General features: G+C 74.9%; 90 protein-coding genes (2 of these 90 running past the window's edge). 37 read left to right on the top strand and 53 right to left on the bottom strand.

What is annotated here, in order from left to right; translation table 11 throughout:
• Positions 1–744, bottom strand: partial view of an amino acid adenylation domain-containing protein gene (locus ACFY2K_RS07620; RefSeq protein ID WP_387710148.1) — the 5' end (the start) only. Its footprint begins 2,370 nt before the window's first position; the window shows 744 of its 3,114 coding nt (coding positions 1–744); its start codon is at positions 742–744; its stop codon lies beyond the left edge, outside the window.
• Between the two features lie 64 nt (positions 745–808).
• Positions 809–1,318 (bottom strand): pyridoxamine 5'-phosphate oxidase family protein, encoded by a 510-nt coding sequence (locus ACFY2K_RS07615; protein ID WP_380592832.1) that lies wholly within the window; start codon positions 1,316–1,318, stop codon positions 809–811.
• Between the two features lie 360 nt (positions 1,319–1,678).
• Here ACFY2K_RS07615 and ACFY2K_RS07610 point away from each other — a divergent pair, with 360 nt between their 5' ends.
• Positions 1,679–2,056: a nuclear transport factor 2 family protein gene (locus ACFY2K_RS07610; protein WP_380408990.1), complete on the top strand. Its 378-nt coding sequence runs from the start codon at positions 1,679–1,681 to the stop codon at positions 2,054–2,056.
• 146 nt (positions 2,057–2,202) lie between these two features.
• On the opposite strand, the gene ACFY2K_RS07605 is transcribed toward ACFY2K_RS07610, so the two are convergent.
• Complete coding sequence (locus ACFY2K_RS07605; protein ID WP_380528613.1) at positions 2,203–2,706, bottom strand: MarR family winged helix-turn-helix transcriptional regulator; 504 nt, start codon at positions 2,704–2,706, stop codon at positions 2,203–2,205.
• Positions 2,707–2,792: 86 nt separating this feature from the next.
• On the opposite strand from ACFY2K_RS07605, the gene ACFY2K_RS07600 reads away from it, so the two are divergent.
• Together ACFY2K_RS07600 and ACFY2K_RS07595 are read left to right on the top strand one after the other, a co-directional pair.
• Positions 2,793–3,299: a cupin domain-containing protein gene (locus tag ACFY2K_RS07600; RefSeq protein WP_063352400.1), complete on the top strand. Its 507-nt coding sequence runs from the start codon at positions 2,793–2,795 to the stop codon at positions 3,297–3,299.
• Positions 3,300–3,344: 45 nt separating this feature from the next.
• Positions 3,345–3,764 (top strand): RidA family protein, encoded by a 420-nt coding sequence (locus tag ACFY2K_RS07595; RefSeq protein WP_380644649.1) that lies wholly within the window; start codon positions 3,345–3,347, stop codon positions 3,762–3,764.
• A gap of 137 nt (positions 3,765–3,901) precedes the next feature.
• Here the strand turns inward: ACFY2K_RS07595 and ACFY2K_RS07590 are convergent, their stop codons facing one another.
• From ACFY2K_RS07590 to ACFY2K_RS07575, 4 genes are all read right to left on the bottom strand, one after another.
• Positions 3,902–4,111, bottom strand: a complete 210-nt coding sequence (locus ACFY2K_RS07590; protein WP_380528610.1) for a DUF6243 family protein — start codon at positions 4,109–4,111, stop codon at positions 3,902–3,904.
• A gap of 267 nt (positions 4,112–4,378) precedes the next feature.
• Complete coding sequence (locus ACFY2K_RS07585) at positions 4,379–6,223, bottom strand: glycoside hydrolase family 15 protein (protein ID WP_387710145.1); 1,845 nt, start codon at positions 6,221–6,223, stop codon at positions 4,379–4,381.
• 131 nt (positions 6,224–6,354) lie between these two features.
• Positions 6,355–6,567: a hypothetical protein gene (locus ACFY2K_RS07580; RefSeq protein WP_380528606.1), complete on the bottom strand. Its 213-nt coding sequence runs from the start codon at positions 6,565–6,567 to the stop codon at positions 6,355–6,357.
• A 183-nt stretch (positions 6,568–6,750) separates the two neighbouring features.
• Positions 6,751–7,140, bottom strand: a complete 390-nt coding sequence (locus ACFY2K_RS07575; protein ID WP_380644647.1) for a DUF5958 family protein — start codon at positions 7,138–7,140, stop codon at positions 6,751–6,753.
• Positions 7,141–7,338: 198 nt separating this feature from the next.
• On the opposite strand from ACFY2K_RS07575, the gene ACFY2K_RS07570 reads away from it, so the two are divergent.
• Both ACFY2K_RS07570 and ACFY2K_RS07565 read left to right on the top strand, forming a co-directional pair.
• Positions 7,339–7,776, top strand: coding sequence for a PPOX class F420-dependent oxidoreductase (locus ACFY2K_RS07570; RefSeq protein WP_387710142.1), 438 nt, complete (start codon positions 7,339–7,341; stop codon positions 7,774–7,776).
• 214 nt (positions 7,777–7,990) lie between these two features.
• Positions 7,991–8,536: a hypothetical protein gene (locus tag ACFY2K_RS07565; protein WP_387710140.1), complete on the top strand. Its 546-nt coding sequence runs from the start codon at positions 7,991–7,993 to the stop codon at positions 8,534–8,536.
• A 52-nt stretch (positions 8,537–8,588) separates the two neighbouring features.
• Here ACFY2K_RS07565 and ACFY2K_RS07560 read toward each other — a convergent pair whose 3' ends face one another.
• Complete coding sequence (locus ACFY2K_RS07560) at positions 8,589–8,954, bottom strand: hypothetical protein (RefSeq protein WP_380528599.1); 366 nt, start codon at positions 8,952–8,954, stop codon at positions 8,589–8,591.
• Positions 8,955–9,013: 59 nt separating this feature from the next.
• A complete protein-coding gene (locus ACFY2K_RS07555; RefSeq protein WP_387710138.1) occupies positions 9,014–9,508 on the bottom strand; it encodes a ricin-type beta-trefoil lectin domain protein in 495 nt (164 codons plus the stop codon).
• Between the two features lie 434 nt (positions 9,509–9,942).
• Here ACFY2K_RS07555 and ACFY2K_RS07550 point away from each other — a divergent pair, with 434 nt between their 5' ends.
• The 3 genes from ACFY2K_RS07550 to ACFY2K_RS07540 all read left to right on the top strand — a co-directional run bounded on the left by ACFY2K_RS07550 (position 9,943) and on the right by ACFY2K_RS07540 (position 12,654).
• The gene (locus ACFY2K_RS07550; protein WP_380528591.1) at positions 9,943–10,347 is read left to right on the top strand and encodes a hypothetical protein; all 405 of its coding nucleotides are present in this window, start codon (positions 9,943–9,945) and stop codon (positions 10,345–10,347) included.
• A gap of 103 nt (positions 10,348–10,450) precedes the next feature.
• Entirely contained in the window at positions 10,451–11,350 is a 900-nt protein-coding gene (locus ACFY2K_RS07545) for a hypothetical protein (protein ID WP_387710136.1), read from the top strand.
• Between the two features lie 131 nt (positions 11,351–11,481).
• Positions 11,482–12,654 (top strand): alpha/beta hydrolase family protein, encoded by a 1,173-nt coding sequence (locus ACFY2K_RS07540; protein ID WP_387710134.1) that lies wholly within the window; start codon positions 11,482–11,484, stop codon positions 12,652–12,654.
• A gap of 67 nt (positions 12,655–12,721) precedes the next feature.
• On the opposite strand, the gene ACFY2K_RS07535 is transcribed toward ACFY2K_RS07540, so the two are convergent.
• Complete coding sequence (locus ACFY2K_RS07535; protein WP_387710132.1) at positions 12,722–13,492, bottom strand: phytanoyl-CoA dioxygenase family protein; 771 nt, start codon at positions 13,490–13,492, stop codon at positions 12,722–12,724.
• Between the two features lie 141 nt (positions 13,493–13,633).
• Between ACFY2K_RS07535 and ACFY2K_RS07530 the strand changes: the two genes are divergently transcribed.
• Positions 13,634–14,224 carry a TetR/AcrR family transcriptional regulator gene (locus ACFY2K_RS07530; protein WP_380532839.1) on the top strand — a complete coding sequence of 197 codons (591 nt, stop codon included), beginning with the start codon at positions 13,634–13,636 and terminating at the stop codon, positions 14,222–14,224.
• On the opposite strand, the gene ACFY2K_RS07525 is transcribed toward ACFY2K_RS07530, so the two are convergent.
• The 18 genes from ACFY2K_RS07525 to ACFY2K_RS07440 all read right to left on the bottom strand — a co-directional run bounded on the left by ACFY2K_RS07525 (position 14,190) and on the right by ACFY2K_RS07440 (position 57,586).
• Complete coding sequence (locus ACFY2K_RS07525) at positions 14,190–14,822, bottom strand: hypothetical protein (protein ID WP_380532837.1); 633 nt, start codon at positions 14,820–14,822, stop codon at positions 14,190–14,192. The genes ACFY2K_RS07530 and ACFY2K_RS07525 overlap by 35 nt on opposite strands.
• Positions 14,783–15,157, bottom strand: a complete 375-nt coding sequence (locus ACFY2K_RS07520) for a VOC family protein (protein ID WP_387710130.1) — start codon at positions 15,155–15,157, stop codon at positions 14,783–14,785. Before ACFY2K_RS07520 ends, ACFY2K_RS07525 begins: the two co-directional genes overlap by 40 nt.
• A gap of 172 nt (positions 15,158–15,329) precedes the next feature.
• Complete coding sequence (locus ACFY2K_RS07515) at positions 15,330–16,838, bottom strand: MFS transporter (protein ID WP_387710200.1); 1,509 nt, start codon at positions 16,836–16,838, stop codon at positions 15,330–15,332.
• A complete protein-coding gene (locus ACFY2K_RS07510) occupies positions 16,753–17,721 on the bottom strand; it encodes a thioesterase II family protein (protein WP_387710128.1) in 969 nt (322 codons plus the stop codon). The genes ACFY2K_RS07515 and ACFY2K_RS07510 overlap by 86 nt, the downstream gene beginning before the upstream one ends.
• Positions 17,714–18,865: a class II histone deacetylase gene (locus ACFY2K_RS07505; RefSeq protein WP_387710126.1), complete on the bottom strand. Its 1,152-nt coding sequence runs from the start codon at positions 18,863–18,865 to the stop codon at positions 17,714–17,716. Before ACFY2K_RS07505 ends, ACFY2K_RS07510 begins: the two co-directional genes overlap by 8 nt.
• Positions 18,862–19,173, bottom strand: a complete 312-nt coding sequence (locus tag ACFY2K_RS07500) for a hypothetical protein (protein WP_380405595.1) — start codon at positions 19,171–19,173, stop codon at positions 18,862–18,864. Before ACFY2K_RS07500 ends, ACFY2K_RS07505 begins: the two co-directional genes overlap by 4 nt.
• A gap of 66 nt (positions 19,174–19,239) precedes the next feature.
• Positions 19,240–23,070, bottom strand: coding sequence for a bifunctional SDR family oxidoreductase/pyridoxal phosphate-dependent aminotransferase family protein (locus ACFY2K_RS07495; protein ID WP_387710124.1), 3,831 nt, complete (start codon positions 23,068–23,070; stop codon positions 19,240–19,242).
• Entirely contained in the window at positions 23,067–24,188 is a 1,122-nt protein-coding gene (locus tag ACFY2K_RS07490) for a DNA alkylation repair protein (RefSeq protein ID WP_380593544.1), read from the bottom strand. Before ACFY2K_RS07490 ends, ACFY2K_RS07495 begins: the two co-directional genes overlap by 4 nt.
• Positions 24,181–30,354, bottom strand: coding sequence for a beta-ketoacyl synthase N-terminal-like domain-containing protein (locus ACFY2K_RS07485; protein WP_387710121.1), 6,174 nt, complete (start codon positions 30,352–30,354; stop codon positions 24,181–24,183). The genes ACFY2K_RS07490 and ACFY2K_RS07485 overlap by 8 nt, the downstream gene beginning before the upstream one ends.
• Positions 30,351–39,416, bottom strand: coding sequence for an SDR family NAD(P)-dependent oxidoreductase (locus ACFY2K_RS07480; protein ID WP_387710119.1), 9,066 nt, complete (start codon positions 39,414–39,416; stop codon positions 30,351–30,353). Before ACFY2K_RS07480 ends, ACFY2K_RS07485 begins: the two co-directional genes overlap by 4 nt.
• Positions 39,413–48,697 carry an amino acid adenylation domain-containing protein gene (locus tag ACFY2K_RS07475; RefSeq protein ID WP_387710117.1) on the bottom strand — a complete coding sequence of 3,095 codons (9,285 nt, stop codon included), beginning with the start codon at positions 48,695–48,697 and terminating at the stop codon, positions 39,413–39,415. The genes ACFY2K_RS07480 and ACFY2K_RS07475 overlap by 4 nt, the downstream gene beginning before the upstream one ends.
• Positions 48,694–49,896, bottom strand: coding sequence for an SRPBCC family protein (locus ACFY2K_RS07470; RefSeq protein ID WP_380593548.1), 1,203 nt, complete (start codon positions 49,894–49,896; stop codon positions 48,694–48,696). The genes ACFY2K_RS07475 and ACFY2K_RS07470 overlap by 4 nt, the downstream gene beginning before the upstream one ends.
• 74 nt (positions 49,897–49,970) lie before the next feature.
• A complete protein-coding gene (locus ACFY2K_RS07465; protein WP_380531934.1) occupies positions 49,971–51,227 on the bottom strand; it encodes an NAD(P)/FAD-dependent oxidoreductase in 1,257 nt (418 codons plus the stop codon).
• Between the two features lie 356 nt (positions 51,228–51,583).
• Positions 51,584–54,433, bottom strand: a complete 2,850-nt coding sequence (locus ACFY2K_RS07460) for a hypothetical protein (RefSeq protein ID WP_387710115.1) — start codon at positions 54,431–54,433, stop codon at positions 51,584–51,586.
• Between the two features lie 9 nt (positions 54,434–54,442).
• Positions 54,443–54,664: a hypothetical protein gene (locus ACFY2K_RS07455; RefSeq protein ID WP_380533068.1), complete on the bottom strand. Its 222-nt coding sequence runs from the start codon at positions 54,662–54,664 to the stop codon at positions 54,443–54,445.
• 648 nt (positions 54,665–55,312) lie between these two features.
• Positions 55,313–56,179, bottom strand: coding sequence for a DUF4184 family protein (locus ACFY2K_RS07450; protein ID WP_387710113.1), 867 nt, complete (start codon positions 56,177–56,179; stop codon positions 55,313–55,315).
• A gap of 145 nt (positions 56,180–56,324) precedes the next feature.
• Positions 56,325–57,248 (bottom strand): hypothetical protein, encoded by a 924-nt coding sequence (locus ACFY2K_RS07445; protein WP_387710111.1) that lies wholly within the window; start codon positions 57,246–57,248, stop codon positions 56,325–56,327.
• A complete protein-coding gene (locus ACFY2K_RS07440; protein ID WP_380532762.1) occupies positions 57,245–57,586 on the bottom strand; it encodes a PadR family transcriptional regulator in 342 nt (113 codons plus the stop codon). The genes ACFY2K_RS07445 and ACFY2K_RS07440 overlap by 4 nt, the downstream gene beginning before the upstream one ends.
• A 263-nt stretch (positions 57,587–57,849) precedes the next feature.
• Between ACFY2K_RS07440 and ACFY2K_RS07435 the strand changes: the two genes are divergently transcribed.
• The 5 genes from ACFY2K_RS07435 to ACFY2K_RS07415 all read left to right on the top strand — a co-directional run bounded on the left by ACFY2K_RS07435 (position 57,850) and on the right by ACFY2K_RS07415 (position 64,171).
• Positions 57,850–59,049, top strand: coding sequence for a M20 family metallopeptidase (locus ACFY2K_RS07435; RefSeq protein ID WP_387710198.1), 1,200 nt, complete (start codon positions 57,850–57,852; stop codon positions 59,047–59,049).
• Between the two features lie 296 nt (positions 59,050–59,345).
• A complete protein-coding gene (locus tag ACFY2K_RS07430) occupies positions 59,346–61,091 on the top strand; it encodes a putative Ig domain-containing protein (RefSeq protein ID WP_387710108.1) in 1,746 nt (581 codons plus the stop codon).
• A gap of 234 nt (positions 61,092–61,325) precedes the next feature.
• The gene (locus ACFY2K_RS07425; RefSeq protein ID WP_387710106.1) at positions 61,326–62,060 is read left to right on the top strand and encodes a 2OG-Fe(II) oxygenase; all 735 of its coding nucleotides are present in this window, start codon (positions 61,326–61,328) and stop codon (positions 62,058–62,060) included.
• A gap of 12 nt (positions 62,061–62,072) precedes the next feature.
• Positions 62,073–62,615: a hypothetical protein gene (locus tag ACFY2K_RS07420; protein ID WP_380532753.1), complete on the top strand. Its 543-nt coding sequence runs from the start codon at positions 62,073–62,075 to the stop codon at positions 62,613–62,615.
• A 119-nt stretch (positions 62,616–62,734) separates the two neighbouring features.
• Positions 62,735–64,171, top strand: coding sequence for an alpha/beta hydrolase (locus ACFY2K_RS07415; protein WP_387710105.1), 1,437 nt, complete (start codon positions 62,735–62,737; stop codon positions 64,169–64,171).
• Here the strand turns inward: ACFY2K_RS07415 and ACFY2K_RS07410 are convergent.
• From ACFY2K_RS07410 to ACFY2K_RS07400, 3 genes are all read right to left on the bottom strand, one after another.
• Entirely contained in the window at positions 64,164–64,820 is a 657-nt protein-coding gene (locus ACFY2K_RS07410) for a hypothetical protein (protein WP_387710103.1), read from the bottom strand. The genes ACFY2K_RS07415 and ACFY2K_RS07410 overlap by 8 nt on opposite strands.
• Before the next feature lie 31 nt (positions 64,821–64,851).
• On the bottom strand, positions 64,852–65,652 hold the full coding sequence (locus tag ACFY2K_RS07405) for an NAD-dependent epimerase/dehydratase family protein (protein WP_380533080.1): 801 nt from the start codon (positions 65,650–65,652) through the stop codon (positions 64,852–64,854).
• 139 nt (positions 65,653–65,791) lie between these two features.
• Entirely contained in the window at positions 65,792–67,432 is a 1,641-nt protein-coding gene (locus tag ACFY2K_RS07400) for an alkaline phosphatase family protein (RefSeq protein ID WP_387710101.1), read from the bottom strand.
• 365 nt (positions 67,433–67,797) lie between these two features.
• Here ACFY2K_RS07400 and gndA point away from each other — a divergent pair, with 365 nt between their 5' ends.
• Positions 67,798–69,261: an NADP-dependent phosphogluconate dehydrogenase gene (gene gndA / locus ACFY2K_RS07395; protein WP_387710099.1), complete on the top strand. Its 1,464-nt coding sequence runs from the start codon at positions 67,798–67,800 to the stop codon at positions 69,259–69,261.
• 34 nt (positions 69,262–69,295) lie between these two features.
• Here the strand turns inward: gndA and ACFY2K_RS07390 are convergent, their stop codons facing one another.
• Together ACFY2K_RS07390 and ACFY2K_RS07385 are read right to left on the bottom strand one after the other, a co-directional pair.
• On the bottom strand, positions 69,296–69,847 hold the full coding sequence (locus tag ACFY2K_RS07390; protein WP_380532308.1) for a YciI family protein: 552 nt from the start codon (positions 69,845–69,847) through the stop codon (positions 69,296–69,298).
• Between the two features lie 79 nt (positions 69,848–69,926).
• Positions 69,927–70,892 carry an alpha/beta hydrolase gene (locus ACFY2K_RS07385; RefSeq protein ID WP_387710097.1) on the bottom strand — a complete coding sequence of 322 codons (966 nt, stop codon included), beginning with the start codon at positions 70,890–70,892 and terminating at the stop codon, positions 69,927–69,929.
• Between the two features lie 220 nt (positions 70,893–71,112).
• Between ACFY2K_RS07385 and ACFY2K_RS07380 the strand changes: the two genes are divergently transcribed.
• Positions 71,113–71,496, top strand: a complete 384-nt coding sequence (locus ACFY2K_RS07380; RefSeq protein ID WP_380532313.1) for a hypothetical protein — start codon at positions 71,113–71,115, stop codon at positions 71,494–71,496.
• A gap of 66 nt (positions 71,497–71,562) precedes the next feature.
• On the opposite strand, the gene cynS is transcribed toward ACFY2K_RS07380, so the two are convergent.
• Positions 71,563–72,033: a cyanase gene (cynS, locus tag ACFY2K_RS07375; RefSeq protein ID WP_387710095.1), complete on the bottom strand. Its 471-nt coding sequence runs from the start codon at positions 72,031–72,033 to the stop codon at positions 71,563–71,565.
• A gap of 71 nt (positions 72,034–72,104) precedes the next feature.
• A complete protein-coding gene (locus ACFY2K_RS07370) occupies positions 72,105–72,701 on the bottom strand; it encodes a carbonic anhydrase (protein ID WP_380532319.1) in 597 nt (198 codons plus the stop codon).
• A 126-nt stretch (positions 72,702–72,827) separates the two neighbouring features.
• Between ACFY2K_RS07370 and cynR the strand changes: the two genes are divergently transcribed.
• Positions 72,828–73,736 carry a transcriptional regulator CynR gene (gene cynR / locus ACFY2K_RS07365; protein ID WP_380644617.1) on the top strand — a complete coding sequence of 303 codons (909 nt, stop codon included), beginning with the start codon at positions 72,828–72,830 and terminating at the stop codon, positions 73,734–73,736.
• 59 nt (positions 73,737–73,795) lie between these two features.
• On the opposite strand, the gene ACFY2K_RS07360 is transcribed toward cynR, so the two are convergent.
• The gene (locus ACFY2K_RS07360; RefSeq protein WP_380532325.1) at positions 73,796–75,277 is read right to left on the bottom strand and encodes an FAD-dependent monooxygenase; all 1,482 of its coding nucleotides are present in this window, start codon (positions 75,275–75,277) and stop codon (positions 73,796–73,798) included.
• A gap of 158 nt (positions 75,278–75,435) precedes the next feature.
• Between ACFY2K_RS07360 and ACFY2K_RS07355 the strand changes: the two genes are divergently transcribed.
• Entirely contained in the window at positions 75,436–76,428 is a 993-nt protein-coding gene (locus tag ACFY2K_RS07355) for an Lrp/AsnC family transcriptional regulator (protein ID WP_387710092.1), read from the top strand.
• On the opposite strand, the gene ACFY2K_RS07350 is transcribed toward ACFY2K_RS07355, so the two are convergent.
• On the bottom strand, positions 76,403–76,633 hold the full coding sequence (locus tag ACFY2K_RS07350; RefSeq protein WP_380644615.1) for a hypothetical protein: 231 nt from the start codon (positions 76,631–76,633) through the stop codon (positions 76,403–76,405). The two genes, ACFY2K_RS07355 and ACFY2K_RS07350, sit on opposite strands and share 26 nt — an antisense overlap.
• Before the next feature lie 310 nt (positions 76,634–76,943).
• Between ACFY2K_RS07350 and sigK the strand changes: the two genes are divergently transcribed.
• The 3 genes from sigK (at position 76,944) to ACFY2K_RS07335 (ending at position 78,828) form a co-directional block, all read left to right on the top strand.
• The gene (gene sigK, locus ACFY2K_RS07345) at positions 76,944–77,528 is read left to right on the top strand and encodes an ECF RNA polymerase sigma factor SigK (protein ID WP_380594286.1); all 585 of its coding nucleotides are present in this window, start codon (positions 76,944–76,946) and stop codon (positions 77,526–77,528) included.
• Positions 77,525–78,274 carry an anti-sigma factor domain-containing protein gene (locus tag ACFY2K_RS07340; protein ID WP_387710089.1) on the top strand — a complete coding sequence of 250 codons (750 nt, stop codon included), beginning with the start codon at positions 77,525–77,527 and terminating at the stop codon, positions 78,272–78,274. Before sigK ends, ACFY2K_RS07340 begins: the two co-directional genes overlap by 4 nt.
• 191 nt (positions 78,275–78,465) lie before the next feature.
• Entirely contained in the window at positions 78,466–78,828 is a 363-nt protein-coding gene (locus ACFY2K_RS07335) for a hypothetical protein (RefSeq protein ID WP_380644578.1), read from the top strand.
• Positions 78,829–78,914: 86 nt separating this feature from the next.
• Here the strand turns inward: ACFY2K_RS07335 and ACFY2K_RS07330 are convergent, their stop codons facing one another.
• The 7 genes from ACFY2K_RS07330 to ACFY2K_RS07300 form a co-directional block, all read right to left on the bottom strand.
• Positions 78,915–79,697, bottom strand: coding sequence for a DUF1963 domain-containing protein (locus tag ACFY2K_RS07330; protein ID WP_387710087.1), 783 nt, complete (start codon positions 79,695–79,697; stop codon positions 78,915–78,917).
• A gap of 91 nt (positions 79,698–79,788) precedes the next feature.
• Complete coding sequence (locus ACFY2K_RS07325; protein ID WP_387710196.1) at positions 79,789–80,532, bottom strand: DUF1295 domain-containing protein; 744 nt, start codon at positions 80,530–80,532, stop codon at positions 79,789–79,791.
• A 56-nt stretch (positions 80,533–80,588) separates the two neighbouring features.
• Positions 80,589–81,932 carry a class I SAM-dependent methyltransferase gene (locus ACFY2K_RS07320; protein ID WP_380591931.1) on the bottom strand — a complete coding sequence of 448 codons (1,344 nt, stop codon included), beginning with the start codon at positions 81,930–81,932 and terminating at the stop codon, positions 80,589–80,591.
• A complete protein-coding gene (locus ACFY2K_RS07315) occupies positions 81,929–82,678 on the bottom strand; it encodes a DUF1365 domain-containing protein (RefSeq protein ID WP_380530252.1) in 750 nt (249 codons plus the stop codon). Before ACFY2K_RS07315 ends, ACFY2K_RS07320 begins: the two co-directional genes overlap by 4 nt.
• Positions 82,675–84,003, bottom strand: a complete 1,329-nt coding sequence (locus ACFY2K_RS07310; protein ID WP_380591929.1) for an NAD(P)/FAD-dependent oxidoreductase — start codon at positions 84,001–84,003, stop codon at positions 82,675–82,677. Before ACFY2K_RS07310 ends, ACFY2K_RS07315 begins: the two co-directional genes overlap by 4 nt.
• A 219-nt stretch (positions 84,004–84,222) precedes the next feature.
• Positions 84,223–85,053 carry an alpha/beta fold hydrolase gene (locus tag ACFY2K_RS07305; RefSeq protein WP_387710084.1) on the bottom strand — a complete coding sequence of 277 codons (831 nt, stop codon included), beginning with the start codon at positions 85,051–85,053 and terminating at the stop codon, positions 84,223–84,225.
• A gap of 74 nt (positions 85,054–85,127) precedes the next feature.
• Positions 85,128–85,937: a YhjD/YihY/BrkB family envelope integrity protein gene (locus tag ACFY2K_RS07300; protein WP_380530261.1), complete on the bottom strand. Its 810-nt coding sequence runs from the start codon at positions 85,935–85,937 to the stop codon at positions 85,128–85,130.
• A 211-nt stretch (positions 85,938–86,148) separates the two neighbouring features.
• Between ACFY2K_RS07300 and ACFY2K_RS07295 the strand changes: the two genes are divergently transcribed.
• A complete protein-coding gene (locus ACFY2K_RS07295) occupies positions 86,149–86,712 on the top strand; it encodes a YbaK/EbsC family protein (RefSeq protein ID WP_380644572.1) in 564 nt (187 codons plus the stop codon).
• 48 nt (positions 86,713–86,760) lie between these two features.
• Here ACFY2K_RS07295 and ACFY2K_RS07290 read toward each other — a convergent pair whose 3' ends face one another.
• Together ACFY2K_RS07290 and ACFY2K_RS07285 are read right to left on the bottom strand one after the other, a co-directional pair.
• A complete protein-coding gene (locus ACFY2K_RS07290) occupies positions 86,761–87,483 on the bottom strand; it encodes a UBP-type zinc finger domain-containing protein (protein ID WP_387710082.1) in 723 nt (240 codons plus the stop codon).
• A complete protein-coding gene (locus ACFY2K_RS07285) occupies positions 87,480–88,730 on the bottom strand; it encodes an NAD(P)/FAD-dependent oxidoreductase (protein ID WP_387710080.1) in 1,251 nt (416 codons plus the stop codon). The genes ACFY2K_RS07290 and ACFY2K_RS07285 overlap by 4 nt, the downstream gene beginning before the upstream one ends.
• 253 nt (positions 88,731–88,983) lie before the next feature.
• Here ACFY2K_RS07285 and ACFY2K_RS07280 point away from each other — a divergent pair, with 253 nt between their 5' ends.
• The 6 genes from ACFY2K_RS07280 to ACFY2K_RS07255 all read left to right on the top strand — a co-directional run bounded on the left by ACFY2K_RS07280 (position 88,984) and on the right by ACFY2K_RS07255 (position 95,677).
• On the top strand, positions 88,984–89,616 hold the full coding sequence (locus ACFY2K_RS07280) for an alpha/beta hydrolase (protein ID WP_387710078.1): 633 nt from the start codon (positions 88,984–88,986) through the stop codon (positions 89,614–89,616).
• A gap of 222 nt (positions 89,617–89,838) precedes the next feature.
• On the top strand, positions 89,839–91,383 hold the full coding sequence (locus ACFY2K_RS07275) for an MFS transporter (protein ID WP_387710076.1): 1,545 nt from the start codon (positions 89,839–89,841) through the stop codon (positions 91,381–91,383).
• 106 nt (positions 91,384–91,489) lie between these two features.
• The gene (locus ACFY2K_RS07270) at positions 91,490–91,879 is read left to right on the top strand and encodes an SCO5389 family protein (RefSeq protein ID WP_387710074.1); all 390 of its coding nucleotides are present in this window, start codon (positions 91,490–91,492) and stop codon (positions 91,877–91,879) included.
• Positions 91,880–92,100: 221 nt separating this feature from the next.
• Positions 92,101–93,135: an LLM class flavin-dependent oxidoreductase gene (locus tag ACFY2K_RS07265; RefSeq protein ID WP_380530278.1), complete on the top strand. Its 1,035-nt coding sequence runs from the start codon at positions 92,101–92,103 to the stop codon at positions 93,133–93,135.
• 156 nt (positions 93,136–93,291) lie between these two features.
• Positions 93,292–93,939 carry a hypothetical protein gene (locus ACFY2K_RS07260; protein WP_387710072.1) on the top strand — a complete coding sequence of 216 codons (648 nt, stop codon included), beginning with the start codon at positions 93,292–93,294 and terminating at the stop codon, positions 93,937–93,939.
• Positions 93,940–94,180: 241 nt separating this feature from the next.
• The gene (locus ACFY2K_RS07255) at positions 94,181–95,677 is read left to right on the top strand and encodes a DUF2079 domain-containing protein (protein ID WP_387710070.1); all 1,497 of its coding nucleotides are present in this window, start codon (positions 94,181–94,183) and stop codon (positions 95,675–95,677) included.
• Here ACFY2K_RS07255 and ACFY2K_RS07250 read toward each other — a convergent pair.
• Positions 95,661–96,746: a glycosyltransferase gene (locus ACFY2K_RS07250; RefSeq protein ID WP_380591915.1), complete on the bottom strand. Its 1,086-nt coding sequence runs from the start codon at positions 96,744–96,746 to the stop codon at positions 95,661–95,663. The genes ACFY2K_RS07255 and ACFY2K_RS07250 overlap by 17 nt on opposite strands.
• 444 nt (positions 96,747–97,190) lie before the next feature.
• On the opposite strand from ACFY2K_RS07250, the gene ACFY2K_RS07245 reads away from it, so the two are divergent.
• On the top strand, positions 97,191–98,471 hold the full coding sequence (locus ACFY2K_RS07245; protein WP_387710068.1) for a hypothetical protein: 1,281 nt from the start codon (positions 97,191–97,193) through the stop codon (positions 98,469–98,471).
• 197 nt (positions 98,472–98,668) lie between these two features.
• On the top strand, positions 98,669–99,310 hold the full coding sequence (locus tag ACFY2K_RS07240) for a hypothetical protein (RefSeq protein WP_387710066.1): 642 nt from the start codon (positions 98,669–98,671) through the stop codon (positions 99,308–99,310).
• 49 nt (positions 99,311–99,359) lie between these two features.
• Here ACFY2K_RS07240 and ACFY2K_RS07235 read toward each other — a convergent pair whose 3' ends face one another.
• A complete protein-coding gene (locus ACFY2K_RS07235) occupies positions 99,360–101,894 on the bottom strand; it encodes a collagenase (protein ID WP_387710064.1) in 2,535 nt (844 codons plus the stop codon).
• A gap of 330 nt (positions 101,895–102,224) precedes the next feature.
• Between ACFY2K_RS07235 and ACFY2K_RS07230 the strand changes: the two genes are divergently transcribed.
• Positions 102,225–104,795 carry a collagenase gene (locus ACFY2K_RS07230; RefSeq protein ID WP_387710062.1) on the top strand — a complete coding sequence of 857 codons (2,571 nt, stop codon included), beginning with the start codon at positions 102,225–102,227 and terminating at the stop codon, positions 104,793–104,795.
• Between the two features lie 76 nt (positions 104,796–104,871).
• Here the strand turns inward: ACFY2K_RS07230 and ACFY2K_RS07225 are convergent, their stop codons facing one another.
• Entirely contained in the window at positions 104,872–105,915 is a 1,044-nt protein-coding gene (locus ACFY2K_RS07225; protein WP_380530506.1) for a GDP-mannose 4,6-dehydratase, read from the bottom strand.
• Positions 105,912–107,120 (bottom strand): undecaprenyldiphospho-muramoylpentapeptide beta-N-acetylglucosaminyltransferase, encoded by a 1,209-nt coding sequence (gene murG / locus ACFY2K_RS07220; RefSeq protein ID WP_387710060.1) that lies wholly within the window; start codon positions 107,118–107,120, stop codon positions 105,912–105,914. Before murG ends, ACFY2K_RS07225 begins: the two co-directional genes overlap by 4 nt.
• A 72-nt stretch (positions 107,121–107,192) precedes the next feature.
• Here murG and ACFY2K_RS07215 point away from each other — a divergent pair, with 72 nt between their 5' ends.
• Both ACFY2K_RS07215 and ACFY2K_RS07210 read left to right on the top strand, forming a co-directional pair.
• Positions 107,193–107,927 carry a response regulator transcription factor gene (locus ACFY2K_RS07215; RefSeq protein ID WP_380530500.1) on the top strand — a complete coding sequence of 245 codons (735 nt, stop codon included), beginning with the start codon at positions 107,193–107,195 and terminating at the stop codon, positions 107,925–107,927.
• Positions 107,924–109,312 carry a sensor histidine kinase gene (locus ACFY2K_RS07210; protein WP_380591905.1) on the top strand — a complete coding sequence of 463 codons (1,389 nt, stop codon included), beginning with the start codon at positions 107,924–107,926 and terminating at the stop codon, positions 109,310–109,312. Before ACFY2K_RS07215 ends, ACFY2K_RS07210 begins: the two co-directional genes overlap by 4 nt.
• A 15-nt stretch (positions 109,313–109,327) precedes the next feature.
• On the opposite strand, the gene ACFY2K_RS07205 is transcribed toward ACFY2K_RS07210, so the two are convergent.
• Complete coding sequence (locus ACFY2K_RS07205; RefSeq protein WP_380530494.1) at positions 109,328–109,894, bottom strand: Uma2 family endonuclease; 567 nt, start codon at positions 109,892–109,894, stop codon at positions 109,328–109,330.
• 201 nt (positions 109,895–110,095) lie between these two features.
• On the opposite strand from ACFY2K_RS07205, the gene ACFY2K_RS07200 reads away from it, so the two are divergent.
• The gene (locus ACFY2K_RS07200; protein ID WP_380591903.1) at positions 110,096–111,103 is read left to right on the top strand and encodes an NADP-dependent oxidoreductase; all 1,008 of its coding nucleotides are present in this window, start codon (positions 110,096–110,098) and stop codon (positions 111,101–111,103) included.
• A gap of 30 nt (positions 111,104–111,133) precedes the next feature.
• Here the strand turns inward: ACFY2K_RS07200 and ACFY2K_RS07195 are convergent, their stop codons facing one another.
• Positions 111,134–111,904: a phosphotransferase gene (locus ACFY2K_RS07195; RefSeq protein WP_387710057.1), complete on the bottom strand. Its 771-nt coding sequence runs from the start codon at positions 111,902–111,904 to the stop codon at positions 111,134–111,136.
• A 76-nt stretch (positions 111,905–111,980) separates the two neighbouring features.
• The gene (locus ACFY2K_RS07190; RefSeq protein WP_380530485.1) at positions 111,981–112,799 is read right to left on the bottom strand and encodes a LysR family transcriptional regulator; all 819 of its coding nucleotides are present in this window, start codon (positions 112,797–112,799) and stop codon (positions 111,981–111,983) included.
• 68 nt (positions 112,800–112,867) lie between these two features.
• On the opposite strand from ACFY2K_RS07190, the gene ACFY2K_RS07185 reads away from it, so the two are divergent.
• The 3 genes from ACFY2K_RS07185 to ACFY2K_RS07175 form a co-directional block, all read left to right on the top strand.
• Complete coding sequence (locus ACFY2K_RS07185) at positions 112,868–113,764, top strand: NAD(P)H-binding protein (protein WP_380643860.1); 897 nt, start codon at positions 112,868–112,870, stop codon at positions 113,762–113,764.
• Between the two features lie 183 nt (positions 113,765–113,947).
• Positions 113,948–114,280, top strand: a complete 333-nt coding sequence (locus tag ACFY2K_RS07180) for a putative quinol monooxygenase (protein ID WP_380530509.1) — start codon at positions 113,948–113,950, stop codon at positions 114,278–114,280.
• 121 nt (positions 114,281–114,401) lie between these two features.
• A protein-coding gene (locus ACFY2K_RS07175; protein WP_380530482.1) for an IclR family transcriptional regulator crosses the window boundary here: on the top strand, positions 114,402–114,560 show its start. The gene runs 600 nt beyond the window's last position; the window shows 159 of its 759 coding nt (coding positions 1–159); the start codon lies at positions 114,402–114,404; its stop codon lies off the right edge, out of view.

The following is a 114,560-nucleotide window of genomic DNA, read 5'->3' as shown; positions in this document are numbered from 1 at the left end:
TTCCTCGCGGTTGGCGATCACCAGGCAGGCGCCGGTCAGCAGGGCGCCCCAGATCTCGATGGTCGAGGCGTCCGAGGAGAGGCCGTAGCCGTGCAGGATCCGGTCGCCCGGCCCGGGCGGGGGCAGTTCGCGGTCGGCCAGGACGAGGCGGGCGACTCCCCGGTGCGGGATCGCCACCGGCTTGGGGCGGCCGGTCGTGCCGGAGGTGAAGGCGACGTAGGCGCAGTCTCCGGGGGTGGACGGGACGCCCGTGGTCCGGTCGGGTGCCGGTGCGCGGTCCCCGTCCTCGACGACCGGGATGCTCACCCGTAGGCCGCGGACCGGACGTTCGGCGCCGGGCAGAGTGACGGCGGCGCGCAGTCCGGCGTCCTCGGCCATGGCGCGCAGACGGGCCGGGGGCAGGTCGTCGTCCAGCGGGACGTAGGCGCAGCCGGCCTTGAGGATGCCCAGCAGGGCGATCAGCGCTTCCGGGGAGCGGCCGCCGCACACGCCGACGGGTTCGCCGGGGGTGATGCCCGCGGCCAGGAGGCGGGCGGCCAGGGCGGTCGATCCGGCGTCCACCTGGCCGTAGTCGAGGGTGCGGTCGCGGTGGCGGACGGCCGGTGCGCCCGGGCGGGCGGCCGCCTGCCGGGCGAAGAGCTCCGGCAGGGTGAGGTCCTGCGGCCGGTCGGCGCGGGAGGCGCGGGCCGCGGGGCGGGGGGCAGGGAGGTGGGGCGGGCGTGACGAAACGTCGATGTCGGTCATGGATCCTTCTCAGGAGGTGGCTCCGTCGGCCGCGGCTGCGGGCCGGTGCCGACGGCACGCCAGGTCAGTCCGCGCTGTCGGCGGCGGGGGCGGCGGGGGCGGCCGCCGGTTCGGCGGGCTCGGTGAAGTCGGCGGCGAAGGCCGAGAAGTCGGCGGTCCGCCAGCGCTGCGGGCGAAGCCGGAACAGGATGTCGTCCTTGAGCTGGTCGGCGGTGGCGGCGAGGTAGCCGCGGGCCTCGTCCGGGTCCAGGTAGCGGTGCGCCAGGGCGTCCCGGACGGCCGGCGGCACCGGGTCCTCGACGGCGACGACCGGCCCTTCGACGCTCACGTACCGGTAGGGCCGCCGCTCGTCCTGCACGCAGAGGCTGAACCGGCCGGCGGCGCGCAGGAGTCGGCCCTTGACCGTCTCGCGCCCCGTCTGGACGAGGACCTCGCCCCCGGGCTCGTAGCCGTACCAGACCGGCACGCACAGGGGCGCCCGGTCGCCTTCTCTGGGGTCCGCGACGCTCAGCACCCCGACCCGGCGGTCGGCGAGGAAGGTCTCCCGGGCGTCCTGCGACATGGTGGGCAGCATGAGTCGATCCCCTTTACGAATAAGGACGTTGAGACCCGCAGCGGCTACTCGTCAGCCGTGGCCGCGACGGACGGCACAGCACTCGCCGGCGGGATGGGAGGGCAGCCACTCGATCGCGCGGCCGCGCCACCGGAGACGACGGCGGGCCGTTCGTCTCCGTAGGAACAGCATGACGGTACTGGCACGTACAGTGACGGAGAGATCACGCTACTGTCGTGAACATGTCACTCACTGGCCTGAACTGACCTGAACCGCACCACCACCCCCTCCCGCACCCTCCGTCTCGTGCGGGACGCCCAACCGTGATCGGAAAGCGGCTCGCGGGACGAACGCCCGGGCAACAGCTGGTATGACTGGGGGATGCAGGAAGAGACGGCACGCTCCGCGATCGACACCTTCATCTCCGCGTTCAACGCCTCGGACGACAGCTATGTCACCGCCCTCCTCTCCCAGGCGCTGACCTCGGACGTGGTCTTCTGGGGGCCACTGGGTCGCAGCGAGGGAATCGCGGCGGTCGAGCGGTTCGTACTGGACCTCCGGCGCCACCCGGCGGGGACCGGCACGATGGCGCGCTGCTCGGAGGTGGACATGCCGGACGAGTGGGCCCGGTACCGGTGGGTCTTCACCACCCCGGACGGCGGCCCCCGCCTGGCGGGGACGGACGTCGTCCATCTGCGACGGAGCCTCATCGACCAGGTCATCGTCTTCGCGGGGGAGTTGGAGCCGTCCCCCTCCTGACGCGCTGGTGATGCGCGGCGCGAGGGTCCCGGACGGGGGGCGCCGGCCGGGCAGGCCGATCGCCGCCCGGCCGACGGCCGTGGCCACCGCCGCGACGGAAGCGGAGTACGTCGAGGCGCGGTAGTCGTCACGGACGGCACGGGCCGTCAGGGCGCCGGACTCTCCGCGCCCTCGACGTCGGCGAGCAGCTTGCGCAGGATCATGTCCAGGGCGGCCCGCTCCTCGCCCGAGAGGGCGGAGAGCAGCGTGGTCTCGTTGGCCGCGTGGTCGGTGAAGGCGGCGTCCACGAGGGCGCGTCCGGCCGCCGTGAGGGCGATGCGGACGCTGCGCCGGTCCGCCGGGTCGGTGCGGCGTTCCACCAGGCCCGCCGATTCCAGCCGGTCGATCCGGCTGGTCATGCCGGCCCGTGACATCAGCAGCAGCGCGGCGAGTTCGGAAGGCATCAGTTCGTACGGCGCGCCGGAGCGGCGCAGGGTGGCGAGAACGTCGAACTCGCCGCGCTGGAGGCCGTGGTGCTTGAACACCTCTTCGACGACCCGGCCCGCGAGCAGCGCGAAGCGGCCGAGGCGGCCGACGATGCCGACCGCCGCCAGGTCGAGGTCCGGGCGCTCCCGGCCCCACTGGTCGAGCATGACGTCCACGTGATCCATGGGGGCATATTACTTCGGTGCGAGATAGTTAGACGTAGTACTATCAGCCAGAGAACTATCTGAGCACGCACTGTGGGGAGAGGCCAATGACGTTGATCGGACCGGAAGCCGTGGTGGTGCGGGGCGACGAAGCCGAGACCGTCGGAATGCTCGGCGGCAAGGGGCGGCTGCTGGCGGACTCCAGCGCCACCGGCGGCGCCCTGAGCACCCTGCGCGTCACACTGGGGCGCGGCAAGGACGGCGCCACTCCGCACTACCACGGGGGCTCCTCGGAGCTGTTCTTCGTCGTCGACGGCTCGGCCCAGGTGCTGGTCGGGAACGAGGTGGTCACCGCCCGCAGCGGCGACCTCGTGGTGGTGCCGCCCCATCTGCCGCACGCCTTCGCGGCGGCTCCGGACTCCGGGGCGGACCTGCTGATCGTGATCACCCCCGGGGTGGAGCGCTTCGACTACTTCCGCCTGCTGGAGCGGATCCGCGCGGGCGAGGCGACGGTCGAGGAACTCCTCGCCAAGCAGGACCTCTTCGACAACCACTTCCTGGAGTCGCCGAGTTGGCGCGACGCCCGGGAGGAAGCCGCCCGGTCCGAGCCGTAGACCGCCCCGGCACCCAGCTCGGCCCGACACCAGGGAAGGAACCCCGTGACCGACACCCGCACCATCACCAACCCGCCCGGCCTGCACGACCCGACGCCGTTCGGCTACAGCCACGCCGCCTCCGCGCCCGGCGAACCGGTGTTCATCGGCGGCCAGTACGCCTCCGACGCCGGCGGCCAGGTCGTGCCCGGCGACTTCGCCGCCCAGGTGGAGCTCGCCCTCGCCAACCTGCGCACCGCGCTCGCCGGGGTCGGCCTCGGCTTCGAGCACGTGGTCCGGCTCGGCTCGTACGTCGTCGACCACGACCTGGAGAAGCTGGCCGTCCTCGGCAGCGCCCTGGCCGGGGCCTGGGGCGACCGGCTGCCCGCGCAGACGCTCAGCGGGGTCGCCTCGCTCGCCCTGCCGGGGATGCTCTTCGAGATCGACGCGGTCGCCGTCCGGCCGGCGGCGGGGGCAGCGGGCTGACCCGCCTACGCGAAGGGGTCCCACCGGTCGGTGGGACCCCTTCGCCGTACCGGAGCCCTGCCCCGTGCGGTGCCGCGCTGCGGCGGTGCGTCAGCCCTGTGCGGTGCCGCGCTGCAGCGGCGCGCTGCGGTGGTGCGTCAGCCCTGTGCGGTGTCGCCGTCCGCCCGCTCGGCGCCCTCGGCCGTTCCTGCCTTCTCGCGCATCTTGCGCACCAGCTCGGCCTTCTGGTCGGCTGCACCCTGGCGGTCGAGGTTGCGGTGCGGGCCGTTGTTCTGCCGTTCGGCGCGGGACAGCCTCTTGCGCTGGCCGCCGCCCATGCCCACGGGATTGTTGATGTTCTTGCTCACGGTCTTGGGTTCTCCCGGTGGTGAAGTGAAGTGAAGCGGTCTACGGATTCATCGGTGGGGGACGGGCGGCGACGTCGAAGGACGTCAGCAGGGGCCCATCACGCGCTCACTCGTAGATCGGCGTCTGGAAGCACACGAGGAAGACGTTACCTGGTTCCGTCGGCCCCGCACACCAACCAGCCGGCCGGCCCTCCTCCGCCCCGACGATCAGGAGGCCGAGGTCACCCGGGGACACGGAATCCGGGATCCCACGCTCCGTCGCCCGGCTCAGCCGAGGGCGCGGTCGAGGTTGAAGGCCGCGCTGATCAGTGACAGGTGGGTGAACGCCTGGGGGAAGTTGCCGAGTTGCTCGCCGGTGCGGCCGATCTCCTCGGCGTAGAGGCCGAGGTGGTTGCCGTAGGTGAGCATCTTCTCGAAGGCCAGCCGGGCCTCCTCCAGGCGGCCGGCCCGGGTGAGTGCCTCGACGTACCAGAAGGAGCAGATCGAGAAGGTGCCCTCGGTGCCGTGCAGGCCGTCCGGGCTGGCCGCCGGGTCGTAGCGGTAGACCAGGGAGTCGGAGACCAGGTCCCGGGTGAGCGCGTCCAGGGTCGCCAGCCACTTGGGGTCGGTGGGCGAGACGAACTTGGCCATCGGCATCATCAGCACCGAGGCGTCCAGGACGTCGGCGCCCAGGGACTGGACGAACGCGCCGCGTTCGGCGGACCAGCCCTCCCGCATGATCTGCCGGTAGATCGCGTCCCGGTTCCGCAGCCAGCGGCCGAGGTCCGCGGGCAGGCCCCGCCGGTTGGCCATCCGGATCGCCCGCTCGATCGCGACCCAGCACATCAGCCGCGAGTAGACGAAGTCCCGCCGGCCGCCCCTGGTCTCCCAGATGCCCTCGTCGGGCTGGTCCCAGTGGTCGCAGAGCCAGTCCACGACGGCGCCGACCTCGTCCCAGTGGTCGCTGCTGATCGGCTGCCCCCACTTGTCGTACAGGTAGACGGAGTCGATCAGCGCCCCGTAGATGTCCAGTTGGAGCTGGTGGGTGGCGCCGTTCCCGACCCGTACCGGCGCCGAGCCCAGGTGCCCTTCGAGGTGGTCCAGTTCGGACTCGGGAAGGTCCTTGCGCCCGTCGATGCCGTACATGATCTGCAGCGGGCCGGACGGGCCGGCGCCCCGCATGATGCCGCGCTCGGACAGGAAGGCCATGAACGCCTCGGCCTCCGAGGTGAAGCCCAGGCGGAGCATGGCGTAGACGCAGAAGGCCGCGTCGCGCACCCACACGTACCGGTAGTCCCAGTTGCGTTCGCCGCCGATCCGCTCGGGCAGGCTGGTCGTCGGCGCGGCCACGATCGCGCCGGTCGGCGCGTAGGTGAGCAGCTTCAACAGCAGCGCGGAGCGGAGCACCATCTCCCGCCAGCGGCCGCGGTAGCGCGAGTGGCTCAGCCAGTCGCACCAGAACCGGACGGTCGCCTCGAACTGCGCCTCGGCCTCGGCGTGCGGACACGCCCGCGGGCGGACGTCCTCACCGATCCGGTCCAGCGCGAACACCACGGACTCGCCCTCCAGGAGCTTGAAGTGCGAGCGGACGTCCCGGCCGTCGCCCTCCAGCGGCACGGTCGACGTCAGCGCCAGGGCCATCGACGGGGCCTCGAAGACGGCCTCGCCCGCCCGCACCCGCACCGTGTGCGGCTCCGCTCCGTAACCGAAGCGGGGCGCGATCCGGGCCGCGAACGGCAGCGTCCCGCGTACGCACACCACCCGCCGGATCAGCCGGTGCCGGGAGGCCTCGCGGGACTCGTCGACGACCGGCATGAAGTCCTGGATCTCCGCCACGCCGTCGGCCGCGTAGAACCGCGTGATCAGCACATTGGTGTCGGGGAAGTAGAACTGCCGGGTCCGGGCCGGCACGTCGGCGGCCAGCTCGAAGGAGCCGCCCCGCTCGGCGTCCAGGATGGACCCGAACACGCTGGGCGCGTCGAACCGCGGGCAGCAGTACCAGTCGATGGTGCCGTCCGTCCCCACCAGCGCGGCCGTACGGAGGTCACCGATCAACCCGTGCTCGGCGATCGGCAGATAGCGCGCTCCGCCCCCGCCCCCGCCCCCACCTCTGGATCCGGCCTCGAACTCCATGCCGGCCTCCCTACCGTTTCAGCGAGGGAAGGTACGGGCCGCAGCGGACCTCGCCTCTCATGGTAGATCGCCCCCGGCGTTCGGCACGGCGGGCCGGGCAGCGGCCGCTCCCCCGGCACGGCCACCGCCCGTCACGCGGTGGTGTGCCAGGACCGGCAGGCGGGCTCGTGCCAGGTGGTGCGGACGGCCCGGCCGCTCCGGGTGAGGTGTTCGCTGGACCACGTGCGGCAGCACCGGCCGACCGGCGGAGCCGGGACCGGCTGCCGCACGGGCCGGGCCTGGGCGGCGGACGCGGGCGCGGTGGAACGGCGGCGGTGGCGGCGGGTGATCCCGGGTGTCGTCATGTCGCAGGCTCTGCCCACCGGGCCGCCCCGCCGAACCCCGCGCTCACCCGAACGGCGCAATCCGTGCGCTCTCGGCGAAGTGGCCACCCCGCCATCGTCCCGAAACCGCCGGGCTCCTCGCGGCCGGGGTCGGAGTCGGGGTCGGGGTCGGGGTCGCGGCCGGAGTCGGGGTCGCGGCCGGAGTCAGGTTCCCACGTGGTGCCAGGCGTGCCCACACCCGCCCGCGCAGAAGACGGCCCGCCGACGCTCGTCGGCGACACCGAGGAGCGCCACCAGCAGCCGGAACGCCTTGGCCCGTTCGTCCTGCGGAAGGTCGGCGATCTTCACCAGCTGCTCGCCGATGCGCCCGCGCACGAGCAGGACGGCCGGGGTGTGGGTGGGCCTGATCCCGGCCCGGCGGATGCTCTCCGGGCCGTCCTCGCCGGTGGCCCGGGCCTGGAGGCAGAACTCCGCCAGCATGCGCAGGACTTCGCACTGCTCGGCGTCGGCCAGGCCCTCGAACCAGCTCAGGCCCTCACCGAGCGGCCGGACGCCCTGCGCCAACTCGTTGAGGACGACCGTGCGTCCGTCCATCCCGTCCCTCCCCCGATCCACCTGGTGGCCGACCGCGCGGGGCCGTCGCACCGAATCGCACTGTACCGCCCGGTACTGGAACGGGAAGTCGGCCCGGTCGACTTCCCGTTCCAGCGCGAGAGGCTCGCTACGCTGAGGCGGCATCAGACGGGCGGCACCCGTCAGGGGCCGCCGCGGAACGACGAGAGAGGACGGCCGGTGGACATCTGGACGGAGGACCTCCGGGCGCGGCTGGCGCAGCCGTGGATCTGGTTCGTGGCGACGACCGGGGTGGACGGTGCTCCGCACGTCACGCCGATGTGGGTCGGTCTGGAGGGCGAGCGGGTGTACTTCAACACCTCCGTCGGCCGGATCAAGGAGCGCAACCTGCGCCACGACCCCCGGGTCTGCCTCTCCTCCTCCGACCCGGCCGATCCGTACGACCGGGTCCAGATCCACGGCCGGGCCGTCGAGTTCGTGACCGGCGAGCAGGCCGACCGGCAGATGGACCGTCTCGCCCGCAAGTACCTCGGCGTCGAGGAGTACGGCTGGCGCATCCCCGGCGAGCGGCGGGTCACCGTGTTCGTCGAGCCCACCCGGATCCGCCGGGTCGTCGGGGTCGAACCACTGCCGGCCGCCGCCCGGGCCACCGACTGACCGTGCCCTCCTCGGCGTCAGCGGCCGCACTGGCGCCGGAACGGGCGGTGGCAGCGGGGTCGGTGGTGGTTCACGACGGTGGGCGCCGCCGGGGGCATCGAGTTGACGGGATCGTTCGTCCTCGGAAGCATGTGTGGCCGCGTGCCTGCGCGGCTGGGCGCAGGCCGGTTCTCCGGGATGTGGGGTCATGGTGTTGGTGAGGTCCGGGCGGGGCGTGGCAAGGGCGGGGCTGGCCGTCGGAGCGGCGATGGTGCTGGCGGTCTGCACGGCCGGCGGGGCCGACGCCGCGCAGGCCGGTGCGCCGTCGCCCGGGCAACCCGCGGCGTCCGCCGCCGCGACCTCCGCGACCTCCGTCCGGATCACGGAGGGCGAGGTCGGCGAGGTGGGTCCGCGGGGGACGATCACCTACCCGTCGGTGACCAGCTGCCTGGTCGTCACCGTCCTGCTGCGGGACGGCGGCAAGGTCGGTGGCCATGCGAGCCTGTTCCAGGTCCCGGGGAAGTACAGCTCGGACGAGATCCTCCCCGTCATCAGGCGGGCCGTCGGCCACCGGCCGGTGCAGTCCGTCGACGTCAGCGGGGCCGTCGGGGCCTGGAACCCGTCGTACTTCCGGAAGGCCGTCGAGCGCTACACCGACACGGCCCCGCCCGGGCCGACCGGCGACGCGCAGGGGATCGGCGACGCGGTGGCCCGCCTGCTGGGCCAGCCGCGCGGGAAGGTCACCGTCCAGGACCTGCCGGACGGCGACATCACGAGGTGAGACGCGGCCGACCGCCCGGCCCCGCGGGCCGGGCGGTCGGAAACGGCACCGGTCAGTACGAGGCGCTGGTGGCACATCGGCCGGTGTCGCCGTTGCACACCACGACGTGCGAGGTGATCCCGGCGTCCAGCAGGGTGTCGGTCCAGGCCGTGTCGTGAGGGATGTTGGTCCAGTTGCTGGAGCTCCCGCCGTTGGACTGCGAGAGCACCACGCTGCACGCGTTGCCCCCGGTGGAGATCGCGTAGCCCTGTACGTGGTCGTGCCCGCTGTAGAACGAGACCACCATGCCCCCGGCACAACCGGGGACGTTGGCCGGGTAGGTGGTGTCGGCCGACGCGATCCCGGTGCTGAGGCCCAAGCCGACCGCGGCGACGGTGGCGACGGCGCCGAGGCGGACGGCGGTGCGCTTCGTGATCATCGGTGTCTCCTGGTGTTGTCGGTGGTTGCTCTGGTTGCTTTCCGGTTCCGGCCCGCGCGCTACCGCGTCAGGTACCAGCTCTGGTACGGGTTGTTGCTGTTGCAGCCCTCCTCGTGGAAGAGGTAGGGGCTGTTGTTGCCGTTGTCCAGGCAGGAACGCACGGCGAAGTTGAAGAACTGGGTGCCGTACGCGCCGTTGGTCATCGCCCAGATCTGGTAGGAGTCCTTGTCGTCGCAGGACTTCATCTGGACCGTGCCGGAGCTCATCGCCCGCATGCAGCGCCCGCTGCTGTCGTTGCGGAGCTGGACGTTCGGGTAACCCGTGTCGGGCGCGGCGGACGCGACCTTCCAGCGGAGGTTGGCCGCGCCGGTGCTGTAGGTGGTCGAGCTCAGCTCGTAGCTGCCGTACACGCTCCCGAGGTGGTGATCGATGAACTTGACGCTGCCGATGACCAGGTTGTCCTGGTTGTAGTAGGCGTTCGCCGTTCCCGACGCGCCGATCACCGTGACGAGTGCGGCCGCCACACCGAGCACGGCCGTGTACCGGTACCTCATTCGTTGCCCCCCAGTCGGTAGGAATCGCCGTCGCCGGCGCGGGGTCCATCCTCACCGCGGCCCGTACGGACCGGCCACGACGTTCACCCGACGTTGACCGGACACTTCCGCCGGGAGGCCGTCAGCGCGGTCCGTGCGGCGGCCAGGGGCCGGCCAGCAGCCGTTCGGCCTCCGCCACGATCGCGGCGCCGAGCTCGCCGAACGTGCGGATCCGCTCGCCCGCCGGGCCGTCGCACCCGGTGTCCAGGGTCGCGAGCGTGGCGGGCTGAATACACTTCCGAAACTATTTCAATACGATCACAAGATGAGGCAAAGACGCCGTAAAGCAGATGATCGTGCAGGTCCGGGTGATTTCCCGGGATAACCTTGCGGCGCTTTGGGCGGCCCCTGCCGGGATTTCCGCCGCCCGTGTCGTTCCCCTGGGGAGTCATTTCATGAAGAAGTTCCTTGCCGCCCTCGCCGTGGCCGGCACCGCCGCCACCTCGGTGGTCGTGCTGGCGCCCGCCGCCTCGGCCGCCGGCTGCGTGCCCAACAGCATCACCAGCCAGGGCACCACGTTGAACAACGTCACGGTCCTCACCAAGTCCAACTCCCCGTGCCACGACGTCAACGTCTCCTGGTCGAACAACCCGTGGGGCAAGTACTCCGGCTACGCCGGCTACTACCGGAAGTCCTCCGGCAGTGGCTGGATCGGCGCCTCGCGCGGCTACGTCCAGTTGGACAACGGGACCCACGACATCAACGACCCCGCCAACACCCTGATCACCGACCTGAGCCCCGGCACCCAGTTCACCGTGATCAGCCGCAACCCGGGTGACCAGCTCGTCGTCGTGCACTGACGCCCCCCCGTGGCCCCCGCCCGGAAAGCGGGCGGGGGCCACGGTGCTTTCGCGCCCATCACCGGTCCCGTCCTCCCCCCTGCCCCGCCGGAGTCCTCCGCCCATGCCCCGCGTCCACCGGCGTCCGCGCCGCACCACCGCCCCGCACCCGGCGGCCGGACTGCTCTGCGCCGCCCTGGCCCTGACGACCGGATGCTCGGCCGCCGGCCCGGGAGCCACGGCCGCCATCGCGCCGCCCTCCGCCGAACGGGCCGCCGTGGACTACCGGTTGCCGACGGACCTCACCCCGATGCTGCTGCCGGCCACCGGCGTGGACACCCGGCTCACCCAGGGGCTCGACGGCTTCACCGCCCTGGTCCGGGACCGGGCGATGCGCGACTGCCTGGCAACCGCCCGCGTCCAGGTGCCCGACGCCCCGCCCCCGATGTTCATCCGTCAGTTCGAGATCCCCGACCTGGCCCACATCGCCCGCCACGGGTTCAGCCCGAGCACCGTCCCGACCGCCCCGGCACCGATGTCCGGGACGTCCTCGGCGTCCGCCGACCCGGCCGCCCAGCAGCGCTGCGACCGGGAGGGCGCGACCGCCTCCGACCACCTGCGCTCCGGCTACGGGCCCTTGCAGTCCGCCTGGCTCACCGGCCTCGCCGTCCTGGAACGGGACGAAGCGGTGCTCGCCGCCCGACGGGAGCTGCCGGACTGCCTGTCCGGGCAGGGCGTCCGGGCCGACGGCGAGCAGCACTTCTTCGACCAGGTGGACCGCGCCCTCCAGAGCGCCCCGACCGAGGAGGCCGCCCGCGCCGAGGACCGCCGCCTCGGCGCGGCCTACGCCCGCTGCATGCGGCCGGTCGAGGCGGCCCGCGAGCCGCTGCGCGCCGCACTGCGGGACACCTTCGTCCGGGAGCACGGGGCCGAGCTGGCCCGGGTGCGCGACGCGCTGCCCGGGCGGGTCGCCGAGCTGGAGCAGCGCTACTCGATCCGGTTCGGGGTGCCCGTCGAGGCGTGACCGGCCGGGGGACCGGGCGACCGTAGTACTGGCGTATGAATCCGGTACCCCACGGGGGCTACGAGCGACAACAGGACGGTTGCCTCTGCGGGTTGATCCGATCCGGAGCCGCGGGACCTAGCGTCCCTCCCATGAAACGCAATCACCGAACGGGCGCTGTCGCGGCGTTGGCGCTCGCCGCCCTCGTCACCGGAACCGGCGCCGGGTTCGCCGCCACGACGGCGCCGTCGACCACGCCGTCGGCCACACCGGCGACCACGCGGACCTTCCAAGGCGCACTCCCCGCCCCGACCGGCCCCTACGCCGCCGGCGAGGACGTCATCCACCTCACCGACGAGAACCGTCCCGACCCGTGGGTGCCGTCGTCCGGCCCCCGCCAACTGGCCGTCACGATGGTCTACCCGGCCGTCCCCGGGACCGGCACTCCGGCCCCTTACACGACCCTCGCCGAGGCAGCCGGGATCCTCCAGCGCCGGAACGTGCCGGCGAGCTCCGGCGTCACCCCGCAGACCCTTTCCAGCGTCACCACCCACGCCTTCGACGGCGCGCGGCCGCAGCGCGGCAAGCATCCGCTGGTGGTCCTCTCCCCCGCGTTCGAGAACCCGCGCATGACGCTCACCTCGCTCGCGACCGAGCTGGCCAGCCACGGTTACGTCGTCGCGCTCGTCGGCGACACCAACGGGGACAGCGGTGAGACGCTGGCGAACGGCCGGACACCGCCGTGCGCGATCTGCGGTGACCCGACGAAGGTCGACGCCGTCCCCGCCAACCGTGCGCTGGACGCGTCCTTCGTGATCGACCGGTTGACGCACGGCAACACCGCGTGGCCCCTGGCGCACCTCATCGACAAGCACCAGATCGGCATGGCCGGACACTCCATCGGTGGAGCGGCGGCCGCCGACACGATGGTCGCCGACCCGCGCATACGGGCCGGGGTGAACCTGGACGGCGCCTTCAAACCGGCCCCGGCGCCCGGCCGGATCGACCGGCCGTTCCTCATGCTGGGCATCACCGACAGCCACTCGCCCAGCGGCACCGACACCACGTGGGGGGAGGCCTGGGCGGCCCTCGGCGGCTACAAGAAGTGGCTGACGGTCGCCGGCGCCGACCACTTCAGCTTCTCCGACCTGGACCTGATCCAGGAGCAGGCCGGGTTCCCGACGCCGCCCCTCTCCCCGGAGCGCGGGGTGGCGATCACCCGCGCGTACGTGACGGCGTTCTTCGACCGGACGCTGGAGGGGATCCCCAGCCCGCTGCTGGACGGCCCCTCGGCGGACAATCCGGAAGTGGTCTTCCAGGACTAGTTCAGCGCCCGTGCGCCCACCCCCGCGTCCTGAACCGGGTGGCCCGCCAGGGTGTGTCAGACACACCCTAGGACAGCCCCAGGCCCCGGCGGATCGCGAGCTCCACCGGCGAGTAGGCGCCGTCGGCCCGCTCCAGCTCGTACGGTGCGGCCGGCATCAGCGGCGGCTGAGCCATGAAGCGCGGCCGCAGCCCGTGGTGCGGCTGCGCCGCGTGCACCAGGAACGGGTGGCACAGGTAGACGTCGCCCGGGGAGCCGGTGGCGAAGGCGAGCGGCCGGTGGTCGGAGGCGGCCACCAGGGCGGGGGCGAGCGCCAACCCGCTCGCGCCGTCCTCCCCGTACTCCGCCAGCACCTTCGGCGCGTCGAGGTGCGAGCCGACCCTGATCCGGGTCGGGGCGTCCTCCTCGCCGACCTCGCTGAACAGGAACAGCATCAGCAGCGCCCGGTCCCGGGAGCGCAGGTTCGTGAAGTACCAGGTCTCGCCGGCCGGCAGGTAGCTCCCCTCGATGTGCCAGCCCGCGTCGTCCGGCTCCTCCGGGTGCGGGAAGCGCAGCGGGAAGGTGCCGAGCGAGTAGCGCGGCTCCCAGCGCCCGGCACCGACCAGCAGGTCGTACGCGTGGTGCAGCGCCGGGGAGTTGGGGGCGGCGGCGAACGGGCCCTGGGCCAGGCCGCCCACCCGGCGGACGGGCTGGGTCCAGGTCGCCGGGTCGTCCGGGTCGCAGCCCGTCTCGCGCCACAGCAGCCGCTCGCAGTCGGCGGCCACCCGGGGCGCGACGGCGCCCTCCAGCTTCACGAAGCCGTCGCGGAGGAAGCGGGAGGTCAAGGTCGTGTCGTCCATGCCCCCATCCTGCGGCGCCACCGGCCCCGGTGACCCGACAGAAGCGGTGCGGGGGATGTCGGGTGACCGGGGCCGGTGGGAGGGGTGTCGGGCCGGTACCTTGTTGGCATACCTTCAGTACGTCAAGGACAGGGGGCCACGATGGCGCAGGGAGTGCGGGCCCGGCAGCGGGAGCAGACCCGGCAGTCGCTGCTGCGCGAGAGCAGGCGGCTGTTCTCGACGGAGGGGTACGGCGCCGTGGGGCTGGCGGAGATCGTGGCGGCGGCCGGGGTGACCAAGGGCGCGCTGTACCACCACTTCGACAGCAAGACCGCGTTGTTCCGCACCGTGCTGGAGCAGGTGCAGCAGGAGGTGGCCGAGCGGATCGCGGTGACCGCGGACGCCCGGGAGGAGCCGTGGGAGCAGCTGGTCGCCGGGTGCGAGGCCTTCCTCAGCACCTCCACCGACCCGTCGGTCCAGCGCATCCTGCTGGTCGACGGGCCTGCCGTGCTGGGCTGGAGCGAGTGGCGGGCCATGAACGAGGCCACCTCCGGCCGGCACCTGGCCGATGTGCTCGCCGTGCTGATCGCCGAGGGGACGATCCCCGCCCAGCCGGCCGCGCCGCTCACCCACCTGCTGTCGGGTGCGATGAACGAGGCGGCCCTGTGGCTGGCGGCCTCGGGCGGCCCCGACGACCTGGCGGACACCGTCCGGGCGCTCACCCGACTGCTTGAGGCGCTGCGCGCGCGGTGAGCCGGGACGGCTGCCGGTGGCGGTGCGCGCAGGGGTAGCAACCGCCTTGGCCGCGGCGGATGTTGTTGAGCATCGGGGTGCCGATGTGGCCGCACCGGGTGCAGCGGCAGCGCCACTGGTCGCGCACCCGGCCGGGGAAGGGCTCCAGCGGCTCCATGCCGACCGCGCGCATCTCGGCCACCGCGGCGGCCGGGTCCACCGGGGCGCGGCCCGCGCAGGTGAGGCAACCCCCGCCGCCCGCACGGATCTTGAACAGCCGGGGGTGGACGGTCCGGCCGCAGGGCAGGTGGCGGCAGCGCCAGCGCACCCGGGCGCCCGGGTAGGGGTCGAGCGGCTCGTAGCCGGCCGCCCGCATGTCCGCCTCCGCACGCTCCTGTCCGGCCGCGCGGCGCCGGCGGCCGGCGGCGGTGCGCCCGCACTCGCGGCAGCCGGCGCTCCGGCCGGTGCGCACCAGGGTGAAGGTGGGCGCGACGCGGTGGGCGCCGGCGGTGCAGCGGCAGTTCCAGGCCACGTTGGCGCCCGGGTAGGGCTCCAACGGCTCCAGGCCCGCCGCGCGCATCACCGCGGCCGCCGTGTCGGGATCGATTCTTCCTGCCATGGCACCTCTCCCCTTGGGTCCCTCGCAGTTGTCGGTACGACGTCGACGCGGACGCCGTTGGGGTCCACGACCGTTCGCCCGCCCCCGGTGTCCGCCTCCAGGACGATCCGCACCGCGCGCACCGGCCGCTTCCACTCCTCGGGCGCCTCCGGGTGGGACGGGTCCACGAGGGTGAGTTCGACGGGCCGGGGGGCGGGGCGGCCGAGGACGAGACACCAGGGCGCCTCGCGCACCGTCTCGAAGCCGAAGCGCCCGGCGTAGAACGCGCGGGTCTCGTCGAGGCGGGACGTACAGATCACCGGACGGAAGCTGGCCAGCATGGACGGCATCCCCATTCACGTACCAACGGTATGTCAACTGAACCTATTTGCGTACCGTCGGTATGTCAACACGGTCGGTGGCGGCCCTCGCCGGACACGGCACGGCGGACGGCGTCCGGACATGCGCCGACGGCCGGTCCCGTCCCGGACCGGCCGTCGGGCGCTGCGGCTGCGCCGCCGACCGGCGCTACTCCACCGCGGCCACCACCGGCTCCGCGCCGGCCTCCTCCTCCGCCCCGGCCCCCGCCGGCGGGGCCTTGATCACCAGGACCACCAGCACCGCGCTGGCGATTGCCAGCACGGCCCCGATCCCGCCGATGACGTTCATGCCGTCGGTGAACGCGGCCCGGGCGGAGTCCAGGAACGCGCCCGCCGCATCGGCGGGCAGGCCCTTGGCCGCCTCCACCGCCCCGGCGAGCGTGCCGGCCGCGTCGTCGGACACCCCGCCGGGCACCTCCACCCCGGCCCGGTAGACGGCCGCACCGAGGCTGCCGAGCAGCGCCACGCCGAGCGCCATGCCCAGCTCGGTGCTGGTCTCCGAGAGGGCCGAGGCCGCACCGGCCTGCTCCGGCGGGGCCGAGCCGACCACGATGTCCGTGCCGAGGGCCACCAGCGGGCCGCCGCCCGCGTAGACGAAGGCGAAGCCGGTGACCACCTGGGCGATGCCGGAGGTGCTGTCGGCCGTCGCCAGCATGACGTGGCCCAGCGCCGACACCGCCAGACCGGCCGCGACGACGTACGCGGGCCGCACCTTGGCCGCGGCGATCGGGGAGACCACCGAGGTGACGATCAGCGCGAAGGCCGCCGGCAGCAGGTAGAGGCCCGCCGTCATGGGCGACAGGTCGCCGACGAGCTGGAGGTACTGGGTGACGAACAGGTAGGTGCCGCCCGCCACCAGCATGCTGACCAGCAGGGTGGCCAGCGCGGTGCGGAAGGTGGGGCCGGCGAACAGCCGGAAGTCCAGCAGCGGGCTGGCCAGCGTGCGCTGGCGCCGGACGAAGGCGCCCGCCACGGCCAGGCCGACCACCAGGGCCAGCACCGGCAGCACGCCCGCCCCGCCCTTGGCGATCTCCTTGAGCCCGTAGATCACCGGCAGGATCGCGCCGAGCGACAGCAGCACGCTGGCCAGGTCGAGACGGCCGGCGTTCTCGTCGCGGTACTCCGGCAGCAGCACCGGGCCGGCGATCAGCAGCAGCGCCATGATCGGGATGGCCAGCAGGAAGACCGAGCCCCACCAGAAGTACTCCAGCATGGCGCCGCCGACCACCGGGCCGAGCGCGATGCCGACCGAGAACATCGTCACCCACACCGCGATGGCCATCCCGCGCTGGCGGGGGTCGGGGAACATCGTGGTGATCAGCGCCAGCGTGGAGGGCATCAGCGTCGCGCCGGCCACCCCGAGCGCCGCCCGGGCCGCGATCAGCGCGGCCGGGTCGCTGGTCCAGGCGGCGACCACCGAGGCCACCCCGAAGGCGGCCGCGCCGATCAGCAGCAGTCGGCGCCGGCCGATGCGGTCGCCGAGGGTGCCCATGGTGACCAGGAAGCCGGCGATCAGGAAGCCGTAGATGTCGATGATCCACAGCATCTGGGAGGCCGAGGGGGCCAGGGCCTCACTGATGTGCGGTACGGCCAGGTGCAGCACGCTCACGTCGATGGAGAGCAGGAGGGTGGGCAGCGCCAGTACGGCCAGCCCCAGCCACTGGCGTGGACCGGCCTGCTGGGGGGAGTCGGCGGTGGTGCTCAACGGGGTTCCTTTCCGGAAGTCCGGGGGTGTACGGGGGTTCCGCCCCGTGGGGCGGTCGGTGGAGCGGTCGTGCGGGGCCCGGCGGGGTCGGAGCGACCAGGTGCCGGGCGACGGCCAGCGCGTTGGCGTGGTCGTACAGGTAGAAGTGGCCGCCGGTGAACATCAGTCGGCGGAAGCCCGCGGTGGTCTCCAGCGACCACAGGTGCAGGCGCTCCGCGAGGACGACCGGGTCGTCCGTCGCGCCGAGGGCGAGGATCGGCACGGCCGTGCCGGTCAGCGGCCGCTCATGGGCCTCCATCGCCTCCAGGTCGGCCCGGATGGCGCGCAGAGCGGGCCCGAGGAGGTCGGCGCGGGCCAGCAGCCCCGGGGCGATGCCGCCGATCTCCTGGAGGTGGGCGAGGAGTTGGGCGTCGGTGCGGTCGCGGGCGGACGGCGGCCCGCCGCCGAAGCACGGCGGCTGGCGGGCCGAGACGGCGAGCAGTTCGGGCGGCAGGCCCTTGTGCTCCATCGCCCGGGTGAGCTCGTACCCGAGGATGCTGCCGAAGCTGTGCCCGACCACCGTGTACGGCAGCGGATCCGCCCCGGTGAGGTCGGCCAGCTCCCGGACCAGCGGCTCGACCAGCGGCTCGACCCTGGTCGGTGGTGCCTCGCCGAGCCGCACGCCGCGGCCCGGCAGCTGGGCCACCAGGAGTTCGACGTCCGCGGGCAGCACCTCCCGCCAGCCGCGGAAGGCGGACGGCCAGCCGCCGGCGTGCGGCAGCGCCACCACCCGTCGGCGCGGGCGCGGCCCGGCGCCCTTGGCCGGCGCTCCCAGGCGCGTCCACCAGTCACCCATCGCCGGCCTCCCCCGCCCGCGGGCCGGCCGGGCCCGAGCGGCCCGCGAACAGCGGGTGGTGGGCGCGCAGGTGGTCGACCACCCGCCGCTGGTGGGGTTGCAGGCGCTGGCCGGGCAGGTGTTCCAGGGAGTGCAGGAACGGGTCGTCGGGGGCCGGCAGCCCGGCGACCGCGCAGGCCGTCGCCAGCACCAGCGTCGGCTGGTACCACGCCGAGTAGCCGCCCTCGTGGGCCAGGACGATCCGCCCGTCCGCCAGTTCGTCGGCCAGTTCGCACAGGGCCGCGGTCATGGCGTGGAAGGTGCGGCTGGTGCACAGCATCCGGCCCATCGGGTCGTGCCCGCCCGCGTCGACCCCGGCCGCGACCAGGATCAGGTCGGGGCGGAAGGACCGGGCGGCGGGCGCCACCAGCTGCTCCACCACGGCGAGGTAGGCCTCGTGCCCGGAGCCCGCGGGCAGCGGCACGTTGAGCGTGGTGCCGGCGCCCGCGCCCGCGCCGGTCTCCAGGACCAGGCCGGACGCCGCCGGGAACAGCCCGTCCTGGTGGACCGAGACGTACAGCACGTCCGGGTCCTCGTAGAAGACCCGTTGCAGGCCGTTGCCGTGGTGGACGTCCCAGTCCAGGACCAGCACCCGGCGCGCGCCGTGCCGCCGCGCGGTGCGGGCCGCGACCGCCAGGTTGTTGTAGAGGCACAGCGCCATAGCCCGGTCCGGTTCCGCGTGGTGGCCGGGCGGGCGCACCAGGCAGTAGGCCCGGCGGAACCGGCCGTCCAGGACGGCCGTGACGGCCTGGGCGCAGGCCCCGGCGGCGAGCCGGGCGGCCCGCGCGCTGTGGTAGTTGACGGGTGCGTACACCCCGGCGTCGCCCGCGCCGGCCGCCGAGGCGGCCTCGACGCGTTCGAGGTGCTCCGGGGTGTGCACCAGCAGCAGGTCCTCGTCGGTGGCGGGCGTCGGGGTCACGGCGGTGAACCGCTCCAGGACGCCGGCCGCCCGCACCAGGCCCTCCGCCCGGCGCAGGTCCGGGTCGACGGCGAACTGTCGCAGCGGCTCGATCCCGGGCCCCACCGGCAGGTAGCCGGCGCCGGGCCCGGGGTCGTGCCAGAAGCACAGCTCGTGGCTGTACCAGGCGAGTTCGGGAACGCTCACGCGGCGGACGCACCCAGCGGGGCCCGGCGCACGCCGGAGACCCTCTCGATGTACGCCAGGTAGTGCTCGCGCTCCTCGTCGGGGGTGCGCTTGGTGCGGAAGGTGGTCTCCAGCAGGTCCAGCACCTCGCCGGCCTCGGCGGGGCTGATCGGGCCGGCGCCGATCCGCTCCTCGGCGGCACGGATGCGAGCGGCCGGCTCGACCACGCCCCGGGTGTGCTCCTGCGGGTCGGTGGCGTGGTTGCGGGTGACGGCGATGGCCTTCAGGACGGCCGAGAAGAACGCCTCGGTGTCGGGTGCGGCGGTCATGCGGTGCTCCCCTCCGGGATGCGGTGCGCGGATGTGCGGACGGGTGGGTCAGGGGATCCGGGTCGGTCAGGGGATGAGGCCGCAGGCCCGGCCGGCGCGCGCCAGCACGGCCAGCGCCTCGTCCAGGTCGGCCTCGGAGTGGGCGAGGTTGACGATCGTGCGCAGCCGGGGCAGCGTCCGCGGCACCGCCGGGTAGACGATCGGCTGCACGAACAGCCCGTCGCGCTGGCACAACCGGGCCATCGCGCCCGCCTGTTCGGCGCTGCGGCAGATCACCGGCACCACCGGGGTCTCGCTGTGCAGGGTGTCGAAGCCGAGGGCGCGCAGCTGCTCGCGGTAGCGGGTGGTGCGGGCGCGCAGGTCGCGGGTGAGTTCGGGGGCCGCGGCCATCACCTCGAGCGCGGCCTTGGCGGCGGCGACCTGGGCCGGGGTCGCGGCGGCGGAGAACATCCAGCCGCGGGCGTTGTTCTTGAGCGCGAAGACCAGGTCGCGCGAGCCGGCGACGTAACCGCCCGCACTGGGCACGGTCTTGGACAAGGTGCCCATCTTGACGTCGATCCGGGCCGGGTCGAGGCCGAAGTGCTCGGTGATGCCGCGTCCGGTGTCGCCGAGGACGCCGAGGCTGTGCGCCTCGTCGACCATCAGCGGGGCGTCGTAGCGCTCGCACAGCTCGACGATGCCGGGCAGGTCGGCGATGTCGCCGTCCATGCTGAACACGGCGTCGGTGACCACCAGGCGGCCCCGGTCGCCCGCCTTCCGCAGGGCGCGTTCCAGGTCGGCCAGGTCGTTGTGGGCGTAGGTGATCACCTCGGCGCCGGAGAGCCGGTAGCCGTCGAGGATGCTGGCGTGGTTGTAGACGTCGCCGATGACCACGTCGCCCGCGCCGACCAGGGCGCCCACGGTGGCGACGTTGGCCATGTACCCGCTGGAGAACACCACGGCGTCCTCGGCGCCGAGGAAGTCGGCGATCGCCAGCTCCAGTTCACGGTGCAGCTGGAGGGTGCCGGCCAGCAGCCGCACACCGTGGGCGCCGGTGCCGTGGCGCTCCACCGCGTCCAGGACCTGCTGGTCGATGTAGTCGTGGCCGATCAGCCCGAGGTAGCTGTAGGAGGCGAAGTTGAGGAACCAGCGGCCGTCGAACCTGATCCGGGCGCCCTCGGCGCGTTCGATCACCGGCTCGTAGAAGTACTCGTCCCTGGCGACGATCTGACGGTCCTCGGTGGAGAGCGCGTCGATCCGGCGCTCCAGGAAGCTGCCGCCGGGTGCGCCGGACAGCCGGCCGGGCAGGGTGCGCCGGGGCGTCCGGGTGCGCGGCGCCGGGACGGGTTCGGTACGGACGGCGGGTTCCGCACGGGCGGCGGGGGCGGCGGGCGCGGGGCGCGGCTCGGGCTTCCGTACGGGTGCGGGCCCGGCGTGCGGTGCCGGGTCCCGGTAGCGGTCCCACTCGGGGACGAAGACGTCGGCGCCCGCCCGGACGGGAGCGGGCGCGGGGACGGGAGCCGCGACGACTGCCGGTTCGGGCACGGGCGCGGGGGCAGGCGCGGGAGCGGGCGAGGGCGCCGGCCGGTCGGCGGCCGCCGCCGTGCGCGGCAGCGACTCCAGGTGGCCCAGCAGGGCGCCGACGCCGCTGTGCTCGAAGAAGACCATCGGGTCGACGTCGAGCCCGGTGCCGGCCAGCGCCGCGGCCAGCTCGACCGCCATCATCGAGTCGAGTCCCAGCTCCAGCAGGTCGTCCTCACGGGCGACGTCGTCGACGAGCAGGATCTTCCGGACGGCGGCGGTGAGCGGCGGCCACAGCTCGCTCGTGGGTGTCAGGGTGGTGGTCATGGGTGCCCCCTTCGCTCGGGCGGTGGCGGTCAGGACGTAGTGCGCGGGTGGACGGCGGAGGGCCGCGCGCAGCAGCGCGACGCCGTCGTCCGGGGTGAGGGCGGGGACGCCGTGGGCGGCGGCCCTGGCGGCGATGTGCTCGCCCATGCCGACGTTCCACAGGCCCCAGCCGAGGCTGTACCAGGGCTCGCCCGCGGCGCGTCGGCGGGCCGCGTAGCCGTCCAGGTAGCCGTTGGCGGCGGCGTAGGCGCTCTGGCCTAGGTTGGCGCGCACGGCGGCGACGGAGGAGAACAGCGCGACGAACCCGGGCGGGTCGTGCCGGGCCGCCAGCTCGGCGAGGGCGTGCACCCCGCCGAGCTTGGGGTCGAACACCTCCCCGATCTGCACCGGGGTCAGGCCGCGGGCCAGGCCGTCGCGCAGCACTCCGGCGGCGTGCAGGATGCCGTCGTAGCGCGCGGCGCCGGCCAGCCGTTCGGGCAGGTCGCGGACGTCGGCGGCCACCGTCTCCAGGTCGCACCGGGCGGCCAGCCGGTCGAGGCGCTGCCGGACCTCCCCGGCCGCCGGGGCGGTGCGGCCGACCAGGGTGAGGTGGGCGCAGCCCTCCTCGGCCAGGAACTCGGCGACCCGCAGGCCGATGCCGCCCAGGCCGCCGGTGACCAGGAAGCGTCCGCCGCGCAGGCGCGGGGGCCGGGCCGCGGCGGACCGGTCGGGTTCGATCACCGGGGCGTACCAGGTGCCGGAGCGCCGGGCCAGGTCCGGCTCGGTGTACCGGGGCGGCGGCGCGGCCTCGCCCGGTGCCAGGTCGACCAGCCGCACGGTGGTGCGCGGGTGCTCCGCGCGCAGGGTGCGGGCCAGCGCCCACAGCGCGGTCGCGAAGGGGTCGACGGGCTCGCCCCCGGTGAGGTCGTGGGCCGCGGTGGTGACGATCAGCAGGTCGGGCATCGGGGGCCGGGCGGCGAGGCGGCGCACCAGGGTGAAGACGCCCTGGAGGGCCTGGGCCGCGCCGTCCGCGCCCGCCGTCCCCCGGGGTGCCACGTAGACCACCTCGTGCACGGGGTGCTCGGCGAGGACGGCGTCGATCCGTTCCTGTGTCAGTTCCCCGGGCGTCAGGCGGGCGACGGGTGGGAGGCCGGGCGGCGGGGTGTCCGGCGGGGCGATCAGCAGTACGGTCCGGTCGGCGGCCCGGGGCGCGGGGGCCGGGTCGGTCCGCCGCCACCCGGGGGCCTCGATCAGTCCGACGGCGGGCCCGGCAGGCTCCACGGGCTCGACGGCCCCGGCCGGCCCCGCAGGCGCGGGGCGCCCGGCGGTGGCGGCCTTGAGGGTGATCCGGTCCAGCTCCAGCAGCACCTCGCCCTGCTGGTTGCAGACGGTGGCCCGCCCGCGCACCGCGCCGCCCGGGCCGCCCGGTGCGGGCGGGTCGAGCTCGACCAGGGCCAGCACCGTCCCGGTGATCCGGCGGCGGGCGGCGATCCGGCCGACGTACCAGGGCAGGCACGCCCCGGCCGCTCCCCCGTCGAGCAGCCCGAGCAGCTGGAACACGCCGTCGAGCAGCGGCGGCGGCACGAAGGCCGCCGCGCGCGGGTCGTCCTCGGCCGTGCGCAGCACCGCCGCGATCCGGCCGGGCCCCCGCTGCGCGGAGCGGACCACCCGGTAGGCGGGCCCGTAGGCGATGCCGCTGGCGCGCCGCCAGGCGTCCAGCTCGGCGAGCGGGACGGCGTCCGGGCAGCCGGCCCGCAGGGCGGCGGTGTCGAGGTGGCGCGGCGGGGGCAGCGGGACGCCGTGGGCGCGGGCGGTGCTGTACGCGACCGGCCCGTCGGGCCCGTCGGTGCGTACGGCGCACTGCCCGTCCTCGCCGGTCACCACCGCCAGTTCGACGCGCGGGCCGTCCACCCGCAGCGGCGCGCGGAAGGCGACCTGCTCCAGCGTCCAGGACCGGCCCGGGCTCCGGGTGTCCAGGGCGCGGAGCAGCGCGTCCGCCTGGACGGCGGCGGCGAGGACGGGGTGCTCGCCGATCCGGTGGTCGGCGACCACCGGATCGGCCGCGTCGAGGACGAGCGCCGGCGCGCTCATGTGCGCAGCCCGAAGTGCTCGGTGGCCTTCACCAGACCGTTGACCTGGATGTCGACCCGGTGCTCGCCCGGGTAGTAGCTGCGGGTCTGCACCTCCTTGACCGGGTGGGTCTTGCGCAGGCGGCGCCGTTCGCCGGCGGCGAGTTCCAGGGTGGTCAGCTTGAAGACCTTGGGGATGCTGCGCCCGTTCCTGCGGACGTGGTGGACGACGTAGTCGACGGTCACGCTGTGGGCGCGGGTGTCGGTGTTCTCGACGTCCAGCTCGATCACGACGGTGTCCCCGACGGTCACCTCGCGCGGGGTGACGCTCAGCCGGGGCACCGCCACGTGCTCGCCGCCGGTGGCGCCGAGCACCGCCAGGGCCTGCTGGTCGCCGTTCTTCACCAGGGTCCGCAGGCCGTGCTTGACGATCCAGGCGGTCTCGGGGGTGCGGCTCTGCTCCAGCCAGCGCAGGGCGGTGTCGAGGGCCTGCTGCGGGTTGTCCTTGGAGATGTCGTTGAGGTTGTTCGCGACGGACTTGCGGACGTACTCGGAGGGGTCGCTGCGCAGCGGTTCGAGGATCTCCAGGACGGGTCGCGGGTCCTTGACGAAGACGCCCAGGGTGCGGGCCCAGGGCAGCCGCGGGCGCACGCCCTCGCTGGCCAGCCGCCGCACGTTGTGGCTGGGGCTGGCCGCCCACTCGGCGACCCGTTCCATCGTCAGTGCGTGGTGCTGTTCCAGGTAGGGCCGGATCGCGTACTCGCCGGTGTGCCGCCGGGTGATCTCCTCGATGGCGTCGAGGGAGGCCTCGGGGTGGTCGAGACCGTACTCCTCGACGAACCTGGCCACCGGCATCAGGTACCAGCTGGCGTTGAACATCCCCTCCCCCTCGGCGAGTTCGTCGCCGAGGGTGGTCAGCAGCAGGGGCAGGGCGGCGGGGTAGCCGTCGGGCAGCCGGGTGCGCAGGCCCTCGGCCAGCACCAGCACGCGGTCCTTCAACTCCTTGCCCGGCACGCGCCGTTCGACCTCGGCGGCGTAGCCCTCGACGTCGAAGCCGGGGTGGGCGGCGCGGATCCTGCCTCCGATCAGGCGGGCCGCCTCGCCGTTGAAGTGTCGCTTGAGTCCGTACTCGCTAGCCATGGTGCTCGGCCCTCTTCGTGTGCTCGGTGTGCTCGTCGGGGTTCGGTGCGGCCGCGGTGATCCAGTACCGCTGCCGGTGGAAGGGGTAGGTCGGGAGGGTGGTGATCCGCTGGCCCTTGCCCTCGTGCAGGGCGCTCCAGCGCGGTTCGGCGCCGGTGCGGTCGTGCTGGGCCGCCAGGGCGGCGTGCAGCTGGGCCTGGTCGCCGCGGCCGCGCCGGAGGGTGGCGATCCACTCGGGGTGGTCGCCGGTGTGCGCGGCCCTGGCCAGCGGGAGCAGGTGCGGCTGGGGGCCGATCTCCCACACCGTGTCCGGGGACTCCTGGCCCAGGGTGGCCGCCGCCTCGGCGAAGCGGACCGGGCGGCGGATGGCCCGGGCCCAGTACTGCGGGTCGGTCGCCGTCCCGGCGGTGTGCCAGGTGCCGGTGAGGGTCGAGACGAACGGCAGGACCGGCGGCGCGAGTTGGACGCCGGCCACCGCCTCGGCGAACGGGGCCACCGCGCCGTCCATCAGCGCGCTGTGGAAGGCGTGGCTGACCGTCAGCGGCTGCACGCGCTCGGTGCTCTCGGCCCGGAGCCGCTCGACGGCCCCGGCCGGGCCGCTGACGGTGTGCTGGCGCGGCGCGTTGTGGGCGGCGAGCTCCAGGCCCGGGTAGCGGGCGAGCAGGCCGCTGAGGGTGTCCGCGTCGGTGTGCACGACCGCCATCGCCCCGCCCCGGGGCTGGTCCTGCATCAGCCGGCCGCGCAGCGCGGTCAGCCGCAGCAGGTCGGGCAGGGTGAGCACGCCCGCCGCCCACGCCGCGGTCAGCTCGCCCAGGCTGTGCCCGGCGACCGCGTCGGGCCGTACGCCCGCCGCCGCCAGCCAGCGCACCAGGGCGACCTGCACGCTCACGATGCCGATCTGGGCGTAGCGGGTCTCGTCCAGCAGGTGCCGGGCGTCGCCGTGGAGCAGGTCGAGCAGCGGGACGTCGGTGTGCGGGGCGAGGAGTGCGGCGCACTCGTCCAGCGCCGCGCGGAACCCCGGCTCGGTGGCGTACAGGCCCTCGCCCATGCCGGGGTACTGCGAGCCCTGACCGGTGAACAGGAACGCGGTGCGGGCCGGGCCGCCGCTGTGCCGGGCCGCCGGGGCGCCGCCCTCCGCGACGGCGGCGAGCCGGGCGGCCAGCTCCGCGGGGGTGCCGCCGTGCACGAGGGCGCGGTGGCGGTGCGCGGCCCGCGCGGTGTTCGCGGTGCGGGCGAAGTCGCCCAGGCCGGTGGCCGGGAGGGCGGCCACCTGCCCGGCGTAGGCGGCGGCCAGGGCGCGCAGCGCCGGTTCGCTCGCCGCGCCGAGGCGCACCAGGTGGCTGTCCTGGGCGAGCGGAGCGGGGGCGGCGGCGGCCGGCGCCTCCTCGACGATCACATGGGCGTTCACCCCGCCCATGCCGAAGGCGCTGACGGCGGCCCGGCGCGGGCGCTCGCCGCGCGGCCAGGGGCGGGCGCGGTCGACCAGGTGGAACGGGGTGGACTCGAAGCGGATGTGGTCGTTGGGCCGGGTGACGTGCAGGGTCGGCCACAGCTGCTCGTGCTCCAGGCCCAGCAGGACCTTGACCAGCCCGGTCAGGCCGGCGGCCGGCTCCAGGTGGCCGACGTTGGACTTCACCGAGCCGAGCGCGCAGAACTGCGCGCGGTCGGTGTGCTCGCGCCAGGCCCGGGTCAGCCCGTCCACCTCGATCGGGTCGCCCAGCCGGGTGCCGGTGCCGTGCGCCTCGACCAGGTCGATGGTCTCCGGGGAGACCTCGGCGTCCCGCAGGGCCGCGGAGACGACGTCGCGCTGGGCGGCCGGGCTGGGCGCGGAGTAGCGGGTGGTGCGGCCGCCGTGGTTGACCGCCGTGCCCCGGACCAGGCCGCGCACCCGGTCGCCGTCCCGCTCGGCGTCGGCGTGCCGGCGCAGCACCACGGCGACGGCGCCCTCGCCGGGCACGAAGCCGTCGGCGCCGTCGTCGAAGGAGCGGCAGCGGTGCCGGGGCGACAGGGCCATCAGGTCGCCCATGGAACGGAAGTACTCGGGGCTGATCCCGGCGTGCACGGCGCCGATCACCGCCGTGTCGACGTCCCCGGAGCGCAGGTGCTGCACGGCGGTGTGCAGGGCCACCAGGGAGGAGGAGCAGAGGGTGTTGACGAGGGTGCTGGGGCCGTGCCAGTCCATCAGGTAGGAGAGGCGGTTGGCGATCATCGCCTCCAGGCCGAGCCCGCGCCCGTCGGCGACCCCGTGGCGCACCCGCTCCTCGTGGTAGTGGTCGTGGCTGTAGGCGATCCACAGCCCGGTGGTGGCGCCCTCGGCCCGGGCGCCGGAGCGGCCGCCGTCCTCCAGGGCCTCCCAGATCGTCTCGTAGACGATCCGGGCCTGGGGGTCGATCAGCGGCGCCTCCCGGGGCGAGATCCGGAACGGCGCGGGGTCGAAGCCGTCCACCCGGTCGAGGAACGAGGCCTCGGGGACCGGGGCGCCCGGGTGGCGGCGGTCCGCGGGCAGCGGGCGGACGGTGTCGCGGCCCTCGCGCAGCAGCTCGGCGAACTCGGCCAGACCGGCGGCGGTGGGCAGCCGGACGGCCGCGCCGACGACGGCGATGTCGCGCGGGCGGGGGGTGTTCGCCGTGGCGGCGCGGGCGGGGGCGGCGGGCGCGGGGCGAGCGGGTGCGGGGCGAGCGGGTGCGGGGCGGGGGCGGTGCTGTTCGGCGGCGGGCGTGTCGGTGGCCGGGGCCGGGCCGGTCGGGGCGGGGCCGGTCGGGGCGGGCAGCGTCGCGGCCAGCTCCGGGGCCTCCTCGGCCAGGAAGGCGGCGAAGCGGCGCGGGGTGGGGTACTCGAAGAACACCGTCGGGTAGAGCGAGAGGCCCTGCTCCCGGGAGATCCGCTCGCTCAGCGACACCAGGCCGACGGAGTCGGATCCGGCGGACAGGAACTCGGTGTCGGCGTCGGCCTCCGCGGTCCCGGTCAGCTCCAGGAACCAGGCGAGGATCCGCACGGCCGGGTCCACCGGACGGGCGGGGGCCGGGGCGGTCGACTGCGGTACGGCCACCGGCGCGGGCTCGGGCTCAAGTGCGGGCGCCGACGCGGCGTCAGGCGTCGGACGGGCCTCGGGTGCCGCGTCGTCCGAATGACGCCCGGCCGGCTCCGGGTGCTCCTCGAAGGCCGCCGTGGGAACCCGCTTGGAGGAGATGTCCGCCAGCACCAGCAGCGGCCGGCCCGCCGCGTCGGTGACTGTCTGGGTGACCCGGCAGGCCTCGTCGTTCCAGAACGTGGTCTCGGTACGGACGTACGCCGCCTCCGCCAGCGGGCCGTGGACCTCCAGTCGGCCGACCGAGAGCGGGATGAAGGCCGAGGCCTCGGCGGCGCCGAACACCGGGTTGTCGGGCGCGATCGCGGCGATCGTCACGCTGTCCAGCAGCCCGGGGTACAGCTCGACCCCGCCGGGGTTCAGCTCCCGCTGACGCTCGCCCTCGATGCGGGCCAGCGTGCCGCCGTCGGGCAGGCCGGCCACCCAGGAGATGTTCCGGTAGTAGCGGCCGTGGTGGTAGCCGATCCGGCGCAGCCAGCGGTACAGCCGCGAGCCGGCGTGCAGTTCGGCCGAGCAGGTGTCCAGGAGCGCGGCGAGCGGGACGGCGGCGGGCTGCGGCGCCCGGCGCGCGAGGTAGCGGCCGGTGACGAACGGCTCGCCGCTCTCGCCGTCCTGGACGGTGAAACGGCCCTCGCCGTCCACCCGGCACACCACCCGGCGGGCGGCCGTGGGGATCAGCGGGCGGTGGAAGAGGACGTCGCCGAGCCCGTGGAAGGCCTCGCCGCGCACGGTCGCGCCCTCGCGCAGGAAGTCGAACCAGGCCACGCCCGGCAGCATCGTGCGCCGGTAGACCGCGTGCTGGGCGATCGGGGCCTCGCCGGGGCCGAAGACCCGGGAGAAGGTGTAGCCGGCGGTGCCCTCGTCGGAGTCCAGCACGGTGGGCGTGCCGGGCTCGGCCGAGCGCAGCGGTTCGCGCAGGTCCAGGGCCGGGCCGGTGGACTGGGCCGCGGGCAGCGGCCGCTTGCGCCAGGCGCGCCCGCCCTGGAAGGCCGCCCAGTCGATCTCCCGCCCCGCCGCGAAGAGTTCGGCCACGGTCGCGGCGAGCGTCCCGGCCACCTCCTGCTCGCCCTGGGCCCGGTCGAGCCGGGCGCAGAGCTCCGCCGTGTCCGTGTCGGGGTCGGCCGCCGCCTCGGCGTCGGCCTCCTGCCGCAGGACGTCGGCCAGCGCCTGTTCCAGCGGCGTGCTCCCCCAGGCGAACTCCCGGACGGCCTCCCAGCCCGCCGGCAGGTCCACCGCCTCGGCGGGCAGGCCGAGACCGCGCAGCGCCACCGCGAGCGCGACGCCCTCGCTGATCCTGAGCAACTCGCCCGAGAACGAGGCCAGTTCGGTGCCGGTCGCGGCCTCGAAGAGGTCGAGCACCTCCCGCACGGCGGGCAGCGTCCGGTCCAGGGCGGCCAGCCAGGCGGGCGGGGTCGGCGCCGCCACCGGGCGGATCCGGACGGTCGTCCGGGGCTGCGGTGCGCCGCCCAGCAGCCACGTCCGCAGGGCGGCGGCCAGTTCTGCGGCGTCGGCGCCCGTGACGGCGGTGCGCTCCGCGCGGTGCGGCCGGGCCAGTCGCGCCGTGGCGCAGGCGTCCGCCGGGTCCGCCGGGTCCGCAGTCAGGAGGCCGAGCCACTGCGCCGCGAGCTCGCGCAGCGCGTACGGGGTGCCGGCGGACAGCGGCAGGACGTGGACGGCCCGTCCCGGAGCCGGGGGGTGAGGCTCCGGGACGGAGTCGGGGACGGCCTCGGCGACCACGTGGGCGTTGGTGCCGCCGAAGCCGAAGCCGCTCACCGCGGCCCGGCGCACCGGCGCCTCGGGCCAGGGGGCGGCGGCGGTGGGCAGGTGGAAGGGGCCGGTGTCCAGGCCCAGGCGCGGGTTGGGCGCCGGCACGCCCGCCGCCGGGATGACGCCCTCGCGCAGCAGGACGAGGACCTTGGCGAGCGCGGCGAGGCCCGAGGCCGAGTGGAGGTGGCCGATGCGGCGCTTGAGCGAGCCCAGGGCCACCGCGTTGCGCGGCACACCGTGCCGGCCGAAGACCTCGGTGAGCGCCCGGGTCTCGATCGGGTCCCCGATGGCGGTGCCCGTGCCGTGCGCCTCGACGTACTGGACGGTGGCCGGGTCCACGCTCCGGTAGACCCGGTCCAGCAGCTCCACCTGGGCGTCCAGGTTGGGCGTGGTGACGCCCATGGTGGCGCCGTCGTTGTTGACGGCGCTCGCGCTGATCGCGCCGAGGACGTGATCGCCGTCGGCCAGCGCGGCCGCCATCGGCTTGAGGACCAGCGCGACGGCGCCCTCCCCCGGGACGTAGCCGTTGGCCCGGCCGTCGAAGGTGTGGCAGAGGCCGTCCGGGGACAGCGCTCCGGTGCGGGAGAGCAGCACGAAGGTCAGCGGGTCGATCAGCAGGTCGACGCCGCCGACGACGGCCAGGTCGCAGGCGTCGGCGGTCAGGCTCTGGCAGGCGAGCCAGAGCGCCGTCAGCGAGGACGAGCAGGCCGTGTCGACGACCAGGCTCGGGCCCGAGAGGTCGAGGCGGTCGGAGAGCCAGGCCGCCAGGAAGTTCTGCGACCGCCCCCACAGCGCCGCCGGGCGGGCGGCCTCGGGGAGCCGGGCGGGCAGGCCGCGGCCGTGGTCGAAGCCGTAGGAGTTCATCCGCGCGCCGATGAAGACGCCCGCGTTCAGCCTCCGCCGCCCGGCCCCGAGCTGGCCGGAGTCCTCCAGGGCCCGGGCGCCGACCTCCAGCATGGTCCGCTGCTGCGGGTCCAGGTGGAGCGCGTCCTCGGCGCTGAGGCCGAAGGCGGCGTGGTCGAAGGAGTAGGGGTCGAGCAGGAACGCCCCGCGGTGGTGGGAGCCCTGGTGGGGGCCGTCGCCGAGGTAGAGCTCGCGGCGCCACCGGCCGGGCGGGACCTCGCCGACCTCGGTGCCGTCCTGGTGCAGGAAGTGCGCCAGGTCGACGGCGTCCTCGGCGCCGGGGAGGCGTACCGCGAGGCCGATGACGGCGATGCGGCGGTCCGGGCGGTCCACGCTGGTCCTTTCGTCGGCGGGTCTGTCGGTGGTTCTGTCGCAGGGGCGGTCGGTGGGGCGGTCGGTGGAGGTCACGGCGTCACCGGGCCCGGTCCGGCGCCGACCAGGGGCCGCAGCAGGGCCCGCAGCGCGGTGCTGCGGCCGTCGGCGTCGGGGGCGGGGACCGGGCGGTCCGGTCCCGGCTGGGCGGGGACGGTCACCGCGAGCTCGGCGGCGAGCACGGCGGCGAGGTCGTCGGCCGTACGGGTGCGCATCAGCAGCGACGGGTCGACGGTGCGTCCGGTGTGCCGTTCCAGGGCGGTGGCCAGTTCGGCGATCGCCAGCGAGTCGAGCCCGAGGCCGGGCAGGGCCCGCTCACCGGGGTCCTCGCCGAGGACCTGGACGAACGCCGCGCGGACGGCCTCGCGGGCTGCCGTGCGGTCCCGGCCGGTGACCGGCGCGGGGGCGGCGGGCACCGTCGCGGGGACGGCGGCGGGGATGACGACGCGGATCGGGGCCGGTTCCGGTGCCAGTGCCGGTGCCGGTGTCGGTGCCGGTACGGGCTGCGCGGTGGCGGTGGCGCGGCCGGGGAAGAGCACGGCGCCGCCGGTCAGTGCGTGGTCGAGGAAGGCGGCCTCCGCCTCCCCGGCATCGATGGCGTGGGCGGCGGCGAAGGAGGCGTCCGCGGCCATGCCGACCCCCGTCCAGTCCGGCCAGGCGTGGGCCGTGACGGTGGTTCCGGCAGTGCCGTTCTCCCGTTCGGCCAGGGCGAGTTGGTAGGCGTTGGCGAGGGCGTAGTCGACCAGTCCGCGCCCGGCCCGGGCCTGGGCACCGGCGATCGAGGACACCAGAACGGCGAAGTCCGCGCCGCGCTGCTGGGCGAGCCGGACGGCGTTCAGCGAACCGGCGACCTTCGGGGCCAGCACCCGGGCGGCGTCGCCCCAGGGGCGGCGGTGCATCGCGCCGAACGGGTTGACGCCGCCGGCTCCGTGCACCACACCGCGCAACCGGCCCCAACGGGCGCCCAGTTCGTCGGCGACGGCCGCGAGCGCCGAGGCGTCGGCCGTGTCGCACGGCCGGTACGCCACCTCCGCCGGGCCCGCCAGCTCGCGCAGCGCGGCGGAGCGCCCGGGGTCGAGCGGGGACCGGCCGACGATGCCGATGCGGCGGGCGCCGCGCTCGATCAGCCGGGCGACCAGGCGTCGGCCGACGGCACCGAGCCCGCCGGTGACCAGCAGGTAACCGTCCCCGGACAGGCCGCAGTTCGGCCCGGGCGCCGCGTCGGCGGACTGCGGGGCGTAGCGGACACCGCCGCGGTACGCCACGACCGTGGCAGCGCCGTGCTCGCCGTGCTCGCCGTTCGGGGCGTCCGGGCCGTGGCCCAGGGCCGCGTACTCGTCGGCGAGTTGCCGGGCCCACGCCTCGGCCGGATCGGCCGCGTCCAGGTGGACGATCGCGCCGGACCTCCGGCTCTCGGCGCAGGCCGCGGCCACCGCCGCGGCCTCGGCGGCCCGTACCGGGCGCAGCGCGGCACGCTCCCCGGGGTGCACGGCGGCGCTGTGGCAGCCGGCCCACAGGATGCGGCCGTGTGGCGGCAGCTCCCGGATCTGGTCGCCGAGTTCCTTCCAGAAGGGCCCCAGCTCCTCGCCGTCGCCACCGTCGGCGTCGTCGGAGGCGTCGATCATGAGGACGGTGTCGGCGGCCCGGCCGGGCTCGGCCAGGCGCGCGCCGCGGGCACGGAGTTCGGCCTCGATCAGCTGCCCGAGGGCTCGGTCGGCGCCGACCAGCCGGACGGTACCGGAGGCCACCGTCGGGGCGGCCGTCGCGGCGGCCGGCTCCTGGGAGTGCCACGCGGTGCGCAGGGCCCGGGCGCCGGTGGGCCGGGGGGCTTCGCCGGTGCGGGGTTCGCCCGTGCGGGTCCGCCAGTAGGTGTCCGGGGCGAACGGGTAGGTCGGCAGGTCAGTGGTGCGGGCCCCGGGGATACCGAGCGCGGACCGCTCGGCGGCGGCGGCCGGTTCCTGGTCGGCGTGGGTGACGGGCACCCGGCCGGCGGCGACGGCGCGCAGGGCGGTGGCGAGTTCGGCGGCGTCACGGCCGTGAACGGCCGTCCGCCATTCCTGCGGGGAGCGGCCGGTGTTGGCCGTGCGGCACAGGTCGGCGGTCTCCCACGGGTCGCGGACCGCCTCGAACCGCTCGGCGTAGGCGGCGGCCAGGGTGCGGACGGTGTTCTCGTTGGCGGCCGTCACCCGCACCAGGTGGCTGCCGGGCGGCAGCGGCGCGCGGACGGGGAGGGCGGGCGGCTCCTCGACGATGACGTGGGCGTTGACGCCTCCCATCCCGAAGGAGCTCACGGCCGCCCGGCGGGCCTGCTCCCCGCGCGGCCAGGGGCGGGCGCGGTCGGCCAGGTAGAACGGCGAACTCTCGAACGTCACATGGTCGTTGGGCCGCCGGACGTGCAACGAGGGCGGGATCGTGCCGTGTTCCATCGCGAGCAGGACCTTGACCAGGCCGGCCAGTCCGGCGGCCGGCTCCAGGTGCCCGATGTTGGACTTCACCGAGCCGAGCGCGCAGAACTGCGCGCGGTCGGTGTGCTCGCGCCAGGCCCGGGTCAGCCCCTCGACCTCGATCGGGTCACCCAGCTTGGTGCCGGTGCCGTGCGCCTCGACCAGGCCGATCGACTCGGGCGACACCCCCGCCTCGCGCAGCGCCGAGGCCACCACGTCCTCCTGTCCCGAACTGCTCGGCACCGTCAGGCCGCTGGTGCGGCCGCCGTGGTTGACGGCACTGCCGCGGATGACCCCGCGGATCCGGTCGCCGTCGCGCAGCGCCGCCGCCAGCGGTTTCAGCACCACCGACACCACGCCCTCGCCCGGCACGAAGCCGTCGGCGGTCGCGTCGAACGCCCGCACCAGGCCGGTCGGGGAGAGTGCGCGCAGACTGGTCATCGCGGTGTAGTGCAGCGGCGACAGCCCGACCCGCACCCCGGCGACGATCGCCTGCCCGCACTCGCCCACCCGCAGCGAGCGCACGGCGGTGTGCAGGGCGACCAGCGAGGAGGAGCACAAGGTGTCGATCGTCATGCTCGGACCGCGCAGGTCCAGGAAGTGGCTCAGCCGGTTGGCCAGGAAGGCGTTGTGGTTGCCCAGGCCGCTGTGGGTGTCCAGCTCCGGCGCGAGGTTGTACTCGCGGTAGTGCTGGTAGCTGGCGCCCACGAACACGCCGGTGTCGCGGTCGAGGCCGCGCGGCGGCAGACCGGCCGACTCCAGCGCCTCCCAGGTCGTCCGCAGCAGCCAGCGGACCTGGGGGTCCAGGACCTCGGCCTGCTTGGGGAAGAAGTCGAAGAACCGGGCGTCGAACTCCTCGACGTTGTCGAGGAATCCGCCCACGTCGCCCGTCCGCACGGCCGCGGAGCCGTTCCAGCGGTGGGCGGGAGCCGGGCCGAGGGCGCTGCCCGCATCGGCGAGCAGCGACCAGAGCGCGTCCTCGTCCCGGGCGCCGGGCAGCGCGAGGGCGAAGCCGATGACGGCGATGTCCTTCGAGTCCGCCTCCGGCTCCGTGACGGCCGGCGCCTCCGCCGGTTCAGCGGTGCCGTCAGCGCCCTGCCCGGCGACCGGCACGGCGGGGAACTGCCCGGCCAGGTAGGCCGCCAGGGAGCGGCAGTCGGGGTGTTCCAGCACCTCACCGGGGCTCAGCCGCAACCCGTGGGCCGCCTCCAGGTCCGCCGCGACGGCCGTCGCCAGCAGGGAGTCGAGCCCGACCGTGGAGAGCGGGGTGGTCGCGGTGATCGCCGGATCGCGGAAGGCGTCCCGGACGATGGCGAGGACGGCGGCCTCGACGGCCGCACCGTGCCCGTCCGGTACGGTCCGGACCGGCACCGGCGCTTCGGAGCCGGCCACGGCGGTCCCGGCCGCAGCAGTCCCGGCCGCAGCGGTCTCAGCCGCAGCGGTCTCGGCTGACGCCCCCGGCCCCTGCGCCGTCCGGTACTCGACGCCGGTGAGCCGGGCCAGCGCGGCGCCGTCGGCGGCGAGCAGCGTCGCGTCGCCCCGGCGGACCCGGTCCGTCCCGGTGTCCTCGGCCTCCAGCAGCACGTAGGCGGTCCGGGCGGGGTCGCCCCACCGCTCGACCCGCCGGACGGACTCCGGCAGGTACGTCTCCGCGGCGGCGGACGGGTCCGCCAGGGTGAGCACGGCCATGCTCTGCAGGGCCGCGTCCAGCGCGACCACCGTCCGCTCCAGCGGCCCGGCCTCCGGCAGGTCGACGCGGGCGAGCACGCGGTCCGGTCCGTAGCGGACCTCGCCGAGCGAGCGCAGCGGCGCGTCGAGGTCCATGCCCTTCGCCGCGAACCAGGCGTACAGGCCGTCCGGTTCGAGGGTGCGGCCGAGGCGGGCGCGCAGGGCGTCGAGGTCCGCCGCGCGGGGGGCGCGGGCGGGTGCGGTGTCCGGGCCGGCCGGCTCGATGCGGGCGATGGTCCGCCCGCCGTGGCGGAAGGTGGCCGCGCCGGTGCGTGCCGGGTCGTCCAGGTCGCTGCCGAGCGGGCCCTCGCCGGTGCCCCGGCCGAGGAAGGCCGCCCGGTGCAGGAGGTGGGCCCGGTGCAGGGCGAGTGCCAGCGGCAGCGCGCCGGGCACGGTCGGTTCGCCGAAGACGCGGTGGGCGCGGGTCAGCCGGCGGGCGGTCTCGGCGGGGGCCCGGAAGGGGTAGGGCGGCAGGTCGGTGCGCCGGGCGGGCGCGCCCTGGTGGACGGCGCGCCAGTCGACGGTTCCGCCGCCGACGTGGTGCAGGGCCAGCGCGGTGCTCAGCCGCTGCTCGGGCAGGGGCAGCCGGGCCCGCAGGCGCTCGGCGCTCACGGTGGTGAACCGCGCGACCAGGTCGAGGAAGGCCTCGTCGGCGGGTGTCGCGGCGCCTTCCAGTGGCGCGTCGCCGCGCAAGGCCTGCGCCTGCCCGTCGCGCAGGTGGCGGGCCAGCCCGGCGGCCAGCTCTCCGGCGGTGGCGCCGAGGACGGCCAGCCGGTGGCGCCGGTGGTCGCGTCCCACGGCGGCCGAGCGGCAGAGCGCGGCGAGGTCGGTCGGGGTGTCGCCGCGCAGCAGGCGGAGCACGTCCGCGGCGCGGTGGGCCAGGGCCTCGGGGGTGTGCCCGGACAGCACGAGCAGGTGCTCGCCGAGCGCCTCGGGCGCCCCGCCCGGGGCGGCGGTCCGGTCGGCGGGCTGCGGCAGGTACTCCTCCACCACGAGGTGCGCGTTGGTGCCGCCCATGCCGAAGGCGCTGATCCCGGCCCGGCGCGGCCCCTCCCCGGACCACTCCACCGGCCCGGTCGGGATGACGAACGTCCCGTCGGCCAGGTCGAGTTGGGCGCTCGGGGTGTCGAAGCCGGCCAGCGGCGGGATCTCCCGATGGCGCAGGCAGAGCAGCACCTTGAGCAGGCCGGCCAGGCCGGCGGCCGGCTCCAGGTGGCCGATGTTGGCCTTGACGGAGCCGAGGTGGCAGGGGGCGCGGCGGTCCGGGTCGGCGCCGAACACGGCGGCCAGCGCGGCCGTCTCGATCGGATCGCCCAGCTGGGTGGCGGTGCCGTGCGCCTCGATCAGGGTGATCTCCGCCGGGGCCACCCCGGCGTCCGCCAGGGCCGCCCGGATCACCTCCGTCTGGGCCTCGCTGCGCGGCACCGGCAGGGCGCCGGCCCGGCCGCCGTGGTTGACGGCCGCGCCGCGGATGACGCCCAGGACCCGGTCGCCGTCCCGCTCGGCGTCGGCCAGCGGCTTGAGCATGACGGCCACCGCGCCCTCGCCCGGGACGAAGCCGTCGGCCCGGGCGTCGAACGGACGGGGCAGGCCCTCGGACAGGGCGCCCAGCTGGCTGAGGCTGCGGTAGTACCACGGGGTCAGGCCGACGTGGCAGGCCGCGACGATCGCGGCGCCGCAGTGGCCGGCGCGCAGGGCGGCGACCGCCTGCTGGACGGCGACGAGGGCGGAGGAGCAGAGCGTGTCGACGGTCTGCGAGGGGCCCCGCAGGTCCAGGGCGTAGGAGATCCGGTTGGCCAGCAGGGCGTTCAGGGAGCCGAGCGCGCTGTAGGGGCCGACGCTGTCCAGGCCCTGGGCGTCACGGTGGTGGGTGTAGGTGGCGCCGACGAACACCCCGATGTCGCGGCGGTCGGCCAGGCCGCTCTCGTCGCGCACCGCCCAGGCGTGCTCCAGCAGCAGCTTCTGCTGGACGTCCAGTTCCTCGGCCTCGCGGACGGAGACGCCGAAGAACGCCGGGTCGAAGCGGTCGATGCCGGTGAGGAAGGCTCCGGTGCGGCAGTAGGTGCCGGTCTGGCGCGGGGCGCGCGGGCCGAAGTGGGCGTCGATGTCCCAGCGGTCGGCGGGGATCTCGGTGAAGGCGTGGCCGCCGGCGCGCAGCAGGGCCCACAGGCCGTCCTGGTCGGCGGCGCCGGGCAGGTCGCCGGAGGCGGCGACCACGGCGATGTCCCCGGGGCGAACGGCGGGGCGGTCGACGGGGCGGGCGGCGGGCGACGCCTCGGCCGTTTCCAGGACGGGAGCGGCGGCGGGAGCCGGTCCGGGGTCCGGCGCCGGGTCCGGCCCGGGGTCAGGATCGGCGGTCGGCGCGGTCGGAGCGGGCAGCGCCTCGGCCGCCCCGTACCGCTCGGTCAGCGCCTGCGCCAGCTCGGCGAAGCCGCCGTACTCCAGGAACAGGGTGGCGGGCAGGTGGATCCCCCACCGGCGGGACAGCTCCTCCGAGAGCTCGACGCTCGTGATGGAGCTCATCCCGTAGTCCGACAGCGGCGCGTCGCGGTCGAGGCGGGCCAGGCCGAGGCGCTCCGTCAGGAAGCCCTCCAGGGCCTGTTCGACGCGCTCGGGGCCGGCGCCCCCGGCGTGCAGCGGGTCGGGCGCGGGCAGTTCGTCGGCGGGTTCGGCACCCGGCAGCCGCGCGCCCGCGGGCTCGTCCTCGGGGAGGACCACCGAGGCGTCGGGGTGGGCGATGACGACCTGCCGGGTGTCCTCGCCCAGCACCGCCAGCAGGGCGTCCAGGGCCTCGGCGGTGCCCAGCGGCCGGACGCCGCGCCGACGCAGCTGGTCGGCGACGGCGGTGCCCATGCCGACCTCGCCCCACAGGCCCCAGTCGACGCTCAGCCAGGGGCGGCCGTGCGCATGGGCGAAGGCGTCCAGGTAGGCGTTGGCGGCGGCGTACCCGGCCTGGCCGAGGTTGCCGAAGGTCCCGGAGACCGAGGCGAACAGCACGGCGAAGTCCAGGTCCGTTCCGGCGAGGGCGGCGGCGAGTTCGTGGACGCCGTCCACCTTGGGCCGCAGCACCGCGGCGAGGTCGGCGGGCGTGGCGGAGCGGATCAGGCCGTCCTTGAGGGTGCCGGCGGCGTGCACGACGCCGTGCAGTTCGCCGAACTCCGTACGGATCCGGTCGACGACGGCGCCGAGTTCGCCCGGGGCGGTGATGTCGGCCGCGTACGAGACGACCGTGCAGCCGGGGAGGTCGGCGGCGGGGGCACCGGCGCCGCCGGAGCGGCTGACCAGCGCGACCAGGCCGGCGCCCTCCCGGGCGAGGCGGGCGGCCAGCTCGCGGCCCAGCCCGCCGTGCCCGCCCAGCAGCAGGTAGCGGCCGCCGGGCCGGACCGGCCGCCCGCCCGGACGGGCCGGGCGGGTGCGCACCCGCACCGGTTCGTGGCGCACGCCCCGCCGGTAGGCGACCTCGGTGGGGCCGTCGCCGAGCTCGCCCGCCAACGCGTCGGCGGAGGCGCCGTCCAGGTCGATCAGGCGCGGGCGCAGCCCCGGGTACTCGATCGCGGCGGTGCGCACCAGGCCCCACAGCGCGGCGCGGGCGGGCACCGGGACGTCGCCGTCCACCACCGGCTGGCCGGACGCGGTCACCGCGAAGAAGCGGGCGTTGCGCCGGCGTTCGCCGAGGGTCCTGAGCGCGGCCAGGCAGCCGTGCAGGCCCTGGTCGAGTTCGGCCTGCCGCTCGCGCGCGGGCCCGGTGTTCCACAGGTGCACGACCCCGGTCACCGGCTCGCCCAGCGACTCCCACAGCCGGCGGAAGGACTCCTCGTCGGCGGCGGGCAGCAGGACGCGGTCGGCTCCGCCGGTGGCGGTGTCCGTGCCGAGGACGGCCTCCACCACGCGGGCGCCCTCCGCCCGCAGTCGGCGGGCGGTGCGCTCGGCGGGGCCGTCCCCGGCGGCGCCGTCGGCGGCGCCGTGGTGCAGCAGCACCCAGGTGCCCCCGGCCGGCTCGCGGACCGGGCCGGGCGTCTCGCGCCAGCGGATCCGGGAGAGCGGGTGGGCGGGGCCCGCCGCCCGCCCGGTGGTGCGGCGCATCCGCAGGCCGGTGAACTCGACGAGGACCTCGCCGGAGGGGCCGAGCAGCAGGGCGTCCGCCGTCGCGTACGCGCCCTCGTCGCCGGTGCGGCGCACCAGCACGGTCGCGCCGCCCGTCCGTCCGGACAGTTCGGCGTGCACGGCGATCCGGGCGAGGCCGATCGGCAGCACGGGCCGCGGGCCGTCGGCGAGGTCCTGGAGCGCGCAGGCGGCAGCCTGGAACACGCCGTCCACCAGCAGCGGGTGGGCGTGCCAGGGCAGCGGTTCGGCGTCGGTGGCCAGTACGGCGCGGGCCGTGCCGTCCCCGACGGCCAGCTCGCGGACGGTGCGGAAGTCGGGCCCGTAGGCGAGGCCCTCGCGGGCCCAGCCCCGGTACAGCTCGGCCGGGTCGACCGTGCGCGGCGCGGTGACCTGCCAGGCCGTCGGGCCGGGGCTCCCGGCGCCGAGCAGGCGCCCCGTGCCGGTGGACAGGGCCTTGCGCTCACCCGCCAGGACGGTGCTCAGCTCGAAGCCGGTCCGGTCGGTCCCGGTGCGCCGCACGTCGAGGCGCACGGCGGCCGAGGCGTCCTCGGCGAGGGTGAGCGGGCGCAGGAAGGCCACGTCGGTGAGTTCCGACGGTGCGAAGGGGCGCAGCCCGGCGATGCCCGCGAGGGCCATCTCCAGCTGCACGGCGGCCGGCAGCAGGCCGAGGCCGTCGGCGCGGTGCTGGGCGATGAGGGGCTCGCGCCCGGCGAAGGTCTTCTCGTAGGTCTCGCGCGTCGCGTGGATGTCGTGCGTCCCGTGCGTCCCTCGGGTGTCGTTCGTCCCGTGGGTCGCGTGGGTGTCGGCTCGATGCGTCGTCACTGGCCCTCGTTCCCGTTCTCGTAACGGCGGTCGAACAGCGGGTGGCCGACGGCGCTCGCCGCGAGGCGGCGGGCGGGGGGCGCGGTCAGCTCCTGCCGGTGGAAGGGGTAGCCGGGGATGGTGGTGGTGCGCCGGTCCCGGCCGGCGTGCAGGGCGCTCCAGTCCAGGTCGGCACCGGTGCGGTTGTGGTGGGTGGTCAGGGCCGCGTGCAGCTGGGCCTGGTCGTCGCGGTCGCGGTGGAGGGTGGGGATCCAGGCCGGGTGCGGTTCGGCGAGGACGGTCCGGGCCAGCGGCAGCAGCTGGGGGTGCGGGCCGACCTCCCAGACGGTGTCCGGGGCGCCCTCGCCGAGCACGGCGAGGGCCTGGGCGAAGCGCACGGGCTCGCGGATCGCCGCCGCCCAGTGCTCGGGGTCGGTGGCGGTGGTGTCGGTGTGCCAGCGGCCGGTGAGGGTGGAGGCGAACGGGAGGGCCGGTGCCTTGAGCGGCGTCCGCGCGACGGCCTCCGCGAACGGCCGGACGGCCGGCTCCATCGCGGCGGAGTGGAAGGCGTGGCCGACGGCGAGCCGCTGGGTGCGGTGCGGGGTCCGCTCGCAGTACCGCGCGACGGCCTCGGCCGGGCCGGTGACCGTGTGCACCCGCGGCGCGTTGTACGCCGCGATCTCGACGCCGGGGTGGGCTCGCAGCTCCTCGACGAGGGTGTCCGCGTCGGTGTGGACGACGGCCATCGCCCCGCCCGCGCCGTGGCACTCCTGCATCAGGGCCCCGCGCAGCGCGGTCAGGCGCAGCAGGTCGGGCAGGTCGAGGACGCCGGCGGCCCAGCCCGCGGTGAGTTCGCCGAGGCTGTGGCCCGCGACGGCGTCGGGGTGCACGCCCGTTCCGGCGAGCAGCCGGACCAGGGCGACCTGGACGCTGACGATGGCGGGCTGCGCGTAGCGGGTCTCGTCCAGCAGGTGCCGGGCGTCGCCGTGGAGCAGGTCGGACAGCGGGACGTCGAGGTGCGGGCGCAGCAGGTCGGCGCATTCGTTCAGTGCGTCGCGGAAGGCCGGTTCGGTGGCGAGCAGGCCGCTCGCCATGGACCGGTACTGCGAGCCCTGGCCGGTGAACAGGAAGGCCGTGGTGGGCCGGCCGGTGGGCCGGACCGCCGGGGTGCGGCCGTCGGCGACCTCGGTGAGGCGCTCGGCCAGTTCGCGGGCGGTGCCGCCGTGCACGGCGACCCGCCAGCGGTGGGCGGCCCGGCCGGTGTTGGCGGTGTAGGCGATGTCGCCGAGTTCGTCGGCGGTCGCGGAGCCCAGGCGGTCGGCGTAGGCGGCGGCCAGGGTGCGGACGGCGTCCTGGTCGGCGGCCGTCACCCGGATCAGGTGGCTCTGCCGGGCCTCCGGGGTGCGGGCCGGGACGGCCGGCGGTTCCTCCACGATGACGTGGGCGTTGACGCCGCCCATGCCGAAGGCGCTGACCGCCGCCCGGCGCACCCGCCCGCCGCCGCGCGGCCAGTCGAGGGCGCGGTCGGCCAGGTAGAACGGCGAACCCTCGAACTTCACGTGGTCGTTGGGGCGGCGCAGGTGCAGCGAGGGCGGGATCGTGCCGTGTTCCATCGCGAGCAGGACCTTGACCAGGCCGGCCAGTCCGGCGGCCGGCTCCAGGTGCCCGATGTTGGACTTCACCGACCCGAGCGCGCAGAACTGCGCGCGGTCGGTGTACCGCCGCCAGGCCCGGGTCAGCCCCTCGACCTCGATCGGGTCGCCCAGGCCGGTTCCGGTGCCGTGGGCCTCCATCAGGTCGATCGTGTCCGGGGACACGCCGGCGTCCCGCAGCGCCGCCAGCACCACGTCCTCCTGGGCGCCGCTGCTCGGCACCGTCAGGCCGCTGGTGCGGCCGCCGTGGTTGACGGCGCTGCCGCGGATGACGCCCCGGATCCGGTCGCCGTCGCGCAGCGCCGCCGCCAGCGGTTTCAGCACCACCGACACCACGCCCTCGCCCGGCACGAAGCCGTCGGCGGCCGCGTCGAACGGCCGGATCGCGTCCGAGGGCGAGAACGACCGCAGCCGGGAGCCCAGTTGGAAGTACTGCGGCGACATGCCCAGGTGCACCCCGGCGACGATGGCCTGCTCGCACTCGCCCGCGCGCAGCGAGCGCACGGCGGTGTGCAGGGCGACCAGCGAGGAGGAGCACAAGGTGTCGATCGTCATGCTCGGACCGCGCAGGTCCAGGAAGTGGCTCAGCCGGTTGGCCAGGATCGCGTTGTGGTTGCCCAGCCCGGCGGCCGTCTCGACGACCTCGCCGACGACCATGTCCCGGTAGTGCTGGTAGCTGGCCCCCACGAACACGCCGGTGGAGGTCTGCTCCCGGCCGGCCGGGCCGGCGTCCTCCAGGGCGCGCCAGGCCGACTGGATCAGGTGGCGCTGCTGGGGGTCGATCCACTGGGCCTCGGCGGGCGAGAGGCGGAAGAACCCGGCGTCGAAGTCGGTCAGTCCGTCGACGAAGCCGGCCCGCCGCAGGTACACGGTGCCGGGCTCGCCCTCGGTGCCGTAGTACGCGTCGATGTCCCAGCGGGAGGCGGGCACTTCGCGCAGGCAGTCCTGGCCGTCGGTCAGGACGCGCCAGAGCTCGGCGGGGTTCGCGGCGTTCGGGAAGACGCCGTCGACGCCGATGACGGCGATGTCGTGGCGCTCGTCGTCGTGGCGGGGGCCGTCGTCACGGGGACCGTCGTCCTGGTGGTCGTCGCGCGGAGCGGCAGTAGCCGCGGGGGTCACGGGGACCTCCCTGGCCGCGGGGGCCTCGGTGCGCTCCGGCGGGGCAGCGGGGTCCGGCTCGGCCGGGCCGTCGGCGACGCCGTACTCCTCGCGCAGCGCGGCGGACAGCCGGTCGACCGTGCCGACCTCCAGCAGCAGCGTGATCGGGATGTCCACGTCCAGCCGGGACCGGATGTCCTGGGCCAGCGAGACGGCCAGGACCGAGTCGAGCCCCAGCTCCTGGAGCGGCCGGTCGCCTTCGAGGGTGTCGGCGTCCAGTTCCAGGGCGGACGCCACCCACTGGGCGAGCGTCGCTCGGAGGGCGCCGCCGGTCCGCCGGGGCGGGGGCGGCGGTGCGGTGGGCCGGGTGCCGCCGGTGGGCGCGGTCGCGGGTGCGCCGTGGGCGCTCTCCCGCCGCGGGTCGGGCTCGGGTGCCGGCCCCGGCGGGGTCGGCGAGATCCGCTTCCAGGTGATCCCGCGGGCCTCCAGCACGGGCTGGTCGCCGTCCAGGATCACCAGGCTCGCGCTGAGCAGCCCGGCGTCGGGGCCGGCCTCCCGGTCGCGTCGGGCGTGCACCCGGGCGGTGGCGGGCAGCGGGCCGCGGACGGTGAGCCGCTCGACGGCGAAGGGGACGTACAGTCCCCGCGCGCCGCAGGCGGCGAGCGCGACCTGGAAGGCGCCGTCGAGCAGCCGGGCGTCCAGCGGCCCGTACGGCCGGTCGTCGGCGCGGAGGGTGCCGACGGCCTGTCCGGGGGTGGTGGACAGCGCGGTGACGGTGCGGTAGCCGGGGCCGTAGTGCAGCCCGGCCTGTTCGTGGGCCCGGTACATCGCGTCGAGGTCCACGGGTGCCAGGCCGTGGGCGGCGGGCGGGGCGAGGGGGGACGGCGCCTCGGCGGCGGCCACCTCGCCGTCGCAGACCAGTGCCCCGGCGGCGTTGCGGAACCGGACGGAGGGTCCGTCCTGCTCGGCCGTGAGGGTGTCGGCGCCTTCGACGGGCATCCGGAAGGTCAGGTCGCGCAGGGTGAAGCCGTCCCGGCCGAGGAGTTCGGCGACCCGGCCGGGGTACGCGGCGCCGGGCAGGGTCGGCCGCCCGAGCACGAGGTGCTCGGCGGCCTCGGGCTGCCCGTCCCAGCGGCGGACGGACGGACCGGTCGGCGCTGGCGGCGCGGCCGGCGCGGGCGCGGCAACGGGGACCGCTGCGGCCACGGGGGCGGGGGCCGGGGCCGGCCACAGGAAGCGCTCCTCGTGCGGTGCGGTCGGGAACCGCACGCCCGCCCGACCCGGGCCGGTGGACAGGTCCACCCCGGTGATGAACTGCCTTGCGGCGTCGTCGAGTTGCTCCCTGGAGGCGCCGGGGTCGAGCGGCTCCCGGCCGGCCCTGGCCGTGCCGGAGACCACGCCGGTGTGCAGCGAGCGCGAGGTGCCCGCCCCGGCCAGGAACAGCCGGAGCTTGTCGTCGAGCTGCTCCACGCCGTTCACCACGCAGGCGAGTCGGTGCGCCTGGGCCGGGCGGCGCAGGGCGGCCTCGCTCAGCGCGGCCAGCGGCGGGCAGTGCGGGGAGTCCAGCATCAGGACGAGCCGCTCGGCGAGGGTGCGCAAGGCCGCCTCCGAGCCGGCCGACAGGACGACCAGCCGGGGCCCGCCGTCCTGCACCGGGGCGGTGTCCGGCGCGGCCTCCAGCACGACGTGCGCGTTCACGCCGCCGAAGCCGAAGCTGCTGACGCCCGCCGCCTTCGGCCCGTCCCACGGCAGTGCCCGGTCGGCGACGACCAGCGGGGAGCCGGCGAAGTCGAACGCCCGGTTCGGGGTGCGGTAGTTGAGCGAGGGCGGGATGGTCGCCGCCTGGAGCGCGAGGACGGTCTTGATCAGGCCGGCGATGCCGGCGGCGGGCTCCAGGTGGCCGAGGTTGGTCTTCACCGATCCGACCGGGAGCGGCCGGGCCTCCTCCCGGCCCCGGCCGAGGACGGCGTGCAGGGCCTCCAGCTCGATCAGGTCGCCCAGCGGGGTGCCGGTGCCGTGCGCCTCGATGTAGCCGATGTCCTCGGCGGTGCGGCCGGCGGCGGCGAGGGCCTTGCGCAGCACCGCCTCCTGGGCGGGCTTGCTGGGCGCGGTGAGGAATCCGGCGCTGCCGCCGGTGTGGTTGACGGCGGTGCCGCGGATCACCGCGAGCACCGGGTCCCCGTCGCGCTCGGCGTCGGCGAGCCGCTTGAGGACGACGACGCCGCAGCCCTCACCCCGTACGTAGCCGTCCGCCGCCTCGTCGAAGGTGCGGCACCGCCCCTGCGGGGACAGCATGCCGGTGCGCGCGTAGGAGCGGGACTTGTCCGGGGTGAGCACCAGGTTGGCCGCGCCGACCACGGCGGCGTCGACGTCGCCCGCGCGCAGGTGCATGGCGGCCTGGTGCAGGGCGACCAGGGAGGAGGAGCAGGCGGTGTCCACCACGATGCTCGGCCCCGACCAGTCGAACACGTGCGACAGCCGGTTGGCGATCATCGACATGGCGGTGCCGGTGGCCGCGTGCGGGTCGGCGTGGCCGGTGCTGCGGGCGACAAGTTCGGGGAAGTCGCTGGCGATCGTGCCGACGAAGACTCCGGTGTCCGCGCCGAGCGAGGTGTGGTCGTGGCCGCAGCTCTCCAGCGCCTCGGCCGTGACGCTGAGCAGCAGGCGCTGGAGCGGGTCCATCCGCCGGGCCTCGCGGTCGGTGAGGCCGAAGCGCGCGGGGTCGAAGTACTCGACGCCGTCGAGCCAGCCGGTCGGCACGTCGTCGGTGTCGGACCACAGCTCGGCCCAGCCGCGCCGCCCGGCCGGGGCCGGGCCGACACCAGAGGCGCCGTCCATCAGGTTGCGCCAGAACTCGTCCGGGGTGGCGGCGCCGGGGAAGCGGCAGGCCATGCCGACGACGGCCAGCGCACCGTCCTCGGCCGGGCGCGGGGCGGGCTGCGGCCGCGCGGCGGCGGGCGCCGGGGCCACGGGCGGGGCCTGCTCCCGGACGACGACCGGGGCCGGTACGGGGGCCGCAACGGCCTCGACCTCGGTCTCGACCACCGGTACGGCCTCGACCACCGGTACGGCCGCGGCCACGGGTGCGGGCACGGTCGGTGCCGGTTCCCCCTCCCCCGCGCCCAGCAGCCGGGCCAGCTTGGCCGGCGTGCCGGTCGCGAAGACGTCCGCCGCGCTGATCCGCAGGCCCAGCGCCGTGCTCAGCTGCGCCGCGGCCACCGTGACGCTGGCCGAGTCGCCGCCGAGGTCGAAGAAGTTGTCGTCCGCGGTGAACTCGGTGTGCCCGAGCGTGGCGGCGAAGACCCGGGCGATCCCGGCGGTGCGGTCCTGCACCGCCGGGCGCGCCGGCTCCGCCCCGTCGGCCGCGCGGACGATGTTGTCCCGCTTCGGCTCGGGCAGCCGGGTGCGCGCGACCTTGCCGTTGTCGGTGAGCGGGAGGGCGTCGATGCGCACGTAGGCGTCGGGGACCATGTAGTCCGGCAGCGCGGCGCGCACGAAGGCGTCCAGCCGGGACTTGGTGGCCGTCGCTCCGCCGACCAGGTAGGCCGTCAGGCGCGGTTCGCCGCGCCCCTCGAAGCGGGCGGCGCCGACGACGGCCGCGGTGATGCCGTCGAAACGCTCCAGCACCCGCTCGATCTCGGCCGGTTCGATCCGGTTGCCGCGCACCTTCACCTGGGCGTCGGCCCGGCCCAGCCATTCGACGGCGCCGTCCGGGTGCAGCCGCACCTCGTCCCCGGTGCGGTACAGGCGTACGCCGCTGGTGGGGTGGACGACGAAGGCGTCCGCCGTGAGGTCCGGGCGGTGGGCGTAGCCGCGGGCGAGCCCGGCGCCGGAGAGGTGGAGGGCGCCGGTGCCGCCGGCCGGGACGGGCTCCGAGCGCTCGTCCAGGACGTGCAGGCGGAGGTTCGGCAGGGGTTCGCCGAGCGGCAGCAGGGCGTCGGTGTCGGTGACCCGGTGGCAGGAGACCCAGATGGTGGCCTCGGTGGGGCCGTAGAGGTTCCACAGTTCCCGGGCGGAGGCGTGCAGTTGCCGGGCGACGCTCGCCGGCAGCGCCTCGCCGCCGGACAGGACGGTGAGCGAGGCGGGCGGGGTCCAGCCGGTCTCCAGCAGCAGGCGCCACAGGCTCGGGGTCGCCTGGGCGACGGTCACCTCGCCGGTCAGTTCGGCCAGCCGGTGCGGGTCGCGCGCGGTCTCGCGGGAGGCGAGGACGACGGTGGCACCGAGCGTCAGCGGCAGGAGCAGCTCCAGCAGGGAGATGTCGAAGGCCACCGTGGTGTGCGCGAGCACCCGGGCGTCGGCCGGTACGGCCAGGCGGGTGCCGATGCCGGTGAGGAAGTTGGCCAGGGCGCCGTGCTCGACCTCGACGCCCTTGGGGTCGCCGGTGGATCCGCTGGTGAACAGCACGTACGCGAGGTCGCGGCCACCGACCGGGGCCGGCACGGCCATCGCGGCGCCGTCCGCCTCCGGCACGCGCAGGGCGGCGCCGAGCGACTGCCCGAGGGCGTGGGTGCGGTCGTCGGTGAGGACCAGGTCGCAGCGGGCGACCTCGGTGTAGCGGCGCAGCCGGTTGGCCGGGTAGCCCGGGTCCAGCGGCAGGAAGGCGGCGCCGGCCCGCAGGACGCCGAGCAGGGCGGGCAGCAGGTGGGGGCCGCGTTCGGTCAGGATGCCGACCACCGAGCCGGGTTCGATGCCGTGGTCGTGGAGGCGGGCGGCGATCGCGTCCGCCCAGGCGTCGAGCCGGGCGTAGTCGAGGGTGCGGTCGCCGCAGCGCACGGCGACGGCGCGGGGCCGCTCGGCGACGGCGGCGGCCACCAGGTCGAGCACGGTCGGGCCCTCGGCGGCGTCCGATTCGGCCCCGGTCGCCGGAGCATCGGTGCTCGCACGTGCCGAGGCGTCCTCGGTGCGACCGCTCGCCGTGGGCGTCCCGTCCTCGCCGTGGAACAGCGCGGCCAGGAAGAGGTCCTCGACCCGCTCGGTGAAGGCCAGCGCCTCCTCGGAGTCCATGGCGGTCTCCCGGACGAACACCGTGGGCGGGCCGTCCTGCACGCACAGCAGCGCGACCTCGGTGTGCGGTTCGGCGGAGGCCTCCTCGCCCGCGCCGCGCTCCAGGACCATGACCCGGGTGAAGGCCGGCTCCCGCTCGCCCAGCGGGCGCCCGGCCAGGCCGAGCCGGGCCTCCAGGTCGGCGGCGTAGCCGGCCTTCTCGGCGGCCCGGTCGAGCTTGCGGCGCAGCGTCGCGGCGGTGTCCTCGGTGTCGAAGCGGACGGGGTGGCGGGCGGCGACGAGTCCGTGGGTGCGCTCGGCGCGGTCCCGCGCGGCGGACGGCGACCAGGCGAAGTCGAAGCCCCCGGGGGCGTCCTGACCGGCCGGGGCGTCCGTGCGCTCGGCGTCCGTGCGCTCGGCGTCCGTGCGCTCGGCGACCGCGCGCAGGAAGGCGCGGACGACCTCCGCGGTGTCCTCGCGCGAGGCGGGGGTGAACGCCAGCTCGTAGCGGCCGTAGTGGGCCGTGGCGGCGGTGAAGTCCCCGGCGGGCAGCCGGGCCGGGCGCAGGTCCGTCAGGCGGGCGCGCCACCAGGGCTCGTGGGGTCGCAGCTGCTCCTGGGCGGCGGCGAGGGCGGCGAGCAGGTCCTGCGGGGCGGGCGGCACCGGGGCGCCCTCGACGATGCCGAGGCACTGGGCGGCGGCCTGCCCGCTGAGGGCGGTGCCGTCGACGGCGGTGAAGTCGCTGAGCACGAGGTCGGCGTCCGGTCCGGCCAGGGTCAGCGCGGAGGTGGTCACGGAGAGCGCGGTGGTGCCGGTGCGGGCGTCGGCGCGGGGGATCGAGCGGACCTGCCGGGTGAACACCGCGCCCTGCCCGGTGAGGTACACGGGCAGCCCGAGCGGGTTGGGGAAGGAGCCGTAGTCGAGGGCCTTGGCGGTGCGGACGGCTTCGGCGGCGGTGGTGCCGGCGTGGATGACGCCGCCGTCGGCCATCCGGGCGGAGCGGCGGTAGAAGCGGCGTTCGCGGCCGGCCGTGTCGACCGGTTCGGGCAGGGTGCCGGCCACCAGGTGCGGGACGAGGTCGCCGAACAGTTCGATGCCGGTCTCGGCCGTCTCGTAGGTCAGCGACAGGGCGGTGGAGTGCTCGCGGATCGGGAACCAGCGCTCCAGCAGCACGCTTCCGGCGTCGACGGTCTCCGTCATGCGGTGCCAGGTGGCGGCGTGGCGGGTGGCGCCCTCGTACAGCGCCCAGGCCGGGACGTGGCTGCCGGCGTAGCGGGGCAGCGGGCCGTCGTGGAAGTTGACGGCGGCGATCCTGGGCAGCGCGAGCACGTCCGCGGGCAGGATCCGGAAGTTGACGGTGCTGAGCAGGTAGTCGAACGGCCGTCGGGAGAGCAGCTCCCGGAGGTCGCCGCGCGGGTCGAGCAGCGGTATCCGGTGTTCGGCGGCCCAGGCGGCCGCGGCCGGGTCGTCGCTGAGGACGCCCTCGATGTGCACGCCGGCGTCGAGGAGCCGGGCGGCGCACGCGGTCAGGACCCGGGTGCCGCCGATGAGGTAGCAGTTCGTCGTCATGCGCGGGCCTCGGCGGCCGGGGCGGCGTCGGAGCTGACGGGAGGAGTTGTCGGGTCCATCTCAGCTGTCTGTTCCGCGACCCAGGCGTCGATCTGGGAGACCACCTCCTCGTCGAGGGAGAGCTGCCCGGGGGCCCAGTGCGGGTTCGCCAGGCCCCGGTGGGTGCGCTCGCACATCGCCCAGTCCTCGTAGTTGGCCTTGTCCCACAGCGCGAAGACGGCCTCGTGGGAGAAGTCCTCCTTGGCGGTCTCGGAGGGGTGGAAGAGCCAGAAGTGCCGGACCAGGCAGGTGCCGGGGCTCTCCGGCCAGACCCACTGCATCATCACGTAGTCGGCGGTGAAGCCGAACAGCAGGTTGGGCAGGATGGTGATCCAGTTGATCCGCTGCCGGTCGGCCTCGGGCACCAGCGGCATCGGTTCGCGGCGGCTGCGGCCGGTCATGGAGACGGAGTTGAAGCCGCCGCGGATCGACTGCCAGGCGCCGACGATGTCGCCCTGGAGGTCGTAGGTGCCGGCGTCGTCGAAGTCGGTGATCCGGTGCAGGTCCTTGTGGGCGGTCGGGAAGTGCAGGCTCTCGTTGACGTTGTGCGCGACGAGCTTCCAGTTGGAGGCGACCGGGTAGTCCTTGGCCTCCATGCACTCCAGTTCGTCCAGGTGGTAGACGCGGGCGAACTCGCCGAACTCGCCGAGGGATTCGTCCAGGTCCGGGGCGTCGTCGGAGAAGGCGATGAAGACGACGCCGTGCCGGATCTCGGTGCGGATCGGCAGCAGCCCGTTCTTCTCCTTGGCGAAGAAGTGGTCGAGGTAGGTGCCGTTGAGGCTCTTGAGCGCGCCGTTGCGGTCGTACACCCAGCAGTGGTAGAGGCAGACCAGGCTCTGCCGCCTGCCGGAGGCCTCCTCGACCAGCTTGTAGCCGCGGTGGCGACAGTAGTTGTGGTAGGCCTGGATACCGTCGTCGCCGTGCAGCAGCAGGACGGATCCGGTACCGATGTTCAGGGTGCTGAACGCGCCCTTCTCCTTGAGTCGGGAGACGTGGTCCACGGGCAGCCAGCGGCGGCCGTAGATCCGCTCCATCTCCCTGCGGTGCTGCTCCTCGCCGGTGTAGAACTCGTGCGACCGGCCGGTCCCGCCGGTCTCGAAGTACGGTCTCTGCTCGGGCTGTTCGCTGATCAGGTCGTACATGCTGGCGGCGTTGGTCATCTGCTGGCTCCCTCGGCGGACTGGAACGACTGCTGCGGCAGTGCTGTGACGGACCATCGGACGGGCGGGGCGGCTCAGCCCGCGGGGTCGTAGATCCGCTGGTCCTGCGGCACTCCGGCGCTGTCGTAGAGGCGCTCCAGGGCGTCCGGCGCGTAGATCTCGTACCCCTCGACGATGCCGCCGATCAGGCCGAGCATCCGGTCGGTCCACTCCTGGGTGGCGCTCATCGCGGACATCGTGGCGCGGAAGAAGGGCGGCAGTTCGGTGAGTTCGCCGAGGGTGGTGGTGAAGTCGTAGACGTCGCCGCTCTCCTCGTCGCGGAGCTTGTTGTACTCCGCGAGCGCCTCCTCCATCGGCCGCTCCCCGGCCAGCCCCTGGTGGAGCCGGTCGGCCAGCAGCTGGCCGTGCAGGAAGGCGTCGGTGATGCCCCACCCGGTGTACGGGTCCTTGTGGTAGCCGGCGTCGCCGACCAGGGCCCAGCCCGGACCGTAGGCGCGGCGGTAGTAGTTGTCCGGGTAGCGCATCGGCTTGAAGTCCTCCACGCGCCGCCCCTGGTCCCGCAGTTGGACGCCCATCTCGGGGGACACGTCGTCGAACACGGCCTGGAAGCGGCCCTCGACGTCCTGGCGGAACTCCTTGAGCTGGCGGCGGGTGCAGATGGTCGCCAGCATCTGGAGCCCGTCGTTGGTCGGCCAGGTACCGAACCAGCGCTCGTTCATGCCGGTCTTGTGGTGCAGGCCCCAGTCCTCCAGCCCGGTGTAGTAGGAGTAGTAGATGAACCCGGCGGCCGGGCGCACGTTGTAGAGCTCGGCTCCGGTGCGCTTGGCCACCGTCGAGTGGAAGCCGTCGGCGCCGACCACCACGGTCGAGCGGAACTCCCGCTCCGGGCCGTCGCCTTCGCGGCCGCGGATGCCGACCACCTGGTCGCCGTCGAAGACCAGGTCGGTCAGGGTGAAGCCCTCCAGCACCTCCGCGCCCGCCCGGCGGGCCGCGTTGACGAGGATCTCGTCGAGCACGGTGCGGCGCGGGCAGTAGACGGCGTCCACGCCGTCGACCGGCTCGGCGAAGCCGTTGAGCTCGATCCCGCGGTAGGCGTAGTGCATCGTGCGCAGCGCCGGCGTTCCGGCGCCGACGATCTCGTCGAGCAGCCCCCATTCCTTGAGCTTCAACAGCCCGGCCTGATGGATGTAGTGCGTCGACACGGAGTCGCTGGGAAACGAGGCCCGGTCCACCACCAGCACCCGGTGGCCCTGCCGGGACAGCAGCATGGCCAGCGGCGATCCGGCGCAGCGGGCACCGACAACAATGACGTCGTACACGAGATCCCCCACGGATTCGAATTGGTCACCCCACGGCGGCAACTGGCTCGCTCGAACACCCCGGCGACCGGCCCTCCGTATTGATCAGGAGGCTACGTAATCCCCTAGGGAAGGTCAAGAGTTGGTAGTGCCCAGGCAATTCCCCGGCTGTCTACGCGCCTCACCACCGGTGACTTGTCCGACCAAAGGCGGACATACCAGGGCACACATCTTGCTCACATTCCTGAGACATGTCATTTCTCTGATTACCCCGGTAATCACCGCCGGAAGGACCCCGGAATCACTGGGGTGAAGTAACTCGTGAAGTTCGCAGGGGAATCCGGCCGCGACGTGGCCGAAAATCACCGGAGCCGCCGGGCGACCGGCCGCTACGCCGACCCGGCCCCCCACCGCTCCTCCAACCGGGCCACGTGCCGGAGGGAGTACCTGCTGCCCAGCGCCGCGGACCGGCGGTACCAGGCGAGCGCCTCCGGGAGCCTGCCGACCTCACGGAGCAGGTCGCCCATCTCGCGCAGCGCCCGGCGGTCGCCGTTGTCGACGCGGCCCTCCAGCCACGCGTAGGCGTCGTCGAGCCGCCCCGCGTCCCAGAGCATCCAGACGGCCTCCCGGTAGGCGTCCCGGATCCGGCTGTCGGCCGCCCTCGCGTACCAGGTCAGCGCGGTGTCGATCCGCCCGGCCTCCTGGTGGAGGGCGGCGATGTGCAGCAGCGCGGAGTCGTCCCCGTGCCGGGAGGCCTCCCGGTACCAGTGCAGCGCCCGGGCCGGCTGCTTCCCCAGGCGGTAGAGCGCGGCCGCCTGGTGCATGGCCAGCACGTCGGACAGCTCCGCCGCCCGCAGGTAGTACGGCAGGGCGCCGTCGAGGTCGCCCTCGGCCTTCAACAGGTCGGCCAGCGGCCGCAGGGCCACCTTGTCGCCGCCGCGCACGGCGCGCCGGTACCACTCGATCGCCTCCTCGACCCGGTCCGCGGCCTGGAGGTGCTCCGCCGCCTCGCGCAGGGCGGTGGTGTCTCCGGCGGCCACCGCCTCCTCGTAGGAGCGCAGTCCGCCCTCCCGGTCACCGGTGGTCCAGCGCAGGTGGGCGGCCTCGCGGTACGCCTTCTCGTCGCCGTCCCGCGCCCGGCCCTGCAACCACGCCAGGGCCTCGGGCGCCCGGCCGTGCCGACGCAGCACGGCCGCCGCCGAGCGCAGCGCCTGGCTCTTGCCACCCGTCTGGGCGGCGCGCTGGTAGAGGGTGATCGCCTCCTCGTCCTGCCCGTCGTGCTCCAGCTGGCGCGCCGCTTCCAGCGCGGCGTGGGTGTCGCCGGCGTCGGCGCGCTCGCGCAGCCAGGAGATCGCCTCGGCCAGGTCGCCGCTCTCGCTGAGCAGGCTCGCCGCCGACCGGACGGCCTGGCTGTCGCCGGCCTCCGCCGCGGCCTGGTACCAGGCCACCGCCTCCCGCGGGCGGCCGGTCTCGTGCAGGAGCCGCGCGCCCACCACGAGCGTGTCGGTGTCCCCGGTGGTCACGGCCGTGTGGAAGGAGTACGCGTTGACCACGGGGTGGGCGCCGTGGTTGCTGGCCAGGAACTGCACGGCCGTCTCCTTGGCGGTGGCCTGGGCCAGCGACAGCCGGGGGTCCCGGTGCGCCAGGGCGGCCAGCCCGAGCAGCTCACTGCCCGTCAGGGAGTTGGGGACGTTGACGCCCGCCTCCTCGATCAGCATCAGCGCGGCGGCGTTCGGGAGCTCCTCGCCCCCCTCCCCCGTCAGCATCCGGGCGGAGTCGGACACCGTCCCGATCACCAGGACCGGGGCGCGGCGGGTGTCGGACAGCGCCTGCCTGATCTCGTCGTGGATCCGCTGGGCCGTCACCCCCTGGACGGCGTCCAGGTAGCGGTCGATCCGGTCCAGCCACACCACCGTCCGCGGCCCGGCCCCCGCCAGCGCCTGGAGCACCTGCCCGGTGTCGGAGGGATTGGCCGGGTACCACAGCCGCCAGTCGGCGGGCAGCGACCGCACCGCCTCCCAGCAGCTGCGCGTCTTGCCGGTCGACGGTGCACCGCGCGCGATGACGATGCCGCTGTGCCCGCCGACCCCCAGCCGCACCACGTCCAGCAGCGCCCGGTCGTGCAGACGGTCCACGTACGGGGTCAGGGTCGGCAGGGTGGCGGGCATGTCCGGGAACGCGAAGGTCGGACGGACGCCGAGGGCGATCGGATCGAGCAGGTCCGCGACGGCGTGCCCGTACGGGGGCTCCGCCGCCGCCGCGATCCACAGGTTCCGGGCGCGCAGGGCGGCCTCCCCCGCCGCGACCGCCGCCCCGCCCCCCGCCATCCGGGCCAGCACCGACGCCACCGCCACCGCGTCGTGCGGGTTGGGCGGCAGCTGGGGCGAGCGCAGCAGGCGGCGGACGCTGTCCCGCTCCGGTGCGGCGGCGAGCGAGTCGTCCAGCCGGACGGCGCCCGCGATGTCCGCCAGGGACGGCGCGCCGGCCGCGAGGTACAGGTCGTGCAGGGCGTCCTTGAGGTCCCGCAGCGGCCCCGGCGGCGCCCACGGACGGGTCAGCAGCCGCGGGCGCCGCCGCCCCTCCCCGGTCGACGGCGCGCGACCGCGCGCCGCCGACGGACGCCCCGGCCCGACCGCGGGCGCCGCCGCCCCGCCGCCCCCCTCCTGCACCCGGTGCCAGGCCTCGGCCCACACCCGGGCCGGGTAACCGGCGGCCGGCGACCCCGGATAGTCCGCGATCACCCGCATGAAGACGCAGAACGTCCGCAACTGCGGCCCGCCGCGCTTGCGCAGCGCGTCGCTGAGCGTACTGCGGGAGAGCTGTTCACCCAGCTGCGCCGCCCGCACCTCCAGGCCGCGCAAGGACGGGTCGCCGCACGCCTTCCGCGCGATCCGCATGACCTCGCCGAGCTGGTGGGGCTCCACCAGGGTGTCCGGTTCGGGCCAGGCGTCGGCGCCGTCGGCCGGGGCGTCCGCCGCCGGCTGGCTCGCGGGCGTCTCCTGCCACAGCCGGCCGGCCTTGCGCAGCTCCGACGGCCGTCCGCCGCAGGCCCGTACGTAGGCCTCCACGACGCGCCAACTCGGCCTGGAAGCACCGGAGTCCGCACGCGAGAAGGTCGCGACGGAGAAGGGTTCCATGGCCTCGTAGGTCTTGCCGCTGCGCTCCCGCAGGCCGCGCAGGTACACGGCGAGCCGTTCCGCGAACGCACCGTCCGGCACTGCCTTCTTGTGCCGTCCCATGGCGCACGCTCACCTGCGCCGGCGTCCGCGGGCGACGGCGGCGACCAGCCGTCTGGTCAGCTCGGCCGCGGCGAAGACCGCCGCGCTCGACAGGGCGATGATCGTCTCGGTGGACACCCCGGCCAGGGCGAGAACGACGACCGCGGTCAGAACACCCAACGCCAGGACGACGGCCGAAACGGGCAGCACGCTGCTGCTCGCCGTCGTCCGCCGCGGACGCGGCACACTCATACGAAGTCCCTACAATCGAATTGACGTTCAATCGAGTCTTGAAGACCCGGACCGGAGATTGCAGCTCCCGCCCGGCACCCGCCGTTCATTCTCGGGTACGACGTGCCCCGCGAATTCCCCGAACGGCCCAACCGGCATTCCGCTCCGAAAGAACATCGCATGATCGACGGAGGTATCCGCAGCTCGCGGCCACTGTGAGCGCCCCCGCACACGCCGGATCGCGCCCCTGTCCGGGTTTTCCGTCCCGACGGACGGCACCCCCCGGATTTCTTGCGCGCGAGTCCGGAACCCGCCGCAACAATCACGCCCGGTGGAACGGGAAAAGGCCCAGGTCATCCTCCACCGAAGCGACCCCGTCCAGCGCCGCCGCCATCCCGCCGTCCGGCCCCGCAGCACGCAACTGGGCGTTCCGGCCCCGCTCCCCGCCAGCCTTGAACCCGAAGTCCCGGTCGCGAGCAATCGACACCCAGGGACCGCGGCCGCCCTCCGATGCAGCGGAGCCGGCCACCACCCGGACCCAGCGTCCGGCCCTTCGGGGGCGCCCGGTGGGCGCCCCCGAAACGTCGCACGACAGCGAAGTCCTGGACGGCAGGCAGGAGTTGCCGAACCGTCGGACGGCACGACGGGCGGCACGACGGTCTGCCGCGTTCAGGCCGTGGTACCGGCCTGTGCGGCGCCCGCGCGGCCGCGCAGTGCGAGGGCCGCGCGGCGGATCCACCAGGCGGCGGTGTACAGCACCAGGGCCGCGATCAGGCCGGCGCCCGCGCCCTTCGCCGCGTCGGACAGCACGCCTTCCAGCAGGGCGTCCAACGGCCGCCCGTCGGCCACCGCCTGCGGGCCGGCCAGCCACCACCAGGCATGCGCGACGGCCCCGGCGGCCGCGCACAGGGCCAGCGCGACCAGGATGTGGCGGCGCCGGCCGGTGAAGGGCCGGGCGCCGGTGCGCAGCCGGTCCCGTCGGCGCCAGACGAAGACCGCGATGGCGGCCAGGCCGCCGATGGTGCTGGCGTGTTGCAGGGCCCGGGCCCAGGTGAGGCTGCCGGCCAAGGTGGTGTTCAGCCACGGCGCGCGGGTGACCACGAAGCCGTCGTAGTGGGTGAAGGAGTCCCAGACCAGGTGGGTGGCGAGCCCGATCACCGCGGACAGCAGGACCCAGCCGACCCGCCGCACCACCGCCCCGGCCGTACCGCCCGTACCACCTGTACCGCCCGACGACTGCCGCGCGGCGGGCGCCGGGAGCGGCAGCAGCGCGGCCAGCGGCCGCCACCCGGCCAGGAGGAGCGCCCACAGCGCGAGGGTGTACGGAAGGCCGACGGTGAGGGCGCCGGGCAGGGTGTGGGTGGTGGTGGCGTTGGCGAAGGGCTCGTACCAGGACTGGGCGCTGACCGGCAGTCCGGTGGTGACCAGAAAGTACGGCAGGTCCGGCGCGACGGCCCCGGCCACCAGCGCGACCCGGCTGAACGGCGTCCGCAGCAGGGGCAGGACGGCTGCGGGGTGGGACAGGGTGAACGGCATGGGCATCCTCTCGCGCGGGCCCGCCGGATCCGGTGGAGTCGACGGCCCGATAGTCCGTTGAACGGAATGCTACGTCAAACGGAGTAATACGTGCGCGACGAACCCCGCCGCTCGGCCGGGGGGCCGCTCGGCGGGGTCGGGTCGTTCAGCGCCGGGACCGTCCGAGGCGGCCGGCGAGCGGGACGGCCGCCAGGGCTGCCGTGAGGACGGTCGCCAGGACGGCGAGCGCGGTCGGGTCGCCCCAGGCCACCGTGCCGGCCTGGGCGAGCAGCAACGGGGAGGCCAGGGCCAGGGCGGCCAGTTCGCGGACGGCCAGCTCGCGGGCGCCCCGGGAGTCGCCGCCCCGGGAGCCGTTGCGCCAGGCCGTCACCGCCGCCGCCGCGGCGAGCACCAGCAGCGGCCAGCACCCGTAGTCGGTGCTGATCCAGGGCACGGCGTGCGCGGCGACGGCCGCCCGGGGCACCAGGACCAGCGCGACCGCCACCCCGGCCGTGCCCGCGCGGCCGACCGCCAGGGCCTCCGTGCGCCGGTCCGGCGGGCAGCCGAGCAGCGCGGCCGCCGCCAGCACGGCGGCGGCCGGACCGGCGACCGGGTCGCCGAGGGCCGGCCCGCTGGCCACGGCGGCCGTGGCGAAGGCGAGCAGGCCGGCCACGGTGCAGGGCACGCCCGCCCGCCACCGTCCGGCCAGGGCGGCCGCCGCCCCCGCGAAGACCAGCAGCGAGGAGAGCAGCAGTACGCCCCACACGCCGGACAGGTCCGACCGGAGCTGCACCCCCAGCGGGGCCGGCGAGGCGGCCACGGCGGCGTACCAGCGCAGCAGGTGCAGCCCGCTGGCGGCGGCCGAGGCGACCAGGACGAGCGGGTACGCCGTCCCGAGCATCCGTGCGGCGGCGGTGCCCGGCCCCAGTCCGGCGCGCAGCCGCAGTGCGTGCCCCGCCAGTTCCGCCGCGTCCCGCAGGCGTGGGCCCAGCGGCTCGCCGGCGGTCAGCTCGCGGTACGTCGCGGCGATCTCCGCACCGTGGGCCCGGCGGTAGGCGGCGGGGTAGAGGCGCAGCAGGTGGTCGATCATGTGCCGGTCGCCGCCGGTCGGGCGGCGGACAGCCGGCGGGTGGCCTCCCGGGCCGTCGCGGCCAGTCGGTCGGCCTCCACGGCCAGCCGCTCGCGGCCGGTCGGGGAGAGGGTGAAGATCCGTCGGGCACGCCCGTCGACGACCTCCTCGCGCTCGACCTCGATCAGGCCGTCGGCCAGCAGGCGGTCCAGTGCCCCGTACAGGGCTCCGGTGCGCAGGGCGACCCGGCCGTCGGTCATCGCCTTGATCTCCTGGGAGATGGCGTAGCCGTGCCGGGGGGCGTCCGCGAGGGCGGTCAGGACCATCACGGTGGGTTCTTGCATCACACGCTCACTCACCCCATGACGATAGTCACTCCGTCGGACCATCTCAACGAAGCCCGAGGTCGGCCATGCCCCGGAGCGTTTCCCGTGGCGTCCGCACCGGATTCACGGCCCTCCCGTGTGCCGGGCCCGATCGGGGTGGGCAACCTCCGATCATGGCAGCAGCCACCCCGGGCTCCCCCCGGTCCGTCCACCCCTGGAGGTCCCCCGTGTCCGACCTGCCCAGCGCCACCCCCGGCGCACCCGGCGCGCCCGCCGCACCGTGGGAGCGGCTCGACCTGCCCGAGCTGCTCCGCTCGGCCGCCCTCCTGCAACCCGAACTCGCGCTGCTACGACGAGAGTTGCACCGCAGTCCGGAACTCGAACTGGACCTCCCCCGCACCCAGGCCCGGCTGCTCGCCGCGCTCGACGGCCTCCCCCTGGAACTCACCCTCGGCAAGGGACTGAGCTCGATCACCGCCGTCCTGCGCGGCGGGCGACCGGGCCCGAACGTGCTGCTGCGGGCCGACCTGGACGCCCTGCCGGTGCAGGAGGGCACCGAGCTGCCGTACGCCTCCGAGACCCCCGGGGTGATGCACGCCTGCGGGCACGACCTGCACGCGGCCGCACTGGTCGGCGCCGCCCGGCTGCTGTCCGAGCGGCGCGCGGAGCTGGCCGGGAACGTGGTGCTGATGTTCCAGCCGGGCGAGGAGGGGGCGGACGGCGCCCGGCTGATGGTCGAGGCGGGCGTGCTGGACGCGGCCGGGGAGCGGGTGGTGGCCGCGTACGCCCTGCACGTGGCCGCCGCCATCCTGCCCAACGGGGTGGTCGCCACCCGCCCCGGGCCGGTGCTCGCCGCCTCCGACACCCTGCGGGTCACCCTGCGCGGGCGCGGCGGGCACGGCTCCAGCCCGCACTCGGCGCTCGACCCCGTCCCGGCGCTCTGCGAGGCGGTCCTGGCGCTCCAGTCGATGGTGACCCGCCGGATCGACGCCTTCGACCCGGTGGTGCTCACCGTGGGCCTGCTGGGCGCCGGTACGGCGGCCAACGTGATCCCCGACGAGGCGCGGTTCGAGGCCACCGTCCGCTCCTTCTCGCCGCGTTCGCGCGAGCTGGTGCGCACCGAGTCCCTGCGGGTGGTGCACGGGATCGCGGCGGCCCACGGGCTGGAGGTGACGGCCGAGGTGGAGCCCGGCTACCCGGTGACCGTCAACGACCCGGGGGAGACGGAGTTCGCGTCCGGCCTGGCGGCCCGGCTGTTCGGGTCGGGGCGGTTCCTGGAGATGCCCCAGCCGATCGCCGGCTCCGAGGACTTCGGCGTGCTGGGCGAACTGGTCCCGTCGGCGTACCTGCTGCTCGGCGCCGTCCCGGACGACGGGCGCGACCCGTTCACCGCACCCTACAACCACTCCCCGGAGGCCGAGTTCGACGACGGCGTGCTCGGCGACGGCGCCGCGCTGCTGGCGGGTCTGGCCCTGGGGCGGCTGGCCCGGGGGTAGCGGCCCCGCGCACAACCGGTGCAGGGGGAGCAACTCCCGTCGCCGGACTCCCATTTCCGCGGCCCTTGCCGGAGCCCTCGTTAAAGGCTTCGGCAAGGGCCGCGGCGCGGGCGCGGAGGTCCGGTGGCCCAACCGTGTCGCAGCTGTGCAGGCTTCCGGCGAAAGGCCCGAGGGCGCACTGATGAGCCGTTTCGTCGCGTTCCGTTCAAGCGCCGATTACCCCATCATGGGACCGTGCCACTGCGCCTACGCGCGTAGCTCTCCCCTGCATCCCCACGACCCAAGGGACTTGACCCATGCTCAGACGCGTCAACGTGACACGCCCGCTCGCCCTGGGTGCCGCCGTCCTGACCGTGCTCGCCGTCGCGAGCACCGCCCCCCACCCGGCCGCGGCGGCCACCACCGCGACCGCGACGACGGCCACCACGACGGCCCCCGCCGCCGCGACCGCCACCCAGCACCGCGTCCTGTTCGACAACAGCAAGGCGGAGACCGCCGGCAACGCGGACTGGATCATCAGCACCAGCCAGCCGGACCCGCTCGCCGAGAACGCCAACCCCCAGTCCGGGACGGACTGGACCGGCGCCATCTCCAGCTGGGGCGTCGCCCTCCAGAAGACCGGCCAGTACAGCCTCAAGACCCTGCCGAGCGGCTCCAGCATCACCTACGGCACCGGCGGCGCGCTGGACCTCGCCAACTTCGACGAGTTCGTCCTGCCCGAGCCCAACGTCCGGCTCAGCGACGCCGAGAAGACCGCGGTCATGACGTTCGTCCAGAACGGCGGCGGGCTGTTCCTGATCTCCGACCACACCGGCAGCGACCGCAACAACGACGGCTGGGACTCCCCCGCCGTCATCAACGACCTGATGACCACCAACTCGGTCAACAGCAAGGACCCGTTCGGGCTCTCCGTCGACCTGCTCAACATCCAGACCGACAACCCCACCGCCGTCAACGACGCCACCGACCCCGTCCTGCACGGCCCCTTCGGCACCGTCACCGGCAGCATCATCCGCAACGGCACCACCTTCACCCTCAAGCCCGCCGACAACCCCGCCGTCAAGGGCATCGTCTACCGCACGGGCTCCTCCGGCACCACCGGCGCCTTCTTCGCCACCAGCAGCTTCGGCAAGGGCCGGGTCGCCGTCTGGGGCGACAGCTCCGCCATCGACGACGGCACCGGCGAGCCCGGCAAGACCGTCTACAACGGCTGGGACGACCCGGCCGGCACCGACGCCGCCCTCGGCCTCAACGCCACCGCCTGGCTCGCCGGCGGCGGCAGCGGCAGCACCACCGGCAGCGTCACCCTCACCAACCCCGGCGCCCGCACCGCCACCGCCGGCACCGCCACCAGCCTCCAGCTCTCCGCCACCGACACCGCCGGCGGCACCCTGGGCTACAGCGCCTCCGGCCTGCCCGCCGGACTGAGCGTCAACGCCACGAGCGGCCTGATCAGCGGCACGCCGACCACCGCCGGGACGTACTCCGTGACGGCCACCGCGACCGACTCCACCGGCCCGTCCTCCTCCGTCACCTTCACCTGGACCGTCCAGCCCACCGGCGGCGGCAGCGGCTGCACCGCCGCCCAGCTGCTCACCAACCCCGGTTTCGAGGCCGGTTCGACGACCGGCTGGACGGAGACCAACACCAGCGGCACCAGCACCATCAACAGCAGCTCCAACGAGCCGCCGCACTCCGGCAGCTACGACGCCTGGCTCGACGGGTACGGCAGCACCAACACCGACACCCTCGCCCAGACCGTGACCCTCCCGGCCGGCTGCAGCACCTACACGTTCAGCTTCTGGCTGCACATCGACACCGCGGCCAGCAACACCACCGCCTTCGACAAGCTGACCGTGACCGCCAACGGCACCACCCTGGCGACCTACTCCAACGTCAACGCGGCCACCGGCTACCAGCAGCACAGCTTCAACCTGTCCGGCTACGCCGGCCAGAGCGTCACCCTCAAGTTCTCCGGCTCCGAGGACTACACCAAGCAGACCTCCTTCGTCCTCGACGACACCGCCGTCAACGTCTCCTGAGCCACGGCCGGGGGGCCCCCCCCCCCGCGGGGGGGGGGGCCCCGCGCCCGCCCCCCCGCCCCCCCCCCCACCCCCCCCCCGCCCCCCCGGGCGCCCCCCCCCCCGCGGGGGGGGGGGCGCCCCCCCGCCACGCCCCGCCACCACCCGCGACCGCGCCGCCACCCGCGGCCGTGCCGACACCTCCCGGTCCGGAAGCCGCCAGCAGCAGGCAACGCCGCACCGCAGACTGGGCCCGTGAGCACCCGAACCACCACCGCCTCCCCCGCACCCGTACGGCAGCGCGTCGACTCGGCCGACTGGCCCGCCCTCGCCGAAGAGCTCGACGCCCACGGCTGCGCCCTCACCCCCCAGCTCCTCACCCCCATGGAATGCCGGGAACTGGCCGCCCACTACGACCGCGACGACCTGTTCCGCAGCACCGTCGACATGGCCCGCCACCGCTTCGGCTCCGGCCGGTACCGCTACTTCACCCACCAGCCGCCGCCACCCGTCGACGCCCTGCGCCGGGCCCTCTACCCGCACCTGCTCACCGTCGCCCGCGACTGGGCGGCGAAGCTCGGCCGCCCCGCGCCCTGGCCCGACTCCCTCGACGCGTGGCTGGAGCAGTGCCACGCGGCCGGCCAGGCCAAGTCCTCGCAGATCCTGCTCCGCTACGGAGCCGGCGACTGGAACGCGCTGCACCGCGACCTCTTCGGCGACCTCGTCTTCCCGCTCCAGGTGGTCATCGGCCTCGACCGGCACGGCACCGACTACACCGGCGGCGAGTTCCTCCTGGTCGAACAGCGCCCCCGCGCACAGTCCCGCGGCACCAGCACCGTCCTCCCCCAGGGCCACGCCCTGGTGTTCACCACCCGCGACCGGCCCGTGCGCTCCGCCCGGGGCCACTCCGCCGCCCCCGTCCGGCACGGCGTGAGCACCGTACGCTCGGGACGGCGCCACGCCCTCGGGCTCGTCTTCCACGACGCCTGAGCCGGGGACGCCGTGCCCACCCCCGTGCCCGCCCCGGAACCCGCCGACCGGCCGCTGCCCGTGCCCGCCCGGCACACCGAGGTCGAACTCGCCGCCCTGCTGCACCTGTTGACCACGAGCCGCCCCCGGGTGCACACCGTCGCCGTCGGCCACAGCCGCGACGAAGCCTCCCGCGCGACGGCCCTGGCCTTCACCGAGGCCTGGCAGGCCCGCGGCGGCACCGTCCTCACCGTCACCGACTGGCCCGAACACGCCGCCTCCTGGCTGCGCCCGGCCCGGCGCCTCACCGCCCAGGAGCCCGACGCCTGGGTGATCGCCGCCGCGCCCCTCGGCTGGGCCCGACTGGCCCGGCGGCTCCGGCACAGCACCGCCTGGACGGCCGAACGGACCTTCGGCTCCGCCGCCCTCGCCGAGCCGCACATGATCGCCCTCGCGGGCCCCGACACCCTGCACGGCCTGCGCGGCGCCACCGCGGACGGCGGCACCTGGGAGGTCCGCGACGGGTGGCTCACCACTGCCCGCCCCCGGAGCCGTCCGGGGCCGTTCGGGTCCTGACGGTCCGTTCCCGGGGCGAATCGCGTCCGGACGCTCGCCAACGAAGTGTCCCGGTGCGCAGGCTGGTTCCCGACCGCGTCCACGCGGACGCGGCGTGAGCGGAAGGACCCCGGACGCCCATGACGAACCTGGCGAACCTGGCGAACGCGACGAACAAGACGGGCAGGACCAGCAGGCGCGGCCGCATCGCCGCCCTGCTGGGCGCCGTCGCGGTGGCGGCCGCCACCACCCTGGCCGGCCCCGCCCTCGCCGCCCCGGCCGAGCCACCGGGCCACGGCGGCGGCGTGACCGGGCAGGCACCCTGCCCGGACGCACCCGAATTCACCTGCGGAACCCTCACCGTCCCGCTCGACCACAGCGGCCGGACCCCCGGCACCCTCGACCTGGCGGTCGCCCTCAGCAACAACAGCAGTCCGCCCAAGGGCGACCTGCTGTTCCTCTCCGGCGGCCCCGGCCAGTCCAGCGTCCCGTCGATCCGGCAGATGGCGGGCAAGCTGGAGCCCGTCCTCAAGGACTACCGCCTGGTGATGTTCGACCAGCGCGGCACCGGCCGGGGCGCGCTCCAGTGTCCGGGCCTCCAGAAGGACATGGGCTCCTCCGACCTCGCCGTACCCCGCAAGCAGTCCATCGCCGACTGCGCCACCGCCCTCGGCCCGAACGCCCGCTACTACGGCACGGCGGACACCGTCGCCGACATCGACCTGCTGCGCCGCGCCCTCGGCGACCGCCGGCTCACCCTGGACGGCGTCTCCTACGGCACCATCGTCGCCGAGCGCTACGCCCTCGCCCACCCCTCCCGGGTGGCCCGCCTGGTGCTCGACTCGGTGGCGCCGCAGAGCGGTTTCGACCCGCTCGACCTGGCCGCGATGCCCGCCACCGCCCGGGTGCTGCGCGCCGCCTGCCGGGCCACCGGCTGCACCACCGACCCGGCCGCCGACCTCGCCGCCACCGTCCGGCGCTACGGCAACGGCGCGCAGATCCTCGGCGCGCTCACCGGCTACGAGTTCATCGACCCGGACTTCGGCGCCGTCCCGGAGATCCTGCACGAGGCCGCCGCCGGGCAGCCCGCGAAGCTCCAGGACTTCTTCGCCCTCGTCCACCAGGTGGTCGACGCCGCCCCGGCCGAGGACCTCAGCCAGGGCCTGCACTCCGCCACCGTGTGCGCCGACGGGCGCTTCCCCTGGGGCAGCACCGACACCCCGGTGGCGGGCCGCGCCGCCGCGCTGGAGCGCACCCGGCAGCGGCTGACCGCCGAACAGACCTGGCCGTTCGACCCGGCGACCGCGACCGGCCTCGGCAGCCTGTTGGTCTGCCTGGACTGGCCGCGCGAGCAGGTGCCGCCGCTGCCCCCGGCCCACCGCAAGCTGCCCGACGTGCCGGTCCTGCTGCTCGGCGGCGACCGGGACATCGCCACGCCGTACGAACTGCTCTACGAGCAGGCCCAGTTGGTGCACCACCCGGAGATCGTGATCGTCCCCGGAGCGGCCCACTCCGTGCAGAACCGCGCGGCCGACCCGGTCGGACGGCAGGCGGTCTACGACTTCCTGCTCAGGTAGCGCCCGGCACGGTCGGCGCGGGCAGGTCGAGGGCCCGGGCAACGGCGGCGATGACGGGGCCCCGGCGACCGGGCGGCAGGTGCTGACGGGCCCAGTCGCCGGCCAGCCCGAGGAAGGCGCCCAGGTCCCGTTCGACCCCGGCGAGCAGCCCGCCCAGGTCCGCGACCGGCAGCACGATCACGGGGCTGTCGGGCTGGTCGGCGTTGACCGTGAGCCGGACGGTGCTGCCGAACCGCTCCGCGAGCGGGGAGAGCGGCTCGTGCCCGTAGCCGACCAGCCCGCCGTGCTCCAACAGTCCGTGCCAGTCCCGCCAGTCCTCCAGGCCGTCGCAGCAGCCGGGCTGGAACTCGATGCCGGAGGCCCGGTCGGTGACCCGCAGCCCGCCCGCCGCGTACACCTGCTCGAAGGTCAGCAGCCCGTGCAGGAAGGAGTCCAGCGGATCGGCGGGCCGCGGCGGCCGCCCGCCGTCGGGGGCGACGTCGGGATCGACGTCGTTGCAGCGGGCGACCAGCATCACCGCCGTCCCGACCTCCGCGGGCGACAGCCCGCCGTCGAGGGCGAGGAACCCAGCGGACCCGGTCCCGGCGACGGGCCAGAGGTCGAAGCCGTCCAGGGGCCTCGCCTCCAGGACGGGCTGCATCACGATCATCCGGCCGAGTCTGCCATGTCCGGGGCGGCGGTCAGCGGCCGGTCTGGGTGAAGCGGCCGCCGAGGTAGCGGTGTTCCGGGTCCTCGGGGGACAACTCGCCCAGTTCGGCGATGAGTTCGGCGGCGAAGGACTCGGCGTCGTCCTGCGGCCGGTAGCCGAGCGCCCGGGCCGTCGAGAGGTCCCACCAGGCGCGGGTGTTGGCGGAGATCCCGTAGGCCACGGTGTGGCCGGTGACGGGGCCGGTGAGGGCGGCGTGCGCGAGGCGGGCCCAGTCGCCGGGGCTGAGCCAGGTGGCGAGCATCCGGATGCTGCGGGGGCGCTCGGTGAAGGAGCCGATGCGCAGGGAGACGGTCTCGATGCCGTGCCGGTCGGCGTACAGCGAGGCGAGGCTCTCGCCGAAGCACTTGGAGACCCCGTAGTACGTGTCGGGCCGCTGCGGCGCGTCCACCGGCACGGTGCCGCCGTCGGCGGGCCGCTCGGTGAAGCCCGTCGCGTGGTTGCTGCTGGCGTACACGATCCGGCGGACGCCGGCCGCCCGGGCCGCGTCGTACAGCCGGTAGGTGCCCTCGATGTTGGCGGCCAGGATGTCGGCGAACGGCGCCTCCCCCGGGATCCCGGCCAGGTGGACCACGGCGTCGACCCCGTCCATCGCCGCCGCCAGCGCCTCGACGTCCAGCAGGTCGGCGGTGACGGCCCCGGGATCGCCGGGCACGGGCAGCCGGTCGAAGCCGCGCAGCCGGTGGCCGTGCCCGGGCAGCAACTCCCGCAGGCAGCTGCCCATCCGGCCGGCGGCTCCGGTGATCAGGACCTGACCGGGCTGGTTGACCGTCATTCGTTCCCCCTGGGTTCCGCGTCGCGCGTCGCCGGGCCGAAGGGCCCGGTCCGACGACGCGCGACGATACCTGACGGGACGCCGGGGATCAGGTGATTATCCGCGGCCCGGCGGGCCGCCCCGGCCCACCGCCGGCGGTTCAGCGGACGGGCAGCACCCGGGTGTGCTCGGCGCGCACGGCCTGGAGGTCGTGCGGCTGGAGGCCGAGCAGATCGAGGACGGTCGGGGCGATCTGCTTGGTCTCGACCTTCTCCTCCCGGCGGACGCCGCCCGGGGTGGCCGCGCCGGAGACGACGAGCGGGACGTTCAGGTCGTCGGCGTGGGCGCCGCCATGCTCGGCGATCTTGCTGCCGCCGGTGTAGACGACGCCGTACTGCGCGACGCCGAAGACGTCCGGCACCCGCGGGTCGCCCGGGGCGACGCCGAAATGGTCGGCGGCAGCGGCCCCGGCGTAGACCTTCTGGACGCCACTACCGGTGAACGGCCGGGCCTTGCCGTCGATGCCGACGCCGGTGCCGTTCTGCGCCAGCAGGTAGGCCTTGGCGAAGGAGGTGGCGGCCGGGGAGCGGTCGTTGAGCCAGAGCAGCACGCCGTCGTCGTCGACCGCGTGGGCGACCAGGGCGCCCGCACCCGGGTGGGCGGCCTTCCAGGCGGCGTCGAGGCCGTCGAGCAGCGGGCCGTCGTCGATCCGGTTGAGCGCGGCCGGGTCGATCGGGGACTGGCCGTGCTTGGCGGAGAGGATGACGGTGGTGGAGCGGTCGAGGTGCTGCTTGCGCAGTTCGGCGGTCAGCGCGCCGATCTGCTGGTCGACGTACGCCAGGTTCTTCTCCACCAGCGGGCCGGGCACGCCGTTGGCGACGTAGCCGCCCTGGAGGCCGTCGGAGCTCGCCAGCTTCTGCGCGGTGGAGACGGACTGGAAGTTCAGGCCGAAGACGGCCGGGGTGCCGACCCGCTGCGCACGGCTGTGGTCGTAGCCGTCGATCTCGTTGAGGACGGCCTGCACCTTGTACGAGTCGTACTGCTCGGTGGCCTGGTTGTCCTTGGTCCAGTCGCCCTTGTAGCCGGTGGCGTTGCTGTTCACCTCGGGGGTGAAGAGGTCCTGGATGCCGGTGCCGGAGGGGCCGTTGAGGATGTCGTAGGCGGCGTGCTTGTCCGACCAGGCGGTGCGCAGGCCGGCCTGGCGGGCCACCTCGAAGACGGTGTTCACCTGGAGGTAGGAGTGCGGGTAGACCGGCTTGCAGGTCCGCGGGTCGACCGGCAGCTTGGCCGGGTCGATCAGGGTCTGCGGGTTGCCGGTCATCCGCAGGATGGAGCCGGGCAGGCCGGGCAGGCCCTGGCCGGCGTCGAGCGCGTCCTTGTTCTTGTCCAGGTCCTCGGTGAGGTCGACCTCGACGCCCGGCTTCGCGTGGGCGCAGTCGGTGGTGCCGGCCGGGAGCAGCGCGGCGTTGTAGGTGTCGTCGTAGTAGACGCCGGTGGTGCCGGGGCCGCCGCCGGTCAGCTGGGCGACCATGCCGGGGAAGGAGTCGGACGGGTCGGTGGTGGCGGCGTGGGTGTACTCGACGCCGCCACGGACCAGCCGGGCCAGCGCCGACTGCGGGTGCGCGGCCACGAAGCGGGCGAGGTCCGACTGGTGCAGGCCGTCCACCGACACCAGCAGGACGTGCTGGGCCCGGTGGGCGCCGCGGCCCTCCTCGGCGGCGGCGGCCTGGGCGACGGTGGATCCGGCCAGCACACCGGCGGCGCCGAGGGTGGCGGCCAGTCGGACGTAACGACGGGTCACGGAGGTCTCCTGTGGAAGGGGGGAGGGGAGGTGACTGCGGCGGTGCGGCCCCCAGGGTGGGAGGCCCCGGTGTACCGGTGGCGGACGGGACGTGAACAGCACCGGTCCGCTGCGCCGGGCGGCCCGGGATTTTACCCGGGGCCCACCAACGCCTTGCCCTGCCATGGGACTTGACGCGGGGGTAGGGTCGGTGCGGCGGGGTCGGCGGGCGCCCCCGGGCACCTGAACGGCCCAACCCCCCGGGCGGGCGGCACCGTCCGCCGGTGATCCTGGACTCCGACCGCCCACGGCGGTCCTTCGCGTGCGCGGCACGCGGCCGGCGCGCTCCCCTCCGTCGGCCGGCCCCGAGGAAGGAAGCAGGGCTCATGGACGCAGCCGCGATCGGCTCGGCACAGATCGGCGTGACGGGCCTGGCGGTCATGGGCCGCAACCTGGCGCGGAACTTCGCCCGCAACGGCTACACGGTCGCGGTGCACAACCGCACCCCGGCCCGGACCAGGGCCCTGGTCGAGGAGTTCGGCCACGAAGGCACCTTCGTCCCCGCCGAGTCGCCGCGGGACTTCGTGGCCGCGTTGGAACGTCCGCGCCGTCTGCTGATCATGGTGAAGGCCGGCGGGCCCACCGACGAGGTCATCGAGGAGTTCGCGCCGCTGCTGGAACCCGGCGACATGATCATCGACGGCGGCAACGCCCACTTCGCCGACACCCGCCGGCGGGAGAGGGCGCTGCGCGAGCAGGGCATCCACTTCGTCGGCAGCGGCGTCTCCGGCGGGGAGGAGGGCGCGCTGCTCGGCCCCTCGGTCATGCCCGGCGGCTCCGCCGAGTCGTACACCGTGCTCGGCCCCATGCTGGAGCGGATCAGCGCCCACGTGGACGGCGAGCCGTGCTGCACCCACATCGGCAGCGACGGGGCCGGCCACTTCGTGAAGATGGTCCACAACGGCATCGAGTACGCCGACATGCAGCTCATCGCCGAGACCTACCACCTGCTGCGGGACGTCGGCGGGTACTCCCCCGCCGAGATCGCCGGCGTCTTCGAGCGCTGGAACCGGGGGCGGCTCGACTCCTACCTGATCGGGATCACGGCCGAGGTCCTCGCCCACACCGACGCCGACACCGGCAGGCCCTTCGTCGACATCGTCCAGGACGCCGCCGAGCAGAAGGGCACCGGGCGCTGGACCGTCCAGACCGCCCTCGACCTCGGCTCCCCGGTCACCGCCATCGCCCAGGCCACCTTCGCCCGGGTCGCCTCGGCCCGGACGGCGCTGCGCGAGGCCTACCGGCCGCTGCCCGGCGGCACCGTCCACCCGCTGCACCCGCACGAGGCCGAGCGCTTCACCCGGGACGTCGAACAGGCCCTCTACGCCTCCAAGGTCATCGCCTACGACCAGGGCTGGACGATGATCCGCGACGCCGCGGCCGAGTACGGCTGGGACATCGACCTCGGCGCGGTGGCGCGGATCTGGCGCGGCGGCTGCATCATCCGGGCCGCTTTCCTCGACCGGATCCGCGCCGCCCACGCCGCCGACCCCGACCTGGTCAGCCTGCTCGCGGAACCGCAGTTCGCCACCGAGGTCGCCGACGCCCAGGCCGCCTGGCGCACGGTCGTCGCCGGGGCCGCCCAGCACGGCATCCCGGTGCCGGCCTTCTCCGCCGCGCTGGCCTACTTCGACACCCTGCGCAGCGAGCGGCTGCCCGCCGCACTGATCCAGGGCCAGCGCGACTTCTTCGGCGCCCACACCTACCGCCGCACCGACCGGCCCGGCAGCTACCACACCCGCTGGGCCGAGCCCGGCCGGCCGGAGGAACGCACGGACACCGGGGCGTAGGTTCTCGCCCGGGCGACGGTACCGGACCGGGCCGTCAGGACGGGCGGCCGCCGAACTGCCACCGGTGCACCTCGACGTCGGCGTAGCCGTCCGCGGTCAGCACCGCCCGCGCCGCGTCCGGATCCGGCGCCCGGAGCAGGACGGCCGTGCCCAGCCAGGCCGTCCCGTCGTCGGAGAGCAGCGGCCCGTAGGCGATGAGCTCCTCCCGGTCGGCCGGCACCGCGAGGTCGACGGGCTGCCCGCCGCCGAGGCCGAGCACGAGGTAGCGGGTGCCCCCGGTCCGGCCGCCGGGGAAGTCCCACATGGTGCGCCCCAGCAGGTTGCGCCACCGCCGCAGCAGCACGTCCCGGTAGACCCCGGCCTGGTAGCCCGGCTCCTCGAAGGCGAACGCCCGGGCGGCGGCCGGGCCGGGCAGGTCGAGGACGTGCACGCTGCCGGTAGGCAGGGCCCCGTCGGCGGTGAGCGTCGGCCCCCGGGCGATCATCTCCTGCGCGAACCCGTCCATGTAGGACCGGTGCGCTTCGAGCAGTTCGTCGCGCAGCGGCAGGGACCCGGGCCGGTCGCGGTGGTAGCAGAGGAACTCCATCCCCGTAGCATCCCGTCCGGCGGCCGCCCCGGTCGAATCGATTTCCGCCCCGGCCGCCCGGCCGCCTGGGGCCGCCGCGTCACCGCTGGAGGACGCGCCGGAGCCAGCGGGTGCGGGCCTCCTGGGCGTCCCGGGCCAGGGCGGAGTGCGGGGCGAGGGTGTCGAAGCCGTGGCACGCGCCGGGCCAGACGTGGAGTTCGGCCTCGCCCCCGGCCTTCCAGAGCGCGTCGGCGTAGGCGACGGCCTCGTCCCGGAAGGTCTCGGCGGAGCCCACGTCGAGGTACGCGGCGGGCAGCCCGGTGAGGTCGGTGGCGCGGGCCGGGGCCGCGTACGGGGAGAGGTCGGCGGCGCCGTGGCGGTCGCCGAGCACGGCCTGCCAGGCGGTGGCGTTGGAGCCGCGGTCCCAGGTGTCGTGACCGACCATCTGGTGGCTGGAGAAGGTGTCGCCGCGGTCGTCGAGCATCGGGCTGAGCAGCAGCTGGCCGATCGGCGCCGGTCCGCCGCGGTCGCGGACCAGGTGGGCGAGGGCGGCGGCGAGCCCGCCGCCGGCGCTCTTGCCGCCGATGACCAGGCGCCCGGCGTCCACGGCCAGTTCGTCCGCGTGCTCGGCGACCCAGCCGAGCCCGGCGTAGCAGTCCTCGACGGCCCCGGGAAAGCGGGTGCGCGGCGCCAGCGGGTACTCGACGGAGACCACGGCCAGCCGCAGGGGCAGCGCCCAGGAGCGCAGCACCCGGGGCAGGACGGACCACGCGTTGCCCGTCACCATCCCGCCGCCGTGCAGGTAGTAGAGCAGCGGCAGCGGCTCCCGGATCCCGGCGGGTCGCGCGCTGACCAGGGTGAGCGCGCCGTCGCCGTCGGCCCGCGGCACCTGCAGCTCCGTCACCTCGAACCGGCCGCCGTCGCTCAGCCGGTCGAGCGTCGGCCGGGGCCGGACGCGCGCGTCCCGCTCCTGCCAGGCCGCCAGACCCTCCGTGGTGAGCACCTCCCGCGCCCGCGCCCCGGCGGCCTCCACGGCCGCCCGCACCTCCGGATCCAACGGAGGCACCCGTCGGCCCACCGATCCACCCACCACCAGCACCCCCCTCACCGGACGGACACCCGAGCGGCATCCCGTCCCACCCCACCCTGCCAGGCCCGCCCTCCACGCCGGCGTGGAGGGGCTCGCATCCTGGATCGGCCCGGACGGAAAACCGCTGGCGCGGTGGCCGGGCGGGGAGTTGACTGGCCTGCCGAGGCCGGGAACACCGCTTGGCAGAGGGGGAGTTGTGGAGGATCCGCAGTTCACCGTACGGCTCGCCGGCCCCTCGCCCCGGGGCGCGGTGCGGCTCAAGGCGGTCCGCACGGTGAACGGGCTGAGCCTCTGGCAGGCCGGCCTGGCGCTGGACGCCGGGACGGCCGTCCTGCTGGCGGACGTCCCCTTCGAGCTCGCCGCGCCCGCCGCACGGAACCTGCGCCGAGCGGGCGTCGCAGTCGCCGTCCGCTGCGGCGCCTGCCGCCGCACGCTGCCCGAGGACGGCGCCCCGGTCGCCCCCGAACCCTGCGCCGGGCGCTACTTCGCCACCGCCCACTGCCAGGCGAACTCGCTGACCACCTGCGACTGCGAGTTCTGCACCGAGTTCGGCCCCCTGCCCGGGCTCACGGCTCCCTGAGCTCGCGCTGAGCGGTGGGGCGGGGCGGGCGGTGGCGCCGCCCCGCCGCAGGGGAAGAGGGGTGGGTCAGAACGGCTTGGTCGGCAGGTACTTGCCGTCCAGGGTGATGACGGCGCGCTCGCCGCCCTCGGGGTCGGCGACCTTGCGGACGTCGAGCTTGAAGTTGATCGCGGAGATGATGCCGTCGCCGAGCTGCTCGTGGACGAGGGCCTTGAGGGTGGTGCCGTAGACCTGGAGCATCTCGTAGAAGCGGTAGACGGTCGGGTCGGTGGGGATGCCGCCGGGGATCGAGCCGCGGGTGGGGATGGTCTGCAGCAGCACGGCCGCGTCGGCGTCCAGGCCCAGGATCTCGGTGACGGCCTCGGCGGCCTCCTTCGGCAGGGCGTGCTGGCCGAGGACGGCGGCGGTGGTGAAGGCCACCGACAGGCCGGAGACGTCGGCGATCTGCTGCCAGGTGAGGTCCTTGCGGGTCTTGGCCTCGACGGCGGCGACGGCGAGCAGCTGGCGGGCGGTGGGGTCGAACTGGGCGTGCACCATGGGAGGTTCCTTCTCGTGGTCGGTGGGGCTACGGGTGGCGCCGCGGGGACGCTCCGGGGGCTGGGGGTCGGTCAGGCCGCGCGTGCGGCAGCCCGGCCGGTGGTGGCGGTGAGGTCCTCGACGCCGCCGGTGGCGATGTCGAAGACCCAGCCGCGCAGGGTGAGTGCCCGCGCGCTCAGGGCGCGGGCGACGGACGGGTGGGTGGCCAGGTTCGCCAGCTGGGCGAGCACGTTCTGCCGCACCAGGGCCGGGACGTCCCCCGCGGTGGCGGTGCGCGCCACCGAGGCGTCGGCGAGCCGCAACCAGTCGGCGACGGCCGGGGCTCCGCTGAGGTCGTGGCCGTGGGCGAGGGCGGTCATCGCGCCGCATCCGGAGTGCCCGCAGACCACGATGTCCCGGACGCCCAGGGCGGCGACGGCGTACTCGATGCTCGCGGTGACGCCGTCGGCCCCGGGGGTGTAGGCGGGCACCAGGTTGCCCGCGGTGCGGATCACGAACAGCTCACCCGGGTCGGAGCCGGTGATCAGCTCCGGCACGACGCGGGCGTCGGAGCAGCCGATGAACAGCGTGTGCGGGCTGTGGTCGGCGGCGAGCCGGGCGAAGAGCTCCTCCTTTGCGGGGAACACGTCCCGCTGGAAGTGCGCGATGCCCTCGGTGAAGTCACGCATGGGGTCACTCCCTCTCGTGGCGCCGGGCCGGTGCGGCCTGGCGGGATCCACAGTGCACGACCTGGGGCTATAGCGTCCAAGAGCTGTTACCGATCGTTCTCATCGATGGGGTCTATAGTTCGGTCCATGGCCCTGGAACTGCGCCATCTGCGCTATCTGCTCGCCGTGGCCGACCACGGCAACTTCACCCGCGCCGCCGAGGAGCTGAACATCTCCCAGCCGACGCTGTCCCAGCAGGTCAAGCAGCTCGAACGGACCCTGGGCGCCCAGCTGCTGGACCGCACCGGCCGCACCGTGCGCCTCACCGACGCCGGCCGGGCGTACGCCCACCACGCCCGCGGCGCGCTGCGGGACCTCGCCGCCGCCGAACGCGCCGTCCACGACGTCCAGGACCTCTCGCGCGGGCGGCTGCGCCTGGCCGTCACCCCGACCTTCACCGCCTACCTCGTCGGCCCGCTCGCCGCCGAGCTCCACACCCGCCACCCCGGCATCGCCCTGACCGTCCGGGAGACCAGCCAGGACCGCATCGAAACCGGGCTGCTCACCGACGAGTTCGACCTCGGCATCGCCTTCCAGAGGCCCCACCTGCCCGGCGTCACCGCCACCGCCCTGTTCACCGAGCACCTCACCCTGGTCACCCGCGCCGGCGACGACCCGCCCGCCTGTGCGGCCCTCCCCGTGCGGGAGCTCGCCGACCGCCGACTGGCCCTGCTCAGCGGCGACTTCGCCACCCGCGGCCACATCGACGACCACCTCGCCCGGCACGGCGTCAGCCCGCGGATCGCGGTCGAGGCCAACTCCGTCCAGGCCCTCACCGAGATCGTCCAGCGCACCCCGCTCGCCACCGTGCTCCCGGACGCCGTCACCCACGACCACCCGCGGCTCGCCCGCGTCCCGCTCGAACCGCCCCTCCCCACCCGCACCGTCGCCCTGCTGCACCGCGCCGAGGCCTACCGGAGCGCCGCCACCGGGGCCTTCACCGCACTCGTGCACGACCTGGTCCGCGCCCGCGGCTACCCGCCGCCGACCTCGTGAACCGTTGCGCCCCCGGACGACCGGGAACGGTCCGGGGGCGCTGCGAGACTGACGGTGCGTCAGGCCACCTGGCGCGGGGCACCGAACCAGCGGATCAGGGACGGCCGGAGGGTTTCCGGGGTGCCCACCCAGCAGACGTGGCCGTCCGGACGGATCAGCATCGGTTCGACGCGGGCTCCCCCGTCGAACCGGTCCACCCGGTCCACCCGGTCGGACCAGGGGGCGAGGGCCTCGGCGAGGGCGCCCTGCGGGTCGAGCAGCACGCCCCGGCCGGAGCGCAGGAGTTGGTGCAGCCGCACCGGGCCGAGGTCGGCGTCCGGCACCGGCCCGCCGAGCAGCGGGTGGGGGCCGGTGTCCGGCATCGGGTAGCGGGTGGCCGTTCCGGACATCACCTCGCTCAGCCGGCGGTGGACCTCCGGCAGGGCGATCAGCTCGGTGAAGAGGTCCCGGGTGGCCAGCACGTCCGGGTCGCGGCTGCCCGCCCAGTCCATCAGCAGGCCCTGAGCCTGGACGTTGCGCAGCACGGTCGTCCCGGTCAGGTGGCGTTCGGTGTGGTAGCTGTCGAGCAGGCCCTCCGGTGCCCAGCCCCGGACCGCGGCGCCGAGCTTCCAGCCGAGGTTGAAGGCGTCCTGCATCCCCCCGTTCATGCCCTGGGCGCCGAGCGGGAGGTGGACGTGGGCCGCGTCGCCGGCCAGGAACACCCTCCCGTGCCGGTACCGGGCGACCTGCCGGGCCGCGTCGGTGATGCGGCGGGCGTGGCACAGTTCGAGCAGCTGCACCCGCTCGCCGAACACGGCCCGCAGCCCCTCGCGGATCTCCTCCTCGGTGATCGGGACGTCCCTGGGCAGCGAGCGGCCCGGCCCGCCCATGGCGAGGCGGCGCAGCGGGCGGCCCCGGTCGTCGGTGCCGAGCGGGAAGATCCCCGTCCAGTGGCCGTCCGGGCCGCGGTGGTGGGTGGGCAGACCGTCGGCGCCGCTCAGCCGGACGTCCGCGGCGATCGTGGTCACGGTGCCTGCCCGGCCCGGGAATTCGGCCTTGAGCAGGGACCGTACGGTGCTGTGGCCGCCGTCGGCGGCGACCAGGTGGCGGGCCCGGAGCACCCGGCCGCCGGCGAAGGTCGCGGTGACGGCCTCCTCGTCCTGGGCGAGGGCGACCAGTTCGTGGTCGCGCCGGACCGTGAGGCCCTGCCCGGCGAGGTGCTCCTCCAGGAAGGCCTCCAGCACGACCTGGGGGACGGAGCGCCAGGGCCGGCGCGGGCGGAACGCGCCCGGCCCGGGGTCGTCGGCGGGGGCGTCCGGCAGCGGGATGCCCGCGAAGTGGCTCCCGCCGACCGGGTGGTCCCCGCCGGCCAGCAGCGGGTCCAGCAGGCCGCGCTGGTCGAGCAGTTCCAGGGTGCGGGTCTGCACGCCGCCCGCCCTGGAGAGGGTGCTGCGCCCGGGCAGGCGATCGACGAGTACGGTCGACACGCCCGCCAGCAGCAGTTCGTTGGCCGCCGTCAGGCCGGTCGGGCCGGCTCCGACGACGAGTACCTCGGTGTCCACGGTGCTTCTCCTCGGGTCTCTCGGACGGTTCCGCCCGGCGCGTCCTCCCGCGACCGGCCGGGTTCCGTCGACGGGGTCAACGCTCGCTCCACCAAGGGCCGTTGGCCCAGTGACCGGCGCGATGGTGACGGAATCCGACACCCGCTACCCTCAGCACGGTGGAATCCGACTACGACGAGCTGGACCGCCGCCTCGTCCACGCCCTGCAGATCGACGGCCGGGCCCCGTTCAGCACCATCGCCGCCGCCCTCGGGGTGTCGGACCGCACCGTCGCCCGCCGGTACGCCAGGCTGCGCTCGACCGGCGCGGTACGGGTGCTCGGCGGGGTCGACCCGCTCGCGCTGGGCGCCGAACTGTGGCTGCTGCGGGTGCGCTGCGCGCCCGCCGCGGCGGGCGCGGTCGCCGAGGCGCTGGCCCGCCGCCCCGACACCTCCTGGGTCAGCCTGACCTCCGGCGGCACCGAGATCACCTGCACCGTCCGGGCCGAGACCGAGGCCGACAGCGAGGCCCTGCTGCTGGCCCGGCTCCCCCGCACCCCGCGGGTGGAGGGGGTGAGCGCGCACTCGGTGCTGCACTCCTTCTACGGCGGCCCGGACAGCCTCATCGCCAAGCTCGGGCCGCTGGACGGAGCCACCGTCGCGGCCCTGAGCCCGCCCGCGTCGGCCGCATCGCCCGCACCGCCCGCGCCGGCCCACCCGCGCGGACCGGTGCGGCTGGACGACGGCGACCGCCGGCTGCTCGCCGCCCTCGAAACGGACGGCCGGGCCGGGTTCGAGGAGCTCGCCGCCGCCACCGGCTGGTCACCCACGACCGTCCGGCGCCGGATGGCGGAGCTGCGCGAACGCGGGGTGCTCTACCTGGACATCGACTGCGACCCCCACCTGCTCGGTGTCGGCACCCGCACCCTGCTGTGGATCTCGGTCGCTCCCCCGTACCTGGAGGAGGCGGGCCGGGCGCTGGCCGGGCACCCGGAGGTCGCCTTCGCCTGCGCCACCACCGGGCCGACCAATCTGTACGCCACCGTGGTGTGCGCGGACCGGCGCGCGCTGTACCGCTACCTGACCACCAGGGTGGCCGCGCTCCCGGCGGTCGGCCACGTCGAGACGGCGCCGTCGATCAGGACCGTCAAGCAGGCCGCGAACCGGAGGTAGGGCCCGGCCCGGCGGCCGGCGGCAGCGCCAGGTGGCTCAGCTCCGCGGACAGCCGGCGCAGCGTCGGTTCGTCCGCGACGGCCTCCAGCACCGCCAGCAGCACGTCCACGGCGGCGCCGTCGCCCTCGGCGACAGCGCGCACGATCCGCGCCACCAGGTCGTCGCGGCGACCGTCGGGGGGCCTTGCGAGGCGGGTGGGAGCCATGGTGGGAAGCCTCCGCTCGTACCGAAGGGGCGTCTCGCGGGCCGGCCCGGTGCCGGGCGGACCGCCTTCCGCCCAGGGATTCGTCGCCCGCTCCCGGACGGATTGGGCGCGTCCCCGATGGATCGGGGCGGCTCCGCCGCGCCGGGGCGATCCCGGACCAATCCGGCGCGCCGCCCGCACCGAAGAGCGGGTGTCAGCCGTACTGTCCACCCGGCCGGGCTCCACTCCGGCCACGACCCGGGAGGCCCGTCATGCCCGCCCTCCGCCCGTGCGGCCCGCCGCCCACCCGCCGTACCGCAGGAGCGGCCGGATGAGCGCCGTCGTGCACCTGTCCGGGCCGGCCCTGCCCGGCCCGAACCTGCGGGAACTCGTCGCCCGGGTCGCCCGGGGCGACCAGGACGCCTTCTCCCGCCTGTACGACGCGGTGGCCGGCCCGGTGCTGGGCCTGGTGCGCCGGGTACTGCGGGACCCGGCGCAGTCCGAGGAGGTGGCCCAGGAGGTGCTGCTGGAGGTGTGGCGCACCGCCGCCCGCTACCGGGCCGAGCGCGGCGAGGTCATGCCCTGGGTGCTGACCATCGCCCACCGGCGCGCGGTGGACCGGGTCCGGGCCGCGCAGGCCGCCGCCGACCGCGACCAGCGGGCGGCCGCCGCCGCCCACGCCCCGGTGTTCGACGAGGTCGCCGAGCAGGTCGAGGGCCGGCTGGAGCGCGAACAGGTGCGGCGCTGCATGAGGACGCTCACCGATCTGCAGCGGGAGGCGTTGACACTCGCCTACTACCGCGGCTACACCTACCCCCAGGTGGCCGAGGTCCTCGGCGCACCGCTGGGCACGATCAAGACCCGGATGCGCGACGGACTGATCCGGCTGCGCGACTGCCTGGGGGTGGGAGCATGACCGTCGCCGACCTGCACACCCTGACCGGCGCCTACGCCACCCACGCCCTGGAGCCGGCCGAGAGCGCCGAGTTCGAACGCCACCTGGCCGGCTGCCCGGCCTGCGCCCTGGAGGTCGCGGAGTTCGCCGCGACCCTGGCCAGGCTCGCCGCCGCGGACTCCGTCGTCGCGCCGGAGGCCCTCAAGGCCAGGGTGCTGGCCGCGCTGCCCACCCTCCGCCAGGAGGCCCCGCGCACCGCTCCCCCCGCCGTGGACGCCCGCCGGCCCGGGCCGCTGCGCCGCGGCCTTCCGAGGCTGGCGCTCGCCGCCTGCCTGGCCCTGGCGGTCGGCGCCGGGGGCGTCGCCGTCCAGCAGCACCAGGAGGCCGACCGGGCCCGGGCCCGCGCCACCGCGCTCCAGCAGGCGCAGGACCAGGTCGCGGGCCTGCTCGCCGCGCCCGACGCCCGCACCGCCACCGGGGCGGCGGCGGGCGGGGCGGGCGTGGGGACGGTGGTGTGGTCGCCCAGCCGGGACCGGGCCGCGTTCCTGGCCTCCGGGATGCCCGCGCCGGGCGCGGGCAGCACCTACCAGCTGTGGTTCAACGACTCCGGGACGATGCGTCCGGCCGGACTGCTGCCGGGCAGCGACGGGGCGCTGCTGCTGTCCGGGCCGCTGGACGGGGCCAGCGGCATCGGCGTGACGGTCGAACCGGCGGGCGGCTCGGCGCACCCGAGTTCGGCCCCGGTGATGCTGCTGTCCTTCGGCTGACCCGGCTCGCCGCGCCCACCCCGTGGTCCCGGCGCAGGCTCCGGACCGACCTCCGGACTGACCCCCGGACCGACCCGGAACCGGTTCGGAACCGGTTCCGGGCCTGCCGCGGTCGGCCGCCCAGCGGTTACCATCCGGTAACCCCGGTCGGCCGACCGCGGCGCCACCGACTCGCACTCCCCGGGAGCAGCATGTCCGCCGACCGATCCGCCCGTCTGCTGAGCAGCCTCCTGCTGGGCGCCGGGGTGGCGCACTTCGCCGTGCCGCGCCCCTTCGACGCGATCGTCCCGCGCGCCCTGCCGGGCCGCCCGCGGGACTGGACCCACCTCAGCGGACTGGCCGAGCTCGCCGTCGGCGCGGCCGTCGCCCACCCCCGCACCCGGCGCGCCGGGGCCCTGGCCGCGGCCGCCCTGTTCACGGCGGTGCTCCCGGCGAACGTGCGGATGGCCCGCGACTGGCGCACCCGGCCCGCCCCGCTGCGGGCGGCGGCCGTCGCCCGGGTGCCGCTCCAGGTGCCGCTGGTGCTCTGGGCCCTGCGGGTGGCACGGGACTGACGGCCCACCGGACGGGCCCGCCGACACCGGCGGGCCGGTTCGGCTGCGGACGGGTTCAGCCGCGCACGGGTTCAGCTGGGGCGGGTTCAGCTGTCGTAGCGGTGGGTGAACGGGCGGCCCGGGCAGGTGCGGCACTCGAACAGGTACACCCCGCCCAGGTCGCCGAGGCTGAGTCCCGCGCCCTCCCAGCGGTGGTCGCGGTCCTCGACCGGCGTCCAGGCCTGCCCGGGGCCGTGCTCCTCGGTGCTCTCCACCGTGAGCAGGTGGTCCATCGCCGTTCCGCAGCCCGGGCAGTCCGGCCACTGCGCGTCCTGGCTCCAGCCCGGGTAGCCGCCCAGCTTGATCCCCGGCGCGGTGGACAGGTGGTACTGGTAGTCCCAGCCCGTCTCCTGGTCCACCTGCGCGAAGCGGGGTTCCAGGGCGTCCCAGAGCTCGTCCGACAGGTCCCAGCTCGGGTACTCGGCGACCAGCTCCGGGTGCACGACGCACGGCCTCGGCTCCGGGGTCGGCCGCACCTCGCCCACCTCCCCGGCGGTCCGCCAGTGGAGCAGCGGGACGACCCACTGGCCTTCGTGCCGCAGCGGGCACCAGAGCAGCTGGAGCAGGTCCCGCCCCTCCGGGAACGGCACCGGGTCCGGCAGGTCGGCGCGGTGGAGCTGGACGACCGCGACCATGGGCGAGCCCGGGTGGCGCGGGCACTCCGGCCACGGTTCCTCCGCCGGCCAGAGCAGCGGACCGCCGACCGAGCTGTCCCCCGGCGCCGGCCGGCCCGCGCGCGGGTGCAGCCGCACCGCCTCGCGGCGCAGGGGCACGACTTCGGGGAACAGCTCTTCGACGTTCAGCGGGCGCGGCGGGGTTCGACGGGTCACCCGGGGACGGTACCGGCGCCGGCGGCCGGGGCGCACCGGGATTTCGGGGCGGACGACGGCCATGGCCTGCGGGGAGTACGGGCGACGGAAGCTACCGACGACGGCGCGGCGGCAGCGGGAGGAAGCCGCTGGTGCGGGCGGTGTACTCGGCCCAGCCGGGGCGGTCGGCCCCCAAGTGCCTTTCCAGCATGGGCTTTCCGCTGCCGAAGGCCAGCAGGTACGTCATCAGCAGCGGGCTGAGCACGAACGCCCAGCCGGTCGGGGTGTCGGCGCCGAGCAGGAAGAGGCCCCACCAGACGCAGGCGTCGCCGAAGTAGTTGGGGTGGCGGGTGTAGCGCCACAGGCCGTGGTCCATGATCCGGCCCCGGTTGCCGGGGTCGGCCTTGAACCGTGCCAACTGCCGGTCCCCGACGGCCTCGAAGCCGAGTCCGACCGCCCACACCGCCGCGCCCGCCCAGGCGAGCGCCCCGGGCGGGCCGGGCAGGTACTGGGCGGCCTGGACGGGCAGCGAGACGAACCAGACGATGGCCGCCTGGAGCAGGAAGACGATGCGCAGCGCGTACCGGGTGCGGGCCGGGCCGGCCGGTGCGCGGGCGAGCATCCGGGCGTAGCGCGGGTCCTCGGGGGCGCCCCGGGCGCGCCACCACAGGTGGGCGGAGAGCCGTACGCCCCACACCGTGACGAGGACGGTGACCAGCAGTCGGCGCCCGGTGTCGCCGTGCCCGGCGGACAGCGCCAGGCCGGTCAGCGCGATCGCGGCGAAGGCCAGGCCCCAGGCGACGTCCACGCCCCGGTACCGCCCGGAGCGCAGGCCGACGACGAAGGCGGCGAGCATGACGGCGAGGGCGACACCGGCGGTGACGGCGAGGTTGAGGCCGAAGGCCGCGGCGTTCACGCCCGCGCCCCGTACGGGCCCGGCACGGTGCCGCCGTCGCGGGTCAGCAGCAGCTGGTGCACGTTCAGGTAGCCGGTGCGGAAGCCGGCTTCGGAGTAGCCGAGGTAGAGCTCCCAGGTGCGGCGGAACACCTCGTCGAAGCCGAGGGCGGCGACCTCCGGCCACCGTTCGGTGAAGCGCTCGCGCCACAGCCGCAGGGTCTCGGCGTAGTGCGGGCCGTACGCGTCGACACGGTCCACCCGGAGTCCGGTGCGGGCGGCGGTGTCGGTGATCGCCCGCAGCGAGGGGATCTGGCCGCCGGGGAACACGTACTTGAGGATCCAGGTGTAGGTGCGGCTGCTGGCGAGCATCCGGTCGTGGGGCATGGTGATGGCCTGGAGGGCGATCCGGCCGCCGGGGGCGAGGACCCGGTCGAGGGTGGCGAAGTACTCGGGCCAGAAGGGGCGGCCGACGGCCTCGATCATCTCCACGCTGACCACCGCGTCGTACCGGCCCCGGGCCGAGCGGTAGTCGCAGAGCCGGACCTCGGCCCGGTCGGCCTGTCCGGCGTCGGCGATCCGGCGGCGGGCGAGCGCGAGTTGCTCCTCGGAGAGGGTGAGGCTGACCACCCGGGCGCCGCGGGCGGCGGCGCGGACGGCGAGTTCGCCCCAGCCGGTGCCGATCTCCAGCAGCCGGGTGCCGGGGCCGACGGCGGCGAGGTCGAGCAGCCGGTCGATCTTGCGGTGCTGCGCGGCGGGCAGGCCTTCCCTGGTCGCGGTCGGCCGGGCGCCCGGGGCCTCGGGGGCGTCGGGGAAGAGGGCGGCGGAGTAGGTCATGGTCGGGTCGAGGAAGAGCGCGAACAGCTCGTTGGAGAGGTCGTAGTGGCGGTGGATGTTGCGCCGGGCGTTGCCGGGGGTGGACAGCTCCGCACGGGGCGGGCGCCGGACGTAGAACCGGCGCAGCCACCGGGTGCCCCTGGGCACCAGGGCTTCGGGGGCGGCGGCCAGCGCGGTGAGCAGCGCGACGGGGTCGGGGCTGTCCCAGTCACCGGCCTGGTAGGACTCGCCGAAGCCGATCAGGCCGCCGGTGCCGAGGCGGTGCAGGAAGGCCCTCGGGTGGTGCAGACGCAGCACCGGGACTCCGGTGGCTGGCTCGAACTCGTCCTTCGTGCCCGGCAGTTCGATCCGGATGCCCTGCCGGGAGGCGGCCCGGCGCAGCACGCGTGCGGCGACCGCGGCGCGCAGCGGGGCGTGCGGCACCCGGACGACGTCCGGCCAGCGGGCGGGGTCGACGACGGGGGTCGGCCGGGCAGTGGTGCCGGGCGGGGTGGTGCTCGTCGGGGTCGGGGTGGTGCTGGTCATGCGGTGGGCACCTCTTCCGTGGCCGGGTCCGGGTGGACGGGCAGGCCGCGCAGCCACAGCCGGATGCCCTGGTAGCGGATGTGCAGGCTGACGGCCCAGGTCGCGAACGGGTGCCGGAGCGCCGCCCGCAGCAGGGTGCGGGGGCCGGCCGGGCGGGCAGTGCCGTGCACGGTGGCGGTGAACGCGTGGCCGTCCGGCCGGTCGAGCCGGACGGTGAGGTCGAGGCGCTCGCCCGGCGGGGGCAGGGACATCCGGTAGTGGCCGTCGACCGGGAAGAACGGGGAGACGTGGAACTCCTTGGGCGTCCCGGCCCGGCCGGCCGCGTCCGGGTGGAGCAGGTAGCGGTGCCGGCCGCCGTAGGTGTTGTGCACCTCGGCGACGGCGCAGCGCACCCGGCCCTGCGGGTCGTGGCACCAGTAGACGGTCAGCGGGTTGAACACGTGCCCGAGGGAGCGGGCCTGGGTCAGCATCAGGACGCGGCCGTCGCCGAGCCGTACGCCGTGGCCGGCCAGGAAGTGTTCCAGGTCCTGACGTATCGTCAGGTCCCGTTCCGTGCGGTCGACCGCGTGGTCGCGGGCCCGGAAGGCGGCCAGCGGGCGCAGCGGCCACGGGATCGGCGGCAGGTGGTCCGGGTCGACCAGCCAGAGGTAGCCGCGGTGGCGGAAGACCCGTCGGGGTGCGGCGCGGACGTGGGTGGTCCGGGTCTCGTAGAGCACGGCGCCCCAGGGGCCGGGGAGGGGGTTCACGGCGCGACCGCCCCCAACAGGGCCCGGGCCGCCTCGACGCCGGAGCGGCAGCCGTCCTCGTGGAAGCCCCAGCCGTGGTAGGCGCCGGCGAACGCGGTGCGGCCGGTGGTGAGTTCGGGCAGTCGGCGCTGGGCGGCGACGGTCCGGGCGGTGTACACCGGGTGCTCGTAGACGGTGCGGGAGACGACCAGTTCCTCCGGGATCGGGTGCTGCCGGTCCTCGTTGAGGGTGACCAGGTAGTCCTCGGCGGTGTCCAGGCGCAGCAGCCGGTTGAGGTGGTAGCTGACCCGCACCCGGTCGGCGGGGGCGGCGCAGTGCGGCATCCGGTAGTTCCACGATCCGCGCGCCGAACGGGCCCGGGGCAGCACGGAGGGGTCGCGGTGCAGCACGGTGGGGTTGCGCGAGTAGCCGAAGGCGCCGAGGACCTCCAGTTCGGCGTCGGTCGGGTCGGCGAGGAGTTGCAGGGCCTGGTCGGCGTGGGTGGCGACGACCACGGCGTCGGCCTCGGTGCGGCGCCCGTTCCCGGAGACCACGGTGACGCCGTCCGGGTGCCGGCGCACCAGCCGGACGGGGGCGGAGCGGTGGACGGCGCCGAGCCGCTCGGCGATCCGCTCGACGTAGCTGCGGGAGCCGCCGACGACGGTGCGCCAGGTCGGCGAGCCGGTCACCCCGAGCAGGCCGTGGTTGTCGAGGAAGGCGAACAGGTACCGGGCCGGGTAGTCGCCCGCCAGGTCGGGGGCGCAGGACCACACGGCGGAGACCAGCGGGGTCGTGAAGTGGTTGACGAAGTACGGCGCGAACCGCCCGGCGGCGAGGAACTCCCGCAGGCTCGGGTCGCCCGCCGCCGGGTCGGCGAGGAGCCGGCGGGCGAGCCGGTGGAAGCGCGGCACCTCGGCGAGCATCCGCAGGTACCGGCCGCGCACCACGGCGTCGGGGCGGGCGAACAGCCCGGCCGGCCCGCGCGCACCGGCGTACTCCAGGCCGCAGCCGTCGCAGTGCACGGACATGCTCATCTCGCTGTCCTGGGTGCGGACACCGAGTTCGGCGAACATCCGGACCAGGTGCGGGTACGTGCGCTCGTTGTGCACCAGGAAGCCGGTGTCCAGGGCCAGTTCACTGCCGTCCGGCCCGGTGGCGCGCTGGGTGTGGGCGTGGCCGCCGAGCCGCTCGTCGGCCTCGAAGAGCTCCACCTCCACCCCGGAGCGCGACAGCTCGTACGCGGCCGTGAGCCCGGCGACACCGGCCCCCACCACCGCCACCCGCCGCCCGGGCGGCCCGCCCCGCGTCACCCGGAACCGTCCGGAGGTGGTGTCGACCGTCGTCACGAGGGCCCCTCTCTGCCCAGGGCGCGCACCTGCGGCCCTGTCGGTGGTCTGCACCCGTTGTTCGGAGCCGGCGGCGGCCCGGATTGGTCGGCGGCGGTCCGCCGTCCCGAAGGGCCGTCCACGGCTTCGCCGTCACCTCGGGCAGGCCGGGGAGACGGCCGACGGCGGCACCGGCGCTACCGGTGGTGACCTTCCCTCACGCCCCCGGGCCGGACCCCGTCAGCGGCCCCAGAACTCCCGCAGGGCGGCGTTGACGGCCGCAGGCTCCTGGGTGTGCGGGTAGTAGCCGGGAACCCGCAGGAGCCGGCCCCCGAGGGAGTCCGTGAGGGCGTCGGCCACGGCCATCAGGGGCAGCCCCACGTGCTCGCGGTACGCGGCCGGGGCGTGCTCCCACGTCCCGCAGATCACCAGGACGGGCAGAGCCCCGCCCCGGAGCGCCGCGAGCGGGATCTCCGCCTCCCAGACGGGCCGCTCCCCCATCGAGGTGGCGACGGCACGCAGTCGGCGCGGCGTGGGCTCGGGCATCGCCATCCCCAGCCCCTCGGTGGACGCCCGCAGGTACTGCTCCGGCGTGACGTCCTCCGGGATGCCCGGGGCGGCGTCGCGCACCCGGTCGAGGAGTTCCGCGACGACCGGGTGGTGCGCGGCGGCGGTGAAGGCGGAGGGCTGGATCAGGGCGAGGGAGCGAACCAGGTCGGGTCGGCGCGCGGCGGCGATGAGCGCGGCGACCGCGCCGTTCCCGTGCGCCACCAGGTGGGCACCGCCGGGCCCCGTGGCCCCGTCCCGGCCGCCGAGCACCTCCACGATGTCCGCGGCGTCGACCTCGAAGTCGCTGCGCGCGGTGTCCGGGCTGTCGCCGTAGCCCCGGCGGTCCATCAGGAGGAGCCGCCGGCCGACCGCGAGGGGCCGCTGCCCGGCGAACCCGTAGGCGGGGTCGCTGCCCCAGGTGAAGATGGTGTGGACGAACACGGCGGGGGCGTCGCCCGGGGCCCCCGAGGGCCGGTCGCCGCCGACCCGGTCGTCCCACACGGTCACGTGCACGGCTGCCATGGGCCGTCCTCCCGAAGTCGAGGAGCGTCAACTCCCCTGAGACTAGACCGGGAAGGCGGCGGTCCCGCGCCGCGCTACGGCGTGCGACGGGCCTGGACCAGGACGCGGCCGGCCAGCGCGCCGGCGTACACGGTGTAGCCGACGCCGATGAGCCAGGACTGGACGATCAGCACGGTGCCCACCGTCCCGTAGGAGACGGCGTTGGACACCAGCAGGGGCGCGAAGACCAGCCGGGAGAAGAGCCGGAGCCCGGCCAGCGCCACCATGGTGGCGACGGCGCCCGGCAGCAGGTCCCTGGCCGGGACGCGTCCGGCGAGCAGCAGCCGCTGGAGCCACCAGAACAGCAGGATGCCGCCGATGGTCGTCGCGGCGATCCGGACGGTCGGCTGGACGGCCGAGTGGCGCCACGGCGTGCCGCTCAGGGCGGCGACCACGATGTAGCCGGTCAGTGCGGCCAGCCCGAGGGTCTGGCGCCAGACGGTGTGCCACGGCCCGCGGTCGAGCTCCCAGATGCGTTCGTAGACCCCTTGGATCGCGGCCATCAGCGAGACCCCGAAGACGGCCAGCGCGGCGAGGCCGAAACCCGTGGTGGTGCTGAGCACCTGGCCCCGGGAGACGAAGAGCCGGTGCACGGCGGCAGCGCCCTGGCCGGACAGGCCCAGGCCGTCCGTGATCCACTCGGCGATCCCGGTGCCGCGCGCCGGGAAGGCGGCGGCGATGACGATCAGCAGCGGGACGAGGGTCACGAAGAACAGCGCGGCGAAGGCCATCGAGCGCTGGAGCAGTTCGACCGTACGGCCCTGTTCCCACACGCTCCGGGCCACCAGCCGCGCCAGCTGCCACCAGGTACGGACGGGCGGTTCGGCCCGGCCGCGACGGGGCACCTCAGCCGCCCGGGGCGGCGGGCGGCGACGGTCGGTTCAGGCGCACTGGATCCTCCCTGTTCACGGCACCCGCTGATCTCGGCACCCGTTGGCGCATCCCGTCAGGATGCCACCGACGGGCCGCCCCGGCGCTCGACCGGGCCGTCGGTGGACCGGAGCAGGGGCGGGGTTACCCGGCGGCGCCCGCCGCCGCCCGCGCTACAGTCCCCCCATGAGCGATCCGGTGCACCCTCCCTTCGGAAACTTCACGGCCGTCCTCCCGGCGCTGGAGGTCCGCGAGCAGCTCGCCGCCCCCGTGGCCGACGCCCTCGAGAACTGGGACGCTCGGGCCGCAGCCGAGTCCGTGCTGTACGTGGACACCGACCCCGAGAAGGCGGACACCGCGGTGTTCTGCGAGTTCTACGCGGTACCGCCGGAGCTCTCCGCGAACTGCGTGGTGGTCGCGGCCAAACGCGGCGGGGAGGTCACCCTGGCTGCCTGCCTCGCCCTCGCCACCACCCGGGTGGACGTGAACAAGGCCGTCCGCACCCACCTGGGCGCGCGGAAGGCGTCGTTCGCCCCGATGGACACCGCGGTCGACCTGACCGGCATGGAGTACGGCGGCATCACCCCCGTCGGCCTGCCCGGCACCTGGCCGCTGCTCATCGACGAGGCGGTGGCCGCAGCCGACGCCGTCCTGATCGGCAGCGGCCGACGCCGGGGCAAGCTCATCCTCCCCGGTCGGGCCCTGGCCCAGCTCCCGGGCGCCGAGGTACTGGCAGGCCTGGCCACCTGAGAGCTCGCACCGCCACGCCCTCGCAGCGCACCGGTCGCCGAGCCCCGATCACAGCGTGCGCAGGGCCCGCTCGCACTCCTGGCACCGCCGGTCGGCGAGCACGGGCGGGTACCAGGGATCCCCGGGCCGGGTCGGCCGGTAGTGCGCGTGCTCCATCGGTCCGGTCTCCACCCCGCACAGCGTGTACGGCTGCGGGTCCTCCGGAACATCGGGATCGGCCCCGGCGGCGTGCACCGCGAACACGGCGGGCTCGACACCCTCCGCCCCGATGGCCCCGTCGGATTCCAGCTCGAAGAGCACAATGATCGATCCCATGCCCCGAGCCTCGATCATCCCTCCCGGCCCCACCTCCGGGGGTGGGCCGACGGTGGACCGATCACCAGCGATCCGATCACCACCGGTCCTTCCGCAGCGGGCAGCGCCCGGCGGCGGCCCGTCGGGCCCGGCGGGGCGGGCGGGGTGCAGGAACACCTCGTCGGTGTAGCACCAGGCCCAGTCGTCGCCGGGCTGGAGGGAACGGGCGATGTGGTGGCCGCCGGTGGTGCGGGCGTGGTGGTGGGCGTGCTGCCCCGGTGAGCTGTCGCAGCAGCCGACGTGTCCGCAGCTCAGACAGGCCCGTAGCTGCACCCAGGTCCGGCCGGTGCGCAGGCACTCCTCGCAGCCCGGGACGGGGTCGGCGGGGGCCTCCCGGAGCCCGTCCAGGTGGTCGCAGGTGCGCTGGACGACCAGGCCCGGGTCGACCGCGACCCGCCATGCGCGCCGGTCGTTCATGCCGGCCGGGTTCCCGGTCCGGCCAGGTCGGCCAGCACCTCCCGGGCCGCCCGGGCGCCCGAGGCGAGTGCCCCCTGCACCGAGCCGGTGGCCCGGTGGTCGCCGCACACGTAGCGCCCCGGCGCGAACCGGGTGGTCCGGCTGAGCCGGAGCGGCGCGGGCCCGGCCGGCAGCGCCTCGGCGATCCGGTACTCCTCCAGCTGCTCCCAGGCCGAGGTGTCCGCCCGGTACAGCGCACCGGCCCGGACCCGGGCCGCCCGCTCGTCCGCGTCCGTTCCCAGGACCGAGGTCGACACCAGCGCCCGCCCGTCCGGTGAGCAGCCGGGGACGACCTCCGACAGCACCACCGTGTTCAGCACCTGCCGTTCCGCGTCCACGACCAGCGTCGGCTCGGGCAAGGGGCTGACCGGCGCCGCGTGGTAGAAGGTCGTCACCGCCCGCGCCGTCGGCACTTCCAGGCCCGGCAGCAGCCGGGTGGCCTGCGCCATCCCGGTCGCCACCACGACCGCGCGGGTCCGCAGGACCGGGCCGCCCGCGAGCGCCACCCCGCCCGCCGTCACCCGTTCCACCCGGGTGCCGCACACCAGTCGGGCCGTCGGCAGCCGGGCCGCCAACTGCCGTGGCACTGCCCCGATTCCGTCCTGCGGCAGGCACAGGCTCCCGCGCAGCATGCTGCGCCACACCAGGTGGAACAGCCGGCTGGAGGTCTCCAGCCCCTCCTCCAGGAACACCCCGGCCAGGAACGGGCCGAGCACCTCGTCGACGGTGCGCCCCGACACCCCGGCCCGGCGCAGCGCGCGGCCGGTGCCGGTCTCCGGCAGGCGCTTGAGCAGGGCGGCGGGCAGCGCCGCGTCCCCCGCCCCCAGCAGCGCCAGTGCGGCCAGGTCGCGCAGCGGCAGCAGCCTGCCGGGCAGCAGGTCGCCGGCCTGGCCCGGGCGCCTGGTCGGATCGACCACCCGGCGCGCGCCCCGGGCGTCGGCCAGCAGGAACCCGGGGGTGAACGGGCGCAGCCCCAGCGCGCCCAGCTCCAGTCGCCGCCTGACCTGCGGGTAGGCGGTGTTGAACACCTGGAAACCGCGGTCGAGGCGGAAGCCCCGGACCACGTGGGTGCGCATCCGTCCGCCCACCTCGTCGGCGGCCTCCACGACCAGGACGTCCCGTCCGGCCTCGGTCAGGTCCAGCGCGCAGGCCAGGCCGGCCAGGCCCGCGCCGACCACGACCACTTCCGCCGCTGCCTCTCCTCGCATCCCGCTCACCGGCTTCCTGTCGAGTACGGGCCGCGCCGCGGGCCGTAGTGGCCCGCCGGGCGCGGGGGTGCGCCATCGGCCGCCCTCCCGAGCCACCGGATCATCCCGGCCTCTCTTCGGAACCCGGTGGCCGAACGGATTGGATCCGGGCACTCCCTCCCCGGGTCCGTGGTGCCCGAGGGCCATCCGGAACGGTGCGGAGCACCGAATACCCGGTGCACCGACACCTCCTCGGCGGCGAACGGGAGGTCCCATGCCGCGCTCCTGGGAGCACCTACGGATCCACCACCGGCCTGCCGTGCCCGACGCCGGGGTGCTCCTGCTGCCGGGCGGCCGCGCGGACGGCCTCGCACCGCCCCGTCGCGTGAACCTGCCGGCCCTGCGGATGGTGCTGTTCGCCCGGGCCCTGCGCCGCGCCCTCCCGCGTGCCGTCGTCGCGTCCGTTCGCTACCGCCACCGCGGCTGGAACGGGTCCCGCGCCGATCCCGTGACCGACGCACGCTCCGCGCTGGTCGAGCTGGAGGGCCTCGCTCCGGGGGCTCCGCTGCTGCTGGTCGGCCACTCCATGGGGGCCAGGGCCGCCCTGGCCGCCGCCGGCCGCCCCTCGGTGGCCGGGGTGGTCGCGCTGGCCCCGTGGTGCCCGCCCGGCGATCCGGTGGGCCAGTTGAACGGCCGGCGGGTGCTCGTCCTGCACGACGGGGCGGACCGCGTCACCTCGGCCGCCCTGGCCTGGGAGTTCGCCCGTCGGGCCGCTGCCGCGGGGGCCGTCGTCGAGGCCGTTCCCATGGCCCGGGGCGGCCACACGATGGTGCGTGGCGCACGCGCCTGGCACCGGCTGACCGCGGCGTTCGCGGCCGCGGTCCTGGGCGGCGCGAAGGTGTCGTAGCCGCCGACCGAGCCCCGAGGGCCGCGCGGTGGAGACCCCGCATCGGCGCCACCGCGCGCCACCACCCGCCACCGTCCGCCACCACCCGCCACCGTCCGAAAACAGACGGTTGTCGGTAATGAACGGTTGTGTTCCCTATCTCCCCGGGGCTACGGTCGGTGGTAGCGAACGGACTCCGTTCACCCATCGTCGTTCGACCCCACGCCATTGGGGGACCCTGCCATGGCAACCTCGCGCTCCCTGGCGCTCGCCCCTCCCGCGTCCGCACGACGCGGCCAGCACCCGGGGATAGCCCTCACCGTCATCGCGGCCACCCAGCTGATGGTGGTCCTGGACATCACGATCGTGAACATCGCCCTGCCGCACATCCAGCAGGCCCTGAGCTTCTCCACGACCAACCTGTCCTGGGTGATCAACGCCTACACGCTGACCTTCGGCGGGCTGCTGCTGCTCGGCGGGCGCGCGGGCGACATCCTCGGGCGCCGGCGGGTGTTCATCGTCGGCGTGCTGGTGTTCAGCTTCGCCTCGCTGCTCGGCGGCGTCGCCCAGTCCTCGTCCTGGCTGCTGGCGGCCCGGGCGTTGCAGGGCGTGGGCGGGGCGATAGCGTCGCCGACGGCGCTGGCGCTGATCGCCACCAACTTCAAGGAGGGCCCGGAGCGCAACCGGGCCTTCGGCGTCTACTCGGCCGTCGCCGGTGCGGGCGGGGCGGTGGGCCTGCTGCTGGGCGGCATGCTGACCTCCTGGCTGTCCTGGCGGTGGGTGCTGTTCGTCAATGTGCCGATCGGCATCGCGATCGCGCTGCTGGCGCCGCTCTACATCAACGAGTCGGAACGCCACCCCGGGCGCTTCGACCTGCCCGGCGCGTTCACCGCCACGGCGGGCATGGTCTCCCTGGTGTACGGCTTCATCCGGGCCTCCGACCACGGCTGGACGGACGCCGTCACCCTCACCTCCTTCGCCCTCGCGGTGGTGCTGCTGTCCGCGTTCGTCGTCAACGAGCGGCGGGTCCCGCAGCCGATCACCCCGCTGCACCTGCTGCGCGACCGCAACCGCTCCGGCGCGTACGGGCTGATGCTGTGCGTGGCCGCGACGATGTTCAGCATCTTCTTCTTCATCACCCTGTTCGTGCAGGAGATCCTCGGATTCAGCCCGCTGCGGGCCGGGTTCGCCTTCCTGCCGATCAGCGTGGCCATCGTCGGCGCCGCCCAGTTCGCGGCGCGCAACCAGATCCGGTGGGGCCCGAAGCCGTTCCTGGTCGCCGGGTCGGTGCTGGTCCTCAGCGGGGTGTTCTGGGCGACCCGGATCGACATCCACAGCACCTACGTCGGCGGGATCCTCGGACCGACGCTGCTGTTCGGCTTCGGGATGGGCTCGATCTTCGTCCCGGTGATGCTCACCGTCGTCTCGCAGGTGGCCCCGCACGAGACCGGGGCGGCCACCGGCAGCCTCAACGCCATGCAGCAGGTGGGCGGTTCGCTCGGCCTGTCGATCCTGGTCACGGTGTACGGCACCGCCAGCCGCAACGAGGCCCGGCAGCAGGTCGGGGCGTTCCTGCGGCAGGCCACCCCGCAGCAGGCCCTCCGGTTCAGGGCGACCGGCACGCTCCCGGCGCCGTACTCCTCGAACGTCCTGGTGCACGGCATCACCAGCGCCTTCCAGATGGGCCTGGTCTTCGCGGCGCTGGCCGTCGTCATCGCGGTGTTCGTCATCAAGGTGCGGCCGGCCCCGGCGGCACCGGACGTCAGCCCTTCGGAGGGCGGTACTTGACAGGGCGTCGGGGCGTCCAGGACAGTCCTTAGCGCACATGGTTTTCATCTTCGTTAACCATTTCCCCGTGCGTGCCCCGGGCACGCCTCCGCGAAAGAGGACCCCCATGTCGCTCGACGTCTCCCCCGCCCTGCTCGACCAGGCCCGCGACGGCCGCGTCGACCAGGCCGACTTCCTCGACACCGTCCGCGCCTCGCTCCCGTACGCCTACCAGGTCGTCGCCGGACTCAGCACCGAACTCTCCGACGGCGAGGCCGAGTTCACCACCGACAACACCACCCCCAGCGACGAGGAGCGGGCCCAGCTGCTGCGCGCCCTGGCCAGCAACGCCATCCGCGGCAGCCTGGAGGAGCACTTCGGCGTGAAGCTCGCCTTCGTCAACTGCCACCGCGTCGGCGCCTTCCGGCCCGGCTCCGAGGACAGCGCGGCGTACCGCGAGTTCACCTCGCTGCACAACCAGATCCGCAACCAGAGCCCGGAGCTGCGCAGCTGCTGACCGGCGCGCGGCCGGGACGGGCGCCCACCCGCTGCCGGGTGGGCGCCCGTCCCGCGACGCACCGGCGCCCGTTGCGCCGTGTTGCCCCGCATTGCCCCGCGTTACGGCCCGTTGTCCGGATCCCGCGCCGATCTTGTGGCACCGCGCGCGGTCTGCGTACGGTCGACGGGCACCACCCGTCCGGCCCTCCGGGGCCGCAAGACCCCCGCGGAGCCGCCACCATGCCGCCCTCCCCCCGCCCGCTGCGGAAACTCGGCTTCCTCACCATCGGCCTCTTCGACGAGGCGGACCCGCGCCGGGGCCACGAGTCCACCCTCGACCTGATCACCCTCGGCGAACGGCTCGGCTTCGACAGCGCCTGGCTGCGCCACCGCCACCTCCAGTTCGGGATCTCCTCCCCGGTCGCGGTCCTCGCCGCCGCCACCCAGCGCACCAGCCGCATCCAGCTCGGCACCGCCGTCACCCCGCTGGGCTGGGAGAACCCGCTGCGGCTCGCCGAGGACCTCGCCACCGTCGACCTGCTCTCCGGCGGCCGGCTCAACCCCGGGTTCAGCGTCGGCCCGCCCGTCCACTACGAGCACGTGCGCGGCGCGCTCTACCCCGACACCGGGGAGCACGAGGACTTCTCCCCCACCCGCGCCGAACGCTTCCTCTCCCTGGTCCGCGGCGAGGACGCCTCCGACTTCGCCGGCACCGAGGGCATCGAGGTGTACTCACGCCGGGTCCAGCCGCACTCCCCCGGCCTCGCCGACCGGCTCTGGTACGGCGCGGGCAGCCTGCGCTCGGCCCGCTGGGCCGGCGAACAGGGGCTCAACCTGCTGACCAGCAGCGTGGTGAAGCCCGAACCCGGCGACGACGCGCCGGACTTCGCCGCCATCCAGGCCGAGCAGATCCGCGCCTTCCGGGCCCACCACCCCGACGGCGAGCGCGCCCGGGTCTCCCAGGGCCTGGTGGTCGTCCCCACCGACGGCGCCACCCCCGAACAGCGCGCCAGGTACCAGGCCTACGCGCTCTCCCGCACCCCGCGCACTCTCACCCCGCAGGGCCCGAACCGGCTGCTCTTCGCCCCCGACCTGGTCGGCAGCTCGGCCGAACTCGCCGAACGCCTGCACGCCCACGCCGGCTTCCGGGAGGTGGACGAGGTCGCCTTCGCGCTCCCGTTCGACTTCGAGCCCGAGGACTACACCCAGATCCTCACCGACCTCGCCACCCGCCTCGGCCCGGCCCTCGGCTGGACCCCGCCGACGGCCGGGTAGCACGGCCGGTCGGCACAGCCGGGCCGAGCGGCGGGTCCAGTGGGCCGGCCGGAGGTTCCACGACCTCCGGGAGGCGAGCCGCAACCGCCCCCCGGCCCGGCACGTCCCAGCGGATACGAACGGCCCACCGGCCGGACGACACCACTGGGGGGAACCATGATCGAACCACGGGACGCCGCACCCGCGCCGTCCGCCCTGCAGACCTGCCCCGGCTGCGCCCGGACCGACCAGGTCCGCAGTGTTCCGGCCGTCCACCTCGCGGGCCGGAAGACGGTCACCGTCCACTCCCGGGACAACGACGGCAAGCTCCGGACCGGCACCCGGGAGGTCACCAGCCCGCTCGCCCGGGCCCTGGCGCCCGCCCCGGAGAAGCGCCCCGAGCGCGTCCCGGCCGTCCTCGGCGTCCCCGCCCTGTTCGCGGCGGGGTTCCTGTACTTCGTCGCCGATTCGCAGAGCAGGTACGAGGACTCCAGCGCCAAGATGCTCGCCGGATCCTCCCTCGCCCACCTCTCGGACTCCTCCGGATCCGACTCCTTCTACCTGTTCTCCGGGATCGCGTTCTGCCTCGCGGTCGCGCTGTTCGCCACGGCCGCGCTGCTCTGGGCCAGGAGCAGCCGCGAACTCGCCGGCCGCCCGCAGGCCGAGCGGCTGTGGGCCACGGCCTGGTACTGCGCCCGCTGCGGGACCGCCCACTTCCCGCCCACCGCCGGACAGGGTGCGGGCGCGGTCACCCTCCCGGAGTTCCGGCGCCGGGTCTGGACGGCGGGCGGGTACGGCCACCTGGTGGACCGGTACCGCGACTGACGTCGGCCCGGGGCCCGGAAGGGTGTGCGCGGGCGGGCGGACCAGCCGGGCCGACGCGGCGCCTGCGGCCGATCGGTTGATTCTGCGCTGCGCGTGACAGCCCTTCCCCGCCGGTGCCGAAGCGTTGCTGACATCTTGTTGGGCGGCGCTCCCGGTGCGCCGCTGCCGGTGCGCCGCTCGCGGTGCGTCGTCCGCGGTGCACCGGGAGCGGTTTCGGCAGCGGCCTCCGGAAGGTGTGATCATGCAGGCGCCTCTCACCGACAGCACCGTGGACCGTCCGCCGCGGCAGTCCGGCCCCGGGGAGCGGGCCACCCGCCCGTACCTGCTGCCGCCGGTCGTCGGCAGCGCGTGGTGGGTCTGGGGGCTGGCGGGAGCGCTCTTCGCCGTCTACACGACGCTGTCCGTGCGGATCCACGAACGGATGCTCTCCAACAGCTACGACCTGGGCATCTTCGAGCAGGTGGTCCGCTCCTACGCGGACGGGCACCTGCCCGTCTCCGAGTTGAAGGCGCCCGGCTTCCCCGTGCTGGGGGACCACTTCTCCCCCGTGCTGGCCCTGGTCGCCCCGTTCTACTGGGTCTGGCGCACCCCCGTGACGCTGCTCGTGGTGCAGGCCGCCCTGGTCGCCGTCGGCACGGTGCCGCTGGTCCTCTGGGCCCGGCGCAGGCTGGGCTCGGGGCCCGCCGCGGTGGTCGGGCTCTGCTACGGCCTGTCCTGGGGGGTCGCCAGCGCGATCGGCTTCGACTTCCACGAGGTGGCCTTCGCCGTCCCGCTGCTGGCCTTCTCGCTGGCCGCGCTCGCCGAGGGCCGGCTGCGCGCCGCGGCCTGCTGGGCGCTGCCGCTGCTGCTGGTGAAGGAGGACCTCGGGCTGACGGTGGCGGTGATCGGCCTGCTGATCGCCCGGCGGGGCGGCCGGCGGCTGGGGCTCGGCACGGCCGCCGCCGGGGTGGCCGGGTCGCTGCTCGCCGTGCTGGTGGTGCTGCCGGCCTTCAACCCGGGCGGGGACTTCGCCTACTGGTCGTACGTGAGCGGCCGGGGGGACGGCTCGGGCGGCGGTCCGGGCGGTGCGGACACCCTCGTGGCGGGCCTGCTGTACAAGGGGACGATCGGTCTGATCACCCCCGAGGCCAAGGCGACGACGCTGCTGTTCGTGCTGGCCGTCACGGTGTTCCTGGCGCTGCGGTCCTCGCTGGCCTGGGTCGCGGTGCCGACGCTGGTGTGGCGCTTCCTCTCGACCAACGCGTTCCACTGGGGCACGGGCTACCACTACTCGCTGGTGCTGATGCCGATCGTCTTCGCCGCCCTCGTCGAGGCCCTGGCCGCCCGGCGGGCGCGGCCGGGCAGCGTACGGCGCCACCTGCTGGGCACGGCGGCGGTCTGCCTGCTGCTGCTGCCGCAGTTCCCGTTCTGGCAGCTGGTCCAGCCGGCCACCTGGCGGAGCGACCCCCGGCTCGCCGTCGCCCACCGGCTGATCGACCGCATCCCGGACGGCGCCACCGTCCAGGCCTCCACGCTGCTGGTGCCCCAGCTCACCGACCGCACCACCGTCGGCCTGTTCGGCTGGGAACCCAGCCGGCCCGACCCGGAGTGGATCCTGGTGGACACCTGGACGCCGTGGAACAAGCGCTGGCCGCTGACGCCCGAGATCGAGCGGAACCGGCTGAACTGGCACCGCGCGCACGGCTACCGCGACGTCGCCGACCTGGACGGCTACGTGCTGCTCACCCGGACCGGCTGAGCACCCCCGGAGCGGACGCCGACACCGCCTGCTCCGCGAACCTCCGGTTGGCCACGGTCTGTTCGCGGTAGGGGCGGGGCAGCTCGGCGATCGCGAGCAGCCGGTCGCAGGCGGCCAGCGAGCCCCGCGCGTCGCCGACCCAGTACGCGGTGATCGAGTACTCGAAGAGCAGCCCCCAGCGGTACACCCAGGGCTCGGTGAACAGCCAGTCGTTCGGCAGGCCGCGGTCCAGCCCCGCCCGGGCGAACGCGTGCGCGGCCTGGTAGCGGCCCATCCGGCGCAGCCGGGACGCGAGTTGGTAGCAGGCCTCCAGGCGCCCCGGGCGGCTCTCCCAGGCGCGCAGCAGCGCGTCCATGGCGGACGGCCAGTCACCGCCGGTCTCCGCGGTCAGCACGCCGACCTGGAGCAGCGCGTAGTAGACCTCCTCCGGCCAGCCGCCCATCCCGGCCCGCCGCCGGTACAGCTCGATCGCCTCGGCGGTGCGTCCGAGGTCGCGCATGGTCTGGGCGAGGTAGAAGACCGCGCGGGAGTTGCCGGGGTCGCGCTCCAGGTCCGCCCGCAGCAGCCGGGCGTCGCGTTCGAACTTGTCGGACCGGGAGCCGCCGTCCGCGAAGTGCTCGATGACCAGCGCGTCGAGCTCGGCCGAGCGGTCCGGCTGGTCCGGCCGCTCCGTCGTCAGGTACTCGTGGGTCGCCCCCTCGTAACGCCAGTCGACGGTGCCGCGCACCAGCCGCTTGATCCGGTACTCCAGGTCGGCGGCGTGGCGTACCAGGTAGGAGTCGGCGGTCAGCTCGGGGAGCGGCCCTTCCTGCCGCACCACCATGTCGGCGTCGATCAGCAGCAGGTAGTCGGCCTTGCCGCGGGCGTGCCGGATGTTGAGCGTCCGGTTGTGGCCGAAGTCCGTCCAGGGCTCCTCGTGCAGCTCGCCGGGGATCCCGGCCAGCGCACGGCGGATCAGCTCCTGGGTCCCGTCGGTGGACCCGGTGTCGGAGATCACCCAGGTGTCGACCAGGCCGCGGACCGAGGCGAGACAGCGCTCGATGACCGCCGCCTCGTCCTTGACGATCATGCACAGGCAGACGGTGGGCCTCCGGCCGGGCGCCCGGGACGGGGCTGCACCGGAACGGGAAGCGTCGGATCGGGTCACAACGGCCTCTCGGAGTGGGCGGGAGGGCGGCGGGCCCGGTCGGGCACGCACCGGGACGCGCATCGCGGTGGTGATGCTATTTCGGGCCCGTTCGTCCCCCGTGCTCCCACACGGGTCAGGCCAACGGGTTCGGGCCGTCCGGGTGATCGCAGTGCGCCGCGTTGATGACATTCCGGTCCCGTCGACGCCGGAAGCGACTGCGCCGCCCGGATCAATGGCGGACACCGGGCGGGCCGCATCGTCCCGCCGTCCCCGACGAGTGAGGAGTACCGGGTGTCATCACGCGGATCACGGATCCCGAGACCGGCGGTGCCGCACCGCCGCAAACAACGCGCGGCGGGTGCCGCGCTGCTCATCACGGCCATCATGTCGACCAGCGGCACCACGTTCGCCGCCGGGATCCACAGCTACCTCCCGCAGCCGAGCCAGCAGAAGCACGGCGACCACGGCGAGGAGCACTGTCCGCCGGGCCAGCAGGAGGTGTGGGGCGAGGAGCAGCCTCAGGAGGGGGGCGAGCCGACGCCCGAGGGCGGCCGGCAGACGGGTGACGGCGTCCACGCGCCGGCGTTGCAGCAGTCCGGCCCGGGTCGGTCCCTCCGCGGCGACGGCGACGGCAACGGCGAGGAGCACGGAGACGGGGGCCACGACGGCCATCACGGCCACCTGATCGGGTGCGTGGGGCCGACCGGACCCACCGGCCCGACCGGTCCTGCGGGCGAAACCGGCCCGACCGGACCGACCGGCCCTGCGGGCGAGGGCGTCACCGGGCCGACGGGTCCGACCGGACCTACCGGACCGACGGGGCCGACGGGGCCGACCGGGCCGACCGGGCCGACCGGCGCCACGGGCAACACCGGCGCAACCGGGGCCACCGGGCCGACGGGAGCCACCGGCAACACCGGCGCCACGGGCGCCACCGGGCCGACGGGACCGACGGGGGCTGCGGGCAACACCGGGGCCACCGGACCGACCGGCGCCACGGGCAGCACCGGACCCACGGGACCGACCGGACCGACCGGAGCCACCGGGGCCACCGGGGCCACCGGCAACACCGGACCGACCGGGCCGACCGGAGCCACCGGCAACACCGGGGCCACCGGCCCGACCGGACCGACCGGAGCCACCGGCAACACCGGGGCCACCGGACCGACCGGACCGACCGGAGCCACCGGCAACACCGGGGCCACCGGCCCGACCGGCCCGTGCATGTCCATCGACACCGTCACCCACGGCATGGTGCTCTACACCGGCGTGGTCAAGAACGGCACCGTCCAGGTCGGCAGCGCGCCGCTCAACGGCCCGAACGCCGACCTGACCACCTGGTCGACCCCGCCCGCGCTCCCGCTGGGGGCCGCCCCCGCCTGCGGTGTGGCCGTGTCGGACCACGGCAACCAGATCTCCGTGGAGACCATCACCACCGACGGCACGGTGTACCGGACCTTCTGCCGGTTCGCGACCGCGGACGGCAGCACCCCGGTGGACTGCGTGACCGGCAACCCGGGGTGGACGGCGATCACCAACCAGCCGGCCAGACTCCAGTCCGGTGCCCCGCCGTTCGGCACCGAGGCGCAGCGGCGTTCCGGCGACACCGGGCCGACGCGGTCGATCAAGGTGCTCTGGGAGCCGTACGTCCGCCGTACCTCCTGACCCGACCGGTCCCCACCGCCTCCACCTGCACGCCCGTCCCCGCCCCCGTCCACCGGGTCGGGGACGGGCGTCGGGCTCCGGGCTCCGGGCTCCGGGCACAGCGGGAGGGCCGACCGAAGCCCCTCCCGGTGGACGGCGTCCGGGCGGCCTGCGGGATCATGGCGGCCGCTGCCCCGCCCCGCCCGCGAAGGACCACCGTGAAGAGACCGTTCGGCCCGCTGACCTACACCTCCGCGGAGTGCGCCGAGGAGTCCGAGGCGTTCGCCGCCACCGCGAGCGGCGGTGAGCGGCTCGATGCGCTCGTCGACGCGGCGGTGTACTGGACCGACGCGGGGTCCTGCGCCCGGGCGTTGGCCCTGCTCGACGAGGTGGCGGCGGCCCGCACCGGGGGCCTCGCCGCCGAGGACGACCCCGGGCTGGACCGGATGCCGGCGCTGTACGCCTTCACCCTCCACACCGCGGGCCGCGGCGAGGAAGCCCGGGACGCCTTCACCGCCGCCGAGGCCTACGCCCGCGGCTCCGGTGACTGGTACGCCTTCGAGGACCTCGCCGACCACTTGGCCGGGGCCGGGCAGGACGAACGGGCCGTCCGGCACTGGACCACCGCGCTCGACCTGCTGCTCCCGGAGGCCGCCGACCCGCCGGCCGCCCGGGACCACGGCGCCCAGGAACACGGCGGCTGGGACCACGCCGCCCGGGAGCGCGCCGTCCACCGGATCCGCGCCGAGCGCCGCGGGGCCCGCGCCCGGCTCGGCCTCCCCTCCGACGCGCACGACCTCGCCCCGTCGCCCGGGCCCCGGCGCGGACTGTTCGACCGGCTGCTCAGGCGCGGCAGTTGACGGGCGGTGGCCCGGAGCGGGTGCTCCGGGCCACCGTACGGAGTGCGGGTCAGTACTGGGTGGTGATGGTCACCCCGCTGAAATCGGTCTGGGCGTAGAGGCTGATGTAGCGGTAGCCGGCCGTGGTGTTGGTGACGGTCAGGCTCTGGTTGGTGGTGCCGTTGGTGGTCGAGCCGGTGGTGTAGGCGCTCGGGGTGGCCCAGGTGTCGGGGTTGTAGAGCAGGTACGCGGTGCCGGTGCCGCCGGAGCTGGACACCTTCAGCGTGGTGGTGCCGGCCGGCAGGTAGATGTAGTAGTAGGCCAGGTTGCCGGCGGTGGCGGACTGGTTGGTGCGGGAGCAGTTCTTGTCCAGCACCCGGGAGTCGGCGGCGGTGCAGCCGCTGAGGCTGCCGACGGTGACGGACTGGGTGACGGTGTTGGTCTTCCCGTTGCCGTCGGTCACCGTGAGGCTGACGTCGTAGCTGCCGGCCGCGGTGTAGCTGTGGGCGGGGTTGCGGCTGGTGGAGGTGGCGCCGTCGCCGAAGTTCCAGGCCCAGGAGGCGATGGAGCCGCCGGACTCGGTCGACTGGTCGGTGAACTGGACGGCCAGGCCGGTCGGGGCGGCGCTGAACGCGGCGGTCGGGGCGCCGCCGACCTCGCAGGCGCCGGCGGCGCAGGCGTCCAGCCAGGCGTTGAACTCGGCGTCGTAGGCGGTGCCGATCGAGTTGTAGGTCGCGTAGCCGCCGGTGTAGTCACCGGTGCGGAAGTGGCCCAGCATGTTCTGGATGACGTCCGGGTGCTTCTCGGCCATGAAGCGGACGGCCAGGTAGCCCCACGGGTAGGTGCGGGTGGTGTCGCTGTTGTCGTAGGTGTTCTGGAAGAGCGTGCTGAGCGCGTAGGTGTGCTTGGGCGCCTCGGCCATCGCCCCGGTGTCGGTGACGTTCCGGTAGCTGTAGGACACGTACTCGGCGACGCCCTCGATCCACCAGACGTCCGGTACGGATATCTGCTGGTTGAAGTCGCCCTTCATGTCGAGGCGGCCGTCGAGGGCGTGGGTGTACTCGTGGTTGAGGTTCCAGACGCCCGCGGTGAAGCCGTCGTCGCCGTTCTGGTAGGTCAGCGAGATCGGCTGGTTGCCGGGGGCGGTCGGGTCGCCGATCAGGGTGATGCCGCCGTTGTTGGTGCTGACGCCGTAGATGCCGCCCGCGTAGGTCTGGTAGTCCTGCGGGGAGGCGAACACCACCATCTGCAGCGAGTTCTCGTACTGGCCGGCGATCGGGCCGCTGTCCTTGACCAGCTTGTGGAAGAACGGGTCCTGGTTCTGCAGGCTGGCGCAGACGGCGGCCAGGTCGGCGGCGGTGAGGCTCTGCGCCAGGAGGGTGTGGGTGGCGTCGCAGGTGTGGCTGACCGGCAGGGCGGCGGCCTTGAGCTGGTCCGGCAGGTTGCAGACGCCGTAGTAGGAGCAGTTCGCCTTGTCGTAGAAGGCGGCCATGCCGGCGACGCCGACCCAGAGCGACGCGGTGGGGCCGGTGATCGAGGAGACGTCCATCAGGCCCTTGATCAGCGGGCGGACGGTGCCGACCAGGGCGGGGTGCTCGATGTACCGGGCCGTCTCCAGGCCCGCGTTGGAGGCCAGGAAGGAGTTGGTGCCGCCGAGCATGCTCCGGTGGTCGAGCGCGAAGCGGTCGAGGGTGTTGATGATGCCCGGGTCGGCGGTGACGGCCGCGACGTAGTCGGCGTTCTGGTGGCCGCGGAAGATCGGGGTGTACACGCTGTTGGCGAAGTTCACCATGTACCAGGACGCGTCCCACGAGCTGGTGTACGCGTTCAGCACCCGCTGGTAGGTGCCGAGGTAGTGGGCCTGGAGGTTGGCGCTGTCGGTGAGGATCATCGCCTGGCCCGCGACCTGGCCGTTGCCGTCGTTGACGTCCAGGAAGTGCGGGCTCGCCACCAGGGCGTCCAGCGCGGCCTGGACGGCGCCGGTGAGCGTCGCGTCGTAGCTGCCGACGTCGCCCGGGCGGTAGTACTGCACGTAGTAGCCGGCCTGGAGGAAGTAGCCCAGCTGGTAGATGCCGGTGGAGTTGTCACCGGTGTACGAGGCGGCGGCGCTCCTGAGCCCGTTGGCGACCGCGAGCATCTGGCTCTGCTGGAACACCCCGTGGGCGTCGCCGCCGGTGAGGCGGAAGAGCGAGCTGATGCAGTCGACGGACGAGCCCTGGATGAAGGCCACCAGGTCGGAGCCGCTCCGGCCGCTGAAGTCGGCGGGGGTGCAGGAGGTGGCGGCCAGGGCCTTGGCGAGCTTGGGAGCCGGGGCCTTGGGCGCTGCCGACTGCGGTGAGCGGGGCGGGAGTTGGGCGGGGGCGAGGCGGCCGGCCTGGGTCTGGGCGTGGGTGTCGAGACCGAAGGCGGTGCCGGTGGGGGGCGTCCCGTCGGGGTGGGTGGAACGGGTGGCCTGCCCGGGGGCCTGAGCGGCGGCGGGACTCGCCTGGGCACCGGCCTGCGCCGTGGGGGCGGCGAGGCTCGGGGCGGCGGCGAGGCCGGTGAGGGCGGTGCTCGCGGCGGCGAGCACCGCGAGCGCACGGGGTAGCCGGAGTCGGTGACGCATCGTCACTCCTTGCTGGGGGGTGTGGGGGTGGGCCTCGGGCAGCTGCTGCCGAGGCCGTCGCCTGGCACCGTGCCACGGTTGCCGCACCACAATCAATAGGGTGTGACATGTCACTTTGATTCGTGCACCCGAGCTTCGGACGCGAAGCACAGGAGCCGGTGGAACGGCTGACAGCGGCGGTTCGCGAGGCCCTGTGAGGACCCTTGCGATGACATATAACCTGTGACATTGTTCTGACCCTGATTCCGGTGACAGGTCACACGTCAACTCCCCCTCAGCCTCGTGGCCGACGCCGCGTCACCTCCCCCACCTCAGGACAAGGACACCGCAGTGCGTCTGCGCCAATCCCTTCCGCTCCTGGTGGCCGCCGCTCTCGCCGGCCCCGCCACCCTGCTCCCGACCCCGGCCCTCGCCGCCTCCCCGGCGCCGGTCGCCGCTGCGGCCCCCGCCTCGACCTCGGCGGTCCCGGGCCGGGCCCCGGCCGCGCCGAAGCCGTTCGGCGCCGAGACGGCCGCCCCGTCCGCCTCCGAGCAGCTCGGCCGCACGGCCGCCCCGCTCCCGGCGGACCAGCTCGGCCAGGCCCTCCAGCCGACCGGCACGGCCGTCCGGACCGCCCCGCAGCCGAAGTCCGCCGCCGCGGCCCAGCACGCGCTGACCGCCCAGGCGCCCGCCGCGGCCGGCTGCGCGCCCTCGGACTTCGGCAGCCGCAGCGGCGCCGGCCTGGTCTCCTTCGTCCAGGCCTCGACCACGGACTGCGTCAGCACGCTGTTCAACGTCACCGGCAGCGACGCGGCCGCCGTCTTCAAGCAGTCGCAGATGCTCGCCGTCGCCAACGCCTTCAAGGCCCAGGCCGCGAACTACTCCGGCGACAACTCCGCCAACCTCCTGCAGCTGGTGCTCTTCCTGCGGGCCGGCTACTACGTCCAGTCCAACAACGCGGGCACCGTCGGGCCCTACGACGCCTCGCTCACCGGCGCCGTCAAGGGCGGCCTCGACGCCTTCTTCGCGGGCTCGCACTGGAAGGACGTCAGCGACGCCAACGGCACCGTGCTCAACGAGGTGCTGGTCCTCACCGACAGCGCCAACATCCAGGGCCAGTACCTGAAGGTCTACCAGCAGGTCCTGAACGGCTACGACAACGGCTACAACGCCTTCCCGAAGATGGTGAAGGCCGTCAACGCCGTGCTGTACGCGCCGTTGTGGCGGGCCAACTGGAACCCGGACTACGTCAGCGCGATCGGCGCCGACCCGAGCGTGATCACCGCGCTGGCGAACTTCGCGCAGAAGCACAAGGACCTGCTCGGCACCGCCAACCAGTTCCTCGACGTCAACGCCGGCAACGACCTCGCCCGCACCGCCGGCGACGGCGGCTCCGTCGCGGCCTTCACCCGCCCGCTGGTCAAGCAGCTCCTCGACAGCACCCCGGTCACCGGCAGCACCGGCCCGCTGTACGTGTACACCGCGTACAACGCCAACCAGTACGACAGCACGCAGTGCTCCACCTACGGCACCTGCGACCTCCCCGGCAAGCTCACCGCCGCCGTGCTGCCCAACACCCTCGTCTGCGACAACCGCACCATCCGCACCGAGGACCTCACCCCCGCCGAGCTGGCCACCGTCTGCGCGAGCCTGCGCGGCGAGGACACCTTCTTCCACAACCTGGTCAAGGACGACGGCCCGATACCCGGCCAGTACGGCAAGAGCATCACCCTCGCCGTCTTCGCCAACCGGGACGACTACCTGACCTACTCCTGGGCGATCTACAACAACTCCACCGACAACGGCGGCCAGACCGTCATGGACGTCACCGACCCCAACAACAAGCCCGTGTCGGTGATGTACAAGAAGTCCTACATCGACGGCTTCCCGGCCAACGTGTGGAACCTCAACCACGAGTACACCCACTACCTCGACAACATCTACGACATGAAGGGCAACTTCGGCACCGAGATCTCCGTCCCGGACATCTGGTGGATCGAGGGCGTCGCCGAGTACGAGTCGTACACCTACCGCGGCACCACCGACACCCAGGCGATGGCCGAGGCCGCCACGCACCGGTACAAGCTGAGCACCGTCTTCCAGAACACCTACGACAACTCGGACACGGTGCGCACCTACCCGTGGGGCTACCTGGCCGTGCGGTACATGGTCGAGAAGCACCCGGACGTCATCCAGAACATGCTCGGCCACTTCCGCACCGGCGACTACCAGGGCGGCTACGCCGTCTACAACGGCCTCGGCACCTCCTACGACGCCGACTTCGACACCTGGCTGAACGCCTGCGCCGCCGGCGCCTGCTACGCGGACGGCCCGACCGCGCTCTTCGACCAGTCGGTCAACGGCGCCACCGTCACCCTCACCGACAAGTCCGTGGAGATCAACTCCCCGGCCTCGCTTGCTTCCTGGCACTGGACCTTCGGTGACGGCAGCAGCTCCGAGGACCGCAACCCGGTCCACACCTACGCGGCCGCCGGCACCTACACCGTCAACCTGACCGTGACCGACAGCGCCGGCAAGTCCACCAGCACCCCGACCTCGGTCACCGTCACCACCGGCGGCACCACCACCCTGCCGACCTGCACCGACCCGCGCACCGACGCCCTCGGCCAGAACTGCTCCCGGCCGAACCAGGCCCGCACCGCCGGGAACCTGGACTACTTCTACGTCTACCTGCCGGCCGGCACCAGCACCTTGAAGGTCTCCACCTCCGGCGGCACCGGCACGGCGGCCCTGTACTACAACGCCGACACCTGGGCCTCCCCCAGCGCCCACACGGCCGCCTCCACCAACCCGGGCACCACCCAGAGCCTGACCGTCACCAACCCGGCGGCCGGCTACCGGTACGTCAGCCTGTACGCCACCACCGACTTCAGCGGGGTGACGGTCAGCACCCAGTTCTGAGCCGGTACTTCGGCGAACCGCCCGAGCGGCGCACCCCTCACCGGGGGTGCGCCGCTCGGGCCGTCGGCGTCGGTCCTCAGACCGCGTAGCGCTTCGGGTCGAACAGGTGGAGGTGCTCGGCCACCCAGGCCGAGGTCTTGGCCAGCCCCTCCTCCAGCGGGACCTCCGGCCGCCAGCCCGACCAGGTACGGGCCCGGGAGTTGTCGGACAGCAGCCGGTGCACTTCGCTGCCGGCCGGGCGCAGCCGGGCCGGGTCGACCGTGATCTCGACGTCGGTACGGCCGGAGGCGGCGATCAGCGCACCCGCCAGGTCGCCGATCGAGACCTCGTGCCCGGTCCCGAGGTTCACCGCCTCGCCGACCGCGCGGTCGCAGTCGGCCAGGGCGAGGAAGCCCTCGGCGGTGTCCGTGACGTAGGTGAAGTCCCGGGTCGGGGTCAGCGAGCCCATCCGCAGCTCCCGTACCCCGGAGTGGAGTTGGGCGAGGATCGCGGGGATCACGGCGCGGGCGGACTGGCGCGGGCCGTAGGTGTTGAACGGCCGGACCACGGTGACCGGCAGGTCGAAGGCGTGGTGGAAGCTCAGCGCCATCATGTCGGCCCCGATCTTCGAGGCGGAGTACGGGGACTGGGGCTGCAACGGGTGGTCCTCGCCGATCGGCGCGCGCAGCGCCGTTCCGTAGACCTCGCTGGTCGAGGTGTGCAGGACGCGCCGCACGCCGTGCCGCCGCGCCGCCTCCAGGACGTTCTGGGTGCCGACGACGTTGGTGTGCACGTAGGCGCCCGGGGAGTCGTAGCTGTACGGGATCCCGATCAGCGCCGCCAGGTGGAACACCGTGTCGCAGCCCGCCACGGCGTCCGAGACCCGGCCCGCGTCGCGGACGTCGCCGGCCAGCATCTCGACCCGGTCGCTGCCCAAGTGGGCGGCGAGGTAGCCGCGTTCGGCGTACGGCTTGTAGTGGACCAGGGCGCGGACCCGGGCGCCGCGGGCGACGAGCAGGTCGACCAGGGTCGAGCCGATGAAGCCTTCGCCGCCGGTGACCAGGACGGTGCGGTCGGCCCAGGCGGTGGTGGTGTCGGTGGTGGCGCCGACGGTGGTCATGCCGGTGGTGGTGGCGGTCATTCGGCGAGCTCCGTTTCGATGGTGCGGATCGGGGTCGGGTTCGGGATCGGGGCCGGCATCCCGGCCGGGCCGCCGGAGCGGCCGGCCAGGCGGCGGACCCAGTCGGCCAGCAGGTCGGCGGCCCGCGCGTGGGTCCCCCCGGTGGCGGCGGCGCCCATGGCGGCCAGCCAGGAGGGGTCGGCCAGCAGCGGGTCGAGCACGGCGGCCAGGGAGTCCGCGTCGGTGGACTCGTCGCGCAGGATCCGCGCCGCCCCCGCGTCGGCGAGCACCTTGGCGTTGTGGAACTGGTGGTCGCCGGGCGCGTGCGGGTACGGCACCAGCACGGCGGGCACCCGGACGGTGGCGAGCTCGGCCACGGTCGCCGCCCCGGCCCGGCAGACCACGACGTCACTGGCGGCGTAGGCGAGGTCCATCCGGTCCAGGTACGGCACCGCCTCGGCGACGGCGTCCCCGCCGACGGCGGCGAGCCGCAGCCGGGTGTCGTCCAGGGCCTGCGGGCCGGTCTTGATCAGCAGCCGGACGTCCGTCCGGCCGCGCCAGCGTTCGGCCAGGCCGAGCGCGGCCTCGGTCAGCCGGCGCGCGCCGAGGCTGCCGCCGTTGAACAGCACCAGCCGCGCGCCGGGCGGAACACCCAGCCGGTGGCGGGCCTCGGCACGCTCGGCCTGCCGGTCCAGCCGGGCGACCGCACCGGTGAGCGGCATGCCGACGGTGACCGCCCGGTGCCGGCGCGCCTTCGGCAGGTGCTCCCTGGTCTCGTCGAAGGCGAGCGCGATCTGCGGGGTCAGCCGCGCGGCGAAGGCGTTGGCCCGTCCCGGTACGGCGTTCGACTCATGGATCAGGCTGGGCAGTCCGGCCATCCGGGCGGCCAGCACGGCCGGCGCGGAGGCGTACCCGCCCATCCCCACCACGACCTGCGCCCGCTGCTCCTCGACCGCCCGCTGCGCCTGCTTGGCGGCGCGGACCAGGTCCGCCGGCAGCAGGAAGCGCCGGGCACCGAGCGAGGGGTCGAAGGGAATCATGTCGACCGTGTGCAGCCGGTAGCCCGCCTCGGGGATCAGCCGGGTCTCCAGACCCCGCGTGGTGCCCACGAACGAGATCACGGCGTCGGGGTCGGTCTTCCGCAGGGCCTCCGCCAAGGCCAGGCCCGGGTAGATGTGGCCGCCGGTGCCGCCGGCACCGATCACGACCGAGAGTGGTGTGTCCATGGCTCACCACCGTGGCGGGCCGGCCTAAGAGGCCTTTAAGAGAATGCGCGCCTTCGCCCGCTATCTTTCGGTATGCCCCGAACGGGCAGGGGTCGTACGAGGAGCGGAGGGTCGGCGGTGCGGATTCTGGTGGCGGACGATGACCAGGAGGTGCGGGAGGCCGTGGCCGACGGACTGACCGTCGAGGGCTACGAGGTGGTCACCGCGGTCGACGGGCACGACGCCCTGGCAAAGATCGCCTCCCACGAGCCCGACGCGGTCGTCCTCGACGTGATGATGCCGGTCCTCGACGGCCTCGCCGTCTGCCGCCAGCTGCGGGCCCTGCACGACCGCACCCCGGTCCTGGTGCTGACCGCGCGGGACAACATCGACGACCGCGTCGACGGGCTGGACGCCGGCGCCGACGACTACCTCGTCAAGCCCTTCGCGCTGGCGGAGCTCACCGCCCGGCTGCGCGCACTGCTGCGCCGCGCCGCCCTCGACGCGCCCGGCGCCGAGGCCGACGCCGAACTGCGCTACGCCGACCTCGTCCTGGACCCGCGGACCCGCACCGGGCACCGCGGCTCCCGCCGGCTGGAGTTCAGCCGCACCGAGGCGACCCTGCTGGAACTGCTGCTGCGGCACGCCGGGCAGGTGCTCACCCGCGAGACCCTGCTGGAGCGGGTCTGGGGGCAGGACTTCGGCCCCGAGTCCAACTCCCTCGCTGTGTACGTCGGTTACCTGCGCCGCAAGCTGGAGGCGGGCGGCGAACCGCGCCTGGTGCACACCGTGCACGGCGTCGGCTACCGACTGGCCGCGGGCTCGTGACCCTCCGCGTCCGGCTCGCGGTGGCGACCGCCCTGGCCGTCGCCACCGTCGCCCTCGGCCTCAGCTGGGCCGCCTTCGCGGTGATCCGCTACGAACTGACCCACCAGCTGGAGCTGGAGCTCACCCAGGCCGCCACCGTCGCCGTCCAGCAGCAGGGCAACGAACCGCCGGGCGTGCTCTCCGGGCAGTGCCGCTACCTGGCCGCCCCGGCCTGCACCCAGGTCGTCCCGGCCGACCCGGCCCGCGACCCCCGCACGGCCGTCGCCCCGTACCTGTTCCCGGTCACCCCGGCCGTGCGCGAGGTCGCCGCCGGGCGGCGCTCCGCCTATTTCAGCACCGCCACCGTCGCCGGCTTCCCGGCCCGGATGCTGGTCACGCCGTTCCGGGGCGGCACCGCGCTCCAGGTCGTACTGCGCTCGGACGGCGTGGACCGCGCCGTACGGCAGTCCGCGGCCGCGTTCGCCGGGCTCGGCGGCGCCGGGGTGCTGGCGGCCGGGTTCCTCGGCTGGTGGGCCTCCCGGACCGGCCTGCGCCCGGTGACCCGGCTCACCGCCACGGTCGAACGGATCACCGCCACCGGCGACCCCCACCACCGGATCACCTCCCACGCGGCCACCGGCCGCCGCCGGGACGAGGTCACCCGGCTCGGCGAGAGCTTCGACACCATGCTCGACGCGCTGGAACGCTCGGTCACCGCCCAGCGCCGACTGGTCTCCGACGCCTCGCACGAGCTGCGCACCCCACTCACGGCGCTGCGCACCAACGCCGAACTGCTGGCCCGCGGCGACCGCCTCACCGACGCCCAGCGCGAACGGGCCGCCACCGCGCTGGGGCGGCAGCTGCGCGAGGTCACCGGCATGGTCAACGACCTGGTCGAACTCGCCCGGGACGAGGAGCCCCAGGCCCTGGTCGAGCGGTTCCGCCTGCTGCCGCTGGTCGAACACGCCGTCACCTCGGCGCGCGGGCACTGGCCGGGCCAGGAGTTCACCCTCACCGTCGGACCGGGCGCCGACGGGGCGGTCGTGCCGGGCGTCCCCGCCCGGCTGGTGCGGCTGCTGGGGAACCTGCTCGACAACGCCGCCAAGTTCGGCGCCGGACGCGGGCCGGTGGAGGTCCGGGTGGCCCTGGCCGGCGACGGCGCCGACACCCTGGAGGTGTCCGTCCGCGACCACGGCCCGGGCATCGCCGCCGAGGACCTCCCGTACGTCTTCGACCGCTTCTACCGCTCCGACACCGCCCGCCGCCTCCCCGGCTCCGGCCTCGGCCTCGCCATGGCCCGCCAGATCGCCCGCGCCCACGGCGCCGACCTCATCGCCCGCGAGGTCCCGCCGCACCACGGCACCGGCGCCTGCTTCGTCCTCACCGGCCTGCCGGTCGGCCCCTGAGGCGGGCAGGCCGGGTCAGAACCTGCTGGTGTCGAGGTCCACCTCGAAGGGCTCAGGAAGCCTCACCGGCACACCGAACGGGTGCGGGCCCTCCACCCGGGTGTAGCCCAACTCCCCTGGCTGGGAGAACAGCGTGCAGGCTCCCTCCTGACGGTCCACCAACAGATAGAGCGGAGCACCAAACTGCGCGTAACGACGGCGCTTCACAGTCCGGTCGGTGTCAGCGTTCGACGGCGAGGTCACCTCGACAACCAGCAGCGTCTGGTCCGGCAGCAGGGCACCCTCCGACTCGAAGAGCTCCTCCGGCAGGACGGCCATGTCAGGCAGGTAGAAATTCTGCGTGCCCGGCAGATCGAGATTGCCTGAACCCGCCAACAAGCCCAACTCATCCATTCGGCGGCCGAGCTGCTTGCCGATCAGGGCGGTGGCGCGCTCATGCGCCCAGGACGGCGACACGGGGGTGATGACTCCCTCGATGATCTCGACGCGTTCACCCGCAATGTGCTGAATCGCGTACTTCAGAGCCTGCTCCGGGTTCGGCACATGGCTGTAGTCGCCAGGACCGATCTGCGCTGTGCTCACTTGCTGTTCTCCTCTCCGGCGCTGGTTTCCGCGCTCGGGGGCTGCCCAGCGGAAACACTACAGAGCGTTCCGGCCTTCACCCCGCCGCGTCACCAGTTCGAGTGAACCGGTTTCGGACGATCCCTGGCCAGATGACTAAGCGCTTGCTTAGAATCGGCACCTGTCCTCTTCCGCCGTGCGAGTACGCCCCCAGGAGTCGTCATGACCGACGTCAACCGTCAGATCCGCCTTGCCCGTCGACCGGTCGGGGAGGTGCGGCCGGAGGACTGGGCGTACGGGGAGGAGCCGGTGGGGGTGCCCGGGGACGGGGAGTTCCTGGGGCGGGCGCGGTACGTGTCGCTGGACCCGGCGATGCGCGGGTGGCTGGACGACCGGCCGTCGTACCTGCCGCCGGTGGGGCTGGGCGAGGTGATGCGGGCCGGGGCAGTGGCCGAGGTGGTCGCGTCCAACCACCCGAAGTTCCGGGTCGGCGACCACGTGGTGGGCTCCTTCGGGGTCCAGGACTACGCGGTGTCGGACGGCAAGGGGGTGGTCAAGGTCGATCCCGCGCTGGCCCCGCTGTCCACCTACCTCGGGGCGCTCGGGATGCCCGGGATGACCGCCTACTTCGGGCTGCTGGAGGTCGGCGCGCTCAAGGAGGGCGAGACCGTGGTGGTCTCCGGCGCGGCCGGGGCGGTCGGCACGATGGTCGGGCAGATCGCCAAGGTGAAGGGCTGCCGGGTGGTCGGGATCGCCGGCGGGCCGGAGAAGTGCGCGCTGCTGACCGAGGAGCTCGGCTTCGACGCGGCCGTCGACTACCGCGCCGAGGACGTCCGCAAGGCCCTGCGCACCCACGCCCCGGACGGCATCGACGTCTACTTCGACAACGTCGGCGGCCCGATCCTGGACGCCGCGCTGACCAGGCTGGCGATGCACGCCCGGGTGGTGGTCTGCGGCGCGATCAGCCAGTACAACAACGAGGACTCGGTGCAGGGCCCGTCCAACTACCTGTCGCTGCTGGTGCGGCGGGCCCGGATGGAGGGCTTCGTGGTGTTCGACTACGCCCGCCGGTACGCGGAGGCGGCGGCCGAGATCGCGGGCTGGATCGGCGAGGGCCGGATCAAGGTGCAGGAGCACCTGGTCGAGGGCACGGTCGCGGACTTCCCGGCGACCCTCGGGATGCTCTTCCGCGGGGAGAACACCGGCAAGCTGGTGCTGGGCCTGTCCTGAACCGCGGACGCCGGAGGCGCCCCGGCTGCCTCAGCCGCCGAGCAGGGCCGCCCGCTCGGCGCGGAGCCAGCGGCGCTCGGCCGCCATCTCGGCCGCGTCGCCGCGGGCGAGGAAGGCCGCCCACGGCTGCTCGCCGCGCCCGCCGAGCCGCTCGATCCGCGCGGCCTCCCGGGCCTGGAGCGCGTCCAGGGCGTCGAGCACCGCCTCCGGCCGCTCGCCGTAGGCGGTGCACACCGCGGCCAGGCGTTCCCGCAGCACCCCCGGCCCGCTGACGGCGGCCCGCCGCTGCTGTTCGGTGGAGCGCAACGGCACGGCGTACCAGGCGAGTTGGGCGAGGTCGTCGACGGCGTGGCCGGGCGCCGCGAAGTCCCAGTCGATGAAGCCGGCCAGGTGGTCGCCGTCCCAGACGGCGTTCCACGGGCCGAGGTCGCCGTGCCGGATGACCAGGCCTGGCCGCCATTCCTGTTCCGCGCCCTGCCAACGTGCGCCGGCGGGCGGCCGGAAGTCCCGGACGGCGTCGTGGTAGGCGCGCAGCCAGCGCCCGAGGGCGTGGACGCCCGTGGTGGACCGCAGGACGGCAGGCCAGGGTGCGAAGGCGGGTTCGCCGTGCAGCAGCGAGAGCACCTCCTCGCCGCCCTCGACGGCGATCGGCCGTGGGGCCCGCGTGAAGCCCGCCGCCTCCAGGTGGGCCAGCAGCGCGTGCACCGCGGGCGTCCACGCGCCGACCGGCCGGCGGATGGTGTCCCCGATCCGCCGCACCGTGGTCACGCTGCCCCGGTCCGTTGCTCCGTCCTCGATCACCGGGGCAGCGTAGCCGTCCCCGCAGGTCGGCGTCGCGCGGGTTTCCCGCCGGGGAGGCGTCCGGGCGGCCGAGCACTCAGGCCGACCGCAGCGTGGCGGTGGCGATCTCCAGGAAGTCGCGCAGCGGCGTGCCCCGCCGGTCGGCCGGGTCGGCCGGGACGGCCAGGCAGGTCTCGACTCCGGGGACGTCGGTGACGGTCCGGTGGACGAGGTCGGGGCGGGCGTAGGAGCGCACCACGCTGAGCGGCAGCAGGCCGATGCCGTGCCCGGAGGCGATCAGTTCGAACTTCTCCTCCAGCGTGGCCGTCCGCCGGAGCGGTGCGTCGAGCATCCGCTCGCCGGCGAGGTCGGCGGTGGTGAGTTCGGCGCGGGCGGCCAGCGGGTGCGTCGCGGGCAGGCAGGCGACCCGGGGCTCGTGGCCGATCGGGATGGTGCGCAGCCCCGAGTCGTCGAACGGCCGCCGCAGGTAGGCCACTTGGCAGCGGCCGTCGCGCAGCGGCGCGTCCGGCTCCCACCAGCGCGCCGGGACGAGGTCGGTCTCGACGTCCGGGTGCCGCAGCGCGAACGCGCGGATCGCCTCCGACACGTGGAGGCCGGGCGAGAAGGCGACGACGAGCCGCCGGGTGCCCCGGTCGGCGTCGTGGACGCGCTGCACCGCCGCGGCGACGGCCGCGAGGATCCCCCGTGCCTCCTCCTGGAGCTGTCGGCCAGCCGGGGTCAGTTCCACGCTGCGCGTGGTCCGGACCAGCAGGGTGCACTCCAACTCCTGCTCGATGGCCCGGATCTGACGACTGAGGACGGGTTGGGTGATGTAGAGCTGTTCCGCCGCCCGGCCGAAGTGCCGGTGTTCGGCGACCGCCGCGAAGTAGCGGAGCTTGCGCAGGTCGAGATCCATGCCTGGAAGGTATCAATGCCCCAGGAAGGGTATTGGACGCCGCAGTTGACCGGCCCGAGACTCGACACATGATCGTCATCACCACTCCCACCGGCCAGATCGGCGGCCGGCTCCTCGACCTCCTGCTCGACGGGCCGCACGCCTTCACCGAGGAACTGCGCGTCGTCGTGCGCGACCCGGCGCGCCTGCCGGAGGCCGTCCGGGCCCGCGTCGACGTCGTCGCCGGCTCCCACGACGACCCCGAGGTCGTCGACCGCGCCTTCACCGGCGCGCACGCCGTCTTCTGGGTCGTCCCGCCCACCCCGCAGGCACCGAGCCTGGACGCCGTCTACTCCGGGTTCACCCGGGCCGCCGCCGAGGCCCTCACCGCCCACGGCGTCCGGCACGTCGTCGGCGTCTCCGCGCTCGGCCGCGGCACCCCCGTCGCCCACCGCGCCGGGCACGTCACGGCCTCGCTGGCCATGGACGACCTCCTCGCGGGCACCGGCGCGGCCTACCGGGCGCTCGCCAACCCCTCCTTCATGGACAACCTGCTGGAGCAGACCGCCTCGATCCGGGACCGCGGCGTGTACACCTCCACCGTCGCCGCCGACCGCCCGGCGCCGCTGGCGGCCACCCGGGACATCGCCGCGGCCGCCGCCGACCTGCTGCTCGACCGCTCCTGGACGGGCACCGGCGAAGTCCCGGTGCTGGGCCCCGAGGACCTCTCCGCGAACGACATGGCGCGCATCATGTCCGAGGTCCTCGGCCGCCCCGTCCGCTACGAGCGCCAGTCGCTGGACGACTTCCGCGCCTCGCTCCCCGGGCACGGGTTCAGCCCGGCCCTCGTGGAGGGGTACGTCGACATGATGCGGGCCAAGGACGACGGCCTGGACGCCGGGGTCGAGCGCACCCCGCGGAGCGCGAGCCCGACGACCTTCCGCCAGTGGTGCGAGGAGGTGCTCAAGCCGGCCGTACCGGCCTGACCGTCAGGCCCCGGGCGGGCGACACGCCCGGGGCCCGGGCGTCGCCCGCCCGGAGGCCGCGGATTCCGGCAGGGACGGAATCGCGGCGGCGCGGGTTTCCCGGGCCGGGCGGCGGTCGGGCAGGGTGGGGGTCCGACCGTCCCCCGATGGGGGTTCGACCGCCCCCCGACCCGAGAGAGCGTCATGATCTTCATCACCGTGAAGTTCCCCGTCCGCCCCGAGCTCAGCGCCCAGTGGCTCGACATCGTCGCCGAGTTCACCGAGGCCACCCGGGCCGAGCCGGGGAACCTGTTCTTCGACTGGTCCCGCAGCGTGGACGACCCGGACGAGTACGTGCTCGTGGAGGGGTTCCGGGACGGCGAGGCCGGGCGGGCGCACGTCGAGTCGGCGCACTTCCGCAAGGCCATGGGGACGCTGTCCGGTGCGGTCGCCGCCAAGCCCCGGATCATCAGCGTCGACCTCCCCGACCGCGAGGGCTGGGACCTCATGGGCGAGATCACCCCGCGCGAGGCCTGAGCCCGGACGCCGAGCGGGGGCCGGACCGGGGGCCGGTGGCCTCCCCCGGCCCGGCCCCCGGCACACTGGACGGGTCACGCCGCACCAGCAGGAGCGGCACCAGCACGAGGAGCACCCCGTCATGGCCGGGCAGACCGGGCCGCGCGCCGCCGACCGCACCCTGGAGGTGCTGGAACTCGTCGCGGGGTCACCCTCGCCCGTCCCGGCCAAGGCCCTCGCCCGCAGCCTCGGCTGCGCCCTGTCGACGGCCTACGCCCTCCTCGCCCCGCTCACCGAGCGC

The organism is Kitasatospora sp. NPDC001309, from assembly GCF_042896295.1.
In the GTDB taxonomy this organism is placed as follows: Bacteria; Actinomycetota; Actinomycetes; order Streptomycetales; family Streptomycetaceae; genus Kitasatospora.
Note: the sequence above shows the minus strand (reverse complement) of the source record. Positions and strands in the feature narration are given on the sequence as shown.

What these genes read in the sequence shown, in the direction of transcription:
- ACFY2K_RS07615 (WP_380592832.1), bottom strand. Translation starts at nt 1,318, where the DNA reads ATGCTGCCCACCATGTCGCAGGACGCCCGGGAGACCTTCCTCGCCGAC.
- ACFY2K_RS07610 (WP_380408990.1), top strand. Translation starts at nt 1,679, where the DNA reads ATGCAGGAAGAGACGGCACGCTCCGCGATCGACACCTTCATCTCCGCG.
- ACFY2K_RS07605 (WP_380528613.1), bottom strand. Translation starts at nt 2,706, where the DNA reads ATGGATCACGTGGACGTCATGCTCGACCAGTGGGGCCGGGAGCGCCCG.
- ACFY2K_RS07600 (WP_063352400.1), top strand. Translation starts at nt 2,793, where the DNA reads ATGACGTTGATCGGACCGGAAGCCGTGGTGGTGCGGGGCGACGAAGCC.
- ACFY2K_RS07585 (WP_387710145.1), bottom strand. Translation starts at nt 6,223, where the DNA reads ATGGAGTTCGAGGCCGGATCCAGAGGTGGGGGCGGGGGCGGGGGCGGA.
- ACFY2K_RS07580 (WP_380528606.1), bottom strand. Translation starts at nt 6,567, where the DNA reads ATGACGACACCCGGGATCACCCGCCGCCACCGCCGCCGTTCCACCGCG.
- ACFY2K_RS07575 (WP_380644647.1), bottom strand. Translation starts at nt 7,140, where the DNA reads ATGGACGGACGCACGGTCGTCCTCAACGAGTTGGCGCAGGGCGTCCGG.
- ACFY2K_RS07560 (WP_380528599.1), bottom strand. Translation starts at nt 8,954, where the DNA reads ATGATCACGAAGCGCACCGCCGTCCGCCTCGGCGCCGTCGCCACCGTC.
- ACFY2K_RS07555 (WP_387710138.1), bottom strand. Translation starts at nt 9,508, where the DNA reads ATGAGGTACCGGTACACGGCCGTGCTCGGTGTGGCGGCCGCACTCGTC.
- ACFY2K_RS07550 (WP_380528591.1), top strand. Translation starts at nt 9,943, where the DNA reads ATGAAGAAGTTCCTTGCCGCCCTCGCCGTGGCCGGCACCGCCGCCACC.
- ACFY2K_RS07545 (WP_387710136.1), top strand. Translation starts at nt 10,451, where the DNA reads ATGCCCCGCGTCCACCGGCGTCCGCGCCGCACCACCGCCCCGCACCCG.
- ACFY2K_RS07540 (WP_387710134.1), top strand. Translation starts at nt 11,482, where the DNA reads ATGAAACGCAATCACCGAACGGGCGCTGTCGCGGCGTTGGCGCTCGCC.
- ACFY2K_RS07535 (WP_387710132.1), bottom strand. Translation starts at nt 13,492, where the DNA reads ATGGACGACACGACCTTGACCTCCCGCTTCCTCCGCGACGGCTTCGTG.
- ACFY2K_RS07530 (WP_380532839.1), top strand. Translation starts at nt 13,634, where the DNA reads ATGGCGCAGGGAGTGCGGGCCCGGCAGCGGGAGCAGACCCGGCAGTCG.
- ACFY2K_RS07525 (WP_380532837.1), bottom strand. Translation starts at nt 14,822, where the DNA reads ATGGCAGGAAGAATCGATCCCGACACGGCGGCCGCGGTGATGCGCGCG.
- ACFY2K_RS07520 (WP_387710130.1), bottom strand. Translation starts at nt 15,157, where the DNA reads ATGGGGATGCCGTCCATGCTGGCCAGCTTCCGTCCGGTGATCTGTACG.
- ACFY2K_RS07510 (WP_387710128.1), bottom strand. Translation starts at nt 17,721, where the DNA reads ATGGGTGACTGGTGGACGCGCCTGGGAGCGCCGGCCAAGGGCGCCGGG.
- ACFY2K_RS07500 (WP_380405595.1), bottom strand. Translation starts at nt 19,173, where the DNA reads ATGACCGCCGCACCCGACACCGAGGCGTTCTTCTCGGCCGTCCTGAAG.
- ACFY2K_RS07495 (WP_387710124.1), bottom strand. Translation starts at nt 23,070, where the DNA reads ATGAGCGCGCCGGCGCTCGTCCTCGACGCGGCCGATCCGGTGGTCGCC.
- ACFY2K_RS07490 (WP_380593544.1), bottom strand. Translation starts at nt 24,188, where the DNA reads ATGGCTAGCGAGTACGGACTCAAGCGACACTTCAACGGCGAGGCGGCC.
- ACFY2K_RS07475 (WP_387710117.1), bottom strand. Translation starts at nt 48,697, where the DNA reads ATGACGACGAACTGCTACCTCATCGGCGGCACCCGGGTCCTGACCGCG.
- ACFY2K_RS07470 (WP_380593548.1), bottom strand. Translation starts at nt 49,896, where the DNA reads ATGACCAACGCCGCCAGCATGTACGACCTGATCAGCGAACAGCCCGAG.
- ACFY2K_RS07460 (WP_387710115.1), bottom strand. Translation starts at nt 54,433, where the DNA reads ATGGGACGGCACAAGAAGGCAGTGCCGGACGGTGCGTTCGCGGAACGG.
- ACFY2K_RS07455 (WP_380533068.1), bottom strand. Translation starts at nt 54,664, where the DNA reads ATGAGTGTGCCGCGTCCGCGGCGGACGACGGCGAGCAGCAGCGTGCTG.
- ACFY2K_RS07450 (WP_387710113.1), bottom strand. Translation starts at nt 56,179, where the DNA reads ATGCCGTTCACCCTGTCCCACCCCGCAGCCGTCCTGCCCCTGCTGCGG.
- ACFY2K_RS07445 (WP_387710111.1), bottom strand. Translation starts at nt 57,248, where the DNA reads ATGATCGACCACCTGCTGCGCCTCTACCCCGCCGCCTACCGCCGGGCC.
- ACFY2K_RS07430 (WP_387710108.1), top strand. Translation starts at nt 59,346, where the DNA reads ATGCTCAGACGCGTCAACGTGACACGCCCGCTCGCCCTGGGTGCCGCC.
- ACFY2K_RS07415 (WP_387710105.1), top strand. Translation starts at nt 62,735, where the DNA reads ATGACGAACCTGGCGAACCTGGCGAACGCGACGAACAAGACGGGCAGG.
- ACFY2K_RS07410 (WP_387710103.1), bottom strand. Translation starts at nt 64,820, where the DNA reads ATGATCGTGATGCAGCCCGTCCTGGAGGCGAGGCCCCTGGACGGCTTC.
- ACFY2K_RS07405 (WP_380533080.1), bottom strand. Translation starts at nt 65,652, where the DNA reads ATGACGGTCAACCAGCCCGGTCAGGTCCTGATCACCGGAGCCGCCGGC.
- gndA (WP_387710099.1), top strand. Translation starts at nt 67,798, where the DNA reads ATGGACGCAGCCGCGATCGGCTCGGCACAGATCGGCGTGACGGGCCTG.
- ACFY2K_RS07390 (WP_380532308.1), bottom strand. Translation starts at nt 69,847, where the DNA reads ATGGAGTTCCTCTGCTACCACCGCGACCGGCCCGGGTCCCTGCCGCTG.
- cynS (WP_387710095.1), bottom strand. Translation starts at nt 72,033, where the DNA reads ATGGTGCACGCCCAGTTCGACCCCACCGCCCGCCAGCTGCTCGCCGTC.
- ACFY2K_RS07370 (WP_380532319.1), bottom strand. Translation starts at nt 72,701, where the DNA reads ATGCGTGACTTCACCGAGGGCATCGCGCACTTCCAGCGGGACGTGTTC.
- cynR (WP_380644617.1), top strand. Translation starts at nt 72,828, where the DNA reads ATGGCCCTGGAACTGCGCCATCTGCGCTATCTGCTCGCCGTGGCCGAC.
- ACFY2K_RS07350 (WP_380644615.1), bottom strand. Translation starts at nt 76,633, where the DNA reads ATGGCTCCCACCCGCCTCGCAAGGCCCCCCGACGGTCGCCGCGACGAC.
- sigK (WP_380594286.1), top strand. Translation starts at nt 76,944, where the DNA reads ATGAGCGCCGTCGTGCACCTGTCCGGGCCGGCCCTGCCCGGCCCGAAC.
- ACFY2K_RS07340 (WP_387710089.1), top strand. Translation starts at nt 77,525, where the DNA reads ATGACCGTCGCCGACCTGCACACCCTGACCGGCGCCTACGCCACCCAC.
- ACFY2K_RS07335 (WP_380644578.1), top strand. Translation starts at nt 78,466, where the DNA reads ATGTCCGCCGACCGATCCGCCCGTCTGCTGAGCAGCCTCCTGCTGGGC.
- ACFY2K_RS07325 (WP_387710196.1), bottom strand. Translation starts at nt 80,532, where the DNA reads ATGCTCGCCGCCTTCGTCGTCGGCCTGCGCTCCGGGCGGTACCGGGGC.
- ACFY2K_RS07320 (WP_380591931.1), bottom strand. Translation starts at nt 81,932, where the DNA reads ATGACCAGCACCACCCCGACCCCGACGAGCACCACCCCGCCCGGCACC.
- ACFY2K_RS07305 (WP_387710084.1), bottom strand. Translation starts at nt 85,053, where the DNA reads ATGGCAGCCGTGCACGTGACCGTGTGGGACGACCGGGTCGGCGGCGAC.
- ACFY2K_RS07295 (WP_380644572.1), top strand. Translation starts at nt 86,149, where the DNA reads ATGAGCGATCCGGTGCACCCTCCCTTCGGAAACTTCACGGCCGTCCTC.
- ACFY2K_RS07290 (WP_387710082.1), bottom strand. Translation starts at nt 87,483, where the DNA reads ATGAACGACCGGCGCGCATGGCGGGTCGCGGTCGACCCGGGCCTGGTC.
- ACFY2K_RS07285 (WP_387710080.1), bottom strand. Translation starts at nt 88,730, where the DNA reads ATGCGAGGAGAGGCAGCGGCGGAAGTGGTCGTGGTCGGCGCGGGCCTG.
- ACFY2K_RS07280 (WP_387710078.1), top strand. Translation starts at nt 88,984, where the DNA reads ATGCCGCGCTCCTGGGAGCACCTACGGATCCACCACCGGCCTGCCGTG.
- ACFY2K_RS07275 (WP_387710076.1), top strand. Translation starts at nt 89,839, where the DNA reads ATGGCAACCTCGCGCTCCCTGGCGCTCGCCCCTCCCGCGTCCGCACGA.
- ACFY2K_RS07270 (WP_387710074.1), top strand. Translation starts at nt 91,490, where the DNA reads ATGTCGCTCGACGTCTCCCCCGCCCTGCTCGACCAGGCCCGCGACGGC.
- ACFY2K_RS07265 (WP_380530278.1), top strand. Translation starts at nt 92,101, where the DNA reads ATGCCGCCCTCCCCCCGCCCGCTGCGGAAACTCGGCTTCCTCACCATC.
- ACFY2K_RS07260 (WP_387710072.1), top strand. Translation starts at nt 93,292, where the DNA reads ATGATCGAACCACGGGACGCCGCACCCGCGCCGTCCGCCCTGCAGACC.
- ACFY2K_RS07255 (WP_387710070.1), top strand. Translation starts at nt 94,181, where the DNA reads ATGCAGGCGCCTCTCACCGACAGCACCGTGGACCGTCCGCCGCGGCAG.
- ACFY2K_RS07250 (WP_380591915.1), bottom strand. Translation starts at nt 96,746, where the DNA reads ATGATCGTCAAGGACGAGGCGGCGGTCATCGAGCGCTGTCTCGCCTCG.
- ACFY2K_RS07245 (WP_387710068.1), top strand. Translation starts at nt 97,191, where the DNA reads ATGTCGACCAGCGGCACCACGTTCGCCGCCGGGATCCACAGCTACCTC.
- ACFY2K_RS07235 (WP_387710064.1), bottom strand. Translation starts at nt 101,894, where the DNA reads ATGCGTCACCGACTCCGGCTACCCCGTGCGCTCGCGGTGCTCGCCGCC.
- ACFY2K_RS07225 (WP_380530506.1), bottom strand. Translation starts at nt 105,915, where the DNA reads ATGACCGCCACCACCACCGGCATGACCACCGTCGGCGCCACCACCGAC.
- murG (WP_387710060.1), bottom strand. Translation starts at nt 107,120, where the DNA reads ATGGACACACCACTCTCGGTCGTGATCGGTGCCGGCGGCACCGGCGGC.
- ACFY2K_RS07215 (WP_380530500.1), top strand. Translation starts at nt 107,193, where the DNA reads ATGCCCCGAACGGGCAGGGGTCGTACGAGGAGCGGAGGGTCGGCGGTG.
- ACFY2K_RS07200 (WP_380591903.1), top strand. Translation starts at nt 110,096, where the DNA reads ATGACCGACGTCAACCGTCAGATCCGCCTTGCCCGTCGACCGGTCGGG.
- ACFY2K_RS07190 (WP_380530485.1), bottom strand. Translation starts at nt 112,799, where the DNA reads ATGGATCTCGACCTGCGCAAGCTCCGCTACTTCGCGGCGGTCGCCGAA.
- ACFY2K_RS07185 (WP_380643860.1), top strand. Translation starts at nt 112,868, where the DNA reads ATGATCGTCATCACCACTCCCACCGGCCAGATCGGCGGCCGGCTCCTC.
- ACFY2K_RS07180 (WP_380530509.1), top strand. Translation starts at nt 113,948, where the DNA reads ATGATCTTCATCACCGTGAAGTTCCCCGTCCGCCCCGAGCTCAGCGCC.